Source organism: Lentzea sp. NBRC 102530, from assembly GCF_030269365.1.
In the GTDB taxonomy this organism is placed as follows: Bacteria; Actinomycetota; Actinomycetes; order Mycobacteriales; family Pseudonocardiaceae; genus Lentzea.
The window spans coordinates 55,522-167,479 of record NZ_BSTF01000003.1; the positions used below are offsets into that span (position 1 = coordinate 55,522).

At 69.4% G+C, this 111,958-nt stretch carries 117 protein-coding genes, 5 tRNA genes, 1 other RNA gene and 1 pseudogene (2 of these 124 running past the window's edge); 46 read left to right on the forward strand and 78 right to left on the reverse strand.

Annotated elements, in window-relative coordinates; translation table 11 throughout:
* Positions 1-666: the 5' portion of an oxidoreductase gene (locus QSK25_RS07760; RefSeq protein ID WP_285635497.1), read on the reverse strand. It extends 63 nt beyond the left edge of the window; the window shows 666 of its 729 coding nt (coding positions 1-666); the start codon lies at positions 664-666; the stop codon falls past the left edge of the window.
* Between the two features lie 259 nt (positions 667-925).
* Between QSK25_RS07760 and acs the strand changes: the two genes are divergently transcribed.
* The 4 genes from acs (at position 926) to QSK25_RS07780 (ending at position 5,593) form a co-directional block, all read left to right on the forward strand.
* Positions 926-2,908, forward strand: a complete 1,983-nt coding sequence (acs, locus tag QSK25_RS07765) for an acetate--CoA ligase (protein WP_285635500.1) — start codon at positions 926-928, stop codon at positions 2,906-2,908.
* Between the two features lie 161 nt (positions 2,909-3,069).
* A complete protein-coding gene (gene nhaA, locus QSK25_RS07770) occupies positions 3,070-4,227 on the forward strand; it encodes a Na+/H+ antiporter NhaA (RefSeq protein WP_285637534.1) in 1,158 nt (385 codons plus the stop codon).
* Positions 4,224-4,679, forward strand: coding sequence for a phage holin family protein (locus QSK25_RS07775; RefSeq protein ID WP_285635505.1), 456 nt, complete (start codon positions 4,224-4,226; stop codon positions 4,677-4,679). Before nhaA ends, QSK25_RS07775 begins: the two co-directional genes overlap by 4 nt.
* A complete protein-coding gene (locus QSK25_RS07780; RefSeq protein WP_285637536.1) occupies positions 4,676-5,593 on the forward strand; it encodes an alpha/beta fold hydrolase in 918 nt (305 codons plus the stop codon). Before QSK25_RS07775 ends, QSK25_RS07780 begins: the two co-directional genes overlap by 4 nt.
* Here QSK25_RS07780 and QSK25_RS07785 read toward each other — a convergent pair.
* A complete protein-coding gene (locus QSK25_RS07785) occupies positions 5,565-7,049 on the reverse strand; it encodes an FAD-dependent oxidoreductase (protein WP_285635508.1) in 1,485 nt (494 codons plus the stop codon). The genes QSK25_RS07780 and QSK25_RS07785 overlap by 29 nt on opposite strands.
* Positions 7,050-7,118: 69 nt before the next feature.
* Between QSK25_RS07785 and QSK25_RS07790 the strand changes: the two genes are divergently transcribed.
* Complete coding sequence (locus QSK25_RS07790; protein ID WP_285635511.1) at positions 7,119-7,832, forward strand: TetR/AcrR family transcriptional regulator C-terminal domain-containing protein; 714 nt, start codon at positions 7,119-7,121, stop codon at positions 7,830-7,832.
* Here QSK25_RS07790 and QSK25_RS07795 read toward each other — a convergent pair.
* The 4 genes from QSK25_RS07795 to nth are packed head-to-tail and all read right to left on the reverse strand — an operon-like array spanning position 7,810 to position 10,933.
* The gene (locus QSK25_RS07795; protein WP_285635515.1) at positions 7,810-8,997 is read right to left on the reverse strand and encodes a MarP family serine protease; all 1,188 of its coding nucleotides are present in this window, start codon (positions 8,995-8,997) and stop codon (positions 7,810-7,812) included. The genes QSK25_RS07790 and QSK25_RS07795 overlap by 23 nt on opposite strands.
* 15 nt (positions 8,998-9,012) lie before the next feature.
* On the reverse strand, positions 9,013-9,672 hold the full coding sequence (locus tag QSK25_RS07800) for an NUDIX hydrolase (RefSeq protein WP_285635519.1): 660 nt from the start codon (positions 9,670-9,672) through the stop codon (positions 9,013-9,015).
* On the reverse strand, positions 9,669-10,229 hold the full coding sequence (locus QSK25_RS07805; RefSeq protein WP_285635522.1) for a TlpA family protein disulfide reductase: 561 nt from the start codon (positions 10,227-10,229) through the stop codon (positions 9,669-9,671). The genes QSK25_RS07800 and QSK25_RS07805 overlap by 4 nt, the downstream gene beginning before the upstream one ends.
* The gene (gene nth / locus QSK25_RS07810; protein WP_285637541.1) at positions 10,226-10,933 is read right to left on the reverse strand and encodes an endonuclease III; all 708 of its coding nucleotides are present in this window, start codon (positions 10,931-10,933) and stop codon (positions 10,226-10,228) included. The genes QSK25_RS07805 and nth overlap by 4 nt, the downstream gene beginning before the upstream one ends.
* 136 nt (positions 10,934-11,069) lie before the next feature.
* Here nth and QSK25_RS07815 point away from each other — a divergent pair, with 136 nt between their 5' ends.
* The 3 genes from QSK25_RS07815 (at position 11,070) to QSK25_RS07825 (ending at position 13,984) form a co-directional block, all read left to right on the forward strand.
* Positions 11,070-11,309 (forward strand): hypothetical protein, encoded by a 240-nt coding sequence (locus QSK25_RS07815; protein ID WP_030477588.1) that lies wholly within the window; start codon positions 11,070-11,072, stop codon positions 11,307-11,309.
* A 209-nt stretch (positions 11,310-11,518) separates the two neighbouring features.
* Positions 11,519-12,193 carry a Crp/Fnr family transcriptional regulator gene (locus tag QSK25_RS07820; RefSeq protein ID WP_030477589.1) on the forward strand — a complete coding sequence of 225 codons (675 nt, stop codon included), beginning with the start codon at positions 11,519-11,521 and terminating at the stop codon, positions 12,191-12,193.
* Between the two features lie 543 nt (positions 12,194-12,736).
* Positions 12,737-13,984 (forward strand): MFS transporter, encoded by a 1,248-nt coding sequence (locus QSK25_RS07825; protein ID WP_285635535.1) that lies wholly within the window; start codon positions 12,737-12,739, stop codon positions 13,982-13,984.
* 46 nt (positions 13,985-14,030) lie between these two features.
* Here QSK25_RS07825 and dnaN read toward each other — a convergent pair whose 3' ends face one another.
* Genes dnaN through QSK25_RS07845 form a run of 4 tightly spaced genes read right to left on the reverse strand, consistent with a single transcriptional unit; the run spans position 14,031 to position 16,840 of the window.
* Positions 14,031-15,122, reverse strand: a complete 1,092-nt coding sequence (gene dnaN / locus QSK25_RS07830) for a DNA polymerase III subunit beta (RefSeq protein WP_285635538.1) — start codon at positions 15,120-15,122, stop codon at positions 14,031-14,033.
* Between the two features lie 40 nt (positions 15,123-15,162).
* Positions 15,163-15,582, reverse strand: coding sequence for a tetratricopeptide repeat protein (locus tag QSK25_RS07835; RefSeq protein WP_285635542.1), 420 nt, complete (start codon positions 15,580-15,582; stop codon positions 15,163-15,165).
* Positions 15,579-16,469, reverse strand: a complete 891-nt coding sequence (locus tag QSK25_RS07840) for a Gfo/Idh/MocA family protein (protein ID WP_285635545.1) — start codon at positions 16,467-16,469, stop codon at positions 15,579-15,581. Before QSK25_RS07840 ends, QSK25_RS07835 begins: the two co-directional genes overlap by 4 nt.
* 14 nt (positions 16,470-16,483) lie before the next feature.
* On the reverse strand, positions 16,484-16,840 hold the full coding sequence (locus tag QSK25_RS07845) for a hypothetical protein (protein WP_285635550.1): 357 nt from the start codon (positions 16,838-16,840) through the stop codon (positions 16,484-16,486).
* A gap of 39 nt (positions 16,841-16,879) precedes the next feature.
* Here QSK25_RS07845 and QSK25_RS07850 point away from each other — a divergent pair, with 39 nt between their 5' ends.
* Together QSK25_RS07850 and QSK25_RS07855 are read left to right on the forward strand one after the other, a co-directional pair.
* Positions 16,880-17,674 (forward strand): NUDIX hydrolase, encoded by a 795-nt coding sequence (locus QSK25_RS07850; RefSeq protein WP_285635553.1) that lies wholly within the window; start codon positions 16,880-16,882, stop codon positions 17,672-17,674.
* Complete coding sequence (locus QSK25_RS07855) at positions 17,671-18,477, forward strand: MBL fold metallo-hydrolase (protein ID WP_285635556.1); 807 nt, start codon at positions 17,671-17,673, stop codon at positions 18,475-18,477. The genes QSK25_RS07850 and QSK25_RS07855 overlap by 4 nt, the downstream gene beginning before the upstream one ends.
* Here QSK25_RS07855 and QSK25_RS07860 read toward each other — a convergent pair.
* The 4 genes from QSK25_RS07860 to sp36 are packed head-to-tail and all read right to left on the reverse strand — an operon-like array spanning position 18,471 to position 20,821.
* Entirely contained in the window at positions 18,471-19,598 is a 1,128-nt protein-coding gene (locus QSK25_RS07860; RefSeq protein WP_285635559.1) for a hypothetical protein, read from the reverse strand. The two genes, QSK25_RS07855 and QSK25_RS07860, sit on opposite strands and share 7 nt — an antisense overlap.
* Positions 19,599-19,609: 11 nt before the next feature.
* Positions 19,610-20,212, reverse strand: coding sequence for a hypothetical protein (locus QSK25_RS07865; RefSeq protein ID WP_285635562.1), 603 nt, complete (start codon positions 20,210-20,212; stop codon positions 19,610-19,612).
* A gap of 1 nt (position 20,213) precedes the next feature.
* Positions 20,214-20,669 (reverse strand): RidA family protein, encoded by a 456-nt coding sequence (locus tag QSK25_RS07870; protein ID WP_285635565.1) that lies wholly within the window; start codon positions 20,667-20,669, stop codon positions 20,214-20,216.
* Positions 20,666-20,821 carry a Sp36 family protein gene (sp36, locus tag QSK25_RS07875; RefSeq protein ID WP_086668176.1) on the reverse strand — a complete coding sequence of 52 codons (156 nt, stop codon included), beginning with the start codon at positions 20,819-20,821 and terminating at the stop codon, positions 20,666-20,668. The genes QSK25_RS07870 and sp36 overlap by 4 nt, the downstream gene beginning before the upstream one ends.
* Before the next feature lie 69 nt (positions 20,822-20,890).
* Here sp36 and QSK25_RS07880 point away from each other — a divergent pair, with 69 nt between their 5' ends.
* From QSK25_RS07880 to bagB, 3 genes are read left to right on the forward strand one after another with little or no spacing between them, the layout of a single operon-like run.
* Entirely contained in the window at positions 20,891-21,142 is a 252-nt protein-coding gene (locus tag QSK25_RS07880) for a hypothetical protein (RefSeq protein ID WP_285635580.1), read from the forward strand.
* 44 nt (positions 21,143-21,186) lie between these two features.
* Complete coding sequence (gene bagA, locus QSK25_RS07885; RefSeq protein ID WP_285635583.1) at positions 21,187-22,179, forward strand: ATPase BagA; 993 nt, start codon at positions 21,187-21,189, stop codon at positions 22,177-22,179.
* Positions 22,176-23,300: an ATPase BagB gene (gene bagB, locus QSK25_RS07890; protein WP_285635586.1), complete on the forward strand. Its 1,125-nt coding sequence runs from the start codon at positions 22,176-22,178 to the stop codon at positions 23,298-23,300. Before bagA ends, bagB begins: the two co-directional genes overlap by 4 nt.
* Positions 23,301-23,311: 11 nt before the next feature.
* Here the strand turns inward: bagB and QSK25_RS07895 are convergent, their stop codons facing one another.
* Positions 23,312-23,602 (reverse strand): WhiB family transcriptional regulator, encoded by a 291-nt coding sequence (locus QSK25_RS07895; protein WP_285635590.1) that lies wholly within the window; start codon positions 23,600-23,602, stop codon positions 23,312-23,314.
* A gap of 237 nt (positions 23,603-23,839) precedes the next feature.
* Here QSK25_RS07895 and QSK25_RS07900 point away from each other — a divergent pair, with 237 nt between their 5' ends.
* Positions 23,840-26,266 (forward strand): transglycosylase domain-containing protein, encoded by a 2,427-nt coding sequence (locus QSK25_RS07900; RefSeq protein ID WP_285635593.1) that lies wholly within the window; start codon positions 23,840-23,842, stop codon positions 26,264-26,266.
* On the opposite strand, the gene QSK25_RS07905 is transcribed toward QSK25_RS07900, so the two are convergent.
* The gene (locus QSK25_RS07905; RefSeq protein ID WP_285635596.1) at positions 26,263-26,913 is read right to left on the reverse strand and encodes a GntR family transcriptional regulator; all 651 of its coding nucleotides are present in this window, start codon (positions 26,911-26,913) and stop codon (positions 26,263-26,265) included. The genes QSK25_RS07900 and QSK25_RS07905 overlap by 4 nt on opposite strands.
* A 53-nt stretch (positions 26,914-26,966) precedes the next feature.
* Between QSK25_RS07905 and QSK25_RS07910 the strand changes: the two genes are divergently transcribed.
* Complete coding sequence (locus QSK25_RS07910; RefSeq protein ID WP_285635600.1) at positions 26,967-27,680, forward strand: haloacid dehalogenase type II; 714 nt, start codon at positions 26,967-26,969, stop codon at positions 27,678-27,680.
* 46 nt (positions 27,681-27,726) lie between these two features.
* On the opposite strand, the gene QSK25_RS07915 is transcribed toward QSK25_RS07910, so the two are convergent.
* Positions 27,727-28,197, reverse strand: coding sequence for a GatB/YqeY domain-containing protein (locus QSK25_RS07915; protein WP_285635603.1), 471 nt, complete (start codon positions 28,195-28,197; stop codon positions 27,727-27,729).
* A gap of 68 nt (positions 28,198-28,265) precedes the next feature.
* Here QSK25_RS07915 and QSK25_RS07920 point away from each other — a divergent pair, with 68 nt between their 5' ends.
* From QSK25_RS07920 to QSK25_RS07935, 4 genes are all read left to right on the forward strand, one after another.
* Positions 28,266-29,219, forward strand: a complete 954-nt coding sequence (locus tag QSK25_RS07920; protein ID WP_285635606.1) for a metallophosphoesterase — start codon at positions 28,266-28,268, stop codon at positions 29,217-29,219.
* Positions 29,220-29,238: 19 nt separating this feature from the next.
* A tRNA-Pro gene (locus QSK25_RS07925) sits at positions 29,239-29,312 on the forward strand.
* Positions 29,313-29,909: 597 nt separating this feature from the next.
* Entirely contained in the window at positions 29,910-30,137 is a 228-nt protein-coding gene (locus tag QSK25_RS07930) for a hypothetical protein (RefSeq protein WP_285635609.1), read from the forward strand.
* Positions 30,138-30,146: 9 nt separating this feature from the next.
* Complete coding sequence (locus tag QSK25_RS07935) at positions 30,147-30,446, forward strand: antibiotic biosynthesis monooxygenase family protein (protein ID WP_285635612.1); 300 nt, start codon at positions 30,147-30,149, stop codon at positions 30,444-30,446.
* Here QSK25_RS07935 and QSK25_RS07940 read toward each other — a convergent pair.
* On the reverse strand, positions 30,436-30,918 hold the full coding sequence (locus tag QSK25_RS07940) for a GAF domain-containing protein (protein ID WP_285635615.1): 483 nt from the start codon (positions 30,916-30,918) through the stop codon (positions 30,436-30,438). The genes QSK25_RS07935 and QSK25_RS07940 overlap by 11 nt on opposite strands.
* A 226-nt stretch (positions 30,919-31,144) precedes the next feature.
* Between QSK25_RS07940 and QSK25_RS07945 the strand changes: the two genes are divergently transcribed.
* Positions 31,145-32,956, forward strand: coding sequence for a prolyl oligopeptidase family serine peptidase (locus QSK25_RS07945; RefSeq protein WP_285635618.1), 1,812 nt, complete (start codon positions 31,145-31,147; stop codon positions 32,954-32,956).
* Positions 32,957-33,072: 116 nt separating this feature from the next.
* Here the strand turns inward: QSK25_RS07945 and QSK25_RS07950 are convergent, their stop codons facing one another.
* The 3 genes from QSK25_RS07950 to QSK25_RS07960 form a co-directional block, all read right to left on the reverse strand.
* Positions 33,073-33,549: a Dps family protein gene (locus QSK25_RS07950; protein ID WP_285635621.1), complete on the reverse strand. Its 477-nt coding sequence runs from the start codon at positions 33,547-33,549 to the stop codon at positions 33,073-33,075.
* Positions 33,550-33,565: 16 nt separating this feature from the next.
* Positions 33,566-33,988: an organic hydroperoxide resistance protein gene (locus QSK25_RS07955; protein ID WP_285635626.1), complete on the reverse strand. Its 423-nt coding sequence runs from the start codon at positions 33,986-33,988 to the stop codon at positions 33,566-33,568.
* Between the two features lie 81 nt (positions 33,989-34,069).
* Complete coding sequence (locus QSK25_RS07960; RefSeq protein WP_285635629.1) at positions 34,070-34,642, reverse strand: NADPH-dependent FMN reductase; 573 nt, start codon at positions 34,640-34,642, stop codon at positions 34,070-34,072.
* A 65-nt stretch (positions 34,643-34,707) separates the two neighbouring features.
* Between QSK25_RS07960 and QSK25_RS07965 the strand changes: the two genes are divergently transcribed.
* Positions 34,708-35,760, forward strand: a complete 1,053-nt coding sequence (locus QSK25_RS07965) for an alpha/beta hydrolase (protein ID WP_285635633.1) — start codon at positions 34,708-34,710, stop codon at positions 35,758-35,760.
* Here QSK25_RS07965 and QSK25_RS07970 read toward each other — a convergent pair.
* Genes QSK25_RS07970 through QSK25_RS08005 form a run of 8 tightly spaced genes read right to left on the reverse strand, consistent with a single transcriptional unit; the run spans position 35,736 to position 44,685 of the window.
* Entirely contained in the window at positions 35,736-36,911 is a 1,176-nt protein-coding gene (locus QSK25_RS07970; RefSeq protein WP_285635636.1) for an MFS transporter, read from the reverse strand. The genes QSK25_RS07965 and QSK25_RS07970 overlap by 25 nt on opposite strands.
* Positions 36,908-38,092 (reverse strand): MFS transporter, encoded by a 1,185-nt coding sequence (locus tag QSK25_RS07975; protein WP_285635639.1) that lies wholly within the window; start codon positions 38,090-38,092, stop codon positions 36,908-36,910. The genes QSK25_RS07970 and QSK25_RS07975 overlap by 4 nt, the downstream gene beginning before the upstream one ends.
* Positions 38,093-38,130: 38 nt before the next feature.
* On the reverse strand, positions 38,131-39,537 hold the full coding sequence (locus QSK25_RS07980; RefSeq protein ID WP_285635642.1) for a gluconokinase: 1,407 nt from the start codon (positions 39,535-39,537) through the stop codon (positions 38,131-38,133).
* Positions 39,534-40,271, reverse strand: coding sequence for a class I SAM-dependent methyltransferase (locus QSK25_RS07985; protein WP_285635646.1), 738 nt, complete (start codon positions 40,269-40,271; stop codon positions 39,534-39,536). The genes QSK25_RS07980 and QSK25_RS07985 overlap by 4 nt, the downstream gene beginning before the upstream one ends.
* Positions 40,272-40,281: 10 nt before the next feature.
* Positions 40,282-41,751: an ADP-ribosylglycohydrolase family protein gene (locus QSK25_RS07990; protein WP_285635649.1), complete on the reverse strand. Its 1,470-nt coding sequence runs from the start codon at positions 41,749-41,751 to the stop codon at positions 40,282-40,284.
* Positions 41,748-42,311: a hypothetical protein gene (locus QSK25_RS07995; RefSeq protein WP_285635651.1), complete on the reverse strand. Its 564-nt coding sequence runs from the start codon at positions 42,309-42,311 to the stop codon at positions 41,748-41,750. The genes QSK25_RS07990 and QSK25_RS07995 overlap by 4 nt, the downstream gene beginning before the upstream one ends.
* A 47-nt stretch (positions 42,312-42,358) precedes the next feature.
* Complete coding sequence (locus QSK25_RS08000; protein WP_285635654.1) at positions 42,359-43,423, reverse strand: aspartate-semialdehyde dehydrogenase; 1,065 nt, start codon at positions 43,421-43,423, stop codon at positions 42,359-42,361.
* The gene (locus tag QSK25_RS08005) at positions 43,420-44,685 is read right to left on the reverse strand and encodes an aspartate kinase (RefSeq protein WP_285635657.1); all 1,266 of its coding nucleotides are present in this window, start codon (positions 44,683-44,685) and stop codon (positions 43,420-43,422) included. Before QSK25_RS08005 ends, QSK25_RS08000 begins: the two co-directional genes overlap by 4 nt.
* A gap of 126 nt (positions 44,686-44,811) precedes the next feature.
* On the opposite strand from QSK25_RS08005, the gene QSK25_RS08010 reads away from it, so the two are divergent.
* On the forward strand, positions 44,812-46,035 hold the full coding sequence (locus tag QSK25_RS08010) for a glycosyltransferase family protein (RefSeq protein ID WP_285635660.1): 1,224 nt from the start codon (positions 44,812-44,814) through the stop codon (positions 46,033-46,035).
* Entirely contained in the window at positions 46,035-46,595 is a 561-nt protein-coding gene (locus QSK25_RS08015; protein WP_285635663.1) for a nitroreductase family protein, read from the forward strand. Before QSK25_RS08010 ends, QSK25_RS08015 begins: the two co-directional genes overlap by 1 nt.
* Here QSK25_RS08015 and QSK25_RS08020 read toward each other — a convergent pair.
* Genes QSK25_RS08020 through QSK25_RS08030 form a run of 3 tightly spaced genes read right to left on the reverse strand, consistent with a single transcriptional unit; the run spans position 46,581 to position 47,694 of the window.
* A complete protein-coding gene (locus QSK25_RS08020; protein WP_285635666.1) occupies positions 46,581-47,081 on the reverse strand; it encodes an NUDIX domain-containing protein in 501 nt (166 codons plus the stop codon). The genes QSK25_RS08015 and QSK25_RS08020 overlap by 15 nt on opposite strands.
* A gap of 10 nt (positions 47,082-47,091) precedes the next feature.
* Positions 47,092-47,379 carry a hypothetical protein gene (locus tag QSK25_RS08025; RefSeq protein ID WP_285635669.1) on the reverse strand — a complete coding sequence of 96 codons (288 nt, stop codon included), beginning with the start codon at positions 47,377-47,379 and terminating at the stop codon, positions 47,092-47,094.
* A gap of 18 nt (positions 47,380-47,397) precedes the next feature.
* Positions 47,398-47,694: a hypothetical protein gene (locus QSK25_RS08030; protein WP_285635672.1), complete on the reverse strand. Its 297-nt coding sequence runs from the start codon at positions 47,692-47,694 to the stop codon at positions 47,398-47,400.
* Positions 47,695-48,008: 314 nt separating this feature from the next.
* Between QSK25_RS08030 and leuA the strand changes: the two genes are divergently transcribed.
* Complete coding sequence (leuA, locus tag QSK25_RS08035) at positions 48,009-49,832, forward strand: 2-isopropylmalate synthase (protein ID WP_285635685.1); 1,824 nt, start codon at positions 48,009-48,011, stop codon at positions 49,830-49,832.
* Here the strand turns inward: leuA and QSK25_RS08040 are convergent.
* The 4 genes and pseudogenes from QSK25_RS08040 to QSK25_RS08055 form a co-directional block, all read right to left on the reverse strand.
* The gene (locus QSK25_RS08040) at positions 49,829-50,710 is read right to left on the reverse strand and encodes a TolB-like translocation protein (RefSeq protein ID WP_502881824.1); all 882 of its coding nucleotides are present in this window, start codon (positions 50,708-50,710) and stop codon (positions 49,829-49,831) included. The two genes, leuA and QSK25_RS08040, sit on opposite strands and share 4 nt — an antisense overlap.
* A pseudogene (locus QSK25_RS08045) lies at positions 50,699-51,903 on the reverse strand (MFS transporter); the annotation flags it as partial. The pseudogene QSK25_RS08045 and the gene QSK25_RS08040, both read right to left, overlap by 12 nt.
* A gap of 46 nt (positions 51,904-51,949) precedes the next feature.
* Positions 51,950-53,521: a discoidin domain-containing protein gene (locus tag QSK25_RS08050; RefSeq protein ID WP_352235718.1), complete on the reverse strand. Its 1,572-nt coding sequence runs from the start codon at positions 53,519-53,521 to the stop codon at positions 51,950-51,952.
* A gap of 155 nt (positions 53,522-53,676) precedes the next feature.
* Positions 53,677-54,372 (reverse strand): DUF4184 family protein, encoded by a 696-nt coding sequence (locus tag QSK25_RS08055; protein ID WP_285635694.1) that lies wholly within the window; start codon positions 54,370-54,372, stop codon positions 53,677-53,679.
* Between the two features lie 94 nt (positions 54,373-54,466).
* Here QSK25_RS08055 and QSK25_RS08060 point away from each other — a divergent pair, with 94 nt between their 5' ends.
* On the forward strand, positions 54,467-55,042 hold the full coding sequence (locus tag QSK25_RS08060) for a DedA family protein (protein ID WP_285635697.1): 576 nt from the start codon (positions 54,467-54,469) through the stop codon (positions 55,040-55,042).
* 50 nt (positions 55,043-55,092) lie between these two features.
* On the opposite strand, the gene QSK25_RS08065 is transcribed toward QSK25_RS08060, so the two are convergent.
* The 8 genes from QSK25_RS08065 to QSK25_RS08100 form a co-directional block, all read right to left on the reverse strand.
* Entirely contained in the window at positions 55,093-55,530 is a 438-nt protein-coding gene (locus QSK25_RS08065; RefSeq protein WP_285635700.1) for an Imm1 family immunity protein, read from the reverse strand.
* A gap of 20 nt (positions 55,531-55,550) precedes the next feature.
* Positions 55,551-56,228 (reverse strand): DddA-like double-stranded DNA deaminase toxin, encoded by a 678-nt coding sequence (locus QSK25_RS08070; RefSeq protein WP_285635703.1) that lies wholly within the window; start codon positions 56,226-56,228, stop codon positions 55,551-55,553.
* Between the two features lie 83 nt (positions 56,229-56,311).
* On the reverse strand, positions 56,312-56,815 hold the full coding sequence (locus tag QSK25_RS08075) for a TetR/AcrR family transcriptional regulator (protein WP_285635707.1): 504 nt from the start codon (positions 56,813-56,815) through the stop codon (positions 56,312-56,314).
* Between the two features lie 103 nt (positions 56,816-56,918).
* Positions 56,919-58,025, reverse strand: coding sequence for an ABC transporter ATP-binding protein (locus QSK25_RS08080; RefSeq protein WP_285635711.1), 1,107 nt, complete (start codon positions 58,023-58,025; stop codon positions 56,919-56,921).
* Entirely contained in the window at positions 58,022-59,020 is a 999-nt protein-coding gene (locus QSK25_RS08085) for an ABC transporter ATP-binding protein (protein ID WP_285635714.1), read from the reverse strand. The genes QSK25_RS08080 and QSK25_RS08085 overlap by 4 nt, the downstream gene beginning before the upstream one ends.
* A gap of 6 nt (positions 59,021-59,026) precedes the next feature.
* Entirely contained in the window at positions 59,027-59,953 is a 927-nt protein-coding gene (locus QSK25_RS08090) for an ABC transporter permease (RefSeq protein WP_285635718.1), read from the reverse strand.
* Positions 59,954-59,958: 5 nt separating this feature from the next.
* Entirely contained in the window at positions 59,959-60,963 is a 1,005-nt protein-coding gene (locus tag QSK25_RS08095; RefSeq protein WP_285635721.1) for an ABC transporter permease, read from the reverse strand.
* 43 nt (positions 60,964-61,006) lie between these two features.
* Positions 61,007-62,686: an ABC transporter substrate-binding protein gene (locus QSK25_RS08100; protein ID WP_285635724.1), complete on the reverse strand. Its 1,680-nt coding sequence runs from the start codon at positions 62,684-62,686 to the stop codon at positions 61,007-61,009.
* 216 nt (positions 62,687-62,902) lie between these two features.
* Here QSK25_RS08100 and QSK25_RS08105 point away from each other — a divergent pair, with 216 nt between their 5' ends.
* Positions 62,903-66,181: an AfsR/SARP family transcriptional regulator gene (locus tag QSK25_RS08105; RefSeq protein ID WP_285635727.1), complete on the forward strand. Its 3,279-nt coding sequence runs from the start codon at positions 62,903-62,905 to the stop codon at positions 66,179-66,181.
* Here QSK25_RS08105 and QSK25_RS08110 read toward each other — a convergent pair.
* The 9 genes from QSK25_RS08110 to QSK25_RS08150 form a co-directional block, all read right to left on the reverse strand.
* Positions 66,157-66,633 carry a uridine kinase family protein gene (locus QSK25_RS08110; RefSeq protein ID WP_285635730.1) on the reverse strand — a complete coding sequence of 159 codons (477 nt, stop codon included), beginning with the start codon at positions 66,631-66,633 and terminating at the stop codon, positions 66,157-66,159. The genes QSK25_RS08105 and QSK25_RS08110 overlap by 25 nt on opposite strands.
* Positions 66,634-66,674: 41 nt before the next feature.
* Positions 66,675-67,283: a recombination mediator RecR gene (gene recR, locus QSK25_RS08115; RefSeq protein WP_285635733.1), complete on the reverse strand. Its 609-nt coding sequence runs from the start codon at positions 67,281-67,283 to the stop codon at positions 66,675-66,677.
* 20 nt (positions 67,284-67,303) lie between these two features.
* The gene (locus QSK25_RS08120; RefSeq protein ID WP_285637543.1) at positions 67,304-67,606 is read right to left on the reverse strand and encodes a YbaB/EbfC family nucleoid-associated protein; all 303 of its coding nucleotides are present in this window, start codon (positions 67,604-67,606) and stop codon (positions 67,304-67,306) included.
* 155 nt (positions 67,607-67,761) lie between these two features.
* The gene (locus QSK25_RS08125; RefSeq protein WP_285635736.1) at positions 67,762-69,822 is read right to left on the reverse strand and encodes a DNA polymerase III subunit gamma and tau; all 2,061 of its coding nucleotides are present in this window, start codon (positions 69,820-69,822) and stop codon (positions 67,762-67,764) included.
* Positions 69,823-69,852: 30 nt separating this feature from the next.
* Positions 69,853-69,949: signal recognition particle sRNA small type (gene ffs / locus QSK25_RS08130), an RNA gene on the reverse strand.
* A gap of 17 nt (positions 69,950-69,966) precedes the next feature.
* Complete coding sequence (locus QSK25_RS08135; RefSeq protein ID WP_285635739.1) at positions 69,967-70,539, reverse strand: maleylpyruvate isomerase family mycothiol-dependent enzyme; 573 nt, start codon at positions 70,537-70,539, stop codon at positions 69,967-69,969.
* On the reverse strand, positions 70,536-71,714 hold the full coding sequence (locus tag QSK25_RS08140; protein WP_285635742.1) for an RNA polymerase sigma factor: 1,179 nt from the start codon (positions 71,712-71,714) through the stop codon (positions 70,536-70,538). Before QSK25_RS08140 ends, QSK25_RS08135 begins: the two co-directional genes overlap by 4 nt.
* A 4-nt stretch (positions 71,715-71,718) precedes the next feature.
* Entirely contained in the window at positions 71,719-72,057 is a 339-nt protein-coding gene (locus QSK25_RS08145) for a YciI family protein (RefSeq protein WP_285635745.1), read from the reverse strand.
* 237 nt (positions 72,058-72,294) lie between these two features.
* A complete protein-coding gene (locus QSK25_RS08150) occupies positions 72,295-72,429 on the reverse strand; it encodes a hypothetical protein (protein ID WP_285635748.1) in 135 nt (44 codons plus the stop codon).
* A 336-nt stretch (positions 72,430-72,765) separates the two neighbouring features.
* Here QSK25_RS08150 and QSK25_RS08155 point away from each other — a divergent pair.
* From QSK25_RS08155 to QSK25_RS08175, 5 genes are all read left to right on the forward strand, one after another.
* Positions 72,766-72,850, forward strand: a tRNA-Ser gene (locus QSK25_RS08155).
* Positions 72,851-72,911: 61 nt separating this feature from the next.
* Positions 72,912-73,442 (forward strand): GOLPH3/VPS74 family protein, encoded by a 531-nt coding sequence (locus tag QSK25_RS08160; RefSeq protein WP_285635751.1) that lies wholly within the window; start codon positions 72,912-72,914, stop codon positions 73,440-73,442.
* 31 nt (positions 73,443-73,473) lie between these two features.
* Positions 73,474-74,130 carry a GOLPH3/VPS74 family protein gene (locus tag QSK25_RS08165; protein WP_285635754.1) on the forward strand — a complete coding sequence of 219 codons (657 nt, stop codon included), beginning with the start codon at positions 73,474-73,476 and terminating at the stop codon, positions 74,128-74,130.
* A 17-nt stretch (positions 74,131-74,147) separates the two neighbouring features.
* Positions 74,148-74,765 (forward strand): GOLPH3/VPS74 family protein, encoded by a 618-nt coding sequence (locus QSK25_RS08170; protein ID WP_285635756.1) that lies wholly within the window; start codon positions 74,148-74,150, stop codon positions 74,763-74,765.
* A 2-nt stretch (positions 74,766-74,767) separates the two neighbouring features.
* The gene (locus tag QSK25_RS08175; protein WP_285635759.1) at positions 74,768-75,391 is read left to right on the forward strand and encodes a GOLPH3/VPS74 family protein; all 624 of its coding nucleotides are present in this window, start codon (positions 74,768-74,770) and stop codon (positions 75,389-75,391) included.
* Between the two features lie 30 nt (positions 75,392-75,421).
* Here the strand turns inward: QSK25_RS08175 and QSK25_RS08180 are convergent, their stop codons facing one another.
* On the reverse strand, positions 75,422-77,860 hold the full coding sequence (locus QSK25_RS08180) for a DUF8508 domain-containing protein (RefSeq protein WP_285635762.1): 2,439 nt from the start codon (positions 77,858-77,860) through the stop codon (positions 75,422-75,424).
* A 200-nt stretch (positions 77,861-78,060) separates the two neighbouring features.
* Here QSK25_RS08180 and QSK25_RS08185 point away from each other — a divergent pair, with 200 nt between their 5' ends.
* Entirely contained in the window at positions 78,061-78,831 is a 771-nt protein-coding gene (locus QSK25_RS08185; protein ID WP_285635765.1) for a maleylpyruvate isomerase family mycothiol-dependent enzyme, read from the forward strand.
* A gap of 57 nt (positions 78,832-78,888) precedes the next feature.
* On the opposite strand, the gene QSK25_RS08190 is transcribed toward QSK25_RS08185, so the two are convergent.
* Positions 78,889-79,215, reverse strand: a complete 327-nt coding sequence (locus QSK25_RS08190) for a hypothetical protein (protein WP_285635768.1) — start codon at positions 79,213-79,215, stop codon at positions 78,889-78,891.
* Positions 79,216-79,356: 141 nt separating this feature from the next.
* On the opposite strand from QSK25_RS08190, the gene QSK25_RS08195 reads away from it, so the two are divergent.
* Together QSK25_RS08195 and QSK25_RS08200 are read left to right on the forward strand one after the other, a co-directional pair.
* Positions 79,357-80,127 (forward strand): maleylpyruvate isomerase family mycothiol-dependent enzyme, encoded by a 771-nt coding sequence (locus tag QSK25_RS08195; RefSeq protein ID WP_285635770.1) that lies wholly within the window; start codon positions 79,357-79,359, stop codon positions 80,125-80,127.
* Positions 80,127-80,600, forward strand: a complete 474-nt coding sequence (locus tag QSK25_RS08200; protein ID WP_285635773.1) for a hypothetical protein — start codon at positions 80,127-80,129, stop codon at positions 80,598-80,600. The genes QSK25_RS08195 and QSK25_RS08200 overlap by 1 nt, the downstream gene beginning before the upstream one ends.
* A gap of 43 nt (positions 80,601-80,643) precedes the next feature.
* Here QSK25_RS08200 and QSK25_RS08205 read toward each other — a convergent pair.
* The 3 genes from QSK25_RS08205 to QSK25_RS08215 form a co-directional block, all read right to left on the reverse strand.
* Positions 80,644-80,728, reverse strand: a tRNA-Ser gene (locus QSK25_RS08205).
* Between the two features lie 32 nt (positions 80,729-80,760).
* Positions 80,761-81,192: a nucleoside deaminase gene (locus QSK25_RS08210; protein WP_285637544.1), complete on the reverse strand. Its 432-nt coding sequence runs from the start codon at positions 81,190-81,192 to the stop codon at positions 80,761-80,763.
* A gap of 14 nt (positions 81,193-81,206) precedes the next feature.
* Positions 81,207-81,695, reverse strand: coding sequence for a tRNA adenosine deaminase-associated protein (locus tag QSK25_RS08215; protein ID WP_285635775.1), 489 nt, complete (start codon positions 81,693-81,695; stop codon positions 81,207-81,209).
* A 60-nt stretch (positions 81,696-81,755) separates the two neighbouring features.
* On the opposite strand from QSK25_RS08215, the gene QSK25_RS08220 reads away from it, so the two are divergent.
* From QSK25_RS08220 to QSK25_RS08240, 5 genes are read left to right on the forward strand one after another with little or no spacing between them, the layout of a single operon-like run.
* Positions 81,756-82,961 carry a M20 metallopeptidase family protein gene (locus QSK25_RS08220; RefSeq protein WP_285635778.1) on the forward strand — a complete coding sequence of 402 codons (1,206 nt, stop codon included), beginning with the start codon at positions 81,756-81,758 and terminating at the stop codon, positions 82,959-82,961.
* Between the two features lie 34 nt (positions 82,962-82,995).
* Positions 82,996-83,934: a prephenate dehydrogenase gene (locus QSK25_RS08225; protein WP_285635782.1), complete on the forward strand. Its 939-nt coding sequence runs from the start codon at positions 82,996-82,998 to the stop codon at positions 83,932-83,934.
* Positions 83,935-83,943: 9 nt separating this feature from the next.
* Entirely contained in the window at positions 83,944-85,479 is a 1,536-nt protein-coding gene (locus QSK25_RS08230) for a fibronectin type III domain-containing protein (RefSeq protein WP_285635783.1), read from the forward strand.
* A gap of 19 nt (positions 85,480-85,498) precedes the next feature.
* On the forward strand, positions 85,499-87,220 hold the full coding sequence (locus QSK25_RS08235) for a hypothetical protein (protein ID WP_285635785.1): 1,722 nt from the start codon (positions 85,499-85,501) through the stop codon (positions 87,218-87,220).
* Between the two features lie 19 nt (positions 87,221-87,239).
* A complete protein-coding gene (locus QSK25_RS08240; RefSeq protein ID WP_285635788.1) occupies positions 87,240-88,424 on the forward strand; it encodes a thiolase family protein in 1,185 nt (394 codons plus the stop codon).
* A 4-nt stretch (positions 88,425-88,428) separates the two neighbouring features.
* Here the strand turns inward: QSK25_RS08240 and QSK25_RS08245 are convergent, their stop codons facing one another.
* Complete coding sequence (locus tag QSK25_RS08245; RefSeq protein ID WP_285635790.1) at positions 88,429-89,154, reverse strand: GbsR/MarR family transcriptional regulator; 726 nt, start codon at positions 89,152-89,154, stop codon at positions 88,429-88,431.
* Between the two features lie 188 nt (positions 89,155-89,342).
* Between QSK25_RS08245 and QSK25_RS08250 the strand changes: the two genes are divergently transcribed.
* Together QSK25_RS08250 and QSK25_RS08255 are read left to right on the forward strand one after the other, a co-directional pair.
* Entirely contained in the window at positions 89,343-89,939 is a 597-nt protein-coding gene (locus QSK25_RS08250) for a DUF4097 family beta strand repeat-containing protein (protein ID WP_285635792.1), read from the forward strand.
* Positions 89,940-89,964: 25 nt separating this feature from the next.
* Positions 89,965-92,067 carry a S9 family peptidase gene (locus QSK25_RS08255; RefSeq protein ID WP_285635794.1) on the forward strand — a complete coding sequence of 701 codons (2,103 nt, stop codon included), beginning with the start codon at positions 89,965-89,967 and terminating at the stop codon, positions 92,065-92,067.
* Between the two features lie 164 nt (positions 92,068-92,231).
* Here QSK25_RS08255 and QSK25_RS08260 read toward each other — a convergent pair whose 3' ends face one another.
* The 3 genes from QSK25_RS08260 to QSK25_RS08270 form a co-directional block, all read right to left on the reverse strand.
* On the reverse strand, positions 92,232-93,065 hold the full coding sequence (locus tag QSK25_RS08260) for a helix-turn-helix domain-containing protein (RefSeq protein WP_285635796.1): 834 nt from the start codon (positions 93,063-93,065) through the stop codon (positions 92,232-92,234).
* Between the two features lie 83 nt (positions 93,066-93,148).
* Positions 93,149-93,709, reverse strand: a complete 561-nt coding sequence (locus QSK25_RS08265) for a putative glycolipid-binding domain-containing protein (RefSeq protein ID WP_285635798.1) — start codon at positions 93,707-93,709, stop codon at positions 93,149-93,151.
* 81 nt (positions 93,710-93,790) lie between these two features.
* Positions 93,791-93,961 (reverse strand): antitoxin, encoded by a 171-nt coding sequence (locus tag QSK25_RS08270; RefSeq protein ID WP_089907918.1) that lies wholly within the window; start codon positions 93,959-93,961, stop codon positions 93,791-93,793.
* Between the two features lie 189 nt (positions 93,962-94,150).
* Between QSK25_RS08270 and QSK25_RS08275 the strand changes: the two genes are divergently transcribed.
* Positions 94,151-95,467: a BNR-4 repeat-containing protein gene (locus QSK25_RS08275; protein ID WP_285635803.1), complete on the forward strand. Its 1,317-nt coding sequence runs from the start codon at positions 94,151-94,153 to the stop codon at positions 95,465-95,467.
* A 98-nt stretch (positions 95,468-95,565) separates the two neighbouring features.
* Here the strand turns inward: QSK25_RS08275 and QSK25_RS08280 are convergent, their stop codons facing one another.
* Together QSK25_RS08280 and QSK25_RS08285 are read right to left on the reverse strand one after the other, a co-directional pair.
* Positions 95,566-96,774: a thioester domain-containing protein gene (locus QSK25_RS08280; RefSeq protein WP_285635805.1), complete on the reverse strand. Its 1,209-nt coding sequence runs from the start codon at positions 96,772-96,774 to the stop codon at positions 95,566-95,568.
* 311 nt (positions 96,775-97,085) lie between these two features.
* Positions 97,086-98,291, reverse strand: a complete 1,206-nt coding sequence (locus QSK25_RS08285; RefSeq protein WP_285635807.1) for a DNA cytosine methyltransferase — start codon at positions 98,289-98,291, stop codon at positions 97,086-97,088.
* A gap of 62 nt (positions 98,292-98,353) precedes the next feature.
* Between QSK25_RS08285 and QSK25_RS08290 the strand changes: the two genes are divergently transcribed.
* Complete coding sequence (locus QSK25_RS08290; RefSeq protein WP_285635809.1) at positions 98,354-99,112, forward strand: hypothetical protein; 759 nt, start codon at positions 98,354-98,356, stop codon at positions 99,110-99,112.
* Between the two features lie 6 nt (positions 99,113-99,118).
* Here QSK25_RS08290 and QSK25_RS08295 read toward each other — a convergent pair whose 3' ends face one another.
* Positions 99,119-100,411: an ATP-grasp domain-containing protein gene (locus QSK25_RS08295; protein ID WP_285635815.1), complete on the reverse strand. Its 1,293-nt coding sequence runs from the start codon at positions 100,409-100,411 to the stop codon at positions 99,119-99,121.
* Here QSK25_RS08295 and QSK25_RS08300 point away from each other — a divergent pair.
* Positions 100,391-100,564 carry a hypothetical protein gene (locus tag QSK25_RS08300; protein ID WP_285635822.1) on the forward strand — a complete coding sequence of 58 codons (174 nt, stop codon included), beginning with the start codon at positions 100,391-100,393 and terminating at the stop codon, positions 100,562-100,564. The two genes, QSK25_RS08295 and QSK25_RS08300, sit on opposite strands and share 21 nt — an antisense overlap.
* A gap of 159 nt (positions 100,565-100,723) precedes the next feature.
* On the opposite strand, the gene QSK25_RS08305 is transcribed toward QSK25_RS08300, so the two are convergent.
* Positions 100,724-100,933 carry a hypothetical protein gene (locus QSK25_RS08305; RefSeq protein WP_285635825.1) on the reverse strand — a complete coding sequence of 70 codons (210 nt, stop codon included), beginning with the start codon at positions 100,931-100,933 and terminating at the stop codon, positions 100,724-100,726.
* A 114-nt stretch (positions 100,934-101,047) separates the two neighbouring features.
* Between QSK25_RS08305 and QSK25_RS08310 the strand changes: the two genes are divergently transcribed.
* Complete coding sequence (locus tag QSK25_RS08310; protein WP_285637545.1) at positions 101,048-101,857, forward strand: NAD-dependent epimerase/dehydratase family protein; 810 nt, start codon at positions 101,048-101,050, stop codon at positions 101,855-101,857.
* On the opposite strand, the gene QSK25_RS08315 is transcribed toward QSK25_RS08310, so the two are convergent.
* Positions 101,802-102,713, reverse strand: coding sequence for a ribonuclease Z (locus QSK25_RS08315; protein ID WP_285635829.1), 912 nt, complete (start codon positions 102,711-102,713; stop codon positions 101,802-101,804). The genes QSK25_RS08310 and QSK25_RS08315 overlap by 56 nt on opposite strands.
* Before the next feature lie 23 nt (positions 102,714-102,736).
* Here QSK25_RS08315 and QSK25_RS08320 point away from each other — a divergent pair, with 23 nt between their 5' ends.
* Positions 102,737-103,561, forward strand: coding sequence for a serine hydrolase domain-containing protein (locus QSK25_RS08320; RefSeq protein ID WP_285635832.1), 825 nt, complete (start codon positions 102,737-102,739; stop codon positions 103,559-103,561).
* Here the strand turns inward: QSK25_RS08320 and QSK25_RS08325 are convergent.
* The 11 genes from QSK25_RS08325 to QSK25_RS08375 form a co-directional block, all read right to left on the reverse strand.
* Complete coding sequence (locus QSK25_RS08325; RefSeq protein ID WP_285635835.1) at positions 103,545-103,871, reverse strand: hypothetical protein; 327 nt, start codon at positions 103,869-103,871, stop codon at positions 103,545-103,547. The two genes, QSK25_RS08320 and QSK25_RS08325, sit on opposite strands and share 17 nt — an antisense overlap.
* A gap of 31 nt (positions 103,872-103,902) precedes the next feature.
* Positions 103,903-104,730: an SDR family NAD(P)-dependent oxidoreductase gene (locus QSK25_RS08330; RefSeq protein WP_285635838.1), complete on the reverse strand. Its 828-nt coding sequence runs from the start codon at positions 104,728-104,730 to the stop codon at positions 103,903-103,905.
* A 165-nt stretch (positions 104,731-104,895) separates the two neighbouring features.
* On the reverse strand, positions 104,896-105,738 hold the full coding sequence (locus QSK25_RS08335; RefSeq protein ID WP_285635840.1) for an SAM-dependent methyltransferase: 843 nt from the start codon (positions 105,736-105,738) through the stop codon (positions 104,896-104,898).
* An 89-nt stretch (positions 105,739-105,827) separates the two neighbouring features.
* Positions 105,828-106,376: a hypothetical protein gene (locus tag QSK25_RS08340; protein ID WP_285635843.1), complete on the reverse strand. Its 549-nt coding sequence runs from the start codon at positions 106,374-106,376 to the stop codon at positions 105,828-105,830.
* Positions 106,377-106,496: 120 nt separating this feature from the next.
* A tRNA-Arg gene (locus QSK25_RS08345) sits at positions 106,497-106,569 on the reverse strand.
* A 42-nt stretch (positions 106,570-106,611) separates the two neighbouring features.
* Positions 106,612-106,701 (reverse strand) — tRNA-Ser (locus tag QSK25_RS08350).
* 155 nt (positions 106,702-106,856) lie between these two features.
* Positions 106,857-108,800 carry an acetoacetate--CoA ligase gene (locus QSK25_RS08355; protein WP_285635846.1) on the reverse strand — a complete coding sequence of 648 codons (1,944 nt, stop codon included), beginning with the start codon at positions 108,798-108,800 and terminating at the stop codon, positions 106,857-106,859.
* 75 nt (positions 108,801-108,875) lie between these two features.
* Positions 108,876-109,631, reverse strand: a complete 756-nt coding sequence (locus QSK25_RS08360) for an ESX secretion-associated protein EspG (protein WP_285635849.1) — start codon at positions 109,629-109,631, stop codon at positions 108,876-108,878.
* Positions 109,628-110,896, reverse strand: coding sequence for a PPE domain-containing protein (locus QSK25_RS08365; RefSeq protein WP_285635852.1), 1,269 nt, complete (start codon positions 110,894-110,896; stop codon positions 109,628-109,630). Before QSK25_RS08365 ends, QSK25_RS08360 begins: the two co-directional genes overlap by 4 nt.
* Complete coding sequence (locus QSK25_RS08370) at positions 110,893-111,366, reverse strand: hypothetical protein (RefSeq protein WP_285635855.1); 474 nt, start codon at positions 111,364-111,366, stop codon at positions 110,893-110,895. Before QSK25_RS08370 ends, QSK25_RS08365 begins: the two co-directional genes overlap by 4 nt.
* Before the next feature lie 229 nt (positions 111,367-111,595).
* Positions 111,596-111,958: the 3' portion of a dienelactone hydrolase family protein gene (locus tag QSK25_RS08375; RefSeq protein WP_285635858.1), read on the reverse strand. It continues 279 nt past the right edge of the window; 363 of the gene's 642 nt are visible here — the last part of the coding sequence; its start codon lies beyond the right edge, outside the window; it ends in the stop codon at positions 111,596-111,598.

Sequence of the window (111,958 nt, forward strand, 5' to 3'; positions counted from 1 at the left end):
GCAGACGAACAGGATCCACTGCGCCAGGCCTTCGAGCGATCCGGAGGCGAACGCCACCGACGCCGCCTCGTACTCCGCCGAACGGCGCAGGCACGCCACCTCGGGCACGCCGAGCCCCTTGGGGTCGAGCCCGGTGGAGATCGACGTCATCCGCGCGGCCGCCCGCGCGACCACACCGTTGGCGACGTCGAAGGGGGCAAGCCCGAGCAGTTCCCCGTGCACCACCGCGACGACGACGGGCGCGGGCACGGACGTCCCGCCGGTGACCAACGACCCGAGCAGGTCCAGTCGCGTCGACACGTCCCCGGACACCCGCGGCCGGCCGACGTCGGAGGTCAGGTCCGCGGCGGCCAGGACGTGCAACCGCGCCAGCGCCTGCAACGGCGCGCGCTGCCAGGTGGCCACGAGACCGCCCAGCGCCTCGGCCACCCGCAACGACCCGGCGAGCACCGGGTCGGAGACCTCGCCGGACTCCGGGATCTCGGTCGGACCGCCCTCGAGCGCCGCCGACGCACGGGCCGCGCGGACGGACGCTTCCGCCGCCGTCGTGGCCCAGCCGCGCAGGTTCACCCGATGGCGGTGCACCTGGAAGACGGCGTCCTTGGCGGCGTTCGCGGCGTCTGCCACGCCGGGCAAGGAAAGCAGCGGAGCGAGAGGATCGGTCACGGTCGCGCAGAGTACCTGACCAGGTGAAACCGGTGACCCAGCTCACTAGGGGGACCGTTGAGCGCGCAACTTCGCCCGTTCAACGCGCCACACGTGCCTGGACCAGACAAAACGGGTTACAACGTGACAGCCGTGTAACCGACCTCCCCAGATTGGTCTGAACCTTTTTGGGGAGGAACCTGTTGGAAGTGAACTGGCTCGCACTACGGTCAGTACCCGCATCCCCAACCGGTCTGGACTTTCCAGGAGGTCTCGCACCATGACGCAGTCGCCAGGCCAGGGCAACGCTCTGGACAACCTGCTCACGGAGAGCAGGACGTTCCCGCCTTCCGACGAGTTCGCGGCACAGGCGAACGCACAGCCCGCGCTGTACGAGGAGGCGAAGGCCGACCGCGAGGCGTTCTGGGCGAAGCAGGCGGAACGGCTGCACTGGGACACCAAGTGGGACCAGGTGCTCGACTGGTCGGACGCGCCCTTCGCGAAGTGGTTCGTCGGCGGCAAGCTCAACGTCGCCTACAACTGCGTCGACCGCCACGTCGAGTCCGGCCACGGTGACCAGGTCGCGATCCACTGGGAGGGCGAGCCCGGCGACAGCCGCGCCATCACCTACGCCGAGCTGCAGCGCGAGGTCTCCAAGGCCGCGAACGCGTTGACGTCGCTGGGAATCGGCGCCGAGGACCGCGTCGCGATCTACATGCCGATGGTCCCCGAGGCGATCTTCGCGATGCTGGCCTGCGCCCGCGTCGGCGCGATGCACAGCGTCGTCTTCGGCGGCTTCTCCGCCGAGGCGCTGCGCACCCGCATCGAGGACTCCTCGTGCCGCCTCGTGATCACGACCGACGGCCAGTACCGCCGCGGCAACCCGGCGCCGCTCAAGCCCGCCGTGGACGAGGCCGTCGCCGGTGCGCCCTCCGTCGAGAAGGTCATCGTCGTCAAGCGCACCGACACCGAGGTCGCGTGGACCGACAAGGACGTGTGGTGGCACGAGCTCGTCGACTCGCAGTCGGACCAGCACACCCCGCAAGCGTTCGACTCGGAGCACCCGCTCTTCATCCTCTACACCTCGGGCACCACGGGTAAGCCGAAGGGCATCCTGCACACGTCCGGCGGTTACCTCACGCAGGCGTCGTACACGCACAACTACGTGTTCGACCTCAAGCCGGACACCGACGTCTACTGGTGCACCGCGGACATCGGCTGGGTCACCGGCCACAGCTACATCGTCTACGGCCCGCTGTCGAACCGCGTGACACAGGTCGTCTACGAAGGCACGCCGAACACCCCGAACGAGGGCCGGCACTGGGACATCGTGCAGAAGTACGGCGTCTCGATCTACTACACGGCGCCGACGCTGATCCGCACCTTCATGAAGTGGGGCGCGGACATCCCGGCCAAGTACGACCTGTCGTCGTTGCGCGTGCTGGGGTCGGTCGGCGAGCCGATCAACCCCGAGGCGTGGATCTGGTACCGCGAGAACGTCGGTGGCGGCAAGGCCCCGATCGTCGACACGTGGTGGCAGACCGAGACCGGCGCGATCATGATCTCGCCGCTGCCCGGCGTGGTGTCGACCAAGCCCGGTTCGGCGCAGCGCCCGCTGCCCGGCATCGGTGCGAAGGTCGTCAACGACGAGGGCGTCGAGGTCGAGCACGGCGGCGGTGGCTACCTGGTGCTGGACGAGCCGTGGCCGTCGATGCTGCGCGGCATCTGGGGCGACGAGGAGCGCTACAAGGACACGTACTGGTCGCGCTTCGGCGAGCAGGGCTTCTACTTCGCCGGTGACGGCGCGAAGTACGACGCCGACGGCGACATCTGGCTGCTCGGCCGCGTCGACGACGTGATGAACGTGTCCGGTCACCGCATCTCGACGACCGAGGTCGAGTCGGCGCTCGTGTCGCACCCGACCGTGGCCGAGGCCGCCGTCGTGGGCGCGTCCGACGAGACGACCGGCCAGGGCATCGTGGCGTTCGTGATCCTGCGCGGTGGCGCGGGTGCGGACGCCGGTGGCGCGGACGCGATCAAGGCGCTGCGCGACCACGTGGCCAAGGAGATCGGCCCGATCGCGAAGCCGCGGCAGATCATGGTCGTGCCGGAGCTGCCGAAGACGCGCTCGGGCAAGATCATGCGCCGCCTGCTGCGCGACGTCGCCGAGAACCGCACCGTCGGTGACGTGACGACGCTGGCCGACTCGTCGGTCATGGACCTGATCTCGGCGGGCCTGCAGTCGGGCAAGTCCGAGGACTGATCCAGGGCTTGAAACGTGACGGGCGTCCTCACCGGAGGGCGCCCGTTCGCGTTAAGATCGCAGCAAGTGCTGTGGCGCGGAACCTTGCGTCGCAGCACTCGGTGAGCCGGGAAGTCTGGTCGGCACGAGTATTCGTGTACCTCGACCGCTTCGGGAGCGCCGTGTCCAGCAAGATCGCCGACTTCGCCCGTTACCTCCGCACCGAGACCGTCGGTGGCACCGTTCTGCTCGGCGCCACGGCCGTCGCGTTGCTGTGGGCCAACTCCCCGCTCGCGTCCGCCTACTTCGGACTGCGTGACCTCCACCTGGGACCGTTGAGCGTCGGCGACTGGGCCAAGGACGGCCTGCTGGCCATCTTCTTCTTCGTCGCCGGTCTCGAGCTGAAGCGCGAACTCGTCGTCGGTGAGCTGTCGAACTTCAAGGCCGCGGTGCTGCCGATCATCGCGGCGATCGGCGGGATGGTCGTGCCCGCGCTGATCGCCCTCGGCGTCGGCTGGGGTCAGCCGGGCATCGAGAAGGCGTGGGCGATCCCGGTCGCGACGGACATCGCGTTCGCGCTCGGGGTGCTGGCGCTGACGGCGTCCGGGCTGCCGTCGAGCCTGCGGGTGTTCCTGCTCAGCCTCGCCGTCGTGGACGACCTGGGGGCGATCATCGTGATCGCGATCCTGTTCACCGCGAAGTTCAACCTGCTCGCGGCGGGCGCGGTCGTGCTGCTGCTGGCGCTGTACTGGTTCCTCCAGCACAAGAGGATCACCAGCCCGTGGCTCTACGTGCCGATCGCGCTCGCCACTTGGTGGTTCATGCACGAGTCGGGCGTCCACGCCACGATCGCGGGTGTCGCGCTGGCGTTGCTGACCCGCGTGCGGCGCGACCCGTACGAGGCGCAGGCGCCCGCGGTGCGGCTGGAGCACCGGTTGCAGCCGTTCTCGGCAGGCGTGGCGGTGCCGGTGTTCGCGCTGTTCGCGGCGGGTGTGCCGGTGGGTGTGGAGGCGTTCGGGAAGCTCTTCTCCGACAAGATCGCGCTCGGTGTGATGGCCGGGCTGATCATCGGCAAGGTGATCGGGATCGTCGGTGCCTCGGCGCTCGCCGTGTGGTTCAAGGCGGCCGTGTGGCCGTCCGGGGCCGGGCCGCGCGACATCGTGGCGGTGGCGACGCTGGGCGGCGTCGGGTTCACCGTCAGCCTGCTGATCGCTGATCTCTCACTTCAAACCCCGGAGACCGCGAAAGCCGCTGTGTTGCTCGCCTCGATGATCGCGTCGCTGCTCGCCGCGGTGTTGCTCATTCGTCGCAGCCGGGCTCATGGCACCATGTCCGAGTGACCACCAGGGAGCACATCGCGTCGATTCCGCTGACCGCAGACGACCCCACCGCCGAGGCCTCGATCGGCGGCCTCGTCCGCGACGCGACCGCGCACGTGTCGACCTTGGTCAGAGCGGAGGTCGAGCTCGCCAAGGGCGAGATCACGGCCGAGATCAAGAAGGGCGTGAAGGGCAGCGTCTTCTTCATCGTCGCGCTGACCATCCTCTGCTTCAGCCTGTTCTTCCTGTTCATGGCCCTCGGCTTCGGCTTCGCCGAGTGGTTCGGCTGGGGCTACTGGGCGGGCTTCGGGCTCGTGTTCGGCGTGATGCTGCTGAGCGCCGTGCTGTTCGCCTTCCTCGGCTACCGCAAGGTCAAGAAGATCAGGGCGCCGGAGAAGTCGATCGCGGCCGCGAAGGACACCGTCGCGGCCCTCACGCACCGCGACTCCAAGAGCAGGGGCGACGACAACTGAGCCGCAAACCCGACCCGTCCGTCGTGCGGGTCGCGGGTCCGTGGACGCACCGCGACGTCTCGGCGAACGGCATCCGCCTGCACGTCGCCGAACTCGGCGAGGGCCCTCTCGTGCTGCTCCTGCACGGGTTCCCCGAGTTCTGGTGGTCGTGGCGGCACCAGCTCACCGCGCTCGCCGAGGCCGGCTACCGCGCGGTGGCGGTCGACCTGCGCGGCTACGGCGACTCGGACAAACCCCCGCGCGGCTACGACGGGTTCACGCTCGCGGGTGACATCGCGGGCCTGATCAAGGCGCTCGGCGCCCAACGCGCACACCTGGTGGGGCACGCGTGGGGCGGCGCCACGGCGTGGACGGTCGGTGCCCTGCACCCGCGCCTGGTCTCGTCGGTCTCGGTGCTGTCCGCACCGCACCCGCTGGTCACGCGCCGGGCGTTCCGCAGGCATCCGCGCCGCAACGCGCACGTGCTGCGGTTCCAGCTGCCGATCTACCCGGAACGCTGGCTGACCGGCGAGAACGGCCTGCAGGTCGCGAAGCTGATCTCGGCCTGGTCCGGGCCGAAGTGGCGGTCCGCGCCGGAGTTCGACGAGGTCATCCGCCGCTGCCGGCAGGCCATGACGGTGCCGGGCGTCGCGCACAGCGCGCTGGAGTACTACCGCTGGGCGGTGCGCTCGCAGCTGCGCAGCGACGGCCGGCGGTTCGCGGAGGCCGTCGACAAGCCGATGCAGGTGCCGGTGCTGCAGCTGCACGGCTCGGTGGACCCGATCGTGCCCGAGTCGGCGGCACGCGACTCGCTGCCGTGGCTGGGGCCCGAGTCGGAGTTCCGCTACCTGCCCGGGGTGGGGCACTTCCCCAACCAGGAGGCGTCCCACACCACGAGCAGGCTGATCACCGAGTTCCTGCAGAAACTGACCTGAACGCGGCTTCGAGGGCACCGGCCGGGTCGTCCGGCAGGTCGGTCGAACGCCAGGCCACGTAGCCGTCTGGCCTGATCAGCGACGCGCCCTTGGCGGACAGTCCGAACAGGTCCAGCTGCTCGATCCGTTCGCAGTGGACGGTCAGGCGCTCGGCGGCCTCCTGCCACTGCGGGTGGTCGGCGATCAGGACCCAGTCGCGGCCGAAGAGGTCCACAGTGGACCTGCCCGGCTCGATCCACGCGTGCGGGGCGCGCGTCCCCGGCTGGCCGTTCCACTCCTCCGGCAGCGCGGCGGGTGGGAGTTCGGGACCCGCCCCGAGCACGGCCGACGAGCGGTAGAGCACGCCGTAGTGCATGGCGTTGTTGTCGTAGAGCGTGGCGTCCTCGGGTTCGCCGTCGCGGTTGTGGCCGTCGTTGCGGGCGAAGATCTGCTGGTGGCAGAGGGTGGCGACCGGCCGCCGTTCCTCGTCGTAGGTGTCCAGGAGGGACGGACGCGACTCGCCGCCGATCACGGCCGCGAGCTTCCAGGCGAGGTTGTGGGCGTCCTCGATGCCGACGTTCGCGCCGAACCCGCCGCGGCTCGGCGGCAACGTGTGCGCGGCGTCGCCCGCGAGGAAGATCCGGCCCTCGGAGAACCGGTCCGCGACCGAGGCGCTGATCGTCCAGCGGCCCGTCGTGATGATCTCGATCTCCAGGTCGTCCCGGCCGATGGCCTGGGTGATCTTGTCGAGCAACTCCGGCTCGGTGTACTCGCGGTCGTCGAGCATCAGGACCCAGCGGCCGTCGCCGTAGGTGGTCAGAAAGCCGACGCCCTCGACGGCGAACTGGCCCACGCCGTCCTTGAGGTACTCCTCCAGCGGCGCGCGGAACAGCACGCTGCGGGACGTGTGCAGGAACCCGCGGCCGGCGCGGGTGATGCCGAGCCGCTCGCGCACCGGGCTGCGGTGGCCGTCGGCCGCGACCAGGTAGTCGGCGCGGATCTCGTACGGCTCGCCGTCGCCCTGCACGAGCGCCGTGACGCCCTCGTCGTCCTGCGCGAACTCCAGCATCCGGGTGCTCATCCGGACGTCCGCGCCGAGTTCGCGGGCCTTGTCGCGCAGCAGCGGTTCCATCCGGTCCTGTGCCACGCCGACTCCCGCGGTCGGCGAGTACTCGACGTCCGAGAGCTGCGCCGGAGGAGTCCAGAACGTCTCCTCGTAGCGTTCCCCGACCAGGCTCGCGCACCGCACCCGCCGCACGCCGAATCCCTTCGCCATCCGGCTCGGCGGCAGTGCCCCCTCCAGGCCGACCGCCCGCAGCAACTCGCCGACGCGGCCGTTGAAACCGACCGCCCGCGGGTGCGGTGAGCTGCCGGGATGCTTCTCCACCAAGATCACGTCCACCCCGCGCCACGCCAGGAACAGCGCGGCCGACGTACCCGCCAGGCCTCCCCCGACCACCAGCACCGAAGTCCTCATCGCATCCTCCCAATACGCTGTATCGCTCAATACACTGTATCTCGATGAGACGCTGTACTGTCCAGTCCGATGTCGAACGAACCCGTGTGGGACCGCCCAGAGCCGCCCAGCAAGCCGTCGCCGACCCCGTTGAGCAGGGACCTGATCGTGCGCGCCGCGATCGGGCTCGCCGACGAGGGTGGCCTCGACGAGGTGTCGATCCGCAAGGTCGCCGGGGCGTTGGGGGCCGGTCCGATGCGCCTGTACGGCTACGTCGAGACCAAGGACGAACTGCTCGACCTGATGGTCGACGAGGTCTACGGCGAGATCGAACTACCCGAGCCCGGCGCCGAGTGGCGGGATGCCCTCACCCGAATCGCGCACGGCATGCGCGCGGCCGCCAAGCGGCACCCGTGGTTCGTCGACCTGCTCGGCGGCAGGCCGCACCGGGGACCGAACTCGCTGGCGCACATCGAGGCGTCGCTCGCCACGCTCGACGGCCGGCCGGAGTTCCCCACCATCGACCACGTGCTCGGCGCGGTCAGCACGGTGATGGCGTTCGTGCACGGCGCCGTGCGCAGCGAGATCTCCGAACTGCGCGACGAGCAGGCCACCGGCCTGACCGAGGAGCAGTGGCAGGCCGCGTCCGGGCCGTACATGCGCAAGGTGCTCGCCACCGGGCGGTTCCCGAGGCTCGCCAGGGTCATGTTCGACGCCGAGCACACGAACGCCGCGGCGTTCTTCGACACCGGCCTGACCTACGTGCTCAACGGCATCGCCGCTACGACGCGCACCCCTGGGTAGAGGCCCGCTTCGTCAGCGTCGGCGCCTTCTGCACCATCGACTGCACCTGCTGGGCCGTGAGCACGAAGCCCGTCTCCGGGTCGTCGACCGCGGCACCGAAGACCACGCCCATCACGCGCCCGTTCGGGTCGACCAGCGGGCCGCCGGAGTTGCCCGAGCGGACCTCCGCGCGCACCGTGTAGACGTCACGGGTCACCGTCTGGGCGTCGTAGATGTCCGGGCCGCGCAGCAGCGGGATCCGCTCGCGGACGCGGGCCGGCGAGGCCTTGTACGGGCCGTCGAGCGGGTAGCCGAGCACGATGCCGTCCTCGCCCGGCTGCACCTCGTCGGAGCGGAACTGCAGCGGCGTGGCCTCGAGGTCCGGCACCGCGAGCACCGCGATGTCGGTGCGCGGGTCGTAGGAGACGACCGTCGCGTCGAACTGGCCGCGGCCGACCTCGACCGTCACCTCGTTGGTGCCGGCGACGACGTGGGCGTTCGTCATGACCCGTTCGGGCGCGATGACGAACCCGGTGCCCTCGAGCGCCCGCGAGCACGACGGCGCACGGCCGCGGACCTTGAGCACGGAGGCCTTCAGGCGTTGCGCGACCGGGGAGTCCGCGAGCTGGTTGTTCGGCGGCTCGACTTCCTTGAGCGGCGTGCGGTTGAACGGGTCCATCGCCTGCGGGAAGCCGGAGACGTCGAAGAGCTTCTGCAGGTCGCCGGACAGCACGCGGGCGGCCTGCGGCATGGTCTGGTCGACCTTGCCGAGGATCACCGACTGCTTGAGCGACGACGTGAGGTCGGGCAGGCCGACGACCGAGGTCAGCGGCAACGCGATCATCCAGGCGACGACGAAGACGACGAAGCCCTGCACGATCGCGCCCAGGGCGTTGTCCGCGCCCCGCAACGGCGACGCGTTGACCCGTGCCTTGATCGTCCGCCCGATGTAGACGCCGATGGTCTCGCCGAGCGCCACGAGCAGCACGACGATGCCGACCGCGAACACGACCTTGGTGACGACGTTCTCGAACTGGGACACCAGCAGCGGCGCGATCTGCGTGCCCAGGATCAGGCCGACGAGCACACCGACGAACGCGGGCAGCGCGACGACCATGCCTTGCCTGGCCCCTGACACCGCGGCGATCGCGGCAAGGCCCAGCACCAGCAGGTCAACCCAGTTCAACCCGAAACCTCCGCCTCACTGTGTAGCGCGCAACGCTAGTTCAAGGTCACGCACATCGGTCGCATCCCACGGCTGTTCCCAGCCGCCGAGTGCGATCAGGCCGTTGATCAACCCCGCGGTGAAACCCCACACCAGCATGCCCGGCGCGGAGAAGGCCGCCGCGACGTAACCCGAGGGGTGACGCACGCGGAACCTGTTGGCGGGGTCCGCGAGGTGCGCCACGGGCACGCGCGCGACAGCGGCGGTCTCCGCCGGATCGACCGGTGCGACGGGGCTCGGCTGTTCCCAGTAGGCGAGCACGGGCGTGACCGCGAACCCCGACACCGGCACGTACAGCTCCGGCAGCAAAGCCAGCGGTCTCACTCCTGACTCAAGTACACCGGTCTCCTCGTAAGCCTCGCGTAATGCCGTGCCCACCGGGCCGTCGTCCGTTTCGTCCGAAGCGCCGCCGGGGAACGCCACCTGCCCCGGATGCGAGCCGAGCGTGTCCGCCCTGCGCAGCAGCAACACGTCCGGCCCGTGCTCCTCGGACTCGCCGAACAGCATCAGCACGGCCGCCTTGCGGTAGGCCCGCTGCGAGGTGCGCGGGTCCCGCATGAACGTTCGTGCGTCGATCTGCTCGGTGGCTTTGGCCAGGCGCTGCATCCAGTCGGGTGGCTGTACCGCCTCCGTCATCGAACCGCCTTCTCCACCTGGTCCGGAGCGGTGAAGACCGGTGGATCGGTGATCCGCCGGACTTGACCGTCCGCTGATACGTAATACGTGGCGGGGAGCGTCTTCGGCGCCTTGACTTGCTTGCGCAGCTCGTCGGCCTCGTCGTGCACGGACGGCAGCCGCACGCCGAGCCGGGCGAGCAGCTCCAGGCCGTCCGCCTCCCTGCTCTCCACAAGAACTGGGACGACCGGCACGGCACCTGGTTGCTTCGCGTACGAATCCAGCACCGGCAGCTCCTCCTGGCACGGCTGGCACCAGGTCGCCCAGAAGTTGATCAGGAGTGGGCCCTTCAGCGCGAGGGCCGTCCGGGTGCCGTCACCGAGGCACGTCACACCGATGCCTTCTTGCGCGCCGGGCACGCACGGCCGCAGCTGGGCCTGCCCGCGCAACGCGGCGATGTCCTGCGACGGACGGGAGGGCGTGGGCGGCGGCGGTGACTCGTCACGGGGCCACAGCGCGACCACGCCCGCCACGCCCAGGACGAGCACGACGACGAGCCAGCGCGTGCGGTTGTTCACGCTCCCAGCTTCTCACCCGCCCGCACCCGCTCGGCGAGCTCGATCAGGTGTGGTTTCTCATCGCCCTTGACGAGCTTGGCGGCCTTGTCCGGGTCCTCCGGGCCGAGGCCGTACGACGGGCAGTCCTTCATCAGCAGGCAGGCACCGCAGGCTGGGGTTTTGGCGTGGCAGACGCGGCGGCCGTGGAAGACGATCCAGTGCGAGGCCATGGTCCAGTCGCGCTTCTCGATCAGCTCGCCGACGGCGTGCTCGACCTTGACGGCGTCCTCGAGGTCGGTCCAGCCCCAGCGGCGCACGAGCCGGCCGAAGTGGGTGTCGACTGTGAGCCCGGGCACATCGAACGCGTTGCCGAGAACCACGTTGGCCGTCTTGCGTCCTACACCGGGGAGCTTGACCAGCTCCTCCATGTTGTCCGGCACCACACCGTCGTGCTGCTCCACAAGGGCGGCACCGAGACCGAGCAGAGACGTCGCCTTGTTCCGGAAGAAACCGGTGGGGCGGAGCATCTCTTCGAGTTCCGTCCGATCGGCACCGGCGTAGTCGGCGGCCGTCGGGTACTTCTTGAAGAGCGCGGGAGTGACCTCGTTGACCTTCTTGTCGGTGCACTGCGCGGACAGGATCACCGCCACGACCAGTTCCAGCGGCGTGGTGAAGTCCAGCTCGCAGTGCGCGTCGGGGTAGCCCTCGGCCAGCACGCGCACCATCCGGCGGGCCCTGCGCGTCAGGCCTAGCTTGGTTTCCGGCTTCTTGGTAGCGGGCACTGATCCAGAGTAGTCAACACGCCGGAACCGACCCCTAGATCCGCACTCGAATCCCTCATGCGCCACACTTCGGAGCATCATGACTGCCTGGCTTGTGATCGTCGTTCCGATCGTGATCATGTTCTTCGCGCTCTTCATGGAGCGCGTCGAAGCGAAGCTCCGGCACGTTGCCGTGCAGGAGAACGAGGTCGAGGAGTTCCTGGAGTCCGCCAGGCCCGAAGAGGTCAAGGCGCTCTACGGACACGGCATCGGTCGCGCGCTCGACATGTTCCGCCTGCGTCGCCGTGGCCGCGGAGGTGCGCGCAAGCGCGTCCGTTAGTCCTGGCCCCGTGCTGACCGACACCCGAATGGCGTAGACTGGTTCGTTGGGCTCTGGATCGAGTCAGTCTTGTTGTTCCTACTAAGACGGCGAGCCGAGCGGCGATCCACAAGAGAGCCCTTAGACTGCAACGCAGTGATCGGCGGCACGGCGCTGACTCCACCAAAGATGGTGGTAGGCGTGCCGTCGCGTCGATTAGGAGGGACGAGGTGGACGAGACCCTGGCGCGAGCGGGCATCTTCCAAGGGGTGGACCCAGCAGCTGCAGAGGCGCTGGCGACGACCCTTGAGACGGTGGAGTTCCCGCGTGGCCATGTCATCTTCGCGGAGGGTGAGCCGGGCGATCGCCTGTACATCATCCAGTCCGGCAAGGTGAAGATCGGCCGCAAGTCGCCGGACGGCCGCGAGAACCTGTTGGGGATCTTCGGGCCCTCCGACATGTTCGGCGAACTGTCCATTTTCGATCCCGGCCCCCGCACGTCGACCGCGACGACGGTGACCGAGGTGCGTGCGGTGTCCATGGACCGCCCCGCGCTCCGTCAGTGGATCACCAACCGGCCGGAGATCGCCGAGCAGTTGCTGAGGGCTCTGGCCCGCAGGCTGCGCCGGACGAACTCGATGCTGGCCGACCTGATCTTCACGGACGTGCCCGGCCGCGTCGCCAAGGCGCTGCTGCAGCTCGCGCAGCGCTTCGGCTCGCAGGAGGCCGGCCTGCTCCGCGTCACGCACGACCTGACGCAGGAGGAGATCGCCCAGTTCGTGGGCGCGTCCCGCGAGACCGTGAACAAGGCTCTGGCCGACTTCGCGCACCGCGGCTGGCTGCGGCTCGAAGGCAAGAGCGTGCTGATCCTGGACCCGGAGCGCCTCGCGCGCCGCGCCCGCTAGTCAGCTCACCCCGCTGGTCGGTTCACGACCTAACGCAAGTGAAGCCCCGGCAGCCGCCGGGGCTTCACTGCTTCGGGACCCAGGCCGTACGTCACTACTGGGCTGACTGGAGTGGTTCAGCCTGGCTGCCCCGACCTGGCTGCCTCGAGTCAAACCGCGAGTTCCCGCTGGTCGTCCGCCAGTTTCCCGGCGAACTCACCGCCGCCTGCGGAGCAGCGACCAGACAAAAAGGACCGGGCGCCACCCCCGACGTGGCGCACCGGTCCTTTGTGTTGCACGGCCCATCCCCCGACGAACCGTGCCTTCCATCCCTCTGGCGCGTAGGCCCCGACCCTCAAGCCAGAGGTTGGTCTCGGTGGATGAGTCAACTTTCGCATGTCTCCACCCCGGCCACTCAAGCCCTTTCACCCTCAAGGACCTCGTCCGAGGCCGATTCGTTGCATGTTTCACCCGGTCATCCCATTCCCGTGACCCAATCGCAATCATCGTGACCCTGCGCACCCGATCTGGTACGTGCGTACCAACTCTGGCATACTGGTACACATGTCCCACTCTGCTCGTCTGTCCGACTACCGTGCTGCCCTGACGACCCCTGGTATGCGCGGCCCGGTGGTCGCGTCCCTGCTCGCCCGCCTCCCCATCGCGATGGTCGGGCTCTCGCTCCTGCTCTACGTGGAGCGCGCCACGGGTTCGTTCGCGGTTGCCGGCATGGTCTCGGCGGCGGCGTTGGTGGGCGTGGCGCTCGGTTCCGTGGTCCAGGGCCGCCTGATGGACCGCTTCGGTCCCACGCGTCCCCTCCTCTGGGTGACCGGTCTGTTCGCCGCGTTCGTGGCCGTGTCCGTGCTGGCCGTGGAGGCTGGTGCGTCGGTGTTCGTGCTGGTCCCGCTGGCTCTGGGCGTGGGCGCGACGGAGCCGATGGTGGGCTCGGCCTCCCGTGCGCTGTGGGAGCGCATGGTGCCGGCGGGCCCGACGCGGATGGCGGGCTACGCGTACGAGGCGATCAGCATGGAGGTCTTCTTCATCCTGGGTCCCGGTCTGGCCGGGCTCCTGCTGGCCGCGCCGTGGGCGGGCACCGGCGTGGTCGTCGGCGCCGTGCTGATGGTGATCGGCGCCCTCTGGTTCGCCTTCAACCCGGTGGTCCGGGCGTGGGGTCCCGTCGAGCAGGCGCCCCGGCCGTTGCTCGGTGCCTTCGCCTACCCCGGCATGCGCACGGTGGCCCTCGCCGCCCTGGGCTTCGGTGTGACGATCGGTTTCGTCGAGGTGGCCGTGCCGGCGTTCGCGAAGGCTGCGGGCCACGCCTCGATGGGTGGCTTGATGCTCTCGCTGTGGTCGATCAGCTCGGTGATCTTCGGCGTGCTCTACGGCATGCGCCCGTGGCCGCGGCCGATGCACCTGCGCCTGCCGGTCCTGCTCGGCGGCTTCGCCCTGCTCGCGTTCCTGCTGGCCATCCCGGCGACGCTCGTGGGCCTCGCCGTCGCGCTGTTCCTGGTGGGCACCCTGATCACGCCGCAGTCGACCGCGCACTCCGCGGCGATCGAGCAGGTCACGCCGAACGGCATGGCCGCGGAGGCGTTCGGCTGGGTGATCACCTCGGTGACCGTCGGCCTCGCCATCGGGCAGGGCCTGTCCGGGCAGCTGATCGAGCACTTCGGCACGCGGCCCGCGTTCATCGCGTCCGGCGTGGCCGGGCTGCTGATCGCGCTGGCGGTGTGGCTGCTGCGCGGGACGGTGCGGCGCGGGGTGCCGGCCGAGGTGCCGGCGCGCTCCGAGATGGAACTCGCCTCGCGCTAGACGTTCTTCCACCGAAGGGCCGGTCTCGTACCGGCCCTTCGGTGTTTCAGGCCACGGACCGCATCGGCACGACGAGGTAGGTGAGTTCGACGCCGTCCTCACCGGGTTCGGACGTCAGCACCGTCGAACGCAGGCCGTCCTGGATCTTCAGCTCGATCCGGCGGCCGGCGAACGCCTTCAGCGCGTCCGCGAGGTAGCGAGCCTGGAACGTCTTGGTCAGGTGGTCGCCCTCGACCGTGGCCTTGACGAACTCCTCCGACTCGCCCTGCTGCGGGTCGTTGCCCTTGACCCTGACCTCCGAGTCCTCGACCTGGATGGTCACGGCCTGGTGAGGTCCGCCGTAGGGCGTGGCTCGGCGAACGGCGCGCGCCAGCGCGTCGGCGTCCACGAGCACCGTGCTGTCGATGACTGCCTCCAGGAGTCGGCGCGCGCGGTCGTCCGGGAACGGAGCGGCCAGGAGCGCGGTGGAGATCGAGTTGTGTCCCCAGGCAAGACCGATGCGGTCCTCGTTCGCGTGCAGGGCGACGAGGCCGCGGGCCTGCCGGGCTGCTTCGACGATCGCCTTCGCAGGGACCAACAGGTCGAGTGGACCTTCCTGTTCCCACGGCACGGTGCCGTGGGCCATCCGGTAACGATCCGTGGCCAGGAAGTGCAACCTGTCCTCGTCCGACCAGACCCGGATGCCGGTGAAGATCGGCAACGCGTCGTCCCTGCTGGCCGCGCCTGCGACCGCCGCGATGATCTTCAGCTTATCGGCGTCGACGTGACCGCGGACCACCGGTAGTTCCGGCACGCCGGGATGGTGATCAAGATCAAGCAACGGGAGGGCGAACCGCGACGTGGGCGTGCGGACGGCCAGGCGCTGACCCTCCACCTTCAGGCGCACCTGCGGCTCGTCCAGCGCCTGCAGGGTCGCGGCCAGCGGCTTCGCCGGCACGAGGACCTCTCCCCCGGCGTGCACCGTGGCGTGGACGGTCAGGCGCACGCCGTGTTCCTGGTCGCTGCCCGCCACCTCGACGTCGGTGCCCGCGCGCAGGCGCAGCCCGGCCAGCACCGGGTCGAGCACGCGCGTGGGCAGCAGGCGCGCCACCTCGGCGGCGGCTGCGGCCAGGTCGGCCGTGGTGGCGGTGAGGTCCATGCTCCGGACGCTAGCGGGCACCCCTGACAATTTTCGACGGTCAGCGCGCCGCCCGACGCGCCTCCACCGCCCGCAACGCGATCCGCGTCGACTCGACCAGCGCCGGGTCGCCGCCCTCACGCAGGTCCAGCGCCTTCCGGAAGTGGGCGCGGGCCTCCTCGAACCGGCCCTCGTCGAAGTAGCACTTCCCCCAGTGCTGGTGCACGAAGTCGGCGATCTCGCCGCTGTCCGCGCACCGGGCGAACTCGGCGTGCGCCTCGGTGAACCTGCCCTGCCACTGGTAGACGTGGGCCAGCCTCAGCCGTGCCGCCGTCGAGGGGCGCAGCGCGAACGCCGTGGTGAGCGCCTCCTCGGCCAGGTCGAGCCGGCCGAGCACGCGCGCGGCCACCCCGATCTGCGTCCAGGCCTCGTACTCGTCCGGGACCTCGCGCAACGACTCGGGGTCGATGCCGAACTTCACGCACCCGCCTTGTGGCGGGCCAGTTCGATGATCCGCTGCAGGTGCAGGCCGCGGCGCGCGTCGCACTCGTGCGTGACGGTTCCGCTGTGCACCATCGCCACGAAGTCGTCGAGCAGGTTCGTGAAGCACTCGGCGGCCGGGGTGTCGCGGTTGGTCAGCGTGCGGTGGCCGTTCTCGCCGAAGACGGTGAGGTCCGCGAACGGCGGCTGCACCGGCAGCGACAGGCACAACGACACGGTGCTGGTGGCACCGCCGGCGTGCTGCAGGATCACCTGCCACAGGCCCTTGTCGGTGACGTTCGCCGCCAGCACGTCGGTGATCTCGCCCAGGGCCGCGTCGAGCAGGTCGAACGCGTGCGGGCCCACGTCGTCGAGCGCGCCCTTGTCGTGGCGCCACGGGGAGTCGGAGAACGGGCCGGACAGCAGGGCGCCGGAGATCCAGCGGCTGTCGGCTCCGGTCCAGCCGCCCGTGCGGTGCAGCTGCGCGAGCATCTCCTTGGTCTCCGGGGCGTAGCGGCGGGTCAGCACGACCAGGGACGCGACGCCGGCTTCCTCGACGGCCGCGACCAGGGCCTCGGCTTCGGCGACGGAGGACGCGATGGGCTTCTCCAGCACCAGGTGCTTGCCGGCGCGGGCGGCTTCCAGCGCCATCGGGCCCTGCACGCCCGGCGGCACGGAGAACGCCACGGCGTCCACAGTGGACAGGAGCTCGGCGTAGTCGGAGAAGGGCTCGGCGCCGAAGGACGAGGCCAGGGAGGAAGCGGCCTCGGGACGGCGGGCCCAGACGCCGGTCAGGGTCGTGCCGGGGTGGTTGGCGATGCCGGGGGCGTGGATCATCTGAGCCCACGGTCCGGCGCCGACAAGTCCTACGCGCAGCTGTTCGTCCACTCGCCCATCCTGCCTCAGGAGTAACTGGCCTTGGGGACGAAGATCTCCCCGCCGTTGCCGAACTTCAGGCGCATGCCGTCCGATGAGGACTCGCGCCGCGGGTCGTGGTCCCACCCGTTGGGCACCGTCACGACGTGGCCGTGGTCCGGTGACGAACCGAGCCAGATCTCGTAGTAGGTGCCGCCCACGAGCCGTGAGACCTCTTTGACGTACACGCCGGGTGCGTCGGCGGTCGGATCGACGCTGATCACGGTCGTGCGGTCGGGCACGAACATCACCACGCCCGCCACCGCCGTCAGCCCGGTGGCCAGCACCGCTCCCAGCAGGAACAGCAGCACCTGCACCAGACAACCGGAGACCTTCGTCGCCATCACACCATCCTCGGGTTAGCGCGGTCGTACGCTCGGAGGATGCCCGACGACATGACCTTGCCGGGAAACCTGGTACCCACAACGCCCTCCGCCGAACCCGCCACGCCCAGGGACGCGGTCACCGTCGTGCTGCTGCGCGACGGCGACGAGGGCCTGGAGGCCTTCCTGTTGCGCCGCGTGAAGGGCATGGCGTTCGCGGGCGGCATGAGTGTCTTCCCCGGCGGAGGGGTCGACCGGCGCGACGCCGACACGTCCGTCGCGTGGACCGGCCCGGAACCGAAGTGGTGGGCCGAGGTCTTCAACGTCGACGAGGCGACGGCCAGGGCGTTCGTGTGCGCGGCTGTGCGCGAGACGTTCGAGGAGTCCGGGGTGCTGCTCGCGGGCCCGGACGCCACCTCCGTCGTCGCGGACACGAGCCGGTACTCGCAGGCACGGCAGCAGCTGGTCGACCGCGAGCTCTCGCTCGCCCGGTTCCTCACGGACAACAACCTCGTCCTGCGCGCGGACCTGTTGCGCCCGTGGGCCAACTGGGTCACCCCGGAGGACGAGCCGCGCCGCTACGACACGAGGTTCTTCGTCGCCGCGCTGCCGCAGGGCCAGAACGCGGACGGCGAGACCACCGAGGCGTCGGACGCGGCCTGGCAGCGGCCGGAGAACGCCATCGAGGACGCTCAGCAGGGCCGCCGGATGCTCATGCCGCCGACCTGGCGCACGCTCGACGAGGTGGGCGCGCTCGGCAGCGTCGGCAAGGTCATGGCCGAGGAACGCAGCGTCGAGAAGATCATCCCCAAGCTGATCCGCGACGGCGACGTCATCAGGGTGGTGTTCCAGTGAGCGGCTCCCCGCTGATCGGCGCCCGCGCCGCGCACCCGCGGTACGGCGAACTCAGGCAGGTCACGCCGCACGCCGCCGTGCTGCTGGCCGACAACCCGTCGCCGATGACGCTCGACGGCACCAACACGTGGCTGCTCAAGGCCCCGGACGCGACCTCGTTCGTGGTGATCGACCCGGGCCCGCTGGACGAGGCGCACCTCGGCCGCATCGCGCAGCACGGCCCGATCTCGGAGGTCCTGCTGACCCACGGCCACCCGGACCACTCCGAAGGCGCCAAGCGGTTCGGCGAACTCGTCAACGCCCCGGTGCGCGCGCTCGACCCGACGTTCACCTACGGGTCGGAAGGCCTGGCGCACGGAGATGTGATCACCAGCTCGGGCCTGGAGCTCAGGGTCCTCGGCACACCCGGCCACACCAGCGACTCGCTGTGCTTCGTGATCGACGGCGAGGCGGTGCTGACCGGCGACACCGTCCTGGGCCGCGGCACCACGATCGTCGCCCACCCGGACGGCAAGCTCGGCGACTACTTCGAGTCGCTCAAGGTGCTGGCCGAACTACCGGAGAACACGGCGGTGCTCCCTGGCCACGGCCCGGAACTCGCGGACGCCGGCGAGGCGGCACGGATGTACCTGGCGCACCGCACGCAACGGCTGGAACAGGTCCGCCAGGCCGTCGCACGACTGGGCGGCGCCCCGACCCCGCGTGAGGTCGTCGAGGTCGTCTACCAGGACGTGGACCGGGTGCTGTGGCCCGCCGCCGAGTGGTCGGTGCGGGCCCAGCTGGAGTACCTGCGCGACTACTGAGGCTGGTGGCCGTTGTTCGTGGCCCCGAACGCCGACTGGCGTGAGGAGGACCTGTCGATCTGCCACCGGCCGCTGTCGGGACCCTGCGGCCCCGACTGCTCGCGCTGCGCCAGCTCCTCGTGCAGCTGCTGCAGCAGGGCCCGTTCGCGTTCGCTGAGGTTCGCGTCCACCGTGGACGGCTCGGCGGGCTCGGCGAGCGCCGCCTGCAACGCCGCCAGCTCGTCGGCCTTGAGCTCGGTGGTCACCTCGGCCCGGTTGATCGGGACGGGCTCGGGAAGCGTCTCGATCTCGGGCTCCTTGGAGGCCATCGGGATGCGCTTCACGGGCTTCGGCGGGAAGGGCTGGGAACCCTCCAGCGCCGGGGGTGCGGAACGTGTGCGTCGTGAGCCGGTCTCTTCCCGTTGCTCCGGCGCCGGTGTCGGCTCGGCCACCGGCGCCGGAGCGGGAAGCTCCTCTACCGGCTGGTCGAACCACGCTTGCTGTTGCTGCGACACGTGGTCGGCCGGCGGGACGGGTGCCCCGGAGATCGGTATGGCACGCGACGACGTGACCGCGGCCGCGTGGTAGTCGCTGAGCTGCACACCGGTCGTCAGCACCTCGACGGCCGCGCGCACGCCCGCCTTGCGCAGCACGGCGTCGACCCGGTACGCGGTCGCGGGCGGGAAGCCCTGCGGGCCGACGTCCACGAGCACGACGCGCTGCGGCAGCGGACCGGGCGTCGACCCGGTCGGCGACGACCGCCAGACGCACCGCACGGAGCGGATGTCGGGCAGCACGGAGACCGCGCGGACCAGGTGACCGGCGATGTCCGAGGCCGGGTCGGTCTCGGAGGTGAAGCGGTGCCGCAGGAACGGCAGCATCTCGACCACCGGCAGGCGGTCGGTCAGCGACGCGTCCGAGCGGACCTCGTGGAGGATCCACGTGATCGCCGCGCGCTCGTCGGGCAGCACCGGGATGGCGCCCGCGAGGAGCGTTCCGACGAGCAGCTCGATCGAGCGGTCCAGCTCTCCGACCGCGAGGAACTCGCGGGCCTGCGACAGGGCGTCGTCGTCCACGCGCCCGGCCATAGACAGCAGGAGATCGTGGAGACGGACCGGCAGGCCGACACCGTCGTTCGTCACGTCAGCTCTCCTTAGCTGAGCACCAGGTGCTCATCGGACTCGGCGCCGGCGCACACCAGCTCCGATGCCGCCAGCGCCGCCCGGTGGTAGGGCGGCAGGTCCAGGCCGGACGGCACGACCTCGACGCACGGGTCGTGTTCGCCCAAGGCCCGCAGAACGCGCTGCAACTCGCCGGTCAGCCGGGCGTGGCCGGTCGTGGCCGCCACCAGCAGGACGCGGTTGATCCCGTCGGGATCGATGCGCCAGCAGGAGCGGACCTCGCCGACACCGTTCCGGCCACGCAGGGTGGCACCGAGAACGACGGACGCGGAATCCCCCATCGGCACCCGATCGGGTGATTCCGGGGAAAAGGTGTAGTCGGTGGGCGGCAGTTCGTCCAGTCCTTTGACCGAACTGAGGGAACCGGGATCCGCCCCGTAGGGCACCAGCGCGTCCTGCAAAAGGCGCAGTTCGTGATCCGTCAGAGGGATGCGTCCGTGCAGCAGCGTGCGGGGCAACGACCGCGCGAGCACCGCGTACGCGTCCGACGCGGCCCAGTCCCGGTACCGCCACAGCAGGTCGTCCGGGATGCGCCCGGCCAGCCTGAAGAGCAGTTCGTGGCACGTGTCCGACATGTCACACCTCGACGATCAGTTCGATCTCCACTGGAGCGCCGATCGGCAGCTCTGCGACCCCCACGGCCGACCGGGCGTGCTTGCCCAGGTCCCCGAAGATCTCGCCGAGCAGTTCGGAGGCACCGTTGATGACGCCCGGCTGCCCCGTGAAGCCCTCGGCGGAGGCCACGAACCCGACAACTTTCACGACTCGCTTGATCGAGTCAATCCCCACGAGCGCGTGCACGGCCGCGAGGGCGTTGAGGATGCACGTCGCGGCGTACTGCTTCGCCTCCTCCGGGGACACCTCGGCGCCGACCTTGCCGGTGGCGGGCAGCTTGCCGTCGACGAACGGCAGCTGGCCGGAGGTGAACACCCAGGAACCGCTCTGCGTGGCGGGCACGTAGGCGGCGAGCGGGGCGGCGACGCCCGGCAGCTCGATGCCGAGTTCCTTCAGGCGGGCGGACCAGTCGCTCATGCCTTCACCCGCTTCAGGTACGCGACGTGCTGCTCACCGGTCGGGTTCGTCAGCACGGTGACCAGTTCCCAGCCGTCCTCGCCCCACTGGTCGAGGATCTGCTTCGTGGCGTGGATCAACAACGGCACGGTCGCGTACTCCCACTTCGTCATGCGCGGAAGCCTAACTTGCCACCCGTGCGGCGCCTGGGCGGTTGTCGTTGTTGGAGCTACCTTGATCACATGGAGACCTGGCGGATCATCGCCACCGGCCTGTTCGCGGTGGGTGGGCTGGTGATGGTGCTCGTCGCCATGGCGCAGGTGCGTGACCGCAAGCACAGTCAGCGCATCCAGGTGGTCCAGGCCGGTCTCATCGGGCTCGTGGTCGTGGTGGTCGTCACGGCGAGCATCGCGCTGTTCCTGCCGTCGGTCGTGGCCTGGGCGCTGGTGGCCGCAACGGCGATGGCCGTTCTCTTCCTCACCATGGTCGATTGACCGACCGATCCACGTTCGACCGAATTCACACATAGTCTGGACGTGTGACGTCGTGGACCGAGGAGCTGACCCGAGCCCGCCTGCACGTGGTCTCCGGCAAGGGCGGCACGGGCAAGACCACGGTCGCCGCCGCGCTGGCCCTCGCGCTCGCGACCGGTGGCCGCCGGGTGCTGCTGGTCGAGGTGGAGGGCAGGCAGGGCATCGCCCAGCTCTTCGACCGCGCGCCGCTGCCGTACTCGGAGGAGCGGATCGCGTCCGCGCCGGGCGGCGGCGAGGTGCACGCGCTGGCCGTCGACGCCGAGGCCGCGCTGCTGGAGTACCTGGCGATGTTCTACAACCTGGGCTTCGCGGGCCGCACGCTGCGCAAGATGGGCGCCATCGAGTTCGCGACCACGCTCGCGCCCGGCCTGCGCGACGTGCTGCTGACGGGCAAGGTCAAGGAGTGCGTGAACCGGGTCGGGCCGGACGGCCGCCACCTCTACGACGCGGTCGTGCTGGACGCGCCGCCGACGGGACGCGTGGTGAAGTTCCTGGACGTCACGAAGGCCATGGCCGACCTGGCGAAGGTCGGTCCGATCAAGGGGCAGAGCGAGGGCGTCGTGCGGCTGCTCCACTCGGGTGACACGGCGGTGCACCTGGTGGCGTTGCTGGAGGAGATGCCGGTGCGCGAGACCCTCGACGCGGTGGCCGAGCTGGACGGGGCCGACCTGCGGCCGGGCGCGGTGTTCGTGAACCGGGTGCAGCCGGCACGTCTGCCCGCGCGGTCCGTGCCGGTCGCCGCGCAGGGCAGGCTGGACGAGTCGCGGGTGCGGACGGGCCTGCAGGCCGCCGGGCTCGACCTCGACGAGTTCACGCTCGAAGGCCTGGTCGACGAGACCGTGGAGCACGCCATCCGGGTCCAGTCGCAGCAGGAGGCGAAGGAACTGCTGTCGCACTCGGACCTGCCGACCCTGGACCTGCCGGACCTCACGGACGGGGTGGACGTGGCCGCGTTGTACGAGCTGGCCGAGGTGCTGGTCGCGGCAGGAGTCCGATGAACAAGCTCGATTTCGACCCGTTGCTGGACGACCTGGAGACGCGCGTCCTCGTCTGCTGCGGCTCCGGCGGGGTCGGCAAGACGACGACGGCGGCGGCGCTGGCGGTGCGCGCGGCCGAACGCGGCAGGCGCGTGGTCGTGCTGACGATCGACCCGGCGCGGCGGCTCGCCCAGTCGCTCGGGCTGCGGGAGCTCGACAACCACCCGCGCGAGGTGGTCGTGGACGGCTTCGAACCCAAGGGCGAGCTGTTCGCGATGATGCTCGACATGCGTCGCACGTTCGACGACATGGTGCTGACCCACGCGGGCCGCGACCGGGCCGACCAGATCCTGTCGAACCCCTTCTACCAGACCATTTCCTCGTCGTTCTCCGGCACGCAGGAGTACATGGCGATGGAGAAGCTGGGCCAGCTGGTGGCGCAGGACGAGTGGGACCTGATCATCGTCGACACCCCGCCGTCGCGGTCGGCGCTCGACTTCCTGGACGCGCCGCAGCGGCTCTCGACCGTGCTCGACGGCAAGTTCATCCGGATGCTCTCGGCACCGGCGCGCGCGTCGGGCCGCGGGTTGTTGAAGATCGTCGGAACCGGTTTCAGCCTTTTCACGCGGGCTGTGTCGACGATCGTCGGCGGCCAGCTGTTGCAGGACGCTTCAACTTTTGTTCAGGCTTTCGACAGCATGTTCGGAGGATTCCGCGAGCGCGCGCAGCGGACGTACGAACTCCTCCGTTCGCCCGGAACCGGTTTCGTGGTCGTGGCGGCGGCGGAACCGGACGCGTTGCGCGAAGCCAGCTATTTCGTGGAACGGCTCAGCGCCGAGAACATGCCGTTGTGCGGGCTCGTCGCGAACCGGACGCATCCGGTGCTCGCGGCGGACCTGCCCGCGGCGAAGGCGCTGGCAGCGGCCGAGGACCTCGACCGCTCCGGTGACGCGCCCCTCGCCGCGGCAGTGCTCCGGCTGCACGCGGACCGGGTGGCAGTCGCCGATCGTGAGAAGCGGCTGCTGGCCCGGTTCACGCGTGCCCACCCCGGTGTCGCGCTGGTCGGCGTGCCTGCGTTGCCCGCCGACGTGCACGACCTCGACGGCCTCCGGGAGATAGGTCGTCGACTGGCCGGGGAGTAGTGCCCTCGGCCCTAGCCGACTCGAGAGTCCTCGACGTGTTCCTGACGTGCGTTGTCGAGCAACTCGTGCCATGAGTCGACGTCCGGGCGACGGCGCAGCAGAGCACGGCGTTCGCGCTCGGTCATGCCTCCCCAGACCCCGAACTCGATCTTGTTGTCGAGCGCTTCGGCCAGGCATTCCATGCGCACCGGGCATCCCAGGCACACGAGCTTCGCCTTGCGCTGCTCCGCGCCACGAACGAAGAGCTGGTCCGGCTCTTCGTCACGACACGAAGCGTTGATACGCCAATCCCCCTGGTTCATATCCCCCACTCCTCAGTGCTGTCCAAATGTGGAAATCCGCCACACCCCTGCCACGGATGCCGTAGCGTTCGAGCTACGGCTGCATTCCTTGGACGTTGACGGACTGTAGTGCCGTTCGGTTCCCTGTCCAAGCCTGGGTCACCCGACTGTTACCTGTCGTGCGTATCTCTACTCATGCTGAGTAACGGCACTTACTGATCACCTTCACCCGTTCGTGTACGGCGTACGCTGAGGCGCGTGCGAGTCAGGAATGGCGTGCTCAAGATGCTCGGCCTGTGCCTGCTGGCTGGGGTTCTCCTCGCCGGCATGCTGTTCCCAGTCGTGGGCGCGACAGGTCTCGTCTCGAACAGGGCCAGCGACACCGTGGACAGCATCTCCGCCGACCTCGTGACGACGGACCCACCGTTGATCACCACGGTCACCGACAAGGAAGGCGCGCCGATCGCCTACCTGTTCGACCAGTACCGGGTGCTCACACCACCCGAGAAGATCTCGCCGACGATGAAGGCGGCGCTGATCTCGGTCGAGGACAGGCGCTTCTACGAGCACCAGGGCGTCGACTGGAAGGGCACGATCCGGGCGGGCCTGACGAACCAGGTCAGCGGCTCGGTCTCGCAGGGCGCCTCGACGCTCACCCAGCAGTACGTCAAGAACTACCTGGTCCACGTGGTCGCCAGGAACAACAAGCTGGAGCAGGCCAAGGCCCAGGAGCAGACCATCGCGCGCAAGATGCGCGAGGCCCGGATCTCGTTGCAGCTGGAGCGAAAGCTCGGCAAGGAGGAGATCCTCGCCCGGTACCTCAACGTCGTTCCTTTTGGTTCGACCATTTACGGCATCGCGGCGGCCGCCCAGGCTTACTTCGGCACGACGCCGGACAAGTTGACGGTTCCGCAGGCGGCGATGCTCGCGGGAATGGTGAACAGTCCGTCAGCACTCGACCCCGAAGCGTATCCGGACAAAGCTTTGGACCGGCGCAACAAAGTGATCGACAGGATGGTCGAGAACGACAAGCTGTCGCGCGACGCGGGTGAGGCGGCGAAGAAGGAAGGCCTCGGTCTGCAGAACCCGGTGCGCACGCCACCGAACGGCTGCGTCGGCGCCGGACCGGAAAACGGTTTCTTCTGCTCGTACGTCGTGAACTACCTGCAGCGCGCGGGTTTCAGCGAGGAGCAGCTGCGCACCGGCGGCTACACCATTCAGACCACTTTGGACCGCGGGGTCACCTCGCAGGCCAAGGCGGCGGCCGAGGCGGGCGTCGGCAAGACCGTCGACGGCATCGCGAACACGATGGCCGTCGTGAAGCCCGGCAAGGAGCGCCACGAGGTGCTCGCGCTGGTCGCGAACCGCGACTACGGCCTGAAGGCGGACCTGCGCCAGACCACGTACGACCTGCCGAGCGGCGTCGAGAACAAGTTCGGCGCCGGCTCCATCTACAAGGTGTTCACGGCCGCGGCGGCGCTGGAGAAGGGCCTCGGCATCGAGAACGTCATCCCGACGCCGACCTCGCACGTCTCGCGCGTGTTCAAGGGTGGCGCCCAGCGCTGCCCGAGCACCGGTGAGCCCGGCACCCGCTGGTACTGCCTGTCGAACTTCGACTCGAGCTACCCGTCGTCGATGACGCTGCAGCAGGCGCTCGCGACGTCGCCGAACACCGGCTTCGTCATCCTCGAGGAGCAGACGGGCATGGACGCGGTCGTCGACATGGCGTCGCGGCTCGGCATGCGCGAGACGATGGCGACGAACCTGCAGGGCACGCGGCCGGACCCGAAGGCCAAGGACAAGCAGAACCGCATCTCGCAGACCGAGTTCTACAAGCAGAACGGCGGCAACGCGTCGTTCACGCTCTCGCCAGCGCCGGTGTCGACCCTGGAGCTCGCGAACGTCGCGGCGACCATCGTGAGCGGCGGCAAGTGGTGCCCGCCGACCCCGATCGCGAAGGTCCTGGACCGCAACGGCAAGGCCGTCACCGTCAACGAGGCGCCGTGCGAGCAGGTCGTCGCCGAGGGCCTCGCGAACGGCCTCGCGGTCGGCATGAGCAAGGACGACGTCGGCAACGGCACCGCCGCGGCCGCCGCCCGTGCCGCCAAGTGGACCCGCCCGATGATCGCGAAGACGGGCACCACCGAGGAGTACAAGTCGGCGGCGTTCATCGGCGCGACCCCGGACTTCGCGGGTGCCGTGCAGACGTTCAACGACGGCACCTCGCCGCGGCCGATCTGCCTGGGCGCGCAGCCCCGGTTGTGCGGCAACGGCAACATCTTCGGCGGCACGATCCCGGCCAAGACGTGGTTCGAGACGATGACGAAGGTGCACGGCGGGATCGCGGTGTCGCCGTTGCCGCAGGTGGAGCAGCGGTACCTGAAGGGCGGCCGGGAGATCCAGGTGCCGGACGTGGTGGGCAAGCAGGTCAACGACGCCACCCGGATCCTGGAGCAGGCCGGCTACAAGGTGAGCCAGCAGTCGGTGAACTCGGAGCAGCCGAAGGGCACCGTCGTGAGCCAGACGCCGCGCGGCAACGCGTTGCGCGGCACGGTGATCACGCTGTCGGTGAGCTCGGGGTACGTGCCGCCGCCGGTGGCCTCGGAGCCGCCCGCACCGCCGTCGAACCCCGGCCAGCCGAACCAGCCGCCACCGATCACGCTGCCGACCGAACCAGGCCGTTAGTTCTTCAGCACGGCCTTGAGGCGCTCCACGCTCACCTCGACGTGCGCGTGGATCTCGGCGACCGCCCGATCGCGGTCGCCGAGCCGGACGGCGTCGAGGATCGCGCGGTGCTCGGCGATCACCTCGTCCGCCGTCTCGTCCTTGGCGAGCACGGTCAGGTAGAACCGCAGCTCCTGCGTGAGCGAGGCGAAGAACTCGTCCAGCCTGGTGCTGTCGAGCAGCGCGACGATCGCCTGGTGGAAGGCGAGGTCGCGGTCGACGATCGCGCTCGGGTCGTTCGTCGCGGCGTCGCACAGGGCGTCGAACGCCTCGGTGATCGCCGCGAGCTGCTCCGGGCGCGGGGTGCGGACCAGCGCGGCGGTCTCCAGGCGTTCGCGGGCCGTGTAGAGGGCCTCGATCTTCTCGGCCGTGGGCGCGATGACGACGGCGCCGCGGTTGACCTCGTAGCGGACGAGGCCGGTCAGCTCCAGGATGCGCACGGCCTCGCGGATGGTGTTGCGGGCGACCCCGAGCTCGGCCGCGATCGCACTCTCCCTGAGCCTGTCACCAGGGCCGAAGGCGCCGGCCATGATCCGTTCGGACAGGCCGTCGGCGAGCTGCTGGGCCGTGGTGGTGCGCCGGACTTCGAGGCCGTCGAGGGCTGACATGGGGCCAGTTTACCCAGTTGCCCTACAGTTGAACTGTACTACAGTTGGTCGGCATGGATCTGACGACGTTCAAAGCGCTCAGCTTCGACTGCTACGGCACGCTCATCGACTGGGAGGCGGGCCTCGTCGCGGTGCTCTCACCGTGGGCGCGCGAACAGGGACTCGCCCTGTCCGACGAGGAACTGCTGCGCGCGTACGCCTCCGCGGAGGCGTCGGTGGCGGCCACCGAGTTCGCGCTGTACCCGGACCTGCTCGCGGCCGCGTTCCGGCGGACCGGATCCGAACTGGGGCGCGAGGTGGACGACTCGTGGGCGGAGCGCCTGGGCTCCTCGGTGCCGGACTGGCCCGCGTTCCCCGACTCCGCGGAGGCGTTGGCGCGCCTGCGTTCGAGGTACCAGCTGATCATCCTGTCCAACGTGCACCGCGCCGGGTTCGCCGGGAGCAACCGGCACCTGCGCGGGGACTTCGCGGCGATCATCACGGCGGAGGACGTCGGTGCGTACAAGCCGGCGGAGAACCACTTCCGGGCGTTGGACAAGACGCTGGCATCGCTGGGAATCGCACGTTCCGAACTGCTGCACGTGGCGCAGAGCCTGTTCCACGACCACGTTCCGGCGCGGCGGGAGGGCCTGCGGTCGGTGTGGATCAACCGGCGGCACGACCGGCCGGGCTGGGGTGCGACGCCGGAGCCGTCCGGGGAGTTCTCCTACGACCTGGAGTTCGGCTCGATGGGCGAGTTCGCGGACGCCGTCGACAAGGCGTTCTAGGTAGTGGTGCCGCAGCGGTTTTCCCTACCGCTGCGGCACTCTGCGTTCAGCTGGTCAGCTTGGCCTTCACCGCGGCGGCCACCCGGCCACCATCGGCGCGCCCGGCGACCTCGGCGTTGACGGCCTTCATGACCTGGCCCATCTGCTTCTGCCCCGGCGCCTCACCGAGCTGCGCGGCCACGGCGTCGTACGCCTTGTCCACAATGGACTTGAGCTCGGCCTCGTCGAGCTGCTTGGGGAGGTAGACCTCCAGCACCGCGAGCTCCTGGCGTTCCAGCTCGGCCTTCTCGGCCCGGCCGGCGCCGTCGAAGGCCTCCGCAGCCTCCTTGCGCTTCTTCGCCTCGCGCGAGAGGACCTTCACGACCTCCGCGTCGCTGAGCTCACGGGCCTCCTTGCCGGAGACCTCCTCGTTCGTGACGGCCGTCAGCGCCATCCGCAGCGCGCCGGCCGTGACCGTCTCCCGCGCCTTCATCGCCGCGGTCAGGTCGTTCTTCAGCCGCGTCTTCAACTCCGCCATGAGGCAGAACGGTACCGCCCGCCGGATGCCGCGCCGATCGAGTTAACGCCCTTCCGTACCCTTGACACGTGAACAAGCTGGGCCGCGCCCTCCTCGCCACGACCGCTCTCGGTGCCGCGACCATCGCGTACGCGGCGGGAATCGAGAGGAGGCACTGGACCCTGCGCACAGCCACGGTGCCGGTCCTGTCCCCCGGCGCGAAGCCGATCCGCGTGCTGCACGTCTCAGACCTGCACATGACACCGAACCAGGTCTCGAAGCAGCGCTGGGTGGCCGCCCTCGCCGACCTGAACCCGGACTTCGTGGTCAACACGGGCGACAACCTGGCCCACAAGGACGCCGTACCGGGCACGCTGCGCGCGCTCGGCCCGTTGCTCGACAAGCCGGGCGTCTTCGTCTTCGGCAGCAACGACTACTACGCCCCGAGGCTCAAGAACCCGGCCCGCTACCTCCTGCCGTCCGCCAAGACGAAGCGCATCCACGGCGTGACCCTCCCGTGGCGCGACCTGCGGGCCGGCATGATCGAACGGGGCTGGGAAGACCTCACGCACGTCCGCAAGACCATCATGGTGGCGGGCCAGCCGATCTTCTGCGCGGGTCTCGACGACCCGCACCTGAAGCGCGACCGCTACGCCGACATCGCGGGCACCCCGGATCCGTCCGCCGCTCTGCGGCTGGGCGTCACGCACTCTCCCGAACCGCGCGTGCTCGACCCGTTCGCGGCCGACGGCTACGACTTCGTGATGGCCGGCCACACCCACGGCGGCCAGCTGCGAATCCCGTTCTACGGCGCTGTTGTCACCAACTGCGAACTGGACCGCGGCCGCGCCCGTGGCGTTTCCCGCTGGGGCTCGCACATGTGGATGAACGTGTCGGCCGGCATGGGCACTTCGCCTTACGCCCCGGTGCGCTTCTGCTGCCCTCCGGAGGCGTCGCTGCTGACCCTCGTTCCCAGGCCCGTTACGCCTGGTCAGGGGCGAAATGAGGGGGTCCGATTCGGAGCTGGGGCGGACATGATGTAGAGTTCTACATGTTCCCAGCCGGGGTGTGGCGCAGCTTGGTAGCGCGCTTCGTTCGGGACGAAGAGGTCGCAGGTTCAAATCCTGTCACCCCGATTGAAATAACACGGGTCAGCCCCTGTTCGCAGAAATGCGGACAGGGGCTGATTTGTTTTCGCGGTCATTTCGGGAGAACCCGGGGAGACGTCCAGCTCGCCGCCTGAGTCCGACGGACGCCCGCACGTGCCCGGAGCCGACCAGACTCCCGGCGGGCGCTCCCGAGCCTCCACGGCCGAGTGTCGACGAGCCGTCCGCCGTCGACGAGAGCGACAAGCGCCGGCGGGTGCGCGAGTCAACTCGCACCTAGTCCATTCGAGTGCGAATTGGCCATTCGCAACTTGCATCCCGCACATCGACCAGAAGCCACGCCTGACCACAGAGGCAAAGGTCCTTTCCGGTCACGGAAAAGGACATCGGAGTTCCCTGCAAGCCACCCGATCGTGTGATGCGTCTCGACACGAGCAGCCGCAGACGCCACCGTACTTCTATGACGCTGCGCCATCGTTCCAGGCCAAATCATACGGAACGACCACGTAGCGTTAACCCTTACGAGTGAAGGTTAACGGTTCCACTTACGTTGCGTAACGGCTGTCTAGATCCAAACGACGTAGGCAGTGGTTCAAGCCACGTTGAACAAATCGGGAGATGTTTGTGATGGACTCCGCCTCCGCAGCCAATCCCTCTCACAGGTCGTGGATCGTCGTCGCGGCCAAGGCAATTGTGGTGTTGCAGTCCCTGGGGATCGTTTACATGCTGACTTCGGCTTGGGTCACCCTCGTGGTGGCCGGTGGTTTCGCGGTCGTCTTCTTCGCGGTCCGGGCGCTGTCGCGGGCCTCGCGGACGGTCGACCGGATCTTCGACGAGGAGCTCGGCCGGCCATAGGCTGGGGACGTGCTGACGCGTGTGTCCGAGGCCCTGGTGAAGCCGGGGCGGGAGCAGGAGTTCGCGGCTCGGGTGCGGGACCTCGTCCTGACGTTCCCCGAGACCTACGACGGGTTGGTGGGGCACGAGGTGCTCGTGGACCTCGACGACCCGCTGATCGTGCGGTACGTGAGCCGGTGGCGTGACGAGCAGGCCCTCGAGAACTACGCGGGGCCCGGCTGGCGCACCGACGCGGTGACCTTTCCCGACGAGGACGATTACCTGCAGCAACCGTTGGTGCTGCGGCACTTCCGGCACATCAGCCGATGAAGCCCCGCACGGGCAGGCCCTCCGGGAAGCGTTCCAGCGCGTCGCCGGCGGCGCGGGCCAGTGACTCGAGCGTCTCGGTCTCGGCCGCGGTCGCGGTGTGCGGGACGGCCCAGTAGCAGCCGATGGCGCCGATCGGTTCCGGGCGCAGGATCGGGGCCATCAGCAGGCTCCGCACAAATGTCGGGCGATACGCTTCTTGAGGAATCCTCGAATCGAAGCGGACGTCCCTGATCGCCACGGTCTGACGATTCATCATCGCCCATCCGCTGATGCAGTTGACGGCGGGGAAGCGCTGGCCCTTCCACAGCGGGCTCATCGAGTCCTCGTCGGCGTAATAACAGAGATCACCGTCGAGCAGCACCAGCGTCGCACCGTGCGCGACCAGCGCGGATCTGGCCGTCGTGCGAACGACCCGTTGCACTTCCTCCAACGTGGCCGCCCCGGCGAGGCGTTCCGTCGTCGTTTCGAGCATCCCCCAACATTAACGCCCTCGGGGCCGCACACCTAGATTTTCTGGCTCGATCAACCAATCGGCGTCGCGCGTCCGGGCGTTGGCTGCGCGATAAAGATTGCTGATGCTTCATGAATCCACCGCTGCCCGGCCGGGCGGTGGTGGCGGGTGGCGGTGGCGCACCCCACTGCGGTGGTTGTGCCGTCGGAATCCCCCCAGAGGCAGCGCCTGACTCTAGTGTTGAACCGTGACCACGCACCCTTCTCCCGCCATCCCGGACCAGCTGTTCGAAGACCCCGCCGCCGAGACCCGGTGGCGCGAGCGGTTCACGGCTCCCCGCATGAGCCTGCCCGGCTGGGCCGACGACGCACCGGACCGCACCCTGTACGTCTCCAACGCGAGCGGCGTGTGGGAGATCTACTCCTGGGACCGCGCGACGGACGAGCACCGCAAGGTCACCGACCGTCCGAACGGCACGTCGCACGGCACGCTCAACCCCGACGGCACCGAGATCTGGTGGTTCGACGACCACGACGGTGACGAGTTCGGCATCTGGGTCCGCGAACCGTTCAAGGCCGACGGCAGCAAGGCCGAGCCCGCGGTCGCCGACGTGACCCCCGGCTACCCGGCAGGCCTGGAGATCGGCCGCACCGTCACGGCCGTGGCCGCCTCGACCGACGACGGCACCACCGTCTGGCTGCACCGCAACGGCACGAGCGAGGTCATCTACCAGCACGTCAACGACGCCGGCGTCACGGCGCTCGCCAAGGACGAGTCGATCGTCGTGATCGCGCACTCCGAACACGGCGACAACCGGCACATGGCGTTGCGCGCGCTGAACGCCGAGACGGGCGAGACCGTCGGCGAGAAGTGGGACGGCAAGGGCAAGGGCCTCGACGCCATCTCGTTCAGCCCGGTCCGCGGCGACCAGCGGCTGCTCGTCCTGCACGAGCGCCGCGGCCGTGAGGAACTGCTGATCTGGGACGTCGCCGCCGGCACCGAGACCGAGATCGTCCTCGACCTGCCGGGCGAGGTGGCCGCCGACTGGTACCCGGACGCCTCCGCGTTGCTGATCGTGCACACCCATCACGCCCGCAACACCGTGCACCGCTACGACCTCGCGACCGGCGAACTGTCCACTCTGGACACCGCGCCGGGCGTGATCGGCTCCGCGGGCGTCCGCCCGGACGGCACGATCGAGTACTCGTGGTCGTCCGCCGAGAAGTCGACGGTGATCCGCGCGCTCGCCACTGACGGCACCGAAAGCGTCCTGGTGGAGCCCGTCGGCGCCGTCCCCGCGACGTCGCTCCCGCTGGAGGACGTGTTCGTCGGCGACGTGCACGCCCTGGTCTCGAAGCCCGCCGGCGAAGGCCCGTTCCCGACCGTCTTCCTGATCCACGGCGGCCCGCACTCCTCCGACGAGGACCGCTTCTCCGCGTACCGCGCCGTCTGGCTGGACGCGGGCTTCGCGACGGTGCACGTGAACTACCGCGGTTCCAGCGGCTACGGCTCGAAGTGGCGCGACGCCATCGAGGGCAGGCCGGGCATCACCGAACTCGAGGACATCGCGGCCGTCCAGGACTGGGCGATCGAGTCTGGCCTGACCGACCCCGCGCGGTCCGTGCTGAACGGCGCCTCGTGGGGCGGTTACCTGACTCTGCTCGGCATCGGCACCCAGCCGTCGCGCTGGGCCGTCGGCGTCGCGGGCGTGCCGGTCGCCGACTACCTCGCCGCGTACGAGGACGAGATGGAACCGCTGCGCGCCTTCGACCGCGCGCTGTTCGGCGGCTCGCCGGAGGAACTGCCGGAGCTGTACAAGGAGTGCTCGCCGCTCACGTACGTCGACCAGGTGACCGCGCCGGTGCTGATCCTGGCGGGCGAGAACGACCCGCGCTGCCCGATCCGGCAGATCGACAACTACCTGGACGCGCTCGCCGCTCGTGGGCACACGTACGAGATGTACCGGTACGACGCGGGGCACGGGTCGCTGGTGGTGGCGGAGACCATGCGGCAGACGGCGGCCGAGGTGGACTTCGCACGGAGGCACCTCGGGATGTGAGGTGTCCGGGGCCGGTTCCGCGATCCCCGGAGAACGACGAGGCCCGCTCCGTCGAGGAGCGGGCCTTTCGTCTGCTGTCGTCCCAGCCGGACCGGTGTCCTACGCGGACCGGTGTCCTAGGCGGACTGGGCCTGCCACATCCAGTGCGCCTGCTCCAGTTGCTGCGTGATGCCGATGAGCAGGTCCTGGGTGACGAGGTCCGGCTTGTCGGTCTCGTCGATGCGCGAGCGCATGCGGCCGATGAGGGCCGCGAGCGACGCCGTGATCGACGTGACGACCTGGTCCTCCTTCAGCCAGCCGGACGCGATGTCGGGGACGCCGGACGACTCGGCGATGGTCTTCGCCGTGCCGTTCGGCGTCACGCCGATGGCCGCTGCCCGCTCTGCCACCTGGTCGGCGGCGTCGCGAGCGAGGACGACCAGTTCGTCCAGCTGCAGGTGGACGCTGCGGAAGTTCTTGCCGATCACGTTCCAGTGCGCCTGCTTCCCGATCAGGGACAGGTCGACCAGGTCCACGAGCGTTGCCTGCAGCACGGCTCCGACCGCGTCGCGGTCAGCGTCGGCCAGCGGGCTGGTGATCGGGTGCTTGGCCATGGTGAAACGCGCCTCCTCAGACGGTGACGGTGAGCGCCACCTCGATGTTGCCGCGCGTCGCGTTGGAGTACGGGCAGACCTGGTGGGCCTGCTCGACGAGCTTCTCCGCGACCGCCTGGTCGAGTCCGGGGATGTTCACGGCGAGCTCGACGGCCAGCTGGAAGCCGCCCGCGCCGTTGGACCCGATACTCACCTTGGCGGTTACCTCGGAAGACGCAACTTGAATCTTCCCGGCGCGCGCGACGGCTGCGATGGCGGAGTTGAAGCACGCCGAGTACCCGGCCGCGAACAGCTGCTCAGGGTTCGTGTGGTCGCCGCCGGGGCCGCCCATCTCCTTCGGGACCGACAGGATCTCGTCGATCACACCATCGGATGAACGCACCTCGCCGTTGCGGCCTTCGCCGTAAGCAGTCGCCTCAGCCGTGTACAGCGCTTCCATTCCGCTCTCCCTCGCAGTCAGTGACAAAGCCTTTCACCGAGGAAGAACGCATCGTGCACGACTTAAATGCCCGGAAGTGACTCAGTTCACTTCCGAGATGGGACGACGCAGGGCGAACTCGGCCACCTGGCGGCCGATGAGGCGCAGGTTGCGGTCCACGTCGACGTCCGAGCAGGCGCCATCGCCGTCGAACTTCACCTGCGCGGAGTTGATCGCGGAACCCAGGGGCGTGGGCCAGCCGCGCAGCGCGTGCACGATCGAGCGCACCGCGGAGAGGGTGTTCACCGCGGCCTGCCAGCCGTACGCGGCGGTGATGGTGCCCACGGCGCGGCCGTCGAGGTACGGGCGGTCGTCGTCGCGCAGGTCCTCGATGTAGTCGAGGGCGTTCTTGACCAGGCCGGACACGGTGCCGTGGTAGCCGGGCGACACGACGATCACGCCGTCGCACCGGCGCAGGTCCTCGACCATCCGCAGGGCGATGTCCGTGCGGTCCGGCACGGACGGGTCGTAGAAGGGAAGAACCAGGTCAGGCCCGCTGTACTGGATCGTCTGGGCACCCAGCTCCCGAGCACCCTCCAGGGCCACCCGCAACGCCCTCTCGGACTGCGAGTCGTTCCTGATCGAGCCCCCGATGCCCACCACCGTCACCGTCATGCCAGCGATCCTTCCACCTCCAGATAACTGGAGATCCAGCGCTACTCGCGAGTAACCTGCACCACATGTCGAACTTCCAGGCGGCCGTGCTGGCCGGTGCTCTGCGCTTCGCGTTCGGTCTTCCCGGCCCCGTGCGCCGCCTCATCGCCGGCACGCCGATCCGCCTGGACGGGCAGGACCTGCACCCCGAGGCGCAGCTGCTGCTCCGGCTCCAGCACCTGTCCGGGACGGAGTGGCGCACGAAGACAGCATCCGAGAGCCGCCTCGACCTGGAGTTGAGTTCGAAACTCGTCTCCGGGCCGCGGATCACCGGCGTCACCGCGCGCGAACTCACGATCGGCGAGTTCGCCGGACGCCTCTACACGCCGAACGGGCTCGAGAAGGGCTCGCCGTTGTTGATCTTCTACCACGGTGGCGGCTGGGTGACCGGAAGCCTCGACAGCCACGACAACCTGTGTCGCTTCCTCGCGAAGGAGACGAACGTCCGGGTGCTCGCGGCCGACTACCGGCTCGCCCCGGAGGCGCGGTTCCCGGCCGCGGCCGACGACGCCGCCGAGGTGCTGCGGTACGCCATCGCGAAGGCCGAGGACCTCGGCATCGACCCGAAACGCATCGCGCTCGGCGGCGACAGCGCGGGCGGCAACCTGGCGGCCGTCACGGCCCACAGCGCCGAGATCGACCTGGCGTTCCTGCTGCTGCTCTACCCCGGCGTGGACGCCTCGGTGCGCCGCCGGTCGCGGGAGATCTTCGGCAACGGCTTCTTCCTCACCGACGAGAAGATGGACTGGTTCCTCGACCAGTACACCGAGGGCGGCAAGGACCGGCACGACCCGCGGTTGTCGATCATGCTGGCCGACGACCTGTCGAAGATGCCGCCCACCTACATCGCGACCGCGGGCTACGACCCGTTGCGCGACGAGGGCGAGGCCTTCGCGGAACGCCTGGCCGCCGAGGGCGTGCCGGTCGTGCTGCGCCGGCACGAGGGCCTCTTCCACGGCTTCGCGAACGTGCTGGGTGTCGGCGGGATCTTCCGCGAGGCCGTGTCGGAGGCGGTCGGCGCGCTGCGGACCGGGTTCGCGCTGGCCAACTCGGCTCAGGACGTCGAGGAGACCGCCTGACGCTGGCGCGACAGCACCCAGCCGACGGCGGCGATCACGAGTCCGGCCAGGCCTGCGACGAGGAACCCGAGCGGGGGTCCGCTGTGGTCCACGGCGATCCCCGCGAGCGGCTGACCGGCGGCGACACCGAACGTGAACGCGGAGCCCTGCAACCCGAGGGCCAGTCCGCGCGCCGTCGGGGGCGCGCTCTTGGCGATCAGTTCGGACGACGCGGTGATCGTCGGCGCGCACGCCAGGTTCATCGGGATCAACGCCAGCGCCAGCAGCAGCACGTTGCCGTCCCCGAGGCCGACCGGGATCTCCAGCAACGCCATGCACGCCAACAGGAACACCCCGGTCGGCACGGCCTTCAGGCTGCCGTAGACCAGGCCGCCGAGAGCCGAGGCCGCGCACATCACCACGAAGATCACGCCGAGCCAGCCCTGCTGACCTGACCTCTCGAGCGACGCGATCGCCGAGATCTCCATGCCGGACAACACCATCGTGGCGCCGAACGGGACGATCAACGCGGCGATCATCGGCCCGCGCAGCCACGTCCGCACCGGGGGCGGCGGTCCTTCCACGACGTCGTCCTCGTGCAGCAGCACGGGGTTCACCAGGAACAGCACGGCGCTCGCCGTCAGGATCGCCAGACCGATCACGACCAGCGCCGTCCCGGTCGAGAACTTCGTCGCGATCAGCACGCCCGCCGCGGGCCCGACCATGAACGACAGCTCGACCGAGATCGAGTCCAGCGAGAACGCGGGCCTGCGTTGAGGTTCCGGCACGATCGCCGTCAACGCCTGCCGCCCGATCGACATCACCGGCACGGCCACGAGGCCGTTGGCGAACGCCAGCACGAGCAGCACGTAGTAGTCCATCAGCGGCGCGGTCACCCAGAACGCGCCTTCGAGCAGGCTCAGCAGCAGCACGAACCGCAGTCCGCGCGTGTCGACGAGTTTGCCCATCAACGGCGACCCGAGCCCGAGGCCGATCATGGTCGCGAACCCGACCGTGCCCGCCGCCGCGTAGCCCTTGTCGAGCGTGGTCACGACGTGCAGCGTCACCGTCACGCCCGCCGCCGTCGGGGGGATCCTGGCGAACAGCATCAGCAGCATCAGGGGACGAACCCCCGGCAGCGCCAGGACCGACTTGAACGGGGCGAGGTTCACGAGGACATCGTCACCCGGCCGGCAACGGGTTTACGAGCCATCAGCCCCGCCACGCCCGCGACGACCAGCCCGACGACGCCGACGATCGCGAACCCGGCCGCAGCTCCCCCGTGGTCGATCGCGACGCCGGCGATCGGCTGTCCGATCGCACTGCCGACGGTGAACGCCGACCCCTGCAGCCCGAGCGCCAGCCCACGGGCCGTCGAGGGCGCCAGCCTGCTGATGTGTTCACCGGACGCGGCGATCAACGGCGCGCACATGAGGTTCATCGGCACGAGGAGCAGGCACAGCAGCAGCACGTTGCCATCGCCCAGTCCGACCGGGATCTCCAACGCCGCCATGAGCACCAACAGCACGAGAACGCTCGGTACCCGCTTCACGCCGCCGTAGACCAGGCCGCCCACGATGGACGCCGCGCACATCGCGAAGAACACCGCGCCGAGCCAGCTCTGCTTGCCGATGTGCTCCAGCGACGCGATCGCCGAGACTTCCATGCCACCCAGGCACACAGTCGCGCCTACACACACGACCAGCACACCGACGAGCCGTCCACGCAGCCACTCGAACAACCGGGGCTGCGGCCCGTCCACGACCTCGTCCTCGTGCACCATCGGCGGGTTCGCCCAGTACAGCAGCACCCCGGCGACCAGGATCGAGACGCCGATGAACATCAGCGCGGCGTTCGTGGAGAACTTCGTCGCGACGAACACGCCGAGCGCCGGTCCGCCCATGAACGACAGCTCGACCGAGATCGAGTCGACCGACAACGCCACCCGCCGCTGACTCTCCGGCACCAGCGCGGTGATCACCTGACGACCGATCGACATCATCGGCACACCCAGCAACCCCACCAGGAACGACGCCACGAGCAGCGTCCAGTAGCCCATCAGCGGCGCGAGCAGCCAGAACGCCGCCGACGCCGTGATGCTCAGCCCCAGCATCGACCGCAGCCCCCGCGCGTCGACGAGCTTGCCCATCAACGGCGCGCCGATGCCCATGCCGATCGTGCCCATCGCCCCGACCAGCCCCGCCGCGCCGTATCCCCGGTCCAGCGTGACCGCGACGTGCAGCGTGAGGACCACGCCGGTGGCCGCCGGTGGCATCCTCGCGAAGAACATCAGCAGGGCGAGCGGCCGGACTCCGGGCAGCATCAAGACGTGTTTGAAGGGGGCGAGGTCCACACCGCCATCCTCGTACGGATGGCAAAAGGTTTTCTTTGCTAACGATGTGATTCGCCGTACAGGTCTTCCAGTGCCCGGTAGGCCTTCACGACGAACGGCCGTGCGTTCGCGTATCTCTCGACGAGTTCTTCGTCCGGTGTGATGGTCTGCGTCGGTTCGACGAGGTCGACGGTCAGCGACTCGATCTCGTCCAGCGCCCGCCACGCCAGCAGCGCCGCTCCCACGGCCGACCCGCCGCTGTCCTCGGTGAGGTGCAACGGCATGCCGAGCGTGTTCGCGAGCGTCTGCGCCCAGATCGGCGCGCGGAACGCACCGCCGGTGATCCGCAACGAGTCCACCTGCGGCACCGCGTCGAGCACGAGCGCCAGCTGCTGACACACACCCTCGACCAACGCCTTGGTGATCTGCGGAGGGGTGTGTTCGCGCCGAAGACCGAGCAACGCGGCGTGCGCGGTCGGGTCCCACCACGGCGCCCGCTCGCCCAGCAGGTACGGCAGCGCGACGAGCCCGTCGGAGTCGGCGTCCGCGGCCGACGCGAGCAGCTCGCCCACTCCGACGTTGAACGTCTCCGCGGCCCACTGCGCGACCACGCCGCCGTTGCTGATCGCTCCCCCGCGCACCCACAGCCCCTCACCGATGGCGTAGCTGAACGTGCGGCCCTCCTCGTCGATGCCGGGGCCCAACTGGGCGACGCGCAACGCCCCCGACGTGCCGAGCGACACCGCCCCCGCGCCGGGGGTCGCCGCGCCGACGCCGAGGTTGCCCAACGGTCCGTCGCCGCCGCCGACGACCACCGGGATGCCCGGTCGCAGACCGGGGATCGCGGCGGTCAACGGCGTCGAGTGCGTGGGTTCGACGAGCGGCGGGAGCTGGTCCGCGGAGACGCCCGCGAACTCCAGCGACGGCTCGTGCCACTGCAGGGTGTGGATGTTCATCAGGCCCGTGCCGGACCCGGACGAGTGCTCGTTGAGCAACGCGCCGGTCAGGTGCAGGTGCACGAAGTCCTTGATCTCGCACCACTTCGCCGCGCGCACGCCGTTCTCGTGGAACCAGGCGAGCTTCATCAGCGGCGTGAACGAGTGGATCGGCGCACCGGTCTGCTGGTGCAGCGCGCGGCCCTCCGGCGTGCCGCGCAGCCGTTCGGTCTGTTCGACGGCACGGTTGTCGGCCCAGCTCAGGGCGTCCGTGACGGGCTTCAGGTCCGAGTCCAGGCCCATGATCGAGTGCATCGCGCCGGTCAGCGCGATCGCCCGCACGTCCTCGGAGGCCAGTTCGCGCAGCGCGTCGAAGGCGGCGTCGAGCACCTGCCGCGGATCGTGCGTGGCCTCGAGACCGCTGGTGCGCATGGGATAGGCGCGTTCGGTCGAGGCCACCACGCGGGCCTGCGCGTCGACCGCGACGACCTTGGTCGCCGTGGTGCCGAGGTCCACCGCCAGAACGATCACGCGGCACCCCGCACGGCCGTGAAGACGCCGAAGCTCGGGGACGTGCGCAGCGGACCCCAGAACTCCTCGCCGCGGTCGTCGTCCGGCGTCACGGCCGGGTGCCTCGCGACGTCGAGACCGGCCCGGCTCAACGCGCCGTCGAACACCCCGCGCTCCCAGTAGAAGGAGTCGAAGTCGAACGGCGGGTCGCCGAGCACGTGCACCCTGACCGGCTGCTTCACGTTCATCGTGCCGGTGCGGACGACCTCGTAGCCGTAGCGGCCGTACTGGGCGAGCAGGTCCCAGTCGGCGTCCGGGTTCGGCACCAGCACGACGAGCCGGCCGTCGGGGGCGAGGTTCGCGGTCAGGTTAGTGATCATGGCGTCGAGGGCGGGCACGTCGTCCGCGTAGCCGAGCAGCCACACGGCCGTGACGACGTCGAACTCGCCGAGCACCGGCAGTTCCATCGCGTCGTGCTGCGCGTAGGTGATGCCGCGCGGTTCGCGGTTCTCGACGTACCGGGCGTAGCCGATCATCTCGCCGGCCGAGTCGACGCCGAGCACGCGGGTGGCGCCGAGGTCGTGGAAGAGCCGCGCGTAGAACCCGGTCCCGCACGCGACGTCCAGCACCGACTTGCCGCGCAGGTCACCGACCGCGGACAGCAGCGTGGCGCGTTCGGCCAGGCCGGTCGGGATGTGCTTGGCGCGTTCGTAGATCGCACCCAGCGCGTCGTACTGATCGTCGCTCTTCGCCATGAACATCACCCTAGGACGGTGGATACCGGACGAACCACTCCTGTCCCACGGGCGCGGCCTGCGAGGTCTCCAGGTCCCAGTCCGCCACCATCCGGTCGATGACCGGCCGGAACTGCACGCGCTCCACCCAGTCCGGGCGCAGTTCCTCGACCCCGTACAGCGCGCCGGCGAGGTTGCCGGCCATCGACGCCGTGGAGTCGTTGTCGCCGCCGTGGTTGACCGAGACGAGCAGCGCGTCGGTGGGGTTGTCGGTGGCCAGCACCGAGTACAACGCGATGGCGAGCGCCGTGTCGCCGACGCCTCCCCTGCCGATCTCCTCGACCTTCGCGACGCTCGGGTCGCCGGACGCGGCGAGTTCCAGCGCGTGCTCGATGCCGGCGACGACCTCCTCGTGGCCCTCGCGACGGACCAGGGAGTCGATGGCGACGTCCAGGGCGGCGGGCAACGCCTTGCCGCGCAACAACTGGTGGACGAGCACGGCGAACACGCCCGCCGACAGGTAGCCGCTCGGGTGGCCGTGGGTCAGGGCCGCGTTGGCCGCCGCGAGCGCGAACACGACGACCGGGTCCTCGCCGGTCAGGGCGACCGGCGCGACCCGCATGGCGCCGCCGCAGCCCTTGGAGTCGTTGACGGGCTTGGTGATCGTCGCGTGCTCGCCGGTGCGGGCGTACTCCTGCAACGCGCTCGTGCAGGTGAGGCCGGGGGCGCGCATCCGGAAGAGTTCCTGGTGCGAGACGAGCCAGCCGTCGGGTTCGTCCGCCGTGGAGTGAACGCCGCGGGCCTTCTCCCACGGCGTTTTCTGCGTGTGCAGCCAGCGCTGGTAGGCGTTCTGCGTGATGCCGGTGAGGTCGCGTTCGCCGGTGATCCGTTCCCGCACGTGCGCGCGGATGACCGCCTCGAACGTGAACAGCGTCATCTGCGTGTCATCGGTGATGTCCGGCTTCTCCGGCAGGTCGGTGATGCCGTCGGGGCCGTGCCGTTCGTACACGACCTCCATCGGCAGGTTCTCGGTGTTCGCGCCGAGCGCGTCCCCGATCGCACCGCCGACGAGGCAGCCGCGCAGCCGGGAGTTGTTGTGCGGCACCAGGAAGAAGCGGCGGCCGGCGTCGTCGAGCCACCGGCTCGCCTCGCGGGTGGCGGCCGGGCGTTCGGCGCACCCGCAGATCTGCATGTGCTGCGCGGCGGCGTCACCGAGTTCCACGAAGTCGAACTCGGCCTCGAACGGCAGGCCGGGGTTGACGTGGATGCGCGGCTTGGACGCGATCAGCCTGCTCAGGATCGTGTGCAACGGCAGGCGGATCCACTGCTCGACGCCCGCGGGCAGCCGCGACTCGTCGGTGTAGACGCGCAGCACGTCGGACTCGCTCAGCAGCACCTCGCCGGGCAGCAGCACCTCGCCGTGCGCCGCGTGGTGGCCGAAGCCGCTCACGTCGCCCTCGTAGTCGTGCAGCAGCTGTTCCATCGGCGTCAGCGGGCTCACCACGACCTCCGGTACAGCTCTTCGGCGATCTCCCGGACGTCGTGCTCGGGACCGCCCTGCAACGCACCGGCGACGGCACGGGCGACCCCGCGTCCCTCACCGCGCACGGCCTGCGCCAACGCACCCGCGGCCGTGCACGGGTCGGCGTCCGGAGGGTCGAGTTCCTGGGCCGTGAAGAGGTGCGCGGCCAGCGTGATCACGGCGTCGGCGGCCGGTGAGCCGGGGCCGTGGGTGAGGGCGACGAGGTCGCGGATCCGGTCCTCGTCGAGCCGGGCGACGGCGGCGGGCAGCGCCCAGATCAACGCGCCGGGCCCCTGCGAGGTGATCTTGCCGCGGTAGGTGTTCCTGCCGATGTCACGGGCGCCCTGCCGCGACACGAGATCGGGTTGCACGCCGGGCTCCGCGGCCCACTGCGCCAACGCCGCCGCCGGGTCCTCCGCCGAACACGCGACCAGCTGGCCGACGAGTCCTGTTCGGACACCCGCGCCGAAAGCGAAACCCTGGTAGGCGGCCACGACCTGCGAGAGGCGGGGCGGCCTGATCCACTCAATGTCCCCCATCGCCGCCAGACCCTACCGGGCCTGGCGGCGAGGCGAGACCGCAGAACTCAGAGGCGCTTCGCGAGCTCTTCCGCGACCTCGTAGGTGTTGAGCGCCGCACCCTTGCGCAGGTTGTCACCGCACACGAAGAAGTCCAGCGTGTTCGGGAAGTCCAGCGCCTGGCGGACGCGGCCCACGTACGTCGGGTCGCCGCCCACGACGTCGGCCGGCGTCGGGAACTTCTTCGCCGCCGGGTCGTCGATCAGCACGATCGTCGGCTGCGACTCGAAGATCTTGTGCGCGGCCTCGACGGTGACCTCGCGCGCGAACGTCGCGTGGACCGACAGCGAGTGCGTGGTGACGACCGGGACGCGCACGCACGTCGCGGAGACCTTCAGGTCCGGGATGCCGAGGATCTTGCGGGCCTCGTTGCGGACCTTGAGCTCCTCCGACGACCAGCCGTCGTCCTTGAGCGAACCGGCCCACGGCACCACGTTCAGCGCCAGCGGAGCGGGGAACGGCGAGTCCTCGGAGGTGAGACCGGCGGCGGCGAGCGCCTCGGCCACGTCACCCGCGACGACACCCGCTTCCTTGCCCGCGAGCGCCGCGATCTCGGCGTACAGGCGGTCGATGCCGGACTGGCCGGCACCGGAGGCGGCCTGGTAGGAGGCGACGACGAGTTCCTTGAGCTCGAACTCGCGGTGCAACGCGCCCAGCGCCGCCATCATCGACAGCGTCGTGCAGTTCGGGTTCGCGATGATGCCGCGCGGGCGGTTGTCGATCTGGTCGGCGTTGACCTCGGGCACGACCAGCGGCACGTCGGCGTCCATCCGGAACGCGCCGGAGTTGTCGATCGCGATGGCGCCGCGCTCGGCGGCGATCGGGGCCCACTCGGCGCTGATCTCGTCCGGCACGTCGAACATCGCGATGTCCACGCCGTCGAACGCCTCGGGCGAGAGCGCGACGACCGTGAGGTCCTGGCCCCGCACGTTGATCTTCTTGCCCGCCGACCGCGCCGACGCGATCAGCCGCACCTCGCCCCACGGGAAGTCGGAGCGGGTGTTCATGATGTCGATCATCACGGTGCCGACGGCACCGGTCGCGCCCACCAGCGCGAGTACAGGCGCGGTCATCGTCCAGTCCCTGCGTAAACGACGGCCTCTTCGTCGGTGCCCAGGTCGAACGCGTCGTGCAGGGCACGGACGGCGTCGTCGAGCTGGGTGTCGCGGCAGATGACCGAGATGCGGATCTCCGAGGTGGAGATGATGTCGATGTTGACGCCGGCCGTGGCCAGCGCCTCGCAGAACGTCGCCGTGACGCCGGGGTGCGAGCGCATGCCCGCGCCGATCAGCGACACCTTGCCGACGTGCTCGTCGTAGAGGACCTGGTCGAACCCGATCTCACCACGGGCCTTCTCCAGCGCCGCCACGGCGCGCGGGCCGTCGTCCTTGGACAGCGTGAACGTGATGTCCGTGCGGCCGGACGCCGCCTGGGACACGTTCTGCACGACCATGTCGATGTCGAGTTCCGCCTGCGCGACGACGCGGAAGATCTTGGCCGCGATGCCGGGGTGGTCGGGAACCGCCGTCACGGTGATTTTGGCCTCGGACCGGTCGTGCGCGACGCCGGTGATCATCGCCTGTTCCACGGGAAGGTCCTCCACTGAACCGGACACGATGGTTCCGGTCTTGTTGCTGAACGACGAACGGACGTGCACGGGGACGTTGTAGCGCCGGGCGTACTCCACGCAGCGGAGCATCAGCACCTTGGCGCCACAGGCGGCCATCTCGAGCATTTCCTCGTAGGTGATCGTGTCGAGCTTCTTCGCGTTCGGCACGATGCGCGGGTCGGCGGTGTAGACGCCGTCCACGTCGGTGTAGATCTCGCACACGTCGGCCTTCGTCGCCGCCGCGAGCGCCACCGCGGTGGTGTCGCTGCCGCCACGGCCGAGCGTGGTGATCTCCTTGGAGTCCTGGGAGACGCCCTGGAAGCCCGCGACGATCGCGATGGCCCCCTCGGACGTCGCGTCCTGGATCCGGCTCGGTGTCACGTCGATGATCCGCGCTTTGCCGTGCACCGACGTCGTGATCACGCCTGCCTGCGAGCCCGTGTAGGAGCGCGCCTCGGCACCGAGCGAGTGGATCGCCATCGCGAGCAGCGACATCGAGATCCGCTCACCCGAGGTGAGGAGCATGTCGAGTTCACGCACGGGCGGAACCGGCGAGACCTGGCGGGCGAGATCGAGCAGTTCGTCAGTCGTGTCCCCCATGGCGGACACGACGACAACGACGTCGTTCCCCGCCTTTTTGGTCGCGACGACGCGCTCGGCCACGCGTTTGATCCGCTCGGCGCTTCCCACCGATGAACCGCCGTACTTCTGGACGACGAGCGCCACCGACCTGACCTCCTTCGCGCGACTAAAACCCCACGTCGAAGGCAGCCTACCCGGACCACCTGGTGAGACTCTGGAGCCGTGATGCGCATGACTACACCGTGAGATGCGCCTGACTACTCTGTCCGGGTGTCGTCAGGTGTCGATGTCGTGGAGGCCCCAGCAGCCGTGCATGAGAGCAGTGCGCGCTCGCGGATGGCCGATGCGCTCAGACACCCGGCGGCCCTGTGGACGGCGCCCGCCCTCGTCTACCTGTTCGTCCGCCAGGTCGGCCTCTTCGTCCTGCAACTCGTCGTCGAGTACCAGAACGAGCTGACCGGCAAGGCCGACACCTCCGTCGGCAACCTCAAGTCGTGGGACGGCGACTGGTTCCTCGGCATCGCCGCCGGCGGCTACCACGGGGTGCCCGCGCCGCCGTACGACGCGTTCGGCCGCCGCACCGCCGAGACGCCGCTGGCGTTCTTCCCCGGCTACCCGGCGCTGATCAGGTGGGTCGACGGGCTGCCCGGCGTGGACGTGGTCGGCGCGGCGTTCGCGGTCAGCCTGATCAGCGGCGTGTTCTGCGCCTACGGCCTGTTCGTGCTCGGCCGGGTCGTGCGGGACGGGTCCTCGCGCACCGGGTTGATCCTGGTGACGTTGTTCGCGGCGTCGCCGATGGCCGTGGTCCTGTCGATGACCTACTCCGAGGCGACGTTCTGCGCGTTCGCGGTGTGGGCGCTGGTGGGCGTGGTCAAGAAGCGCTGGATCCTCGCCGGGGTGTGCTGCGCGGCGGCGGGCCTGGTCCGTCCGACGGCGGCCGCGTTGATCGTCGCGGTGGGGCTCGCCGCGCTGGTCGCGGTCATGGCCGACAAGCGCGACTGGCGGGCCTGGGTGGGCGGCGCCCTCGCCCCGCTGGGTCTGCTGGGCTACCTCGGCTGGGTCGGCGTGCAGACCGGGGACGTCATGGGCTGGTTCGGCGTGCAGCAGCGCGGGTGGGGCTCGAAGTTCGACGGCGGCGCGGCCACGTGGGAGTTCGTCGGGGACCACCTGGGCAACCCGCGGTCCGTGCTGGAGACCGGGACCGTGTGGCTGCTGGCGTTCGCGATCGTGCTGGTGTTCTACGCGTTCCAGCGGCGGCTCGAATGGCCGTTGATCGTCTACGGGATCGGTGTGCTCGTGATGGACATCGGCTCGAACGGCCTGATGAACTCGAAGGCGCGGCTCCTGCTGCCGGCTTTCACGTTGTTGTTGCCGCTCGCGTTGGTGCTGGCGCGGCGCCGGCCGTCGACCGTGCTGACGGTGCTGGGGATGGCGACGCTGTTCAGCGCCTGGTTCGGGGCCTACTCGCTCGCCGTTTGGCAGTATGCGATCTGATGAACGAGCTGATCTCCGCGCGGCGCAGCCCTCGTGCGTTCGACGCCTCCGCGACCGTGTCCGACGCTGATCTGCGGGTTCTGCTGGAGGCCGCCCGGTGGGCGCCTTCGCACGGCAACACGCAGCCCGCGCGGTTCGTCGTCGGGCACCGGGGGTCGCCGACGTTCGACGCGATCTTCGAGACCCTGACGCGAGGCAACAGGACCTGGGCTTTTCGGGCGTCGGTGCTGCTGATCGGGTGCGTGATGACCGCGGACGACCGCGGCGACATCCCCAACGTCGAGTTCGGCCTGGGGCTCGCGATGGAGAACATCGCGTTGCAGGCCGTCGACCTGGGGCTCATCACGCACATGATGGGCGGCTTCGACAAGGCCGCCGCCGCCTCGGCCTTCGAGCTGCCTCCTGACGCGCGTCCGCTGGTGGCCATGGCGGTGGGGCGTCCGGGCGCGCTGTCCGACCTGCCCGAGGACCTGCAGGCCCGCGAGCAGCGGGAACGCACGCGCCTGCCGTTGTCGGAGACCGTGTTCACCGGCGTCTGGGGCCAGTCACAGTTCGGTTGAGAAGTACTTCGTCGCCACCTCGTTGTGCAGCGGGAACGCCAGCGGCACGCAGTCGAAGATGATCGTCCGCTCGGAGGCCTCGTCGTTGGGCACGAACGGCGGCATGTCCTCGGCGTTGATGGCGGGCGCGGTGGCGAACATCAGCACCGTCCCCCCGTCCGGCGTCGAGACGAAGTGCAACGGCCGCAGGTCGTCCGGCGGGATGCGCACGCCGGCTTCCTCTTCGAGTTCCCGCACCGCGCTCTGCTGCCAGGACTCGCCGCGGTCCATGAACCCGCTGACGAACGCCAGCTCACCGACCGGCGGAATGGCCCTGCGGACCGTGAGCAGCCCCGTGCGGTGCCCGTCCTTGACCGGCACCAACAGGACCACGACGGGCGATGGGTTCGCCCAGACCATGTGCCCGCACTGACCGCACGCGCGCGGGTACGCGGCCGTGTCGGCGTACGGGGCACCACAGCTGTTGCAAAAGTCGTCACGCGCCATGTGTTGGAACCTAGTTCAGGCGCCTAACGAGCTTAAGGACGATCGCTCGAACGCCGAGCCAGAAGAGCGCCGCCAGCCCGAAGTTGACGATCACCTTGAGCTTGGCGTCCTCGGGGTCGAACAGGTCCCGGAAGGCGAGCGCGAGGGGCTCCGCGAGTTCCTTGACCGTGGTGGTGATGGGGTTCGCCGGGTTGGCTCCGCCGACGGTGAGCACGACGTGGACGACGAGCAGCACCGCCAGCGCGAGGCCGACCCAGCTGATGATTCCGGCGGCGATCCCGACCGCACGAGTCCGCATACCGCCGGAATCTACTACTCAGTAGCGCGACACCGCACGTGCGAGCAGACCGGTCACAACCAGCCAGAACACGGCTGCGAGACCGTAGTTCAGGAAGACGTCGAGGTTGTAGTTGCCGGTGCCGAACAGTCCTGGGAAGAACAGCGCCAGGGGCTCGGCGAGGGACTGGACGAACTTGAAGAAGGCGTTTCCCTGGTTCGCACCAAGGATGATCATCAAGATGTAGAGCACCTCGATGAGGGCGAAGAGCGCGCCGATGCCGCTGATCACGCGGGAAGCCGTGCCGCGGCCACTGGTGGTACGTAATCTGGACATGGCTGTTCAATTCCCGGCTGCGCGCACCCCAAAACTTGCGAACTGACCTGCTTTGCGCAGGTGAGGCCGGATGGAGCAACCGCAGATCCGCCGTGCGGCGACGTCGGGCGAATCGGGCGGAGTCCCCCGCGGTGTGTCCCACGATCCGGTCGTCGAGTTCCATCGGGCCCGCCTCTGTGGCTAGGCTGTCCGGCGTGTGGCGTTCCCTCCTGCTTCGCTGCCGTGACGGGGTCTGATCAGACCGGCCCCCCGTCGCGGGACTCAGCGTTGCCGCCGGTCGTTCCCCAGCGACGACCCGCAGGAGTACGAGGACCATGACCTCCAACGAGGCCTTCACCACCGTCAGCCCTGACTCGCCGGACGCCTACAGCTCCGGCTCGAGCAGGATTCGCAAGCCCTCCCGCAAGGCGCCCGAACAGCAGCAGTCGTGGAACCGGCAGCTGGGCAGCAGCATGCCGTTCCACCGGTACCGGCCGTTCCACGAGGTGGTGGAGGTGGTCGACCTGCCTGACCGCACCTGGCCGGCCAAGCGGGCGGAGACCGCGCCGCTGTGGTGCGCGGTGGACCTGCGGGACGGCAACCAGGCGCTGATCGACCCCATGTCGCCCGCGCGCAAGCGGAAGATGTTCGACCTGCTGGTGCGGATGGGCTTCAAGGAGATCGAGGTCGGCTTCCCGGCGGCCAGCCAGACGGACTTCGACTTCGTGCGGGAGATCATCGAGGACGGGGCGATCCCGGACGACGTGACGATCCAGGTGCTGACGCAGTGCCGTGAGGAGCTCATCGCGCGGACGTTCGAGTCGCTGCGCGGGGCGAGCAAGGCGATCGTGCACTTCTACAACTCGACGTCGGTGTTGCAGCGGCGGGTGGTGTTCCGCAGCGATCGGGACGGCATCAAGAAGATCGCCACCGACGCGGCGCGGTTCGCGAAGACGCAGGAGAAGGACTACCCCGAGACCGACTTCCGGTACGAGTACTCGCCGGAGTCGTACACGGGCACGGAGCTGAGCTACGCGCTCGAGGTGTGCAACGCGGTGCAGGAGATCATCGCGCCGACGCCCGAGAAGCCGCTGATCATCAACCTGCCGGCGACGGTCGAGATGGCCACGCCGAACGTGTACGCGGACTCCATCGAGTGGATGTCGAGGAACCTGGCCAACCGCGAGGCCATCATCCTCAGCCTGCACCCGCACAACGACCGGGGCACCGGCGTCGCCGCCGCCGAGCTGGGCTACCTGGCCGGGGCCGACCGGATCGAGGGCTGCCTGTTCGGCAACGGCGAGCGGACCGGCAACGTGTGCCTGGTGACGCTGGCCATGAACATGTTCAGCCAGGGCATCGACCCGCAGATCGACTTCAGCGACATCGACGAGGTGCGCCGCACGGTCGAGTACTGCAACCAGCTGCCGGTGCCCGAGCGGCACCCGTACGGCGGCGACCTGGTGTTCACGGCGTTCTCCGGCTCCCACCAGGACGCCATCAAGAAGGGCTTCGAGGCGCTGGAGGCCGACGCCAAGGAGGCCGGGACGCACGTCGACGACTTCCAGTGGGAGGTCCCCTACCTGCCGATCGACCCCAAGGACGTCGGGCGCAACTACGAGGCCGTCATCCGGGTCAACTCGCAGTCCGGCAAGGGCGGCGTGGCGTACCTGATGAAGCAGGAGCACCACCTGGACCTGCCGCGCCGGCTGCAGATCGAGTTCTCGAAGGTGATCCAGGAGGTCACCGACACGCAGGGCGGCGAGATCAACCCGAAGGAGATGTGGGACGCCTTCGCGGAGGAGTACCTGCACGGCCGGGTGCCGCTGTACCTGTTGAAGCACAAGGCGAGTTCGGACGGCAGCGGACGCGAGGAGATCACCGCGACCCTGCTGATCGACGGCGACCAGCAGGAGATCACGGGCTCGGGCAACGGGCCGATCGCGGCGTTCGTCGACGCGCTCGCGTCGGTCGGGTACGACGTGCGGGTGCTGGACTACGCCGAGCACGCGCTGTCCGCCGGTGACGACGCCCGCGCGGCCGCCTACCTCGAGTGCGCCGTGGGCGACCGCGTGCTGTGGGGCGTGGGCATCGACTCGTCCACGGTCGCGGCGTCGTTCCGCGCGATCGTGAGCGCCGTCAACCGCGCCAACCGCTAGGAGACGACGGACGGGGAGGACGCGTGCGGCACCAGTTGCCGCGGTGCGCCCTCCCCGTTGGCCTGCACGGCCCAGATGCCCTCTCCCGGCAGGCCGTAGGCGATGGTGTCGTTGTCGAGCCACACGACCTGGTCGTCGATCCCACGCGTCTCGGCCAGCGGTGTCTCCACCATCGTGGTCAGGTCCAGCACGTGCTGGCGCCACGGCCGCGCGCCGTCGCCCGGCACGCGCTTCTTGAACGCCACCCGCGTGCCGTCCGGGGACAGCGACGGGCACTCGGCGTTCTCCCGCAACGTCTTCGCGGACTCGTCCACCGCGTCCCCCTGCACCAGGTACGTCTTGCCGCCGGTGCTGAGCGTCGCGTAGTAGGTGCGGTCGTCGGGGGCGAACGTGACGCCCCACCAGTTCATGTCGTTGGTCGTCTTCATGCCGGCGACCCGCGTGCCCTCGATGTTGCTGGAGTAGACCTCGGTCTCCTGGTCGAAGATCGCGGTCCGCGTCGAGAACGTGCCGGCCTGGGCGTACGAGTCGCCGGTCACGAACGTCGTCCACGACGCCATCCGGCCGTCCGCGGACAGCTTGGCGCGGTTCGGGACGCCGTCCACCTCCACCCGGCGGCGTTCGGTCAGGCCCCGGTCGACCCACACGGCCGCGGCACCCGGAAGCGGGCCGGAGGCGTCCGCGAGGCAGAAGCCCTGTCCGGCCGCGGTGTAGAAGCGCTTGCAGGACAACGAACTCACCCTGCGCGGACCGCCGGGCGAACTCAACGGCACGGACGCGACCTTGCCGCTCGCCTCGTCCACGAACAGCAGCCGACCGGACGACAGCTCGACCGGACCGGCCTCCACCGCGACGGAGACCTCCTCCGGAGCGCGCAGGGCGTAGGCGGTCGCACCCGCGCCCAGAACGATCACGGCGGCGATGACGATCAGGATCCTCACCACGCGAACCACGTCCAGAGTGCGCCGAACAGAACCGAGGAAGCGGCACGGGCGAGCACCTGCCCGGTCTGCAGCAGGGCCAGACCGGACGTGCGCAGTTCGTCGGGGATCAGCGGCCCGGCGACGGCCATCAGCACGCCGTCGGTGCACGCGTAGAACAACCCGTGCAGCACCAGAACCCCCACGAGCAACGAGATCCCGGACGTCCCGGCCAGCAGCACGTACGCGCCGAGCAGGGCGACGTGACCGGCCAGGAAGATCCGCCAGCGCCCGACCCGGTCGGCGAGGGACCCCAGCGGCACGGCGGCGAGCAGGTACACGCCGGCCGTGCCGAGGGGCAGCAGTGCGATGTAGGCGAGCTCGACGTCGAGCTTCTTCTGCAGCAGCAGGTAGATGAACCCGTCGCCCAGCGTCAGGAACCCGAGCCCGCACGCGACCAGGCAGACCCGCCGGAACGGCCTGGAGCGCAGCAAACCGAACGCCGATCGCAGCGACACCGCGACGCGTGGCAGCACGTCCCGGTGATCCCGCACGAACAGCACGAGCACCAGAAAACCCAGTGCGGCGAAGCAGAAGCTCACCACGAACACCACGTCGTACCGTGCCGGGAGCGTCCACAGGAGGCAGAACGCCAGCAGCGGTCCGAGGAACGCGCCGACGGTGTCCATGGCGCGGTGGACACCGAAGGCCCGTCCGAGCGCCGAGGGCTCGCTGCTCAACGTGATCAGCGCGTCCCTCGGCGCGGTGCGCAAGCCCTTGCCGGTCCGGTCCCCGGCCAGCACGAGCCCCATCGCGGTGGCCGAGGTCCCGGCGGCGAGCAGGCCGAGCTTGCCCAGCGCCGAGATCCCGTACCCGAGTCCGGCCACGAACTTGCGCCGTTGCCAGCGGTCCGCCGCGTGACCGCCGGCAACGCGAACGAGTGCTGTCACACCGGTGTAGATGCCGTCGAGCACACCGAACTGCAGCGGGGAGAAACCCAGCCCCAGCACCAGGTACAGCGGCAGGATGGCGGTGACCATCTCGGACGAGACGTCCGTGAGCAGGGACACCGCGCCCAGTGCGAGGACGTTCCCCGCGATCCTGCCGGTGCCACCAGATGCCGGAGCTTGCCTAGCGGTTGCGATGTACACGACGGCCTCCGATCAACAGCCAGATGCGGTCAACAGCCAGATGCGATCAACGACAGGTGTAAGGACCGGCCTTGTCGCGCACCTTGCCCGCGGTGTCGATGACCTCCCACGAGTAGGAAGTGCCGGACAGGGTGAACTTCACGACGCCGTGCGAGTCGGCGAACCACTTCTCCACGCCCGTACGCGGCTTGACGTTGGAGTAGAGGTAGTCACCGCCGATGCCGATGATCGCGGCGCGCAGGCCGCTGGCCTCGTCGACCGAACCGCTCTTGTTCAACGGCTTGAGCCGCTCGTAGTGGTGGTCGTGACCGCTGAGCACCAGGTCGGCCTTGGCGTCCGCGAACGCGTTCCACAGCGGGGCCATGACGGACTTGTCGCCGTACTCGCCCGAGTTGAACCGCGGGTGGTGCCAGTAGCCGACGACGCACTTCTTGGTGTTCGCGGCGAGGTCGGCCTTCAGCCAGTTGAGCTGGGTCGAGTCGCTGCCGGTGTCGTAGAGCTTCTGGGAGTCGAACGACACGAAGTGGAAGTCGCCCGCTTCCCAGCTGTAGTACGGCTTGCCCTGCGGGTAGGCCTGCGCCCCGAAGTAGGACTTGTAGCCGTTGAGGTTGTCCTCCCACTCGTGGTTGCCGGTCGCCGGGTGGGTGATGCTCTTGTAGCGGCCCCACGACTTGTCGTAGTGCGCCTTGAACTCCGTCAAGGTGCCGCTGTCGTACTGGTTGTCGCCGACCGTGAGGATGTGGTTCGGCTTGATCTGGTCGATCAGCTTCGCCGTCTCGTAGTGCTCGGTGTTGGTCAGCGACGCGATGTCACCGGCGGCGACGACCGTGATGGTGTCGCCGGGAGCGGCGGGCTGGGTGGTCGCCTGCACCGCGTTGCTCGCCGGGCCGAGGTTGCCGGCCGCGTCGCGCGCCTTGACGGTGTAGGTGAACGCCGTGCCGGACGCGAGGCCCGCGTCGGTGAACGTGGTGCCGGTCGGCGAGCCCACGACGCTGCCGTTGCGCAGCACGTCGTAGCCGGTCACGCCGACGTTGTCGGTCGCGGCCGTCCACTGCAGGCTCACCGAGCTCGACGTGGTGCCCGTGCTGGTGAGCCCGGACGGGGCGGTCGGCGCGGTGTTGTCGCCGTTGGGGTTGCTGCCCCACACCTCCAGGTCGAACATCGAGTAGCCGTACGACGTGCCGCGCTTGGTGCCGTAGATCCGCACGTAGCGGCCCGACACGCCGGTCAGGCTCGTCTCGTCGATGCCACCGTTCTGACCGGTGAGGGTCTTCTTGGTGCTCCACGACGACCCGTCCGCCGAGGTCTGGATCTTGTACTCGGAGGCGTACGCGGCCTCCCAGTTGATCTTGACTTTGGAGACGGTGGAGGTGCCGCCGAGGTCGACGGCGATCCACTGCGGATCGACGCCCTCGAGGCTCGCCCACCGGGTGGACGAGTCCCCGTCGACGGCGTTGGCGCCACCGAAGGTCTCGGCCTCGACGGACGAGACGGTGGTGGGTTTGTTGGCCGACAGCAGGGAATCAGCCGCGTTGGCCGTGCCCGACGCCGCGATCTGGGGGACCACGAGCGCCAGCAGGGCTATCGCGACACCTGTTCTGGTGTGCTTTTTGATCACTTCGTTCCTCCTGGGCAAAGGCGGCGGCTCGAAGGATTGGTTAAGAAGCTTTCCAATTGAGTTCGGACGTTAAGACGGCAGGAATCAGGAGGTCAACGGCAGAAGCCCAGGAAGAACGGGTGACAGATCGGAGGTCTAGCGGCCGGAAGACGTTGTCATCGGAAGTCACGACGTGACTGGCGGACCAGCCAGAGGACGGCGTGCGCGAGCAGCGCGACACATGTGCCCTGGATCACGCCTAGTAGGAGGCGTCGGACCCAGTCGTAGAGGCTCACCTGGCTGACCGGATCGGACAACGACCAGACGGCGCCGGCGACCGCGACAGCTCCGATGAGGACCCGGATCCAGTGCCGGGACGTCCCGGTCCACGCCGGCCAGTCATGCCCTTTCGGACAGCGGGCCGCCATCCAGCCCAGCAGGACCATCCCGCCGAGCGACGACGTGTACCCGATCACGTTGTAGAGCCGGTGCGGGCCGACGACCGAGAGGTCCAGCCAGTCCCACTGCCGCACGAACCAGCCGTCCGTCTGCGTGAAGGCGTCCCACAACAGGTGGGTGAGCACGCCGACCACAATGGACAACGCCCGCACGAACGGCCTCTTCAGATCTCCCGGACGAGACACCCGCGCTCGCACGAACGTCGGCGCCAACGCCATCAACGAAGGCAGCATCAGGCGTCCGACCAGCAACAACACCGCGGCAGCCAGGGACGCGCCGAGGACGTTGTGGGTGGGCACGAGCGGCAGGTAGTAACCGACGTCCGGGGCGACGGCCCCCGCGACCAGTCCGGGGAACCAGAACCACCGCCGCAACGGCAGCACCGCTGCCGGATGGGCGAGGGTGAACGGCACGGACTTCAGCCTAGATCCACTCTGGATCCTGTGGACGCGCTGAAGAAAGCCCCTGGCCGGGATTGTTCACCTGGGTCACGTACGTTCACCGATCATGAGCACCGCAGCCAGCCTCGTAGTGCTGTTCCTGGTCGCCGTCGTGCCGCTGGCACCGACGGAGGCCGTGCTCATCGGCGCCGGGGTCCTGGCCGCGTCCGGTGAGGTGCCGCTCTACCTCGTCGTGCTCGTCGCCGCGGCGGGGTGCCTGGTCAGCGACATGATCAACTTTACCGCAGGCCGCCGAATGGGCATGAAGGCCCTCGACAAGGTCAACAAGAACGCCAAGGCGCGCGCCATGGTCGTGTGGACGGCAGACCAGCTCGCGTCCAAGGGCGAGACGATCCTCATCGCCGCGCGGTTCCTGCCGGCGGGCGGCATCGTCGGGGCGTTGCTGACGGGGGCGCTGAAGTGGCCGTTCCGCCGGTTCGTGCCGGTCGCGGCCGTCGGCTCGGCGCTCTGGAGCCTCTACCCCGCGACCGTCGGGTACATCGGCGGTCAGCTGGTGGACGAGGCGTGGCTCGCGATGCTGCTGTCGTTCGGTGTCGCCACGCTCATCTCGATCCCGGTCGGCATGGCGATCCGTGCGCGCAACGCCAACCGCACTCTCTCGTACGCCGAGGCGTCGTCGTAGAGCACCAACGCGCCACTCAAGACTCACGACCTGGCCATGTGTCTTGATCGCTAGGAGGTCGCGTCGGCTGAGCGACGCAGCACAGATCGCGGTTGCCACTCGACAACAGTTGGACGTGTGCCATCTGAATTCATGAATTCTTCGCACGCCTGCCACACGACGTCGACCGGGTATTCCGCAGAGGCTGGAAACTCCCGATCGCTGGACATGTAGTAGTAAAGGCGAGGTTCTGGCGCATGGTCCTCGCTCGCTGGGTTTTTGCTGTAGACCCCTTCCCTGTGCTCTGCTCCTGAGTAGAACAAGACCCCGCGGTCTCCGTGAAAACCAGCATCGAGAATCACACGATGCGGATGAGCCGCGTCCAGCATCTCCAGCACGACCGGGTAGTCGAGCACACTCACCGCCTCTCGCAATGCGGCCAACTCGTCCTGCGTCCGGACGATCGTCGGTTCGTCGCTGTCCTCGTCCCACCAGACCTTCAGCTCCACGACGCCCTTGCTCCTCCGGTCTAGGTCTTCTTCACGGTCATGCCGCGCCGGTTGATCCCGTAGACAGTCAGCGAGCTTCCTTCCGGCAGCACGACGGGAACCAGCGTGTCACAGCCGAAGTCACCCTTGCACGGCATGTGGTTGATGACCACGGTCGCATCCCTGATGCCCTGCTGTGCCATGTGCACGGCCAGCTTCAATTCAACGTCTGACGTGGTGATGGGAACTGCCGGAACACCGATGCCGGCAAGGTGTTGCTCGGCTGCGGCCGCCATGTCGTCGACACCGCTGACGATCGACTCGGCCTCTCCCGCCGCACCGGTGAACCAACGACCGTGAGTCTTCTGCCCCGACCGCGGTTGAACCGGTGGAGGTAGTTCTTTCCGGAGCTGACTCGCCCGCTCATCTTTGTCGCCCCTGCCGGAATCTCTGTTGCCACGGGAATCATCGCTGCCGAGCGGCCCCACCCTCAAGTTGTGCAGGATTTTTTCGACGCCGGAAATGGCATTGCCGAGAAGCCGGTGAAGTCCGGCGGCACCGTCGACGACCTGGACGAACTGATCATTGGTCGCATCGACGTCCGCCTGCAGGCTTCCTTCACCCGCACTCGCGAGAAGTTTGTTGCGCTTCCTCGGCCAGTTCAGCAGCGTTCCGGAGCGCTTTGCCCGCTTCCGCAGCCTTGTCGAGCACGTCGTCAAGACCGTCGCTGATCTTCCGCAGCGATGCCACACCGTGTCCCCTTCTCACGATGGGCCGATCGTTGCACGAAGCAACGTTTTCTTCAGAGCCGTGCGCGCAACGCCAACCGCACTCTCTCGTACGCCGAGGCGTCGTCGTAGAGCACCGCGAACCGGTCCGCGGCCGCCAGCAGGGCGTCCACCTCGAACGCCAGCTGGGCGTCGCCGCACAGCCGTTCCAGCAGTGAGATCCAGCGCAGGTTGAAGAGCATCAACGCGTCCCGCACCCGGCCGGGCCTGGCGGCGAACTCCGACCGCGTGACGACGAAGAAGCAGCCGCCGGGGAACACGCGGCGCTTCGAGTAGTCGAGCCAGCGGTCGGCCAGGTCGAGCACCGTGCCGCCGGCGACCACGACCTCGTTCGCGAAGATCTCCGCCGCCGTGTGCACGGTCGAGATCTGGAGCTCTTCCTTCGCACCGAAGTGCGAGAACACCCCGCTCTTGCTCATGCCGAGTTCGACGGCGAGCCGCCCGATCGTGACGCCCTCGAGGCCGTCGACGGACGCGATCTCCGCCGCGCGGAGAAGGATCGAGCCACGACTGTCCATCCCTGAACTGGACCACCACCCCCTCAAGCCCGCCTTGCGGAACGCACGCGGGGACCTTTCGTTCGCGTGACGCGAACGAAAGGTCCCCGCGTGCGGTTTCGAACTAGGGGTTCAGCGCCTCGGTGACCGAGGCCGGGCCGACGAGCGGCACGTCGGGCGACAGGCCGTCGCCCTCCTCCACCAGGATCGGCTTCACCTCGTGCGGCTGGATCTCGCCGGACTGGATCTGCTCGGCGTAGTGGCACGCCACCTTGTGACCCGGCTTGAGCTCGCGCAGCGCGGGCCGTTCCGTGTCACAACGAGTCGCCTGCCGCCACGGGCACCGGGTGTGGAACCGGCAGCCGTTCGGCGGGTTCGCGGGCGACGGCAGGTCACCCGCGAGCAGGATCCGTTCGCGCCGGTCCTCGACCACGGGGTCGGGCACCGGGATCGCCGACAGCAGCGCCCGCGTGTACGGGTGCAGCGGCTCGGCGTAGAGGTCGTCGGCGGAGGCCTCCTCGACCAGGCCGCCGAGGTACATCACGCCGACCCGGTCGGAGATGTGCTTCACGACGGCGAGGTCGTGCGCGATCACCAGGTAGGTCAGGCCGAACTGCTCCTGGAGTTCCTCGAGCAGGTTCACGACCTGGGCCTGCACCGACACGTCCAGCGCGGACACCGGCTCGTCGGCGACGATCAGGTCCGGGTTGAGCGCCAGCGCCCGCGCGATGCCGATGCGCTGCCGCTGACCGCCGGAGAACTCGTGCGGGTACTTGCGCAGCGCCGTCGTCGGCAGGCCCACGGCCGTCAGCAGCTCGCGCAGCCTCTTGGCGGTGGACTCCTTGCCCTCGTCCAGGCCGTGCGCCCGCAGGCCCTCGACCAGGATCGACTCGACCGACTGACGCGGGTCGAGCGACGACAGCGGGTCCTGGAACACCATCTGGATCCGGCGCCGCATCTTGCGCAGCTCCTCGCCCTTCAGGGTCGAGAAGTCCTGCCCGTCGAAGACCATCTTGCCCGCGGTCGGCTCGTTGAGCCGCAGCATCGCCCGCCCGAGGGTGGACTTGCCGCAGCCCGACTCGCCGACGAGGCCGTAGGTCTCGCCGCGCTTGATCTCCAGGTCGACGCCGTCCACCGCGTAGACGTGGCCGACGGTCCGGTCGAAGAACACCCCCCGCTTGATCGGGAAGTGCACCTTCATGTCCTGGACGGAAACCAGGGTCTCGCTCATACCGGCACCTCCTCGGCCGCGGGAGTTCCCGGCACGACCGGGTTGTGGCAGCGGAGCAGACGGCCCAGCTGGTCTTCCTCGGCCGGCGTCTCCGCGCGGCAGACGTCCAGCGCGTTCGGGCACCGGGGAGCGAACGCGCAGGCGCTCGTCCACGGGATGTTGTCCGCGACGGACCCCTTGATGGGCGTGAGCTTCTCGCCCCGCCCGGCGTCCAGGCGCGGGATCGACGCCAGCAGGCCGTGTGTGTACGGGTGGCGCGGCTCCGCGAAGAGCGGGTGCCGCGGCGCCTTCTCGACGACCTTGCCGCCGTACAGCACGTTGACCTCGTCGCACAGGCCCGCGACGACACCCAGGTCGTGGGTGATCATCACGAGCGCGGTGCCGAGGTCCTGCACCAGTTCCTTCATCAGCGTGAGGATCTGGGCCTGGATGGTCACGTCGAGCGCCGTCGTCGGCTCGTCCGCGATCAGCAGCTTCGGCCGGCACGCGAGCGCGATCGCGATGAGAGCGCGCTGCCGCATACCGCCGGAGAGCTGGTGCGGGTACTCCTTGAGCCGCCGGTTCGGGTCAGGGATGCCGACCTTGTCGAGCAGGTCCTTGGCCTCGATCATCGCTTCCTTGCGGGCCAGGCCGCGGTGACGTTCGAGCACCTCGGTGACCTGCAGGCCGATCGGGATGACCGGGTTGAGCGACGACAGCGGGTCCTGGAAGACCATGCCGAGATCGCGGCCGCGACGGTCGCGCATCTCCCTGTCCGACAGCTTGAGCAGGTCGGTGCCGTCGTAGGACACCGTGCCGGTGATCTTGGTGCCGCGCTTGGGCAGCAGACCCATGATCGCCAGCGAGGTCACCGACTTGCCGCAGCCCGACTCGCCGACGAGCCCGACCGTCTGGCCGGGCTCGACGTCGAAGCTGACGCCGTCGACCGCGGTGAACGGTTCCTCGCCACGACGCTGGAACACGACGGAGAGGTCACGAACTTCGAGCAGTGCCACGACGACTCACCGCCTGTTCTTCGGGTCGAGGGCTTCGCGCAGGGTCTCGCCCATGAGCGTGAAGCCGAGCGCGACGATGATGATGCAGATGGCGGGGTACGCGGCGAGCTGCGGATGGGTGTCGAACACCTTCTGCACGTCGCCGAGCATCTGACCCCACTCCGGGATCCGGTCGTCCGGGTTGCCGAGGCCGAGGAACGACAGCGCGGCCGCCTCGATGATCGCCGTGGCGAGCACCAGGGTCGACTGGACGATCACCGGGCCGAGCGAGTTCGGCAGCATGTGCCGGAACACGATCGCGCCCTTCTTCACGCCCAGCGCGGTCGCGGCCAGCACGTGGTCGCTGTGCCGTTGCGCCAGCATCGAGCCTCTGAGCAACCGGGCGAACACCGGGATCTGCACGATCGCCACCGCGAGGATCACGGTGAACTGGCTGGGCCGCGCGAACATCGCCGCGATCGAGAACGCCAGCAGCAGCGACGGCAGCGAGAGCATGACGTCGACGACACGCATGACGATCGAGTCGACCCAGCCGCCGAGCGCGCCCGCGAGCGTGCCCAGGATCAGGCCGCCGGTGAGGCCGATGATCGTCGCGCCGATGCCGACGATCAACGTCTGCTGCGAGCCGATCAGCAGGCGCGACAGGAAGTCGCGGCCCTGCAGGTCGCCGCCGAGCGGGTGGCCCGGCTGCGAGGGCGGGATCTCGTTGCGCGCCTTCACGACCTGGTCGATCAGCATCGGGCTGGACGGGTCGTGCGGTGCCAGCCACGGCGAGAGCACCGAGATCGCGACGAAGATGCCGATGATCACCGCGCCGGTGAGGAACACCGGGCTGCGCTTCAACCGCTTCCACGCGCTGGCCGCGAGCGAGACGCCCGCGGTCTCGGCGAGGCCGTCGATCTTGTCCTTCTTGGACTTCACACCAAGTGCCACTGGTCTCACCTCGTCCTGATGCGCGGGTCGATGAGCGCGTACGAGAGGTCGACCAGCAGGTTGACCACGACGTAGACGCTCGTGGCCATGATGATCAACAACAGCAGCACCGGGTAGTCACGCCGTTCGAACCCGATGGCGAGCGCCTCACCGACACCGGGGAAGCCGAACACCTTCTCGGTGAGCACGGCACCGGACAGCAACGCACCGGTCTGCAGACCGATCGTCGTGACGACCGGGAGCATCGCGTTGCGCAGCACGTGCCGGCGGCGGATCACCGGTGCGGTGAGGCCCTTCGACTCGGCGGTGCGCACGAAGTCCTCGTCGAGCACGTCGAGCACGGCCGCGCGGGTGATCCGGAAGATCACCGCGAACGGGATCGTGGCGAGCGCGATCGACGGCAGGATCAGGTGTTCCAGCGCGTTGAACGTCGCGTCCCACTCGCCGGTGATGATCCCGTCGAGCGTGAAGAAGCCGGTGACGCGGGTGGCGTCGATGGCGTCCTGACGGCCGCTGGAGGGCAGGCCGAGCGCGGACGAGGCCACGCCCTTGAGCACGAAGGCCAGGAAGAACACCGGCACCGCGACGCCGATGAGCGAGCCGACGACGCTGAGGTTGTCGAACACGCCACCGCGGCGCTTGGCCGCGAGGTATCCGAGCGGAACGCCGACCGCGATCGCGATGAGGATCGCGAAGAAGCTCAGCTCGAGCGTCGCGGGGAACCGCGTCAGGAAGATGTCGAGCGCCGAGTCACCGGGCTGAACACCGGTGGAGACGCCGAAGTCGCCGGTCGCCGCGCGACCGAGGAACTTGAAGTACTGGAGGACGATCGGTTGGTCGAGGCCGAGCTGCTTGGTGAGCTCCGCCGCCTTCTCCGGAGTAGAACGATCTCCCAGGAGGGCCGAGACCGGCCCTCCTGGGAGTACGCGCAACCAGGAGAAGAGCAGCAGCGAGAGCACCAGCACCACGCCGACCAGCTGGACCAGCCGTCGAATGGTGTAGCGGAGCACTTGAGCTACCCCGTTGTTCTCTTGTGGTGGGAGCTGGTTCGACTCAGCCCTTGGAGACGGGGCCGAACTTCTCGTCGGTCAACGGGCTGGGCACGAGACCCTTGACGTCGGACTTGAGCACCAACGCGGGCGGGGAGTGCGAGATCGGGATCGCCGGAAGGTCCTCTTCCATGATCTTCTTGTTGATCTCTTCGTACATCTTGGTGCGGTTGGCCTCGTTCGGCTCGGAGTTGGCCTTGGCCAGGTCCGCGGCGAGCGTGGCGCCCCACGGCGACACACCGGTGTTGAAGCGGTTGTCGGTGCGGCCGAAGAACGTGCCGACCCAGTTGTGCGCCGTGCCGTTGTCGCCGGTCCAGCCGAGCAGGAACAGGTCCGGGATACCGCCGTCGACGTCGGTCAGGTAGCCACCGTTCCACGGCTTGGTGACGACGTCGATCTTGATGCCGGCGGCCTGCAGGTCACCGGAGATGGCGCCGAACAGGTCCTTCGGGGACGGCATGTACGGACGCGTGACCTCGGACGGCCAGTAGAACTTCAGCGTCAGGTCGGTGGCACCGGCCTCGGCCAGCAGCGACTTGGCCTTGTTGACGTCGTAGCCGACGGCCTTCAGGTCCTTGTTGTAGCCGTTGACGGTGTCCGGCATGAACTGCGTCGCGACCTTGGCGCCCTCGGGCAGCTGCGACTTGACGAGCTGCTCGCGGTTGATCGCGTACTGCAGCGCCTGGCGGACCTTGAGGTCGGCGAGCTTCGGGTTGTTCTTCTGGTTGATGCCCAGGTAGAACACGTTGAACGCCGGGCGGATCGCCACGTTGAAGCCGTCGGTCTTCAGACCGGCCCAGTCCGCCGCGTTCGGCAGGTCGTAGCCGTCGATGTCGCCGGCCTTGAGCGCCTGCTTGCGGGCGGTCTCGTCCGGGATGATCTTGAAGACGATCTTGTCCAGCTTGGCCTTGTTGCCGTGGTAGCCGTCGTTCTTGACGAGCTCCACGGTGTTGTTGGCCTTGTCGTACTTGCTGAACTTGAACGGGCCCGTGCCGGTCGGGTGCTCGTTCGCGTACGCCGGGAAGGTGAACGCGTCACCGGCGGCCTGGACGTTGTCCGCGTCGTACTTCTGCAGCGCCGTCGGGCTGGAGATCGAGAACGACGTGAAGCCGAGGACCGACGGGAACTGCGAGGTGACCTCGTTCAGCTCGACCACGGCGGTCTTGGCGTCCTTGGCCGTGCAGGACTTGAACAGGGAGGGCTTGTCCGGCGTGCTCGCGAAGCCGCCGAAGTTGTCCAGCCAGTACTGGGAGACGGCGTCGGACGTGCCGGCGCCCTTCTGGTTGTACCAGCGGTTGAAGTTGAAGCACACGGCCTCAGCGTTGAACTCCGTGTCGTCGTGGAACTTCACGCCCTCCTTGAGGGTGAACGTCCACGTCTTGCCGTCCGCGGAGGGCTCGTACTTCGTGGCGAGCGCGGGCTCGACCTCGGCGGTACCCGGCTTGAAGCCGACCAGGCCCTCGAACATCTGGCGTGAGACCCGGAAGGTCTCGCCGTCAGTCGCGTAGAACGGGTCGAAGAGCTTCGGCGCGCCGGCGGCGCCGAAAGTCAGCGTGCCGCCTTCCTTGCCGCCGCCGCCAGAGTCGCGCTGGGATTGCGCGCAACCGGACAGGGCGAGCGCGCTGACGCTGAGGAAGCCGATCGCGGCAACCCAACGGCGGCGAGCCGTTACTGAGTGGACCATCAAACACCCCTTGGACAATCCGCACATCTCACGGTGTGGTCGCCGACCATAACCGTTGTTCATACCCCCTCCGGGGTTACTCAGGTCACGATCCGGCCACTAGACCAGGCATTCTGATACGTCCGGCGCACGGCCGCTGACCCAACGTGAGCACGGCAGATGCGTCGGACGCTCTCCTAGGCTGTAGAAACAACAACGACACGCGGAGGAGGTCGCATGAGCAGATCGGTCGAGTTCCGCGTGCTCGGCCCCCTCCAAGTACTCCTCGACGGTGAACCGCTGCTGGTCAGAGCCGGTCGGCAGCGTGCGTTGCTGGTGTCACTGCTGCTGCGCGCGGGCACGTCCGTGTCCGTGGACGAGCTCGCCGGCAACGTGTGGGGAGTAGACCCTCCCGCGCGAGCGCGCGCGACCCTCCAGACGTATGTGATGCGTCTCAGACAACTGCTCGGGCCGTCTGTTCCGATCAAGACCGTCCCCGACGGCTACCTGATCGACATCGACGAGAAACACATCGACCTGCTGCGCTTCGAGCCGTTGATCGAGCAGGGCGAACAGGCCCGCGCCGCCGGGAACCTCCAGGCCGCGTCGGCCGCGTTCGCCGCCGCGCTCGCCCTGTGGCGCGGTCCGGCCCTGGTCGACGTGCCGTCGGAGGTCCTGCACCGCGACGAGGTGCCGCGGCTCGACGAACGCCGCCTGCACGTGCTGGAACGCCGGGTCGAGGTCGACCTGGAACTCGGCCGGCACGGCGAGCTCGTCGCCGAGCTGTCCCGCCTGACCAGCGAACACCCGCTGCGCGAACGGTTCTGGGCGCAGCTGATGGTCGCGCTGTACCGCTCGGGACGGCAGAGCGAGGCGCTGGCCGCCTACCAGCGCGTGTCCCGGCTGCTCGGCGACCAGCTGGGCATCGACCCCGGCGACGAGCTGCGGCGCGTGCACGGCCAGGTGCTGTCCGGGTCGATCGGCTCGGTCGCGGCCTCCTCGGGTGCGCCGGTGGTGGCCGCGAAGCCGGAACGGGTCGTGCCGTCGCAGCTCCCGGCCGACATCCCCGACTTCGTGGGCCGCGACGAGGCCGTGTCGCTGATCGTGGCGCTGCTGCGGACCGCTCAGGGCGTTCCGGTCGTGACGCTGGCCGGGCCTCCGGGGGTCGGGAAGACGGCACTGGCCGTGCACGCTGCGCACCGGATGCGCGCGGACTTCCCGGACGGCCAGCTGTACGTCAACCTGCGCGGATACGCGCCGGGGCCGCCGTTGAGCGCCGTGGACGTGCTGCCGCGCTTCCTGCGTGCGCTGGGCACCGAACCGGACCAGGTGCCTCTGGACCAGGACGAGCAGGAGGCGATGTTCCGGTCCACGCTGACCGGCCAGCGCGTGCTGTTGTTGCTGGACAACGCTTCCTCGGCCGAGCAGATCAGGCCGTTGCTGCCGGGCTCGCCGGGGTGCGCGGTGCTCGTGACGTCCCGCGACACGCTGCGGGGTCTCGCCGTGTCGCACGCGGCGTCGAACGTGCGGCTCGACGTCCTCGACTGGCACGAGACGAAGTCGTTGCTCGCGGGCATCCTCGGTGCCGACGAGGTGGCGTCCCAAGAGGACGCGGCGGCCGAGCTGGCGTCGTTGTGCGCGCACCTGCCATTGGCTTTGCGTATCGCGGCCGCGAACCTCGTGTCGCGGCCGGAGCTGTCCATCGCGGACTACGTGGAGGAGCTGAGGGCGGGCAACCGGCTCGCGGCCTTGGCCGTCGAGGGCGACGAGCGGGTCGCGGTGCACGCGGCGTTCGACCTGTCCTACACGGCCTTGAAGCCCGAGCTCGCGCAGATGTTCCGGTTCCTGTCGCTGGTTCCCGGCACGGACTTCACGCCCGAGATGGCCGCCGCGTTGTCGGGACTGACCACACAGGACGCTCGCCGTCGTCTCGACCGCCTGGCCACCGCGAACCTGATCTCGAACCACGCGCCGTCGCGCTACCAGTTCCACGACCTGCTGCGGGACTACGCGGCCGAGCGCCTGGCGTTCGAGGAGGGCCGCGTCGACTCGCGGCTCGCGCTGCGGCGGTTGCAGGACTGGGCGGTCCGCTCGGTCGACAACGCCACCGCCGCGATGAAGTCGACGCTGTTCCGCTTCCCGCGCCCGGCGCCTCTGGACGGCGTGGTGCCGCGGACGTTCAGCACCTCCACCGAGGCCCTGTCCTGGCTCGACGTCGAGCGCGCGAACCTGGTGGCGCTGGTCACGCACGCCGTCGAACGCGATCCCGAGAACTCGCCGTGGCAGCTGGCCGACGCGCTGCGCGGCTACTTCTACACCCAGGGTCTGACGGCGGAGTGGCGCGAGACGGCCAAGGCAGGCCTCGTGGGCGCCCGCGCGCCGCGCGACGAACTCGGCCAGCTCGCGATGCTGTCGTCCCTGGGCACGCTGTACTGGGTGACCGGGCAGCACCGCACCGCGCTCGGCTACTACCAGCAGGCCATCGCGTTGCAGGAACACATCGCGCTGCCCGAGGCCGAGGCCGCCGTGCTGTCGAACGCCGGCAGCGTCCTCATCGATCTCGGCGAACTCGAACACGCGGCCGACCACCTGGAACGCGCGCTGGTGATCGCCCGCCAGATGGGCGCGTTGCAGGTGCTCGCCAACGCGTTGTTCAACCTCGGCGGCGTCTACATGCAGCTGGGCCACCTCGCGCGCGCCGCCGCGACGTTCGAGGAAGCCCTGGAAGTCGGCACGCGCATCGACTCGTGGATCACCCAGGCGAACTCCATGCGCGCGTTGGGCGAGGTCTACGCGTACCGCGGCGAACCCGAACTCGGCGCGTCGTACTTCGTGCGCGCGAGCGACCTCTACGAACGCGCGGCGGCCCGGAACTTCGGCCACACCCAGCACGAGGGCATGGCCATCACGTTGATCATGCGCGGCCGGTTCGAGGAGGCGGCCGTCGAGGCGGCCGCGGCGATGCGGATCGCGCAGGACCTGGAGAACGTGAAGAGCGTCTGCGACGCCCGGAACCTGCTCGGTCGCGCGCTGGAAGGCGCCGGCCGGTACTCGGAGGCCGCTGAGCAGCACTCCGCCGCGTTGGCGATCGCGGTGGAGACCAGTTACTCGTGGGGCGTCTGCTCGGCTCGCCGCGGGCTGGCTTCCGCTTACCGGGCTGCGGGTCGGTACGAAGACGCGTTGGCGATGGCCAGTTCGGCGCTGGTCGAGGCGGGGCGGTCGCAGTTCCGGCAGGCCGAGATGGAGGTGCTGCTCGTGCTCGGGCGCACGCACCTCGACACCTCAGACTTCGCTGGTGCCCTGGAATGCGCCTTGCGGGCCGTTGCCGTCAGTTCGGACTCCGGCAACCGGTGGGTGCTGGGGCGCGCGGTGCAGCTCGCCGGGGACGCGTCGTTTGCGTTGGGAGACTTGGCTTCCGCTCGTGCGCACTGGGCTTCGGCGTTGGACGTGTTCGTCGCCATCGGGACGCCCGAGGCTTCGGTCGTGCGCGCTCAGCTGCTCGACGTGACGACGTAGTCGGCTCGCTGCCGGGTCTCGTCCACGGCGAACCAGCCTCTTTCGTACTGCTGCCAACGGATGAAGTGCTGCCGTTGGTGTTCGCCGTCTCTTTTGACGGCTCTTTCCAGCCTGGCTCGTTCGTCCTCGTGGTCGACGAAGATGGTCAGGCTCGTCCTGGTGTTCGCTTTCCTTGCACTGGAGAAGCCTTCCAGGATGATCGTCCTTTGTGGAGTGATCCGGACCTCGTCGCCCGCTTCGACACACGGAAAGCCTTGGGACCAGTCGGTTTTCCGGTAGGTCGCCGATTGGTTGCGCTCGATCTGGTCGAGTGCTTCCTGCAGGCGGCGCCACCACTTCGTCGTGGGGTCGTCCCAGGTGGCGAAGTGGTCGGTGCTGATGAGCTGAGCGTCGAGTTGGGCGGCGAGGTGCCGCGCGAACGTCGACTTGCCGGCACCGGACGGGCCGTCCACCGCGACCAGGCGGGTCTCGCCCAGCCGCGGTGCGGCCTTCGCTACATGCTCCGGCGACCAGATAGCGCACGCCCGAGCGTCAGTTCGTCGGCGAACTCGAGGTCGCCGCCCATCGGCAGCCCGCTCGCGAGCCGCGTGACCGTGAGCCCCGGGAAGTCCCGGAGCATCCGGACGAGGTAGGTGGCCGTCGCCTCGCCCTCGGTGTTCGGGTCCGTGGCGATGATGACCTCGGAGATGTCGACACCGTTCGTCGCCGTCCCGATGCGGTTCAGCAGCTGCCGGATCCTGAGCTGGTCGGGCCCGACGCCGCTGAGCGGGTCGAGCGCGCCACCCAGGACGTGGTAGCGCCCCTTGAACTCCCTGGTGCGCTCGATCGCCTGCACGTCCTTCGGCTCCTCGACCACGCAGACCAGACTCAGGTCGCGCTTCGGGTCCCGGCAGATGCGGCAGGTCGTCTCCGCGGACACGTTGCCGCAGACGTCGCAGAACACGACGCCTTCCTTGACCTTCTGCAGTGCGTTCTGGAGCCGCTCGATGTCGGCGGCCTCCGTTGCCAGCAGGTGGAAGGCGATGCGCTGGGCGCTCTTCGGGCCCACGCCGGGCAACCGGCCCAGCTCGTCGATCAGGTCCTGTACCGGGCCCTCGTACATCTCGTTGGCCTCTCAGCCTCTCAGCCGAGCAGTCCGCCGAGACCACCCTGGGCCAGCGGACCGAGCTTCTGCTCAACCAGCTGCTGCGCCTTGGTGTTGGCGTCCCGGATGGCGGCGATCACCAGGTCCTGGAGGGTTTCGACGTCCTCCGGGTCCACGATCTTGGGGTCGATGGTGATGTCCACCAGCTCGCCGCCGCCGGTGACCGTCGCGGTGACCAGGCCGTTGCCCGCGTTGCCGGAGATCTGCGTTTCGGCCAGCTGCTGCTGGGCTTCCGCCATCTGCTGCTGCATGGACTGGGCCTGCTGGAGAAGGGCCTGCATGTCGAACTGACCGGGTTGCACCGCTGGTCCTCTCGGGGTTCGGGCTTGGATTGTGTCCAGCGTACGGGCTTGAGGGCGTGGCGCTGTGGCGGTGGCCGGGTTGGCCGGCGCGTTCCTGTTTCACGCGCGGGCTCCGCTCCGGACCCGCCGGTCGGCTACGCCTTCTTCAGCGGGCGGGCTCCCAGTTCGTCTTCCAGGAGTTTCAGCATCGCTGTCTCCGGGTCGTTCGCCTGGGCCGCCGGGACGGCGTCCGGGTCTGCCGGGCGCGCGGCCTCCGCCAGCATCGCCTCCTCGTCGTCGGGCTCCGGCGGGAGGGGGTCGTCGGGCTCTGGCGGCTCCGGCGGGGGTGGGACGTCGTCCGCCGGTGGGCGCGGGGCTTGCGGCTGGTGCGGTTCCGGCTGCGGGCGGGCCGGTTGGTTGGCCTGGCTCGGGCGGGTCGGGGCCGGGCGGGCCGCCTTGGGCGGGGTCGTCGCCTGCGGCGTGGCGCCTGGGGTGCCGTGGGTGCAGCGGACCTGCCAGGTGCCGCCCAGGACCGAGGACAACGCCGTGGCGATCGCTTCTGTGTTGCGGGACTCCGCCAGGCGGCGGGCCAGCGGGGCCGAGGTGTGGGTGATCGTGACGACGTTGCCGTCCACCTCGCTGACCATCGCGTTCGTCAGCATCGCCTCGGTGCTGCGGCTGGTCGCGCGGACCGCTGCCAGCAGTTCCGACCAGATCCGGCGGACCGCTGTCGCGTCCATCGCCGTGGTGGTGGCTGCTGCGGGCGCCGCTGCCGCAGGGGCGGCCACTGGCTGTGGCGCGGCGGCCGGCGTCGGGGCGGCTGCTGGTGCCGGCGTGGCCTGGGGCTGCGCGGCCGGAGCCGGGGCTGCCGCCTGCGGTGCAGGCCTTGCCGGTGCCGGTGCCGGGGCTGCGGCTGCGGCCGGCGCGGTGGGCTGCGGCTGTGCCGGGGCTGCGGCCGGAGCCGGTTCCGCCGGCTGTTGGGAGCGGCGGGTGAAGACCGGGGCGCCTGCCGGTAGCGCGGCGGCCGGGGCGTCGCCGCCTGCCGCTGCGATGGTGGCCGGGGGGCGCCGTTCCAGCTGTTCGAGGCGTTGGAGCAGGGCTGCTTCCGACTGGCTCACGGACGGGAGCAGCATTCGGGAGACGAGGAGTTCCAGGAGCAGGCGGGGGGCGGTGGCTCCGCGCATGTCGACCAGGCCCTGGTGGACGATTTCGGCGTAGCGGGTGAGGGCCGCCGGGCCGATTCGTTCTGCCTGGGCCGACATGGTGGCCAGCTCGTCCTCCGGAGCGCTGACCAGGTTGCGGTCCGCCGCGTCCGGGACCGCGCAGAGCAGGACCAGGTCGCGGAGGCGGTCGAGCAGGTCCGAGGCGAAGCGGCGGGGGTCGTGGCCCGCGTCGACCAGGCGGTCGATGGTGCCGAAGACCGAGGCTCCGTCGCCCGCGGCGAGGCCGTCGACCACGTCGTTGATCAGGGCAGAGTCGGTCACGCCGAGCAGGGTGATGGCCCGCTCGTACTTCACGCCGTCCGGGCCCGCGCCGGAGAGGAGCTGGTCCATGACGGACTGGGTGTCGCGGGCCGAGCCGCCGCCCGCGCGGATCACCAGCGGGAAGACGGACGGTTCGACGGCCACGCCCTCCGCGGCGCAGTTGCGTTCCAGCAGGGTGCGCATGACGCCGGGCGGGATCAGGCGGAACGGGTAGTGGTGCGTGCGGGAGCGGATGGTCGGGAGGACCTTGTCCGGTTCCGTGGTGGCGAAGATGAAGATCAGGTGGTCCGGCGGCTCTTCCACGATCTTCAGCAGGGCGTTGAAGCCCTGCGTGGTGACCATGTGCGCCTCGTCGATGATGAAGACGCGGTACTTGGACTCGGCCGGGGCGTAGAAGGCCTTGTCGCGGAGTTCGCGCGCGTCTTCGACACCACCGTGCGAGGCGGCGTCGAGCTCGACCACGTCGACGCTGCCCGTGCCGTTGGGAGCGAGGCCGATGCAGCTGTTGCACTCGCCGCACGGGTCGGGCGTGGGGCCCTTCACGCAGTTCAGCGAGCGGGCGAGGATGCGGGCCGACGACGTCTTGCCGCAGCCTCGCGGGCCGCTGAAGAGGTACGCGTGGTTCACCCGGCCCGCCGCCAGCGCGGTGCGCAGCGGGTCGGTCACGTGCTCCTGGCCAACGACCTCGGAGAACGTGGCCGGGCGGTACTTGCGATACAGAGCGAGGGCCACGCCCGGAACAGTACCGGTGGGCACCGACACAAAAAGGGGACCCCGTGCACCCACCAGAGCCCGCTTATCCTTGCTGCCTTCCGGCCCTGGGGAGGTTCGCGAGATGTGTGCCGCACGAGGTCCGACGCAAGTGTAGCGAACGATCTACTTCGAACGTGTGTTCGAGTCGTCCACAGTGTTGTCCCCACCTGTGGACAACTTCCGGCCCGTGGCGAGGAGCAGCAGCTCAGGGGCCGGAAGATCGGGAATTCCGGTGTCGCGGAAACGCTTGCGAGCACCCCAGAACGGGCTCTTCAGCACGTGCTCGAGCGCGGCCCGGGCGGGTTCGGGCGGCATCTCGCGGACGCGGCCCAGCGGGCGGGCGACGTCCTGGCCGTGGACCAGGAAGTCGACCAGCGGATCGATCGGCGCGGCCATCGGGGCGCGCTTCGGGGAGGCCGCCGTCGCGCGGATCTGCGCGATCAACTCCGACCGGGTGAACCGCGCGGCGATCGCGCGGGCCTTCAGGTCCTCCATGCGCTCCCAGTCGAACCGCGCCCGCACGATGCCCGTCAGCACGTCGCCCCAGCCGGTGCGGGTCGACGTGGTCAGGTGCGCGGCCATGACCTGCACGGTCCAGCCGGCGCAGAGGGTCTCGCGCTGCCACTCGTCGTCGGTCAGGTCCTCGAGGAGGTCCGCGACGCCCAGGCGTTCGGCCTCCAGCCACTTCATGATCATGATTGCCCCTCGACGGCCGCCAGCCTGCGGCGCAGGAAGTCCTGTTCGGAGTCGGTGCCCGCGAGCGCGATGGCGTCGCGGTAGGCCTGGGCGGCCTCGGCGTCGCGGCCCAGGCGGTGCAGCAGGTCCGCCCTGGCCGCGCGGTACGGGTGGTAGTCGCGCAGCCTGGGTTCGCCGGACAGCGCGTCGAGCAGTGCGAGCCCGGCCGCGGCCCCGTCGCGCATGGCGATCGCGGCCGCCCTGTTCAGCGCGACGACCGGCGACGGCGCGAGCTTCGCCAGCACGTCGTAGAGCGCCACGATCTGCGTCCAGTCGGTGCTGTCGAAGTCCGGCGCCTCGTCGTGCAACGCGTTGATGGCCGCCTGCACGCCGTACGGGCCGTATCCGCCCGTCAACGCGCGTTCGGCCAATGCGGTGCCCTCGGCGATCATGTCGCGGTCCCACAGCTCCCGATCCTGGTCTTCGAGGAGTTCGCCGCGGGCGTCCCGCCGGGCGTGGAGCAGCAGCATCAACGCCAGCAGCCCCGCGACCTCGCGTTCGGGCAGCAGGCCGTGCAGGATCCTGGCCAGCCTGATCGCCTCGTCGGCGAGGTCGTCGCGCCGCGCCGCGTACCCCTCGGTGAAGATCGAGTAGACGGCCTGCAGGACGCCGGGCAGGCGTTCCGGGAGCTCGTGCGGGTCCGGCACGCGGAACGGGATGCGCGCTTGGCTGATCTTCTTCTTCGCGCGCACGATCCGTTGCTGCATGGTCGTGACCGGCACCAGGTAGGCCCGCGCGACCTCGGGCGTCGTGAACCCGGCCAGGCAGCGCAGGACGAGCGCACCCCGGTCCTCCTCCGCGAGCGCGGGGTGCGCGCACGTGAAGAACAGCTCCAGCCGCTCGTCCGGCAGCGCGTCCCCCACCGGCGGGTCCGCCCGGTCCACCTCGACCTGGAGGATCGCGAGCCGCGCCGCGTGCACCCGGTCCCGCCGCAACCGGTCGACGGCCTTGCGGCGCGCGGTCGTGAGCAACCACGCGCCGGGGCGGTCCGGCACCCCGTCCACCGGCCAGTGCCGCAGCGCCGCCTCGACGGCGTCGGAGGTGACCTCCTCGGCCAGGTCGAGGTCGCCGAAGCGCTTGACCAGGGTGGCGAGCAGCCGGCCGCGCTCCTCCCGGAACACCTGCTCGACGTTCATCGGCTCAGAAGTCGAACTCGGCGATCGGCCTGACCACCACGGCCCCGCCGTCCCGCGACCCGGGGCACTTCGCGGCCCATTCCAGTGCGGCGTCGAGGTCGGGCACGTCGATGACGTCGTACCCGCCGAGCACCTCGCGGGTCTCCGCGAACGGTCCGTCGGTGACGCTGCGCCTGCCGTCCGGTCCGACCTGGACGGTGGTGGCGGTGACGAGGTCCGCGAGCGAGTGGCCGGAGACCAGGACGCCCGCGTCCTTCATCTCCTTCTCGTAGGCGATCCAGTCCTCGACGGTGCACGTCGCCTGCTGGTCAGAGGCCGCGTAGATCAACAGCATGTACTTCACGTTTGCCCTCCTCGGTCCGGTCTCACGGGATCACGACGAGCGGGCACCCGCCAGATCGACACAGGTCTTCAAGATCTTTTTCGACGCTCTCGGAGCCCTCGATGCCGGGTGTAAAGTGCCGATGCGTTGGTCGATTGATCGACAAAAAAGCGAAACGGTGCCGGATCGCTCATTTCCGAGGTCTGCCAACCTCGGCGCTTTCCGAACACCGCTCCGCATTTTGTGGTGAACGTGCCGCTAAGCCAGCGGCGGATAGCCTCCGCCCTGGCTCAGCATCGCGAACCCCTGCAGCAGCAGGGCTCCGGCCAGCACGGCCAGATGACGTACGACGCGCCGCATCTCCTTGCAGCAGCACGATTTGTGACTGGGCACCACACCTCCCTTCGCATGACAGATCGTGCCGAGAAGGCACGGCTCGAGGACGCGGCAAGCCTAGTCACTACTGATCGGTAGGCCCTTTCCGATGGACCACTCAGGGTGATACCGCCGCGCTGACGTCGCCATTTCACGGCCCCCTCGAATCAACGGGTGCTTTTCTGCACGGGGCCCGAGGGATGCAACAGGCCATCCCCGAACGCTGCGGCGCCACCGCAGCGACGCCCGCCGAGCCTGCGACCAAGGGCCCCGGGCACTCCCCTGACCGGCCGCGACTTCGCCTGCCGACCCCCGTTTTGGGTCCCGGAACACCCGTCCGGTAAGGTTCTCCACGGAGGATTCGCATAGCGGCCTAGTGCGCACGACTGGAAATCGTGTTGGGTTCACCCCCTCACGGGTTCAAATCCCGTATCCTCCGCTCTCGTTGCCGAAGGGCGTCGGACGTTCAACGTCCGGCGCCCTTCGCGCGTTGTGGGTACATGCTGTCCGAAGACCTGATGCTCCTGTTCCTCGACGAGGTGGCCGGTGGCGTGCGCGCGGACGCCTCGTCGGTCGAGCACGCGCTCGCGGGGGCCGCGCTGCTGGACCAGGTCCGCTCCGGGCTGGTCCCCGAACCCGCCCGGCCGCACCGGGCCGTCGCGAAGCTGCGCAGGCACGTGCGGCGGGACGTGATGGCGCGGCTCGAGGCGCGTGGTGTGCTCACGGTGGAGCGGACCAGGGTTCTCGGGATCTTCTCGGTGCGGACGCACTCGCTGCACGCGCCCGACGAGGTGCGTGAGCTGAGGCGGCTGGTGGGTGACGTCGCGCTCGGGCACAAGGCGCCGGACGAGCGCACGACGGCGCTGATTTCCGTGCTGTACGCGGTCAGGGCGTTGCACAAGGTCTTCGACGGCGACAAGCGCGAGATGAACGCTCGCGCCAAGGAGATCACGCGCGGCGAGTGGGCCGGTGATGCCGTGCAGAAGGCGATCAGAGCCAGGCGCGCGGCCGCGGCCGCCGCTTCGTCCTGAGGAGGCGGGGATGACCGAATATCGTGGGCGCATGCTGGCTGAAGACCTGATGCTGCTGTTCATCGACGAGACCGACGGACGCGTGCTGGTGGACTCGACGTCGATCGGCAACGCGCTGGCCGGGGCCGTGCTGCTGGAGCTCGTCAACTCCGGCCGGGTGGCGTTCGAGGCCGACGGCAAGAGGCTCGCCGTGGTCGATCCGACGCCGTTGCGCAGCGAGTTCCTGCAGGAGTCGTTGTCGCGCATCGACAAGCCCATGAAGCCGCAGCGCGCGGTGGAGCGGTTGCGCAACCACGTGCGGGACAACGTGATGGCGCAGCTTCAGGGCCGTGGTGTGCTCACGGTCGAGAAGTCCAAGGTGCTCGGCCTCTTCCCCAAGACGCACTACTCGATCCAGGACCACAAGGCGTTCAGCGAGATCCGTGACCGCGTCGGCAACGTCGCGCTCGGGTACGCGGCACCGGACGACCGCACGGGCGCGCTGATCTCCTTGCTGTACGCGGTGAAGGGGCTGCACAAGGTCTTCAAGGGCGACAAGCGCGAGATGAACGCGCGGGCCAAGCAGATCTCCGCGGGCAGCTGGGCGGGCGACGCGGTGAAGAAGGCGCTGGAAGCGGTGCAGGTCGCGGTCATGGCGGCCGTGGTGGCCTCGACGGCGGCGACGGCCTCGACGGGCGGTTCCAGCTGATGCTGCACGGAGACCTGATGGTCTTGTTCATCGTTCCGGAGACCGGACGGCTGCACGTCAGCGGCTCGGCCGCGGAGAACGCGCTCGCCGGCGCCGTGCTGATCGAGCTCGTGGAGGCGGGCCGCGTCGCGTTCGAGCCCAACGGCAAGAAGATGCGGGTCGTCGATCCGACGCCGGTGAACGACCCGGTGCTCAACGAGGCGCTCGGCCTGCTGACCAAGCCGCTGCGGCCGCAGTCGGCGGTCGAGCGGGTGCGGAAGCGGTTGTGGGACAACGTGGTCCGGCAGGCGCAGGACCACGGGACGATCAGGGTCGAGCCGCGCAAGGTGCTCGGGATCTTCCCCGCGAAGAGCTACCCGATCGTCGACGAGGCCGGGGCGGAGAGGCTGCGCAAGGCCGTCGGTGAGGTCGTGCACGGGTATCGGGGTGCGGACGCGCGGATCGGGTCGCTGATCACGTTGCTGTACGCGGTGGACGCCGTGCACAAGGTGTTCCCCGGCGACAAGCGCGAGATCAAGCGGCGCGCCAAGGAGATCGCGCGCGGCAACTGGGCGGGTGACGCCGTTCGCCGTGCGGTGGAAGCGATCCAGGCCGGGGTGACCGCCGCCGCGTCGGCCGCCGCGTCCGGGGAGTGACGTTGCTGCCCGAGGATCTCCTGCTGCTGTTCGTCAACGAGCAGACCGGCCATGTGCTGGCCGGGCCGGAGACCGTGACGAACGCGCTTTCGGGCGGCATGCTGGCCGAACTGGTGCACTCGGGGCGGCTGGGATACGACCCGCACGCGAAGCAGTTGCGGATCGCCGATCCGACGCCGTTGCCGCACCCGTTCCTGCACGAGTCGCTGACGAGGTTGCACGTGCCGCTGACACCACGCCGGGCCGTGTCGAGGACAAGGCGGTACGTGCGGGACACCGTGCTGACGGGGCTGGAGGCGCGGGGCGTCCTGACGACGCAGAAGCGGATCTTCGGCGGCTTCGTGATCCGTGACGCCGGGGCGGTGCGCGAGGTGCGCACGGCGACCGGCAGCGTGCTGTTCGGGCATCGGTCGCCGGACGTGCGCGCCGGGACGTTGATCTCGTTGCTGCACGCGGTGAACGCGGTGCACAAGGTGTTCGGTGGGCCCGAGCACGAACTGACGGCCCGGGCGAAGCAGATCGCCGACGCCCAGTCCCCTGCCGTCGTCGCGATCCACGCCGCCGTCGTCGCGGAGATGGTGGTCGCGAAAGTGGCCGCCACCTCGGAGGGAAGACTCCTGAGGTAGCGGCCACCAGTGCCGTGCTTGAAGAAGTACTTACTTCTTCAGGCAGTCGAGGATGTCCTCGATCGCGAACACGACCTTGTCGACGTTCGCGTCACCCGTGGACGGGCGGGCGCGCACGATCTGCGGGTCGTGGTCGCTCGCCTGGTCGGCGAACTCCGCGTTGATGTGGACCACGTCGTAGCTGAAGCGCGTGATGTTCTTGCTCATCACGAGGTGGTCGAGCGTCTGCGAGTTGCCCTCGAAGACGTAGCTGTACCGCTCGTTGGCGGGCAGCGTGTCGATCAGCGCCTTGAGGTTGCCGTCGCCGGTCAGCGTCTTCAGCGCGGGCGAGAACTGGTAGTCGTTCAGGTCGCCCGCGAGCACCACGTTGGCGCCCTTGTCGATCGCGCGGATCTGCTCCGTGAACGTCTTCAGCGACGCGGCCTGCTTGGCGCGCTGCACCTCGGACGTGCGGTTCGGCGGCTGGAAGCGGCCGTGGATGGCCTCGTCGCCGCCCTTGGAGTTGAAGTGGTTCGCGACGACGAAGACTGTGCGGCCGCGGAACTTGAACTCGCCGGCGAGCGGCTTGCGGCTGCTGGCCCACGCGTCGTTCAGCGGGTCGATGCGGCCTGGTGACACGGAAAGCGCGGCGCGGCCGTTCTTCTTCACGACCTGGACGGGCGTGGAGAAGTCGCCGCCCGGACGGTCCACGAAGGACACGCGCTGCGGGTTGAAGAAGAAGCCGACGCGGATGTTGCCGCCGGGCTCGCCGCCGTCCTTGAGGTTCTCCGGGTCGATCTGCCGCCACTGGTAGCGCGGGCCGCCCTTGTCGAAGATCGTGTCGGAGAACTTCTGCAGCGTCTGGTCCGCCGCGACCACGCCGTCGTTGGTGGCGCCGTTGTTGTCCTGGATCTCCTCCAGGACGACGACGTCCGGGCTGCGCAGGTTGGTCGTGACGCCGTCCGCGAGGCGGTCGAACTTCTCCTGCGGGTCGGACGGGTCGAGGTTCTCGACGTTGTAGGTCGCGACCGAGAGCTCGGACTCCTTCTGCTGCGCGGTGATCTCGCGCTGCAGGTTGGACGACGCGTGCCGGCCGAGGGTCAGCGCGGCCAGCGTGTAGCCGCCGAAGTTCGTGTACTCGATGGCGCCCACGGTCGCGCCGGCGAACACGTCACCGACGTTCGCGGCGGGCAGCGTGCCAGCCGTCTTGATCTTCAGGCGACCGCTGTTCTGCTGGTCGTAGCTCGTGTACGTGGTGCCGCCGCGCAGGTTCTTGTTCTGGTCGGGGTTGACGGTCACCCAGACCTCGCCGAACGCGTTGGACGGGCCCACGACGCGCGCGTCGTCGACCTGGACGAGCGTGCCCTCGAGCGACTCGAAGTAGTCGAGGCCGTACTTCTCCGGCTCCAGCGGGAGCTGTTCGATGCTGCCGCCGGGCGCGGGCAGGTAGCCCGCCGGGATGTTCTTCACGACGACCGGCGCCGGGACGGGGTTGCCCTTGGAGACGGTGATCGTGGTGGGCGTGGTGATCTCGGTGAGGGTCTGGTTGGAGCCCGTCTCACCGCCCGGCCGGTACTCGGCGATCGTGCCGCTCACGACGACGCTGTCGCCGACGGCCACGGTCGGCGCGGTGCCGCCGGTGTAGACGAAGACGCCCTCGCTGGTGCGCGGGTCGTTGTCCGGGGCCGTGTCCTGGATCCAGAAGCCGCGGTCACCCGTGGCGCGCGTGCCGGTGACGACGCCGGGGACGTTGGTGACCTTCTGGCCGACCAGCGGCGAGGTGCGCGTGACGCCCTGGACGTCGCGGATGCGCTTGTCGCCGGGGGTGGGGTCCTCCGGGTCGGGGTCCGGGTCGCCGCCGCCCGGGGTGGTCTCGCCCTTGGAGTTGACCGGGCTGGGGGCACCGGTCGTGAAGTCGGCCGAGTTGTCGTCGGTGTCCGGCAGGCCTGCCTTGCGCGACGCCGAGGTGGTGTTGGTCAGGGCGGCCGTCGCGGCGCCCTCCCGGACCACCGCCGTGCCGAAGCCGACCAGGTCCTTGATCCTGCTGTCGGCCGCGCAGTCCGCCGCCGTCTTGCAGGTGAGCGGCGTGGTGCCGTTGACCAGCGCGATGGTGCCGCCGGTGGCGCTCATGGCGATGGTGCCGGTGGCGTCCGGGGTCGGCAGCGCGACCGTGCCGCCGGTGCCCTTGGCCTCGGCGACGAGGTACGTCTTGCCGGGCGCGATCGAGCCGGTCAGCGGGGTGACGCCCCACTGCGTGCTCGCGCCGGGGCTGGCCGAGATGTACTGGACGCTGAAGCCGTCGACGGAGACCGGGGTCGTGCCCTTGTTGGCGAGCTCGACGAAGTCGTTGGTCAGCGTGGCGCCGGAGTTGCCGCCGCCCCCGTAGACCTCGGAGATCAACGCGTCGGTGCTGGGTGCGGCGACGGCGGGGACGGCGGCGAGCACGAGTGCCGCCACCGCTGTCCCGACGACGGGCAGGGTGGGTCTCAAAACTTCCTCCAGGGGATGCGGCGGACCGACGCATCTTTCCTCGATCGAGTGAGCTTTGGTAGCCGTTGTTACTAACGGTTAACCGGTTGGCCCATCAAACATCACTCGAACAAGTGTTCGATCATGGTGTATGCTCGATTTCGGAACGCCGGCCAGTGGGCCCCTCCCAGGCACCGGCCGGCGTCCCTACATTGGGGCGTGTGGGGATCCCGAGCTACGAGCGCCGCTGCGCTGAGATCGTCAACCAGACCGAACTGCTGGTCTCTTCCCTGACCGACGCTGACCTGGGCATTCAGGTCCCGTCGACGCCGGAGTGGACCCTCAACCAACTGCTGCGACACGTCGGCCACGCACACCGCTGGGCTGACTCGATGCTGCGGGACAGACTTCCGGAGATCGACTTCTCCCGCAACGGCGCGCAACTCCTGGCGTCGTATGTGGGTGAGTCGGCGTCCGTCCTCGTCCCGTGGCTGCGGGAGGGCGCGGCCTCGCTCGCGGAGGTGCTGCGCGAGGTCGACCCGGACGAGATGATCGCGCCGCTGGGCGGCTATCCGGGTCCGCGGGTGTGGTCGCGCCGGATGACGCACGAGACCGTGATCCACAGGTGGGACGCGTGCAACGCCCTGGGCGTGCCGTTCGCGCTCGACCCGGAGATCGCGCAGGACACCCTGCGCGAGTGGACCGGTCTGGCGCTGCCGTACGCCTTCACCCGGTGGCCGGCGGAGACCGAGGCCCTCGTCGGCAGCGGCACCGTGCACCTGCACGCGACGGACGTCGAGGCGGAGTTCGTGATCGATCTCACCGGTCCGGCGCCGGTGGTCGAGGAGGGGCACGCGAAGGCGTCGGTGGCCCTGCGCGGCCCCGTCGTCGATCTGGTGCTGACCGTGTACCGGCGGCGATCTCCGGACGGGCTGGAGGTGTTCGGCGACCGCGCGCTGCTGGACCTGGTGCTGGACCGCGTGAGGTTCTGACGGAACAGCGGGCCCTCCTCTTCGAAGGGCCCGCTGCCGTTGGCGTCCTACTCGGTTCTACTCGGTGCTGAACGACACGTAACTCGGAACGACGCTGCGCAGCGTGCCGAGCGACGAGTACTGCCCGGTGCAGTCGGGCGTGGAGTAGGCGCGGACGTTCTCCAGGCCGCTCCAGCCGACGAGGAGGTCAGCGCCCTTCGGGAAGAGGTGGCACCCGGTGTCGGGCTGCGGGAAGTTCGCGACGAACTTCCACTCCTTGTAGACGTAGAACGACAGCCCGGTCTCGGGGTCCGCGGGCGCGGCGGCCGCGGGCATGGCCGCGCCTCCGGCGAGCGCCGCGGCAGCCGCGAGGCCGATCGCGGTGCGGGTCAACGCGTTGCGCATCCTTCGCTCCTTCGAGGTAGATCGACGTGCGCCCGTCGACAAGCTCTACCGAGCGGAGGTTGAAGTATCAACCTTTTGTGCGGAGTCGACAGTCAGCTCTCAGGCAGTGGTCACGTACGTGAACGGCGTACGTTCGTGACCATGGGGATGTTGAGCTACCCGGACCGCCTCGCCGTGATCGTCTCCGAGACCTCGCTGCTGGTGGACGGCCTGGGCGACGCCGATCTGTCGGTACCGGTGCCCGCCACGCCGGCCTGGACGCTGAACCAGCTGCTGCGGCACGTCGGCTACGCGCACCGCTGGGTCGCGCAGATGGTCGCCGAGCGGTTCCCGCAGATCGACAGGTCGCTGAGCAAGGCCCACTCCGTCGACGGCTACGCGGGCGAGACCGCCGCCGAGCTGAAGCCGTGGCTGACCGAGGGCGCGGCGCTGATCTCCTCGGCGATGGCGGCCGTGGCACCCGACGAGATGATCGCCGTGCTGCGCCCCGGCAGGCCCGGCCCCGACTTCTGGTCGACGCGCATGGCCCAGGAGACGGTCATGCACCGCTTCGACGCCTTCGAGGCGCTCGGTCTCCCGTTCGCCGTCGAGGACAGGCTCGCCGACGACGCGCTGCACGAGTGGATGACGACCATCGTGGACATCATCTTCGAGCTGCGCCCGGCCGCGGGCGAACTGCTCGGCACCGGACGGCTGTGCTTCGAGGCGACCGATGTCGGTCGCCAGTGGACCGTCGACCTCACCGGTGACGCCCCGCAGGTGGCGCCGGACCGCTCGAAGGCCGACGTGACGGTGCACGGCCCCGCGTTCGACCTGGTGCTGGCGCTGTACCAGCGGCGTGGCGCCGAGGGGCTCGCGGTCAGCGGGGACGCGGGGCTGCTGGAGAAGTTCCTGGCGGCCATGAGGTTCTGATGACGCTGACCTTCACCGGGAACGAATTCGTCAACTTCGGGGACGGCAGTTTCGAGTGGGTCTGGATCGACCACTACCAACTGACCGCCGTCGACGACCAGCGCGCGCTCGCGGCGATGATCGCGCACGAGCGGTTCGGCGACAACCACGCGGGCGGCGATCCCGGCGACGACCCGACCAGGCACGGACCGTACTGGCGAGACCGCGTCTCGCTCGGCAGCTACGAGCTGGTCGAGGCCGCGGCCGCCGAGTCGGAACTGCGGGCGTGGGCGACCGCGGTACCGCACCCGGACCGGGTGTCCGAAGCCATGCGGGGCGTCTACCAGTTGCTGCGCGCGGCCGACCGGGTCTACCGGCTCCGGGACCTCGGCGAGCCGGCGCAACACGACTGGGGTGGCGTGCTGTTCGAGTACAGCGAGTTCGTGCTGATCGGCTCCGGCACGCTGACGGTGGTCATCGCGGGCCTCGACTGAAGACGCAAGAAGGGCCCCGGATCGCTCCGGGGCCCTTCGTCAGCGGTGGCGGTGGGATTTGAACCCACGGAGGCTTGCACCTCACACGCTTTCGAGGCGTGCTCCTTCGGCCGCTCGGACACGCCACCGATAAGAACAATACACAGCCGCCCAAGGCGGTTTAACGCTGGGTCCGGAAGAAGCGTTCCAGCAGGTCAGCGCACTCCTGCTCGAGCACGCCGCCCTGGACCTCCGGTCGGTGGTTGAGCCGGCGGTCGCGCACGACGTCCCACAGCGAGGCCACGGCGCCGGTTTTGGGCTCCCAGGCGCCGAAAACGAGACGCGAAACACGTGCGAGCACGAGAGCGCCGGCGCACATCGTGCAGGGTTCGAGGGTCACGGCGAGGGTGCAGCCGTCGAGGCGCCAGCCGTCGCCGTACTTCGCCGCCGCCTCGCGCAGGGCGAGGATCTCGGCGTGCGCGGTGGGGTCGCCGAGGGCCTCGCGGGCGTTGCAGGCCTCGGCGAGGACGGTGCCGTCCGGGGCGAAGACGACGGCGCCGATCGGGACGTCGGGGCCGGACGCCGCTGCCGCCTTCAGCGCGGCCCTGACCATGTGCTCGGAGGAGATCACGCTTGGATCGTGTCGAGCAGCTTCGTGAGCTCGTCGATGAAGCCGATGCGCTGGGCGATCATCTGGAGCTGCTCGTCCGGGTAGAGGTCGACCTCGTCGACGATGATCTGGAGTTCGCCCGACGGCATGCCGAGGTCCGCGAGGATGCCGAGGTCGCCCTCCGGCCAGATGTCGTTGTCCTCCTCGTCGGGAGGGTCCACGCGCAGGAGGTCCAGGACGTCCGCCGCGATGTCGTAGTCGAGGGCGGCGGCCGCGTCGGACAGCAGCAGCGCCACGCCTCCCGGTACGGGGCGGAGGATGATGAAGAACTCGTCGTCGACGGCGAGGAGCCCGAACACGGCTCCCGTCGACCTCAGTTGGCGCAGCTCCGTGATCGCCGCGTCCAGCTCCGACAGCGCGGAGCTGTCCATCCTGCTGCACCGCCAGCGGCCGTCCTCCCGGACCACCGCGACCGCGAAGCCGTTGACCGGCTCCTGCTGTGTCATGTGCACACCGTAGGGCCCAGACGACCTTCCCGGTAGCCGAGGTGGTGGCACCATCGGTAGATGAGCACAACTACGCCGGACCCCCGTCTCGCCGGACTGCTCGAAGGGGCTCGCTCGCTGCAGCCCCGCACGGTGGCGCTGCGACGGCAGATCCACAAGCACCCCGAACAGGGGTTGCAGAACCCCAGGACGCAGGCGGCGATCCTGCACGCGTTGGACGGGTTGCCGTTGAAGATCACCAAGGGCGAGTCGACGACCTCCGTCGTGGCGGTGCTCGAGGGCGACCAGCCGGGCCCGACGGTGCTGCTGCGCGGCGACATGGACGGCCTGCCGCTGCAGGAGGAGACGGGCCTGCCGTTCGCGTCCGAAGTGGACGGGAACATGCACGCCTGCGGGCACGACACGCACGTGGCGATGCTGGCCTCGTCCGCGCGGCTGCTGGCGGACCGGCGCGACGCCCTGCGCGGCCGCGTGCTCTTCATGTTCCAGCCGGGCGAGGAGGGCCACCACGGCGCCCGGTACATGATCGAGGAGGGCCTGCTCGACGACGGCGTGGAGAAGGCGTTCGCGCTGCACATCACCTCGACCATGAAGTCGGGCGTCGTCACGTGCCGGCCCGGCCCGATGATGGCGTCCGCGGACACGTTCCACGTGCACGTGAAGGGCCGCGGCGGCCACGGCGCGATGCCGCACAACGCCCTCGACCCGGTGCCCGCGGCGGCGGCGATGGTCGGGGCGATCCAGACGATGCTGGGGCGGCGGGTGAGCGTGCACCAGCCGGCGGTGGTGACGGTCGCGCAGATCAACGCCGGCACGACCACGAACATCATCCCCGAGGTGGCGACGCTGGACGGGACGATCCGCACGCTGTCCGAGGAGACGCGCGCGCTCGTGCACAAGGAACTCAAGCAGGCCGTCAAGCACACGGCGGCGGCCTACGGGTGTCACGCCGAGGTCAGCATCGTGCCGGGGTATCCGGTGACGGTGAACGACGACGTCGTGGGCGCGCACGTCGTCGATCTGGCGGCGACGGCGATGGGCGCGTCGTGGAGCGAGCCCATGCAGGACCCGTTGATGGGCGCCGAGGACTTCTCGTACGTGTTGCAGCGGGTGCCGGGCGCGCTGGCGTTCCTCGGGGCCTGTCCGCGCGGGATCGAGCTGGACGACGCGGCGCCGAACCACTCGAACCGGGTGCTGTTCGACGAGGCCGCGATGGAGCACGGGGTGGCGATGTACGCGGCGTTCGCGCTGGACGCCCTCCGATAGGAGCAGGTACGCGTCGCACGGAATGATGGGCGCCGTGCGAGACGTGTGCGTGATCGGACTGGGACTGATCGGCGGCTCCGTGCTGCGGGCCGCCAAGGCTGCCGGGCGCACGGTGTGGGGTGCGACGGCGAGCAAAGAGGACGCGGAGAAGGCACGGGCCGAGGGCTTCGACATCGTCACGGTGGACGAGGCCCTCGGGCGTGATCCCGAGGCCCTGGTCGTGCTCGCCGTACCGCTGCCCGCACTGCCTGACCTGCTGCGCAAGGTTCCGAAGGGCACGAGACTCACGGACGTCACGAGCGTCAAGGGGCCCGTCCACGACGCAGTGCACCGCTACGCGCCCGAGGTGAGGTTCGTCGGTGGGCATCCGATGGCCGGCACCAGTCGGAGCGGGTGGGACGCGGGCACGGCGGACCTCTTCCGGGACGCGGCCTGGGTGGTCACGCCCGAGGAGGCCGACGACCACCTCGACGACGTCATCCAGCTCGCGCTCGACCTCGGGGCGCACGTCGTGCCCACCACGCCCGAGGAGCACGACGAGGCGGTCGCGCGGATCAGCCACCTGCCGCACATCATGGCCGCGGTCCTCGCCGCGGTCGGGGCTGACGGCGGGCCGCTCGCGATGGCGCTGGCGGCCGGGAGCTTCGGGGACGGGACGCGCGTCGCGGGCAGCCGGCCGGAGCTCGTGCGGGCGATGTGCGAGGGGAACCGGGACGCCCTCCTCATGGCTGTGGACGACGCTCTCGGACGGCTCGGGGCGGCGCGCGGGTCGTTGGCGTCCACCGGTGGGCTCGCCAAGACGATCGAGGCCGGGCACGCGGGGCGCAACGCGCTGGTCAACCAGCCGAGCAGGACGCCGATCACGATCGACCTGACCAAGCCGGGGGCGTTGGCGGCGCTCCGGAACCTCGGGTCGCGCGGCGGACGGGTGGTTGGGCTGAACGGCAGCACCGCCCACGCGGAAACGTCGTAGGGTCGCCGGGTGGATCGACGGACGCTCGCCGGTGGGCTCGGTGGTCTCGCGCTCGTCGTCGGTGCCGTCGTGGCACTTCGGAGCGGGGACGCGCCGGACACGCTGAAGAAGGAAGTCGCCGACGGCGTCGAGGTGGTGGCGTCGCAGGAGCCGACGAAGCCCGCCAACCCGAGGGCCAAGGCGCTGGACGTGGACGCGCTGCAGATCGCGTGGAACGGGTCGGCGTCCGCCTACGAGGTGCGCTGGAACGGCAACGAGCAGCTCGTGCCGACGCCCGAGGTGGAGCTGCCGGGGCTGAACCCCGACGAGGAGACGCAGGTCGAGGTCCGGGCGGTCAGCGCGACGGGCAGGCGCAGTGAGCCGCTCAAGATCGCCGCGCGACCCAAGGACGTCTACGACGACAAGTGGGACGACCTGCTGGTCGGCCAGGTCGACAGGTTCGACGGGCCGGAGTCGCTCGACCCGCGCAAGTGGCGGGTCGAGGCGGAGCCGGAGTGCCTCGGGCTGCGGCCGTTCGGCGCTTCGAAGCGCATCGACGTCGACTGCTCGATGGCGGCGTTCCAGTCCAACACGCCCCTGCGGTTCGGGGTGCCGGCGGGCGACGGGGCGACCGGCCGGGCGATCATCAGCGTCGCGGGCGCCGTCGAGTCGAGCCACGTCAGGCTGACCCTGCTGCCCGACCCCCACCAGTACCTCAGGGAGACGGACGCGCAGCCGAAGGGCGCAGTCAGCCTCGACGTCACCACGCAGGGCACGCGGATCATCGCCGACCCCGAACTCCCCCGCACCGGCAAGCAGGTCGAACTCGGCGACGCCCCCATGACCGGGCTCGTGGCGGGCGTGCGGCACCGCTGGGAGATGCGCGTGCTCCCGGACGCGGTCGTCGCCCTGCGGGACGGCGTCGTCGTCGCCTACGAACCCGTCGCGGTCGAGGATCGGCTGATGCACCCGCGCGTGCGCATCGACGGCGGCGGGTTCCTGGACGCGTTCGGCGTCGGCGGTGTGCCGGAACGGGTCGTGCCCGCCGAGGTCCTGCCGCTCACGCAGGAGGTCGAACTGCCGCCGGACGCGGTCGCCGCGAAGCTGGTCCGCGGCAGCACCGTCACGGACCTGCCGCTCGGGGTCCGTTCGATCGCCCCGGCCCAGGACGCCCAGCTCGTGGTGATCCGCAGGCCCGAGAGCCGCCCCGGCGCGCTCCCCCGCCTCACCGACCGGCCCGCGGGGCTCAAGACCGGCGGGCCACGCCTGCACGTCATGCACGAGGACGGCACCAGGCCTCCACAACCGTTGCCGCGCAACGGCCGTGTGCTCGTCACGGCCGAGGTCAACGCCATCGGTCACCGCGGCATCGAGCTGGAGCTCGACGGCCGGCGGATCGTCGCGCTGCCCACGAACGAGCAGGGCCAGGGCGTCCCGGGCAGGCACGAGTTCTGGATCGACGCGGCCGCGCTGCCCGCCGGGTCGAACGCTCGGCTCAAGCTCAGCGTCCTTCCGGCGGACGGTGGCGAACCCGTTATCGCGGAAACCGTGTTCGAGCTGGGGTGAACGCCCTAGCGTGACCGCTATGAAGCGGGTCGCCTTCGCCGTCGTGGGCCTCGCGCTGGTGGCGGGCGTGGTCGTGCTCCGCGACACCGGCGGGAGCGACGGTCTGCCGTCCGCACCTCCCCCGCCGACGAAGCTCAAGCCGTACGCGTCCGACCAGCTGCTGGTACCCGGCCCGCAGACCAGGCCGAACGTCCCGGCGGGCGTCAGGGCCGACCCCGGCAACCACCGGCTGCGGCTCTCCTGGACCGGCGACGCGCCCGCGTACGAGGTGCGCTGGGCGGGCGGGGTCAAGCTCGTCACCAGGCCCGGCACCCAGCTGAACGGCCTGGACAACGACCGGCCCGTCGACGTCGAGATCCGCGCGGTGGACGAGTTCGGCCAGCGCTCCCAACCGGCGAAGGCCACCGCGAGCCCGCAGGCGGACCGCACCGAGTACACCTACGCCGACCGCTTCGACGCGTCCGACGAACCCGACCTCCAGCGGTGGAGGCTCTCCAAGCGCACCGACTGCGCCCGCGCGACCTCGGGCGACGGCGAGGACGCCAAGCGACTGATCATCAGCAGCAGCTGCGGGACCCGCGCCGTGACGCTCCGGTCGCGCACCCCGTTCGTCCGGACCGACGGCGAGAGCAGGCTGGCCGTCGAGACCGACGCCCCGGGCACCGGCGGCAAGCTGCTGCTCGACCTCGTGCCGGGGCCGGTCAGCGTGCAGGGCGAGCCGGTGCCGCCGAACACCGTGCGCGCCACGGTCTCGACCGACAACTCCGGCAACTCGATCGTCGAACTCACCCCGGACGGCACCGCGGTCAAGGCGATCCCGCCCGCCGTGCCGGGGGTGAGCGTGCTGTGGGAGATCGCGCTGACCGCCGGGGGCACGAAGGTCCTGCGCAACGGCGAGGTCGTCGCCACCTCGCCGTTCGTGCCGCAGTGGCGTGAGGCGACCGCGCTGATCGGCGTCGCGGCGCTGGCGGGCGACCGGATCCGCGCGGGAATCGACCTCGTCGGCTACCGCACCGCCAAGGCCGACGTGCCGAGCACCGGCCCGACGCCGCAGGTGCGCGTGGACGGTCCCGCCGCCACCAGTGCCCAGCCCATCCCGGACGTCACCGCGGGTCAGCTGCGCATCGCGATGATCCCGTCCCGCGAGAGCCCGCCCCTCACGTCGATCAAGGTCAACGGCATCGCGGTGCCGCTGCGCCCGGCCGTCGAGGGCACGCCGTGGAAGCCGGGCGCGGAGTACCCGGCGGTCGCCGACCTGCCCAGAGAGGCGTTCACCGACAACGTGAACGTCCAACTGGAGACGCAGGAACGCATCCAGGTCACGCACACCGACGTCGAGCTGACCGGCTCGAAGCCCGTGCCGCAACGCCAGCCCGGCACCCCGCTGGTCGACGCCAGGCCGACGCTCGCGGACCCCGTTCCGGAGATGCTGGACGCAAGTGGTCAGCCCGTCGAGAACGGCGCCGCCTTCAACCGCGGCCGCGTGGTGCTGGAGGTGCGGATCGCCGCGCTCGACGCGTCGGTGGCGGGTCTCGCCGGGTTCGAGGTGAGGCTCGACGGCAACCACATCGCGACGGTGCCGACGACCGCCGACGGACCGTCCGCCGCGGGCCGGTGGCGGATTTCACTCAACGCCACGGCCCTGAGCGCCGGGGCGCACGCCATCGAGGTGAAGGCCTTCAGCACCGATTCAGAGGTGCACCCGGAAACGGGGTACGTTCCCTTTTTGCTCAAGCCCTGATTACTCCAAGATGGGGTGCATGGCTCGCGCATTCATCATCGACGCCGCCCGCACGCCGTTCGGCAGGTACCGGGGAGGTCTGTCCGGCATCCGGGTGGACGACCTCGCGGCGCTGCCGATCGTCGACCTGCTGCGCCGCTACCCGTCACTCGACCTGGCACGCATCGACGACGTGCTGCTGGGCGACGCGAACGGGGCCGGCGAGGACAACCGCAACGTCGCCCGCATGGCCGCGTTGCTGGCGGGGCTGCCGGTCTCCGTGCCGGGTGTGACGCTGAACCGGCTGTGCGCCTCGGGCGGCGAGTCGATCATCCAGGGCGCGCGGGCGTTGATCACCGGGGACGCCGACCTGATCGTCGCGGGCGGGGTCGAGGGGATGTCGCGGGCGCCGTTCGTGACGGCGCGGCCGGACAAGGCGTTCCCGGACCGGATGGAGACCGTGTCGACGGCTTTGGGCTGGCGGCTGGTGAACCCGCGCATGCCCAAGCACTACACCGTGCCGTTGGGGCTGGCCGCCGAGAACGTCGCCCACGAATTCGGGATCACGCGCGAGCAGATGGACAACTTCGCGTTGCGCTCGCACCGTCGTGCGGCGGCGGCGTGGGACGCCGGGGTGCACGAGGGGTTCGCGTTCCCCGTGCAGCTGCCGGACGGGACGGCGATCCGGCGCGACGAGAACGTCCGCGCGGACACGAGCATCGAGAAGCTCGCGAAGCTCAAGCCCGCGTTCTCCGAGAACGGGTCGGTGACGGCCGGCAACGCCTCGCCGCTCAACGACGGTGCTCTCGCCGCCTTGCTCGGCACGGAGGCGATCGCGTCCGAGCTGGGTGTGGAGCCGCTGGGTGAGGTGCTGGGGTCGGCGACCACCGGTGAGGAGCCGCACCGGTTCACGGTCGCGCCCGTGTCCGCGATCCGGAAGCTGCTGAAGCGCCTGCACATCGAGGCTTCGGACGTCGCGCTGTGGGAGATCAACGAGGCGTTCGCGGCGATGGCGTTGTCGGTGGTGCACCACCTCCCCGAGATCGACAAGGAGAAGGTCAACGTCCACGGCGGCGCGATCGCCTACGGCCACCCGCTCGGCGCCTCGATGCCGCGGGTGATCGTCGACGTGTGCCGCCACCTGCGGGCACGGGGTGGCGGCATCGGGATCGCCGCGGCCTGCGTCGGGGTCGGGCAGGGCGTGGCCGTGGCGGTGCGCGTCTGAGGTCCTACTCCTCAGCCTGGGCGTTCGGGTGCAGGATGTCGCGGGCCTGTTCGGCTGCCCGCACGATGCTCTCGCTCACGAAGTCCAGGAACCGCGCGATGTTCTCCAGTCGCGTCGCCGCCGGGGTGCCGGGGCCGAGGCTGCTCACGCCCTGGCGGGCGGCCTCGGCGAGCGACGTCGTACCGGCGGCGCTCGCGATCATCGACTGGTACCAGATGTCGCCCTCGTCGACGACGTACCGCTCGCGGCGGCGGTCGTCGCGGACGCGGCCGATCAGTCCCTGACCCTCCAGGTACGCCACGGCTTTCGACACCGACGCCGGGCTGACCTGCAGGTGCGCCACCAGTTCCGCCGCGGTGAGGCTGCCGGAGTCGGTGGCGTAGAGGCTGGCGAGCGTCCTCGCCGTCATCTTCGGCAGGCCCTGGCCGATGAAGATCTCCGAGAACACCTCCTCGAACTGCCTGACCGCCTCCGGGTCACGTCCGTCGGCGCGCTGCGCGGCCGGCCTGGCGCGGGGGGTCGCCTGCTTGCGGCGCTGGGCGCGGCGTTCAGTGGTGAGCTGGGCGATGTCGGCCTTGTAGCCGACCGGACCGCCGTTGCGCATGACCTCGCGGGTGATCGTCGAGGTGGGCCGGTCCAGGCCGCGCGCGATCTCCGCGTAGGCGAGGCCGTCGGCGAGACCAACAGCGATCTGGCGGCGTTCCTGCTGGGTGAGTCGACCTCCTGGCATGCCTGCGAGCATAGCCTTCATCTCCATCTCATTGCAACGTTCGTTGCGTTAGATCTACAGACCGTTGCAACGAAATAGTGCCTTTGAACTGTGTATTCATTGGCTCTATGCAACGAACTTGTTGTCGAGATCCGGAAACGCAACGTAGCTTTTGGCACATCGGAAACAACGAGTCACAGGAGATCGAGATGCAGACGTTCGCCACCCCCGCCCCCATCGCCGCCGTCCTCGACATCCCCGCCGGCCGGGTCCAGTTCATCGCCGCGGACCGCGCCGACACCGCCGTCGAGGTCCTGCCCCTGGACGCCTCGCACGGCCGCGACGTGAAGGCCGCCGCGAAGGTCGAGGTCTCGTTCGCCGACGGCGTGCTGCGGATCAACTCCCCCGCAAGCAAGCTCCTCGGCTCGTCCGGGGCCGTCGAGGTCACCGTGCAGCTGCCCGCGGGCTCTCGCGTCGAGGCCAAGGCCGCGAGCGCCGAGTTCCGCGGCGTGGGTCGCCTGGGCGACATCGCGTTCGAGGCGGCGCAGAGCGACATCAAGATCGACGAGGCCGCCGCCGTGCGGGTGACCACGCAGGCCGGTGACGTGACGATCGGCCGCCTCACCGGATCCGCCGAGATCACGACCCTGAAGGGCGACATCACCGTTGCTTCCTCCGCGTCGGCGTCGCTGGACGCCGGCACCTCGTACGGCCGCGTCACCAACTCGCTGCGCAACGACGGCACGGACGTCATCAACATCCGCGCCACCACGTCGTACGGCGACATCACCGCCCGCAGCCTCTGACCTTTCGACCTCTGGGGAGACTTCCGTGATCACCGACGCTCGTTACCTTGCCGCAGAACAACTCCTCCGCCGCCCCGCGGCACCCGGCGAACTCGTCGTCGGTGACCGAGTCCGTCCACAGTGGATGGACGACGGCCGCTTCTGGTACCAGGTCCGCGACGGCGCCGCCCGCGAGTTCGTGGTGGTCGACCCGGCCGCGGGCACCCGCACCCCCGGCTTCGACCCGACGCCGTTCATCGCGACCCCCGGCAACCCGCTGGAGGTCACCTCGCCGGACGGCAAGACCGCGGTGTTCCGCACCGGCCACGACCTGTCGGCGCGCTCCGGCGACCGCACCTGGGCGCTGACCACCGACGGCGTTCCTGGCCACGGCTACGGCCACGGCCCGGACGCCATGAGCTACGGGACGCTGATGCGGAAGTTCGGCATGCCGCACCTGCCCCCGGCCGTCGCGTGGTCCCCCGACTCGTCGAAGGTCCTCGCCCACCGCACGGACCAGCGTTCGGTGCGGCAGACGGTGCTGGTGGAGTCGCGCCCGGCCGCTGGTGGTCCGCCGGTGGCGCACACCCAGCACTACGCCTACCCCGGCGACGAGTCGATGCCGCTGGCGTCGCTGGTGGTGTTCGACGTGGAGGCGGGCACCTCCGTCTTCGCCCGGTGCGACCCGTTGCTGATGCCGGAGTTCTCGCCGATCACGGCGGGCTGGGCGTGGTGGTCGGCGGACAGCACCGCCGTCTACTTCCTCTCGCGGCCCCGCGACCAGCGCACCCTGACGTTGAACCGCATGGACGCGGTTTCCGGCGAAGTGCGGGTCGTCGTCAGCGAGACGTCCTCCGACCGCTTGGGGCCCAACCAGTTCATGTACGGCACGCCCCTCGTCCGGGTGCTCGCCGACGAGGTGCTGTGGTTCTCGCAGCGCGACGGCTGGGGCCACCTCTACCGCTACTCGCTGACCACCGGCGAACTGCTCGGCCGGATCACGTCCGGTTCCTGGCTGGTCCGCGAGATCCTGCACGTCGACGAGAGCAGTCGTGTCGTCTCGTTCGTGGCCTCGGGTCTGGTCGCGGAGGACCCGTACCGGCGCACGGTGTGCCAGGTCGGGCTGGACGGGGCCGGGTTCCGGATCGTCACCGACGACGCGCTGGACCACGTCGTCACGGTGTCGCCGGACGGTTCGTGCTTCGTCGACTCGGCGTCCACTGTGGACACGCCGCCGGTGATCTCGCTGCGTTCGTGGGACGGCTCGGTGCTGGTTCCGTTGGAGACGGCCGATGTGAGCCGTTTGGTGGCAACGGGATGGACTGCGCCGGAACGGTTCCGCGTGAAGGCGGCCGACGGCGTGACGGACGTCTACGGCGTGCTCTACAAGCCTTCGGGCTTCGACCCTGCTGCCAGCTATGCCGTGGTGGACAACGTTTATCCCGGTCCGCAGGTCACGCGGGTCGACCCGTGCTTCGACCCCGGTGGCATGGGCCTCGACGCGGAACCGTTGGCAGCACTCGGCTTCGTGGTCGTCGCACTGGACGGCCGCGGCACGCCGGGACGTTCTGCGGCGTTCCTCGAAGGCAGCCTCGCTTCTGCGGGAGGCCTGGAGGATCACGTTGCGGCGTTGGAACAGCTTGCCGTGTCACGGCCGTGGATGGACCTTTCACGCGTGGGCGTCATGGGCCACTCGGGCGGCGGATTCGCTGCGGGACGGGCGATGCTGGCGTTCCCGGAGACGTACAAGGCCGGTGTCGCGCTGTCCGGCTCGCACGATGCCCGGTACATCGGCCTGGGCTGGGCCGAGAACGTCGACGGCGCCGACAACCCTTCCGCCTGGCTGCGCGCGTCCAACGTCGAGATCGCGGACCGGTTGGCAGGCAAGTTGCTGCTCGTGCACGGCGAACTGGACGACACCGTGCACCCGGACCACTCGCTGCGGCTGGCCGACGCGTTGATCACGGCGGGCAAGGAGTTCGAGCTGGTGATCGTGCCGGGCGCCGAGCACCTGTTCATCGACCGGATGGCGTACGTGCGCACGAAGGCGTGGGACTTCCTGGTGCGCGCGCTGATGGGCGTGGAGCCGCCCGCGTACCGGCCGGCGCCGATCGTAATCGACCCGGAGGTGCTGGGAGAGATGCTCTAGCGCGACTTCACGATCGTGAGGAACGCCGACCACGCCTTGTCCGACACGGGCAGGTGCGTGGTCGGCGCCTTGCCGCGCCCAGAATCGATACAGCCTGACAAGCCCCCTGGGGGATGCGGTCCCCACTCCAATCGTCCCAAGGAGGTCTGACAATTTCCGACGACTCAGGGCAGGAGGCTGCTGATCAGCCTTCTCGACTGCTCCTCGTCGAAGGCCAGTTGATCGAGACCCTCCACCACGCGGTGGAAGTAGGCGACGCTCTCGTCGTCGTCGAGGAACAGACCCGCTCGGCTGGCTTCGGCGGAGATCACCGGCTTGAGCTTGTCGTACTTGAGTCGCGTGAACGAGCCCGCCGCACCCGGATGGGCGCCGGCCTCGACGGGCACGACGCGGACGGTGACGTACGGCCGGACGGACATCCCCAGGATGTGAAGCAACTGCTCCTTCATCACGTCCTGACCGCCGACTGGAAGCCGAAGGGCGTTCTCGTGGATGTAGAAGACGAACTCTCGGCTGCGGTGGAAGATGGCTTGGCGCGCGAGCCTTTCCTTGATCTCCGCCTCGATGTCGAACGGATCGGCTCCTGGAACCGATCGTTCGTACAAAGCCCTTGTGTAGTCGGCGATCTGCAAGAGGCCTGGGATGAGGTTCAGCGACCACACCACGAGGTCGTTGGCGTAGCGCTCCTCCGCCGACAGGGTGCGCTGTGGACTCAGGGCGTCAACCCCGACGAACTGGAGATAGCCCTTTTCGCGGGACTCGCGGTAGAGGGCGAGCAGGCGGTGCACCTCGTCCGGCGGGGTGTGGCAGAGGCCGAGCAGCAACGCCAGCTCGACCTCGGTGACCCCGCCCTTGCCGTTGACCAGGTCGGAGACCTTGGCCTCTTCCCAGCCGACCCGCTCAGCGGCCTGCCTCTGGGTCATCCCGGCAGCGTGGACGGCGTCGCGAACGCCATCACCGAAGGAGCGGCCGACCACGCTCGAATGTCTTTTCGGCATGGCCGGACGCTAGAACCCCAGAACCGTGCTCTTCCATCGTTTGGATGCGACTCGCCACGAAGGAAGTACTTCTTGGAAGCCTTCTAAATCCGCTTCGAGATGAGCGGGTACTCGAGGACGAGCCCGTTCGGGTCGACCTTGATGTTCTGCTCGAAGCCGCCGCTCTTGAACCGCACCACCGAGACGTCGTCCCCCACGGACACCGTCTTGTACGTCTGGGTGACGGCCTTCACCGACAGGTCGGGCAGCGACACGCGGACGACGGGCAGCGCGTGCTCGCCCGGTTCGCGGTGCAGGCCCAACCGCCTGATCGGGATGGCGTTGAACAGCACGGCGAACTGGACGTCGACGTCGAGTGCGCCGTTGAACGTCTCGCGCTTGCTGCCCTGGCCGTGGTCGCACAGCCAGGCGCCGTCCTCGGTGCGCGACAGCGAGCACTGGCGTTCCTCGAGAACGGTGGCGGTGCGCAGCAACAGGCGGTTGACCTGGCCGCTCTCGCCGACCGACACCTCGAAGGAGGCGTTGAACTGCTCGTCGGGGCCTGCGGCCACCAGCCGGCCGGACGCACGCAGGCGCTGGTCGCTGGAGAGGAGCAGGCGGACCTGCTCGAGCCGTGGCTCGTGGATGCCCTGCCAGGTGATCATCTCTGGCCTGCGGGCAGAAGGAGAGCGGGTCTCTCCGGAAGAGGTGACCCGCCCTGCGTCAGTGGCGTTGAAGGAGTTCACTCATCCACCTGGAAGGATGTCCTTGATCTTCTCGGCAACCGAGTCGACCTGCTCTTCGTGACCGAACTTGCCTGCGACGAAGTCCGCCGCGGCATCGATGCCCTGGTCGACCTTCTCGTGGTTCTGCTCAGCGAGGTCGAGGGCCTTGTTCTTGATCTCGTCGAAGTTCATGTCCTGCTCCTTCACTCCTGACGCAGGGTACCCGAGTAGGCCCCGCGTGTTGATAGCCAGCGATCACGCTAACTGTGCCTGGACAAGTTGGCTGGGTGACAACGAGGATGTCGATACCGCCGCCTGGGTCGGCCGCCGTCGCGGTCAGAACCAGGAGGAAGTTCGATGACACGGCTCCTGCGTGGAGTTATGTCCGCAGTGCTGCTGTTGCCGCTCGTCGCGGTCTCCCCGGCCAACGCCACGGCCGACGTACAGGGGAACGCGAAGTTCACGGTGACGACCACGGCCTCGTCCGTCGCGGCCCGCAGTGACCGGCGTCCGGTCGCAGGCGGTGTCTACGACAAGAAGGTGAACAAGACGTTCATCTCGTGGGCAGGCCAGTACGAGGACAGCTACGTCCAGACGTACGACCACCGCAAGTCCACGTGGTCCACGCCCAACCGCATCGCGGACGGCGCCAACGACACGCACAACTACCCGACCATGGTCCAGGCCCGGGACGGGCACCTGCTGATCTTCCGAGGCATGCACAACGTCGAGTTGCGCATGTCCCGTTCGCCGCAGCCCAACTCGGCCGACGGCGTGTGGGAAGAGACGCTCCTCTCGAAGAACGCGGCCACGTACCCGATGCCGTTCGTCACGCGTGACGGCACGATCTACGTGTTCTACCGCGAGACGACGCGTGACCTCGACGGCACGACGCCGACCGACACGCGCCCGATGCTCTACGTGGTGTCCAAGGACAACGGCAAGACGTGGAAGACCTCCACGGAACTGACCGGTGACCGCTTCGCGATCGGCTCGACCGCCCGCGCGGACAACATGAACGAGATCTACATCGGTCAGCTCCGCCAGGAGGACGACGGCCGCGTGCTGATCGCCTACACGCTCGCCGGCGGTGGCCCGGAGGGCAACAAGCACGACCGCTACCACCGCAACATGTACTACACGTGGTTCAACCCGCAGAACCGGCACTTCTACGCGGCGTCCGGCAAGGACCTGGGCACCCAGATCGACGACGCCGACCAGGAGAGGCACCTGAAGATCGCGGAGACCCCGCTGACGCTGCCGAACAACGTGAAGTCGCCCGACTACATCCAGCAGGTCGGCTCGACCCTGGGGCAGCCGTTCGTGCTGTGGTTCATGGGCGACGAGGCCGGTGGCCCGCTGCACAACTTCCTGTCCGTCTGGAACGGTCGCAGGTGGGAGACCAAGGAGGTCGCACGGGGTCTGCGCACCCGTGAGGTCGAGAAGGTCGACCTGTTCACGTGGCGCGTCTACGCCACCGAGGACGGCAAGCCGAACGTGAACACGTATCTGGTGCGGCTGGGCCGTTTCTGGTCGCCGGAGACCGTCATCCCGACGGCCAAGCCGGTGCAGCGCGTCGAGGTCGTGGAGAACTTCCGCGACCCTGCCCGCGCGATCTTCTCCGGCGCGTCGTCCGCCCGGGACGCCGCGATCGCCGACGGCGACATCTCCGTGGCGGGCGTGAAGAGCCGCTGGTAGGTCGTCGCAGAACGTTCTGAGAAAAGGCAAACGCCCCCTGCTCCGGCGCGGAACCAGGGGGCGTTCGTCTTGGGGGCCGACTAGCTCAGATCCTCAGATCAGAGGCCGGCCTTCTTGCGACGGACCACGAACAGCGCACCGACACCGGCGCCGACGAGGACCAGACCGCCGAGCAGCGGCCACAGGATGGACGCACCGGTCGAGGCCAGGTCGTCCTCGCCGCCACCCGGAGCCGGGTTGGCCGGGGTGGTGGAGGTGGCCGGCGTGGTGGTCTCCGGCGTCGTGGTGGTCGTGGTGGCGGTGGTCGTCGTGGTCGTGGTCGTCGGGACGACGCCGGCCTTCCAGGACGCCTTGGCCTCCTTCTCGACCTTGGCCTTCTGCGGCTGCGCGACGACGAGCGACTGCGCGGACTTCGTGTTGTCGCCGTTGCTGGCGACGAACAGGCGACCCACCGCGATGTCGGCCTGGGCCGAGAGCTTGAAGCTGGCCTCACCGTCGGCCGTGCCCTCGGGGACGTTCACGTAGAACTCGGTGACGTTCTCGAGGCCCTTGATCGAGAGGCCGTCGGCCTTCTGCTTGACCTCGAGCGGGGTGCCGTTCTTGTCGACGATCGTGACGCCGGCGGGCAGGTTGCCGGTCAGCTTGACCTCGGTCGCGGTGGTCTTGACCGTGAACGGGCCGAGCTTCTGGCCGGGCTTGCCGTCGAGGGACGTGGGGTCGATCGACAGGGTCGGCTTGACCTCCTCCTCCGAGGTGGCCTCAGCGACGAACTTCTTGTAGAGCTCGACGACCTGGGGGTCGTTCTGCTTGTTGTCGACGTCCAGGCCGAAGTTGTCGGAGAAGTGCCAGAGCGCGGCCTGCGTGGCGGCGATGACGTCCTGCTTGTCGAGGTCCTTGACCTTGAAGGCGTCGCGGACCTCCTTCACCGGCTTGTTCGGGTAGGAGCGGTTCAGGATCCAGAGGATCTTGCCCGCGTTCTCCTTGAACTTGGTGCCGCTGCCCGGGTGGTCCTTCCAGGGCACTTCCTTGAGGACGTCGCCGTCCTTGAGCGGGGTCGGCAGCTCGACGCAGTACGCGAGGACGTTGGAGCGGTCCTTGTCGTCCTCGATGCGGAGCTTGATGACCCAGGTGGTCTCCTTCTTGAACTTCGGCTCCGGGTCGGACGACTTGAGGTGCACGTCGTGACCCTGCTCCTGACCACCGCGGTCGGGCGTGATCTTGACCTCGGCGTGGGCCGGCAGAGCCGAGAACGTAAGGGCGGCGGCGGCACCTAGCAGCGCGGTGCCGATCCTGAACCGGGAAGCCATGGGTCTCCTTGCTCACTGAAGTTAGCCCGAACGCGGCGGGAAGTCAGTCATCCGTCGGGACGGTCGGCTCGTCGACAGCGACACAGAACCGACAGGAAGCGATCGGGACGTTAGCCGATGGGGTGACACACGTATGAGTGAGGTGAGGTGAGCATCACCCACTATGTGTGAGCAGCCAAAACATACTCAGGGTGTCCACAGTGGATAGGGCTGCGATGCATTCATTCCGTCAGGTGACGTTAAATTCGTTGCCGAACAGTTACCAATGGGGGCAACCCGCTACGGATGATCACCGTTAGGGGTTCAACCGACTACGCGACCAATTCGGCGACTTCGGTAGGACGAATGTCACCCGGACGCAAGGAGGTGCCGCGCAGGCACATCTCGCGGGGCTCCGGGCGGTCGCCGGTGAGAATCCACCGGGTCAACCCGGCCAACTGGTAGGCGATGAGCGGCGGAACGGCGTCGCCGACATGCCGGTAGGCGTTCCCGAGAATCGAGACGTCGAAGCGGAACTGGCGCGGAAACCCTTGCAGGAGTGCCATCTCGCGGACCGTGCACAGGCGGTGCTGGACGGGGTGGGCATAACGCCCGTTGCCGACGTGCCCGCATTCCCGCTTGATCGTCCGGGCCGGTTCGTCCCACCACATCCGGCCGTAGACGTCGGGGTGGGAACCCCAGTTCTGCTGTTCGACGATCTTGCGTTGTGCAGGATTCAACAACTCGGCGGTCTCGGGTGAGCGGAGCAGATCAGCCCACGATCCGCCGTTCGCCGGAATCGCCCGCATTCTTTCGAGGCTGCGGTCCTGGGAAAAGGTCGGCGAGACGTGAATGGGGTCTTCCTGGTCGGCCACGCCCGCCTCCACGGCGGGGAGCTTGCCGATGGCCCTGCGGACCGTGGTCGCGGACGGGCGGATCACCCGGCCCTCCCACAGGTCGTCCAAGGTCAGCAGCGGCAGGCCGCCGTCGACCGCGACCATCAGGGTCCGCTCGCGCAGTTGCGGCAGGCCGAACTTCGAGAGCATGTGCGTGCCGCCCCAGACGGAGTACCCGATTCGGGTGAGCTCCTCGGCGAGGCTGTTGAAGTGGTGCCGCTGCTTGCCCTTGACGAGCTCGCGGGCGTTCTCCATCAGCACGACCTTGGGGCGCAACTCCTGCGCGTACACCGCGATCCGGCCGACCAGCGAGTTGCGCGGGTCGTCGCGCAGGTGGTTCAGGGAGCTGATCCGGCTGAAGCCCGAGCACGGCGGGCACGCCAGCAGCACGTCCAGTTCGCCGCGGCGCAGGCCCCACACCTCGCGCAACGCGGCGGGCGAGACCCTGCCGAGGTCGACCTCCAGCGGGTCGACACCGATGTTCACGCGGTAGGTGTCGTTGCAGCGCAACGAACCCAGCTTCGAGCTCGGCTTGCCGATCTGCGCATCGGCGGCACCGACCACCCGGAAGTCGCGGTGGGCGTGGAAGCCGAAGCTCATGCCGCCCGCCCCCGAGAAGATGTCGGCCACCGAGAAGGACACGGCGAGATCGTACGGGCGAGGCGCCGAGGAGGTTTCCCTGCCATCCCGTACCTTTCCCGCCTATGGAGCTGCCGCGCGCCTGGCAACGGCCCGACCCGTTGCGCGGCCTCGACAGGATTTCCTGGACCGAGGTCTACGACGGCCGGGGTGGCGCCGGTCGCGTGCCCCGGCTGCTGCGCTCCCTGATGGACCCGAACGCGGACGTGCGCCTGGATGCGCTCTCATCGCTCGCAGAACGGCTGCTGACCGACGACACGGTGTCGGAGGCCTCTTTCTGCGCCGTGCCGTTCCTGGTGGAACTGGGGGCGTCCTACAAGGTCGCCGGCGACGTGCGGGACCGGGTGATCTTCCTGCTGGCCGCCATGGCGTTGGCGGGCAAGGGGTTCACCGAGGACGGACGGCGCACGCACCGCCGCTGGAACGCGCTCGGCCGCGAGCTGCCGCGCACCGCGCCGGACTGGCTGACGCAGACCCGCCACGCCGTCGCCCAGGGCGCGCCGAAGATCTTCGAGGCGCTGGCGTCGGAACGGGTCGCGTGCCTCGTCGCGCTCGCCTGCGCGGTGCCGGAGAAGCTGCCGTCGTTCGTCGTCGGGCTCATGAACGAGATGGTCGAGCTGCCGGGCGAGGAGATGCTCGCGGACGCCGCGGAGATCGCGGTGGCGCTGCTGAAGGACGAGCCCGACTCACTGGGCGTGGACCTGCCGAAGGTGCTCGGCGAAGGGCTGGTGCGGCCCGCGCACCAGCCCCGTGAGGTCACCGCCGCCCTGCTGGGCTACCGGTCGGCCCTCGTCTCCGCGTACGGCGACGAGGGCGCCTGGTAACGCCTTCTAGGCGATCACGGCCTCTTCGAAGGTCTCCTCCACCGGAACGGTGTCCTCGACCGCGATGGCGGGCTCCAGGGCACCGAGGCCCGTCCCCCACTCCTGGTCGGCCAGCGCGAACGCGGCGACCGTCAGCGCGGCCACCGGAGCACCCACCGGCATGTTCTCGCGGTGCAGGTCGAGGTCGAGGCGGCCACCGATCGGCGACGGCGACAACCTCAGCGTCGCCTGCGCGGGCTCGTCGGCGTGCGCGAGGCGGCACGCCCAGCCCGTGAAGACCACCCGGCGCTCGTCGACCTCGGTCGGCTGCACGGCGCGGACGTTGGCGCCCACGGCACCGGCGCGGTGGTTGTCCGCGGCCTGCAGCACGAGCTCCTCGAACTCCATCGACGAGATGCCGAGGTCCCAGCCCGCCACCAGGGCGACCTGGACGAGCGCGAGCGGCAGGGTCGGGACGGCGTCCTCGAAGCACACCATCGCGCCGCCGTAGCGGGTGTTGATCTCGGTCGGCAGGAAGCCGTCCTCGGTCGCGATCCCGTCGAGCGTGAACGTGCCGCGGTAGCCGACGGTGCCGCGCAGGTGCTCGCCGACGCGGCGGGCCAGGTTGCGCATCTCGTCGCGGATCCACACGGGCGGGTCGTAGAACGACGCGCAGCCCGCGTAGAGGAACTTGGCCTGGCCCTGGCGGCGCGGCACGACCATCTCGATCGGGCGCAGCACCGCGGTGCCGTCCGGGAAGACGATGCCGTGCACGCTCACCGGGATGCCTTCCAGGAACGGCATGACGCGGACCTGGTCGCACTTGGGCGCGAGCACGTCGAAGGCTTCCTTGGCCTCCTCGTACGACCGCACGCGGCGCACGAAGTTGGCACCGCCGTTGATCGCGGGGCCGTCACCGGACCAGACGACGCCGGCACCGCGGTCCAGCATCTCCGAGGCGCCCCAGAGGCGTTCGAAGTCGAGGTCGAACACCATCGCGGGCGCGCGGCGAGCGCTGAGCTCGTCCCAGAGCGCGTCGATGGTGGTCTTGTTCTCCAGGGTGACCCAGTCGTGCTCGCGGGCGTTGATCACCGGACGGCCCTGGAACTCGCTGATCTCGTTGTAGGGCGTGCTGATCACGACGGCCTCGCGCTGCGCGTCGAACTCGCCCAGGATCGCCTTCACCTCGGCGCCCGGCTTGGTCAGCAGCTTGCCGAGACGGCGCTGCTCGACCGCGACCAGGCTGCCCTTGATGCCCAGCGAGACCCAGCGGGCGATCTGCGAATCATGCAGCGGCGCGTGATCGTCGGTATCGAGCACGAGCGTATGGCGAGCGCCGAGCGTATGAAGCTCCTGTGCGCGCTTAGCCAGACGGGTGCCACCGGCCAGCACTACCAGCCGGTCACCGAACAACTTGCCGAGGCGCTCGTTGAGCGCGGTGAGGACATGATTCATCGCCGAAAACTCGCTTAAGAGAAGCGGAGGACGTGACCGGCGAATGCCGGGTAGCGCGTAGCGTAGAGCCACCCGGTATGTGTGTCGAAGCACGGTCCGGCAACGGCCGGATGAATCTTGCTGCGGGCCTGTCGGCTCAAGCCCGCTCTCAAGAGGAACTGCTGATGATCTCGCTGCTCAGAGCGAGCGTGCCGCGTCCCGGAGGACCTGGTCAACGCGGTTGAGGAAGCTGCGCTTCGGGTTGATCGGCGGCAGCGGCGCCGTGAGCTCTGCGGGCTGGGGTGCGGGTGCGGCTCCCACGATCTCAGCCACGTTGCGCAGGAACTCCTGCCGCTTGAACTCGTGCACGGCGTGATCGTGCAGGAGTCCGGCGATGCTCGTGTGCACAGCGCGATGGGGGTAACTCACTTGGGTGTTATCGGCGCGGTCGGCGTCGACCTTTAGGGTCAACTCGTGCGAGTTCTGGTGACCGGCGCCACCGGGTATGTGGGCCGCGAGGTAGTGCGTGAGCTGCGGGTTCACGGTCATGAACCTGTTGCGTGGAGTCGGCGCCTGTCCCAACCGGTCGAAGTCGAGGGCGTCGACGCCGTCGTCCACCTGGCCGCGGCGGCCCGCGTTCGGGAGTCGTTCCATGACCCGGTTTCGTACTACGAGACGAACGTCGGCGGGACGCTCAACACGCTGAAGGCGTTGAAGGGGCAGCGATTCCTGCTCGCTTCGACCGGTGGGGTGTACCGCCCCTCCGCAGACGTGCTGACCGAGGACTCACCCCTGGAGCCCTCGTCCCCGTACGCCGCGACGAAGGCCGCCGCCGAGGAGTTGGTGGCGTGGACGGCGAGGTCGGGACGGATCGGGGCGACCACTCTCCGTTTGTTCAACGTCGCTGGAGGTGGTGACACCGACACCAGTCGGGTGATCACCCGGGCCGTCGCGTGCGCCGCCGGGACCGTGCCCGGCATGGAGGTCTACGGAGACGGCGGCGCGGTGCGCGAGTTCGTGCACGTGCGCGACGTCGCCGCCGCGTTCGTCGTGGCGCTGGAGGCGTGCGAGGTCGGCACGTCGTCGGTCTACAACGTCGGCGGGACGGCCGCGTCGGTGCGGGACGTGCTGGACACCGTCGAGGCGGTGACCGGGCGGGCCGTGGACGTGACCTGGAAGCCCGCGAACCCCGGCGAGGTCCGCTCGCTGCGGGCGGACACGTCGCGGCTGCGGGCGCTGGGCTGGGAGCCCCGTTTCCCGTCGCTGGAGGAGATCGTCACCGACCAGTGGCGCGCTTCGGCACCGGAACCCGGTCCAGGTCCTTCGCGATGACGATCTCGCCGTCGAACTCGGCGGCGGCCTCGGCGTGGAACTCGGCGGGATCCTCGTAGCGCTGGCTGAAGTGGGTCAGCACGAGCTTGCGGACCCGGCAGTCCCGTGCGACGCGGGCGGCCTGCTGGGCGGTGAGGTGGCCGTGGTCGCCCGCGAGCTTCGTGTCGCGGGCGAGGTAGGTCGACTCGATCACGAGCATGTCGGCGTTGTCGGCGAGCTCGAAGACGTTGTCGCAGAGCCTGGTGTCCATCACGAACGCGAACCGCTGGCCCTTGCGGGGTTCGCTGACGTCCTCGAGCCTCACGCCGTTGAACTCGCCCTGCTGCTGCAACGTGCGGACCTGCGGGCCCTGGATGCCGTGTTCCGCGAGCTTCTCGGGCAACATGCGGTGGCCGTCCGGCTCGGTCAGGCGGTAGCCGAAGCTGTCGATGCCGTGGTCGAGCTCGTAGGCCTCCAGCCTGCCGAACTTGCCGTTGGCGATCTCGCCGTCGTCGGTGACCGGCACCTCCTTGATGTCCGCCGCGTCGTAGAACGCGCTGGCGTAGCGGAGGCGTTCGAAGAAGTGGGCGCCCGAGGCCGGGTAGTGGGCGTGCACGGTGTGCGGGACGCGGTCGAGGGACAGCCGCTGCACGATGCCGGGGACGCCCAGGCAGTGGTCGCCGTGGAAGTGGGTGATGCAGATCCGGGTGATGTCGCTCGCCGCCGCACCTGATCTGAGCAGCTGGCGCTGGCTGCCGTCGCCCGGGTCGAAGAGGAAGCCCTCGCCGTCCCACCTGAGCAGATAGCCGTTGTGGTTGCGCTGGCGGGTCGGGACCTGGCTGGCCGTTCCCAGGACGATCAGTTCCCGGACTGTCACCCCCTGACGTTAACGTCTGTCCCATGCGGAGCGTGGAAGTTGCGTCGACTTGGCCTGTCGAGAACGTCGCCGTGGCCGTGGTGGCGGCCGGCGAGGGCGTGGTGGGCTCGCTGGGCGATCAGCGGCGCGTGTTCCCGCTGGCGTCGGTGACGAAGCTGCTGACCTCGTACGCGGTGCTGGTGGCCGTGGAGGAGGGTGCGGTCGAGTGGGACCAGCCGGCGGGGCCCGAGGGTGCGACCGTGCGGCATTTGATCTCGCACACCGCCGGGTACGCGTTCGACAAGGCCGAGGTGCAGGCCGCTCCGGGTACGCGGCGCATTTATTCGAACGCCGGGTTCGACGTCCTGGCTTCTTTTGTGAGCGAGGCGTGCGAGATGCCGTTCGCGACCTATCTGCACGAGGCCGTTTTCGAGCCGTTGGGCATGACATCGTCGGCGTTGGTCGGTTCAGCGGGGGCCGGTGCCGAGTCCAGTGCCGCTGACCTGGCGTTGTTCGCCGCCGAGCTGTTGTCGCCGCAGCTGGTTTCGGTCGAGCTCGTTTCTCGGGCGACTTCGGTGGTCTTCCCCGATCTGAACGGCGTGCTGCCCGGTTACGGAATGCAGAAGCCGAACGACTGGGGGCTCGGTTTCGAGATCCGCGCCTCGAAGTCACCGCACTGGACGGGCGATTCCTTCTCGGCCTCGACCTTCGGCCACTTCGGGCAGTCCGGGACGTTCCTGTGGGTCGACCCGACGATCTCGGCGGCCTGCGTGGCGTTGACCGACCTGCGGTTCGGGCCGTGGGCGGTGCAGGCGTGGACGCCGTTCTCCGACGGCGTCCGCGCCGAACTGGTCAGTCGGCGAGCCTGAGGGCGAGCTGGCGCAGGATCTCCTGCACGTCGGCCTCCTCGTAGTCGTTCTCGTAGGCCTGCGCGACGCCGTGGAAGGCGTAGAGCAGGCCCGCGGTGAACCAGCCGAACTGCGACAGGACCTGGTCCATCGCCTGCTTGAGGGCCTGCGCGCCCGCCTCGTTCAGCTCGCCGTCGACCTTCACCTCGTAGCTGAACACGCCCTCCTGCAACGACTTCAGCGCCATCCGCAGGTAGTCGTTCGAGCCGGCGCCGTCGTAGGTGAGCGTGAGGACGCCGAGCGCCCGCTGCATGATCTCCCGCTGCTCCACGCCGCCACTCTGCCTGTTGATCAGGCGCCCGTCACCTTCCGACACCCCATCGGACCCAGGCCGGGTCCTCCTGCTCGATCCGCTCCTCGAAGGCGTCGGCGATGTCGTCGACGTCCCAGACCTCCCGTTCGAGGACCGGGTCCAGCGGCGAGGTCTGCCCCATGACGTGCAACCTGCCGTGCGCGAACCGGATGAGCTGCCCGGTGACCTTGGCCGCGCGGTCGCTCAGCAGGTACGTGACCAGCGGCGCGATCGTCTCGGGCGGCCCGCTAGGGACGGCTTTCGGGTCGGCGGCGGCCATCTGCGTCCAGGCGACCGGGCACACGGCGTTGACCCGGACGCCCTTGTCGTGCAGCTCGGCCGCCGCCCCGGCCGTGATGCTCGCCACGGCACCTTTGGAGGCGGAGTAGGTCAGCGCGGTCGGCTGGCCGACCATCGCGACCGACCCGAGGTTGACGATCGAGCCGCCGCGCATGCTCCGGACCGCCGCATTGGTGCAGAAGAGGGTGCCGAGGACGTTGACCTCGATCAGCTCGCGGATCCTGGTGGGGTCGTCGTGGCCGAGTTCGGCCTGGTAGCGGATGCCGGCGTTGTTGACGAGCCCGTCGATGCGGCCGAACGCCGCCGTGCAGGTGTCGACCACCGCCTCGGCCTGGTCGGGGTCCGCGACGCTGCCCGCGCTGACGACGGCCTTGCCACCCATGAGCGTGATGAGGTCGGCGACCTGCCGGGCGAGCGGCTCGCAGAGGTCGTTGATCACGCACGCGGCCCCGGCAGCCGCCGCGTGCATCGCGAACGCCCGCCCCAAACCCTGCCCGGCGCCGGTGATGACCACGGCCTTGCCCGCCAGAATCGCCATCCGTCGATGATGGCGATCCCGGCGGTGCGAACGGCCCGTCGCGTCGGTGAACGACCGCTGTCCGCGCCGAACGGCGTACGCGGCACGACGACCGGTCTCGCCCCGTTTCCGCAGATCAACCACTGTGGAATCGATTGCGAGCCAGACCCGTTCGCAGTAGAAGCTCTAGCCGGGCTTGCGCGCGACCCACCGCGCCACCGAGAACACCCCGGCGGCCCGCGCGGCGTCGAGCACCCGCTTGCCGTCGTGGATCACGGTGTTCTGCTCGCCCTCGTACTCGCCCCAGCCCTGCCCGTCGTCCGGAGGCGTGCTGCCCCAGCACTCGACGTCCGGGAAGAGGTCCTCGGCAGCCTCGATGATGAAGCCGGAAGCCGACATCATCTCGCGGTACTCGTCCAACGTCCCGAGCTGCGGGATGGAGATGACCTCCTCGACGGGCCCGATGAACGGCGCGATCTGCTCCTCGGTCTGGTACTCCCCGAACGGACGGCGGATCCAGTCGACCCCGATGAGCGCAGCGCCGGGCTTGAGCACCCGGAACGCGGCCGCGAAGAAGGCCGCCTTGTCGGGCAGGTGGCACACCGACTCGTAGAAGCTGACCATGTCGAGCGAGTTCGTGGGCCAGGGCGTGAGCGTCTTGTAGTCCTCGTCGCCGACCGTCAGGAACACGGCCTGATGGCTGAGGCCGTGCTCGGCCGCGTACTGCCTCGCCTGAGCCGAAAGCCACTCGTTGTTGGAGATGCCGACGACGTTCGCGCCGGAGATCTCCGCGGTGTAGACGGCCGTGCCGCCGACCCCGCTGCCGAAGTCGAGCCCGGTGTCGCCGGGCCGCAGACCGGCGGCGTCGACCTGCTTGCGCGCCAACGCCTTCGCGGCGTCCTCGGGCGACAGTCCCGCCCGGTCGGCCGCCAGGTCCCCGTGGTGCCAGAACTGCCCCATGAGCGCGTGGTAGGCGGGCCCTGCGTGGTTGTAGTACTCGCGGACCTGTTGCTCGACAGTGGTGTTCACCAAAACCCGGCCTTTCGTTGGGCTCCGACACGGGCGATTCGTCGGCGCGAGGTGGCTCAGGCCGACGATTCCCCACGCTAGTGTCCTGTTCAACCAGTTGTCCACGATCCCGGTCGCGGCCCGGACCCGGTCACGCCGTAGGCCCTTTCCACCGCTTCCCGCCACTCGGCATCGGAGAGCGGCGGAGGTTCCTCGGCCTGGAAGAACGCCTGTGCCGCCCCGGTTTCGGCCGGCAGGCGGGTGAGCCAGCGGTCGGCCACGAGCGCCGCCGCATCCTGGTCCACGGCGATGTCGATCGAGACTCCCAGCACCACCCCGTCATCCCGCTGGAACGCGACGATCACGAACTCCAGTTCCGGCGGGACGAGGCCCTTCGAGCCGCGGCTGTACAGCACCTCGCCGGAGCAGGAACCGCTGAGGCCGGCCTCCAGGATTTCGCCGGCACCTTCGGACAGCCACGCATCCGGCTCTCGCCAGGACGGCACGTGCCGTTCCAGAAAGGCCTCCACCGCGGGGCGGTCCAGGTGCGGCAGGCGGACGTAGATGTCGAAACACGGGGCCACGCGGGCCATCATCACCGCTGTTTCAGCCGCAGCCCACTCCATTTCGGCGCGGCAGCCCGGCAATTCGACGTTCACGCCACCGAGGCGAGACGCTCGGAGCACCAACAGCGAAGGTGATCTGAACAACACCGGACGTGCGCGCCTGCCGCACAACGAAAAACCCCGCACCGACCGGAGTCTGTGCGGGGCTTGCAGCGCGCTCGACAGGATTCGAACCTGTAACCTTCTGATCCGTAGTCAGATGCTCTATCCGTTGAGCTACGAGCGCAGACTATTCAATTGTAACCGATCCCCTAGAGGCTCGGCCTTGCGGAGGCTCCGGGATTTGAACCCGGGATGGGGGGTTACCCCAAACCGCATTAGCAGTGCGGCGCCATAGACCAGACTAGGCGAAGCCTCCCGGGACCATCCTTGGCCACGGGACATAGGTTACACAGGTCTTCAACCGAGTTGCAAAACGCCCCCCTCCAACACCTGAACCTGCTGGTCAGAGCACGTTCAGGGAGCCGGAGAGGGGCGTTAAACGCCTGGTCACCGCGCGCGGAGTGACCTAGATCATTCCGAGGCGATTTCCAGGAAGGGCCGGAGGGCCTCCGGGTTGCGCAGCGCGCCCCTGCTGACGGCCTTGTCGGGGTCGACGCCGGCGAGGATCTTCTTGACCGGGACCTCGCACTTCTTGCCGTTCAACGTCCTGGGGATCTCGGCCACGGCGACGAACCGGTTCGGGACGTGGCGCGGCGACAACGAAGAGCGGAGTTCCTTGCGCAGCAAGGGTTCTACGTCTGACAACGCCACGCCGTCGAGGACGACGAAGCAGAGGAGTTCGCCTTCGGTCACGCCCGAGGTGTCGATCACCAGGGAGTCGACGACGCCGTCGATCGACTCGACCACGCGGTAGAACTCCGAGGTGCCCATGCGGACGCCGCCCCGGTTCAGGGTCGAGTCGGAGCGGCCGTAGATCACGGCCGAGCCCCGCGGGGTGATGCGGATCCAGTCGCCGTGGCGCCAGATCCCCGGGTACGTGTCGAAGTAGGCGTCGCGCAGGCGGGAGCCGTCGGTGTCGTTCCAGAAGAAGACCGGCATGGACGGCATGGGCTTCGTGATCACCAGTTCGCCGACGGCGTCGGCCAGCGCAGCGCCCGCCTCGTCATAGGCGAAGACGGCGGCTCCCAGGGCCCGGCAGGAGAGTTCGCCGAGCCAGACCGGGCGGTCCGGGGAGGCGGCCACGAACGCCGTGCAGAGGTCGGTGCCGCCGGAGACCGAGGCGATCTGGACGTCCTTGCCGATGGCGGAGGCGATCCAGCGGAAGCCTTCCGGCGTCAGGGGTGCGCCGGTGGAGCCGACCACGCGCAGGCCCGTCAGGTCGTGGCTGGCGGACGGGTCGAGGCCCTCCTTGAGGCACGACTGGACGTACGGGGCCGACGTGCCGAAGTAGGTGACGCGGTGTTGTTCGGCCAAGCGCCACAACGTGTTCAGCGACGGGTAGGCCGGGCTGCCGTCGTACAGCACGATGGTCGTGCCGACCATCAGGGCGCCGACGAGGTAGTTCCACATCATCCAGCCCGTGGTGGTGAACCAGAAGAAGCGGTCGCCGGGGCCGAGGTCGCTGTGCAGGCCCAGCATCTTCAGGTGTTCCAGCACGATGCCGCCGTGGCCCTGGACGATGCCCTTGGGCAGGCCGGTGGTGCCGGACGAGTAGAGCACCCACAGCGGGTGGTCGAACGGGACCGGCGTGAACTCCAGCGCCGCGCCTTCATGCTCCGAAACCAGTTCGCTGAACGACAGCGTGTCCGGCAGCGTGGAGCCGTTGTCCAGGTAGTCGACCAGGACGGTGGCGCGCAGGCCCGGCAGCTGCGCGCGGATCTCCTCGACGACCGGGCGGCAGTCGAACGACCGTCCGTTGTAGACGTAGCCGGAGACGGCGACGAACACCGCGGGCTCGATCTGGGTGAAGCGGTCGGCGACGGCCCGCGCGCCGAAGTCCGGGGAGCAGGACGACCACGTGGCGCCGAGGGAGGCGGCCGCCAGGAACGCGATGAGGGCTTCGGGGGCGTTCGGGACGAGTGCCACCACCCGGTCGCCCCGGGAGACGCCCAGGGACGCCAATGCGGCCCGGAAAGCGGCCACGCGGGAACGCAGGGCGCCGAACGTCAAAGAAGATGCGACGCCGTCTTCGCGATGGAAGATCACGGCGAGGTCGTCGTCGGCTCCGCGACGCAACGCGTGCTCGGCGTAGTTCAGCGTCGCGCCGGGGAACCACTGGGCGCCGGGCATCTCGTCAGACCCCAGAACGCGCTCGTAAGGCGTGTGGAACCGGACGTCGAAGTACGAAGCTATGGCGCCCCAGAACCCCTCGAGGTCGGCGACGGACCACTCCCACAACGACTCGTAGTCGTCAAAAGAATGCCCACGGTCAGCGAGCCACGAGCGGAAGGCGGTCATCCCGTTGTCCCTTGTGGGGTCCGGGCGCCACAGCAGTTCGACGTCGGTGTCGGTCATGCCCCATGTCTAACCGAGGCACAACCGCACGTCCATGTGTGATTGGCGGACTTGCGGTAGCCCACCTGTGTGGTCTCAGCCCGCCGCGATCAGCTCGTCGACGGCGCTGGTCAGCCGCGAGGCGTCGGCCGGTGCGAGCACCAGCCAGCCGTCCTGCTTGCGCAGGAGGTAGCGGCCCTCGCGGGTGTCGAGCCACGAGACCGAACGGCCGGTCGGGCGCGGCACGCCGTCGCGGTTGCGGGCGGTCAGGCCCAGCTCGCCGCCGCCGATGCGGGACGTGATGATCCGCATCAGGTTGTGCGCCTCGGGCTCGCGGATGCCGGCGTCGCGCAGGACGTCGAGGAACGCCTGCTTGCCCTCCTGCTCACCCGCCTGACCCGCGCGGACGTAGTCGTCCCAGCGCACGTTCACGGCACGGCCGGTGCCGGGCTGCAGGCCTGGCAACGACGACACCGTGGCCGAGGCGAGGGCGGTCGGGTGGAACGGGTAGAGGTGCACCTGGTCGTTCACCCGCGCCGCGAAGGCACCGCCCCAGCCCGCGCAGGCGATGCCGCGGGCCAGTTCGGTGCCCTTGAAGTACGCGATCTCCAGCGCCCGGTCGAACTCCCCCAGGCCTGCGACGAGTGCGCGCAGGTCGGGGTCGGGACGCTGGATCGTGCCGAGCCGCCGCGCGCTGAGCGTCTGCGAACTCTGTTCGACGAGGCGCAGCCGCGCCGCCCTGGTCGCGCCCACGTGGGGCGTGCCGAGCGGCACGACGCGGTCCTCGCCGTGCACGGCTTGCCACAGCAGGAAGAACTCCTGCGAGCTCACCGTGTACTGGCGTTGGTTCACTGACCGATCACCGGCGGGGCCGCCTTGCGGTCCAGGCCGAAGACGTTGTCGTCCTCTTCCAGGTAGCTCGCCGTCTTGTGCTCGCGGGAGTCGTTCTGGCCACCGGCACCGGGGGCACCGGCCGCCATCGGAGCGCCGCCCATCGCGAGCGGGTTCTGGAACGCCTTGGTCGTGTTGCCGGGCGCCGCCGAAGCCGCAGCCGCGGCACCACCGGCACCGCCGCCACCGCGCGAGCCCTCGCTCACGCCGGCCGCGCCACCGCCGACACCACCACCGGCTCCACCGCCACCGCCACTGGCCGCCGCACCCTGGTTGCCGGAGCCGAACGGACGGGCCATGCCGCCGAAGCCGCCGAACCCTCCGGCGCCACCACGGCCACCGCCCCCGCCGCCGAAGCGCGAGGAGGTGTTGGTGGTGCCGCGGTTCTGGTTCGCGTTCTGCGGCGTCGCGACCGGGGCACCGGCGCCACCGCCGGCGGTGCCGTCACCGGCGCCGGGCGTGCGGGTGGTGAGGTCGGGCGTGGTCGGCGTCGGCGCGAGCGGGTTGACCGGGGGCGTGAACTGCGACGGCACGGTCTGGTCGACCGCGGCCGAGTTGCGCTGGAACGCCGCCATCACGTCCGCGGCGGCGCGGTGCGAGGCGTCGTTGGACGCGAGCTGGTCGACCGGGCTGCTGCCGACGGTCTCGAAGCCCGCGAACTCACCGGGGTTCTGCGCGATCAACCGGTCGCGCAACGCGGGGCTGGTGAAGCCGTCGACCTGGTCGACGGTCTGGAACCTGTTCACGAGTGTCGGGTTCGCCACCGCGGCGTCCGTGGGCACCGGCGGTTCCGGCGCTTTGGGAGGCGGCGGCATCGCGGTGCGCGCGGCCTCGACGTTGCTCGTCTCCGTGGTGATCGCGTCCGCGACCTTGGTGGCGTAGTTCGCGGTGTCGTCGACCCAGTTGGTGACCTCGGTGATGCCACCGCGGGCGAGCCGCGCGGATTCGCTGTCCCAGCCGACCGAAGAGTCCTCGACGGCCTTGAGCAGGCTCGTCCGGACACCGGCGATGTCCTCGCCGATCTTCTTCCAGTTCGTGGCTGCCTCTTGGGCACCGGCGAGGTTCACGCCCGTGTGCACCATGTTGTAGAGCTGCTCGTGCGTGTACGTCATCCAGTCGACCGGCTCGTGCAGGTCGTTGCGGTCGTACTTGTCGTCGTCGTGGTGCGACGACTTGTTGTCCTTGTCGTCGTTGTTGCCCTTGTTGCCGTGCGAACCGTGGCTCACCAGGACCCCCCGGCGTTCTTCATCGACTTCTCGGCTTCTTCGTCGGCGTCGCGGATGCTGTCGCGGTTTCGGCGCAGGGCGTTGCCGATGTCGTCGAGGACCTTGAACAGGTCCAGCAACGCCTTGGCCGCACCGGAGTCCTCACCCACGGCCAGGTCGGAGAACCGCGCGCTGATCGCCTTGGCGACCGGGTTCTCCCCCAGCTGCAGCGGGGTGGCCAGTTGGTCGGTGGCGCGCTTCCACAGGTCCATCACCTGGTCGCGCGCGGCATCGACGGCCTTGATCAGCGCGTCGGCGGCCTCGACGTCGAGCGTGAGCTTGCCCGAGTCGGCGGCCTCGTCGAGCTTGGCCGCCGCGTGGCTCGCGTCCGCCTTGTCCGCCAGCATCTGCTGCTGGAGGACGGGTTTCGCCGCGGCGAGCTGCTCGGCCGTGATCGGCGCGGTGACCGACGTCGAGACGTCAGGAGTCACCGGCGGTGGTGCCTCCGCGCCGGTTGTCGTTGTCGTGCCGGTCGTACCAGTCGTCGTACCAGTGGTGGTGCCTGTCCCAGTGCCTTCAGCCATCCCTCATAACCCCCTGCACTGCATAACTCGTCACCGCAGCACTGGGCGTTACTCAGAGCTACACCCAGTCAGCCGTCCGAAGCACTCCTTAGATGTACCTGGACGACGGTTCGGTTCCAATCCGCCGGAAAGACTCTTACCTCATGTGAGCGTCAAACCAGTTCAACGCACGAACCCATGCTTCGTCACTCGAAACGTTGAAACGGACCAGATCTGACGCGGTTTCGGAACTGATCACAGCATCGCGAAGCTTGCTCACATCTTCCGAGTCCTCGTCCTGGTAGATGCCGAGCCACGGGCAGGTGAGGTCGCCGGCCACGTCCACCAGGGCGGGAAGGCCCTCGGACAGCGGTTCGAGGATGCCCGGCGCCTGCACGGTGACGGCCGCGCCGATCGTCCGGCTCGCGGCCACGACCATGGCGATGGTGCCGCCGATGTCGAACCCGACGACGCCCATCCGGTCAGCGCTCACGCCCTGCTGGCCCAGCCACACGAACGC

Coding starts and splice junctions, on each gene's coding strand:
- QSK25_RS07905 (WP_285635596.1), bottom strand. CDS start 26,913: ATGTCAGCCCTCGACGGCCTCGAAGTCCGGCGCACCACCACGGCCCAG.
- QSK25_RS08135 (WP_285635739.1), bottom strand. CDS start 70,539: ATGATCATGAAGTGGCTGGAGGCCGAACGCCTGGGCGTCGCGGACCTC.
- dnaN (WP_285635538.1), bottom strand. CDS start 15,122: ATGGACCTCACCGCCACCACGGCCGACCTGGCCGCAGCCGCCGCCGAG.
- QSK25_RS08235 (WP_285635785.1), top strand. CDS start 85,499: ATGAAGCGGGTCGCCTTCGCCGTCGTGGGCCTCGCGCTGGTGGCGGGC.
- QSK25_RS07995 (WP_285635651.1), bottom strand. CDS start 42,311: ATGGGGGACATTGAGTGGATCAGGCCGCCCCGCCTCTCGCAGGTCGTG.
- QSK25_RS08200 (WP_285635773.1), top strand. CDS start 80,127: ATGACGCTGACCTTCACCGGGAACGAATTCGTCAACTTCGGGGACGGC.
- QSK25_RS08015 (WP_285635663.1), top strand. CDS start 46,035: ATGAACGAGCTGATCTCCGCGCGGCGCAGCCCTCGTGCGTTCGACGCC.
- QSK25_RS08270 (WP_089907918.1), bottom strand. CDS start 93,961: ATGAACTTCGACGAGATCAAGAACAAGGCCCTCGACCTCGCTGAGCAG.
- QSK25_RS07815 (WP_030477588.1), top strand. CDS start 11,070: ATGACTGCCTGGCTTGTGATCGTCGTTCCGATCGTGATCATGTTCTTC.
- QSK25_RS07910 (WP_285635600.1), top strand. CDS start 26,967: ATGGATCTGACGACGTTCAAAGCGCTCAGCTTCGACTGCTACGGCACG.
- QSK25_RS08250 (WP_285635792.1), top strand. CDS start 89,343: ATGCAGACGTTCGCCACCCCCGCCCCCATCGCCGCCGTCCTCGACATC.
- QSK25_RS07930 (WP_285635609.1), top strand. CDS start 29,910: ATGGACTCCGCCTCCGCAGCCAATCCCTCTCACAGGTCGTGGATCGTC.
- QSK25_RS08075 (WP_285635707.1), bottom strand. CDS start 56,815: ATGGACAGTCGTGGCTCGATCCTTCTCCGCGCGGCGGAGATCGCGTCC.
- QSK25_RS08260 (WP_285635796.1), bottom strand. CDS start 93,065: ATGCCGAAAAGACATTCGAGCGTGGTCGGCCGCTCCTTCGGTGATGGC.
- QSK25_RS07955 (WP_285635626.1), bottom strand. CDS start 33,988: ATGGAAGCGCTGTACACGGCTGAGGCGACTGCTTACGGCGAAGGCCGC.
- QSK25_RS07985 (WP_285635646.1), bottom strand. CDS start 40,271: ATGGCGAAGAGCGACGATCAGTACGACGCGCTGGGTGCGATCTACGAA.
- QSK25_RS08105 (WP_285635727.1), top strand. CDS start 62,903: ATGAGCAGATCGGTCGAGTTCCGCGTGCTCGGCCCCCTCCAAGTACTC.
- QSK25_RS08100 (WP_285635724.1), bottom strand. CDS start 62,686: ATGGTCCACTCAGTAACGGCTCGCCGCCGTTGGGTTGCCGCGATCGGC.
- QSK25_RS08020 (WP_285635666.1), bottom strand. CDS start 47,081: ATGGCGCGTGACGACTTTTGCAACAGCTGTGGTGCCCCGTACGCCGAC.
- QSK25_RS08000 (WP_285635654.1), bottom strand. CDS start 43,423: ATGACCGCGCCTGTACTCGCGCTGGTGGGCGCGACCGGTGCCGTCGGC.
- QSK25_RS08170 (WP_285635756.1), top strand. CDS start 74,148: ATGGTCTTGTTCATCGTTCCGGAGACCGGACGGCTGCACGTCAGCGGC.
- QSK25_RS07950 (WP_285635621.1), bottom strand. CDS start 33,549: ATGGCCAAGCACCCGATCACCAGCCCGCTGGCCGACGCTGACCGCGAC.
- QSK25_RS08355 (WP_285635846.1), bottom strand. CDS start 108,800: ATGACCGACACCGACGTCGAACTGCTGTGGCGCCCGGACCCCACAAGG.
- QSK25_RS08215 (WP_285635775.1), bottom strand. CDS start 81,695: ATGACACAGCAGGAGCCGGTCAACGGCTTCGCGGTCGCGGTGGTCCGG.
- QSK25_RS07915 (WP_285635603.1), bottom strand. CDS start 28,197: ATGGCGGAGTTGAAGACGCGGCTGAAGAACGACCTGACCGCGGCGATG.
- QSK25_RS08290 (WP_285635809.1), top strand. CDS start 98,354: ATGGAGCTGCCGCGCGCCTGGCAACGGCCCGACCCGTTGCGCGGCCTC.
- QSK25_RS07940 (WP_285635615.1), bottom strand. CDS start 30,918: ATGCTCGAAACGACGACGGAACGCCTCGCCGGGGCGGCCACGTTGGAG.
- QSK25_RS08275 (WP_285635803.1), top strand. CDS start 94,151: ATGTCCGCAGTGCTGCTGTTGCCGCTCGTCGCGGTCTCCCCGGCCAAC.
- sp36 (WP_086668176.1), bottom strand. CDS start 20,821: ATGACGAAGTGGGAGTACGCGACCGTGCCGTTGTTGATCCACGCCACG.
- QSK25_RS08280 (WP_285635805.1), bottom strand. CDS start 96,774: ATGGCTTCCCGGTTCAGGATCGGCACCGCGCTGCTAGGTGCCGCCGCC.
- acs (WP_285635500.1), top strand. CDS start 926: ATGACGCAGTCGCCAGGCCAGGGCAACGCTCTGGACAACCTGCTCACG.
- QSK25_RS08140 (WP_285635742.1), bottom strand. CDS start 71,714: ATGAACGTCGAGCAGGTGTTCCGGGAGGAGCGCGGCCGGCTGCTCGCC.
- leuA (WP_285635685.1), top strand. CDS start 48,009: ATGACCTCCAACGAGGCCTTCACCACCGTCAGCCCTGACTCGCCGGAC.
- QSK25_RS08160 (WP_285635751.1), top strand. CDS start 72,912: ATGCTGTCCGAAGACCTGATGCTCCTGTTCCTCGACGAGGTGGCCGGT.
- bagB (WP_285635586.1), top strand. CDS start 22,176: ATGAACAAGCTCGATTTCGACCCGTTGCTGGACGACCTGGAGACGCGC.
- QSK25_RS08025 (WP_285635669.1), bottom strand. CDS start 47,379: ATGCGGACTCGTGCGGTCGGGATCGCCGCCGGAATCATCAGCTGGGTC.
- QSK25_RS08245 (WP_285635790.1), bottom strand. CDS start 89,154: ATGCCAGGAGGTCGACTCACCCAGCAGGAACGCCGCCAGATCGCTGTT.
- QSK25_RS08210 (WP_285637544.1), bottom strand. CDS start 81,192: ATGGTCAGGGCCGCGCTGAAGGCGGCAGCGGCGTCCGGCCCCGACGTC.
- QSK25_RS07880 (WP_285635580.1), top strand. CDS start 20,891: ATGGAGACCTGGCGGATCATCGCCACCGGCCTGTTCGCGGTGGGTGGG.
- QSK25_RS08195 (WP_285635770.1), top strand. CDS start 79,357: ATGGGGATGTTGAGCTACCCGGACCGCCTCGCCGTGATCGTCTCCGAG.
- QSK25_RS07850 (WP_285635553.1), top strand. CDS start 16,880: ATGCCCGACGACATGACCTTGCCGGGAAACCTGGTACCCACAACGCCC.
- QSK25_RS07865 (WP_285635562.1), bottom strand. CDS start 20,212: ATGTCGGACACGTGCCACGAACTGCTCTTCAGGCTGGCCGGGCGCATC.
- QSK25_RS08120 (WP_285637543.1), bottom strand. CDS start 67,606: ATGCAGGCCCTTCTCCAGCAGGCCCAGTCCATGCAGCAGCAGATGGCG.
- QSK25_RS07960 (WP_285635629.1), bottom strand. CDS start 34,642: ATGACGGTGACGGTGGTGGGCATCGGGGGCTCGATCAGGAACGACTCG.
- QSK25_RS08220 (WP_285635778.1), top strand. CDS start 81,756: ATGAGCACAACTACGCCGGACCCCCGTCTCGCCGGACTGCTCGAAGGG.
- QSK25_RS08265 (WP_285635798.1), bottom strand. CDS start 93,709: ATGATCACCTGGCAGGGCATCCACGAGCCACGGCTCGAGCAGGTCCGC.
- QSK25_RS07845 (WP_285635550.1), bottom strand. CDS start 16,840: ATGGCGACGAAGGTCTCCGGTTGTCTGGTGCAGGTGCTGCTGTTCCTG.
- QSK25_RS08240 (WP_285635788.1), top strand. CDS start 87,240: ATGGCTCGCGCATTCATCATCGACGCCGCCCGCACGCCGTTCGGCAGG.
- QSK25_RS07895 (WP_285635590.1), bottom strand. CDS start 23,602: ATGAACCAGGGGGATTGGCGTATCAACGCTTCGTGTCGTGACGAAGAG.
- QSK25_RS07790 (WP_285635511.1), top strand. CDS start 7,119: ATGTCGAACGAACCCGTGTGGGACCGCCCAGAGCCGCCCAGCAAGCCG.
- QSK25_RS08320 (WP_285635832.1), top strand. CDS start 102,737: ATGCGGAGCGTGGAAGTTGCGTCGACTTGGCCTGTCGAGAACGTCGCC.
- QSK25_RS08165 (WP_285635754.1), top strand. CDS start 73,474: ATGCTGGCTGAAGACCTGATGCTGCTGTTCATCGACGAGACCGACGGA.
- QSK25_RS08080 (WP_285635711.1), bottom strand. CDS start 58,025: ATGAGCGAGACCCTGGTTTCCGTCCAGGACATGAAGGTGCACTTCCCG.
- QSK25_RS08330 (WP_285635838.1), bottom strand. CDS start 104,730: ATGGCGATTCTGGCGGGCAAGGCCGTGGTCATCACCGGCGCCGGGCAG.
- QSK25_RS08030 (WP_285635672.1), bottom strand. CDS start 47,694: ATGTCCAGATTACGTACCACCAGTGGCCGCGGCACGGCTTCCCGCGTG.
- QSK25_RS07965 (WP_285635633.1), top strand. CDS start 34,708: ATGTCGAACTTCCAGGCGGCCGTGCTGGCCGGTGCTCTGCGCTTCGCG.
- QSK25_RS07870 (WP_285635565.1), bottom strand. CDS start 20,669: ATGAGCGACTGGTCCGCCCGCCTGAAGGAACTCGGCATCGAGCTGCCG.
- recR (WP_285635733.1), bottom strand. CDS start 67,283: ATGTACGAGGGCCCGGTACAGGACCTGATCGACGAGCTGGGCCGGTTG.
- QSK25_RS07825 (WP_285635535.1), top strand. CDS start 12,737: ATGTCCCACTCTGCTCGTCTGTCCGACTACCGTGCTGCCCTGACGACC.
- QSK25_RS07785 (WP_285635508.1), bottom strand. CDS start 7,049: ATGAGGACTTCGGTGCTGGTGGTCGGGGGAGGCCTGGCGGGTACGTCG.
- nth (WP_285637541.1), bottom strand. CDS start 10,933: ATGGTGCGCGTGCTGGCCGAGGGCTACCCCGACGCGCACTGCGAGCTG.
- QSK25_RS08060 (WP_285635697.1), top strand. CDS start 54,467: ATGAGCACCGCAGCCAGCCTCGTAGTGCTGTTCCTGGTCGCCGTCGTG.
- QSK25_RS07800 (WP_285635519.1), bottom strand. CDS start 9,672: ATGACGGAGGCGGTACAGCCACCCGACTGGATGCAGCGCCTGGCCAAA.
- QSK25_RS08190 (WP_285635768.1), bottom strand. CDS start 79,215: ATGCGCAACGCGTTGACCCGCACCGCGATCGGCCTCGCGGCTGCCGCG.